Raw genomic sequence first — 115,343 nt, forward strand, 5'->3', positions numbered from 1 at the left:
TTAGAGTAAAAAAAATGGAGGATGCAGGTATTATAAAAGGGTCATCCTTAACCTTAGATTACCATAAGTTGGGTTATTCGTTTATTGCGTATGTTGGTGTGTTTCTTCAAAATACCTCGCAAACAAAATTTGTATTGGAACGCATAAACGAAATCCCTCATGTTACAGTAGCTCATATAACAACTGGGAAATTTAATATTTTTTGTAAAATTAGAGCTAAGGATACTTCACATGCTAAAGAAGTTATTTTTAAGTTAGACGATATTGATGGTGTTTATAGAACCGAAACAATGATATCACTTGAAGAAAGTATAAATGATAAGAAACGCTTAATGCACTCAATATTTAACGAGATATAGTAACCTATGATTGCAGAATATTTAAAACCTGAAGAGTTCAATAACTACTATACTCCTTACATTAATTTGGTAGAAAGTAAAGATATAATTGTTTCACTTGAAAAGAGTTTTGAAGAAACATTGTCTTTTTATAGTTCAATTCCAAAGGACAAATGGCTATTTTCTTATGCTAAAGGAAAGTGGACAGTTAATGAGGTTGTTCAGCATTTATTAGATACCGAACGTGTTTTCTCCTATAGAGCATTATGCTTTTCGAGAAAAGATACCATTGAACTTCCTGGATTTGACCAAGATGAGTATTTAATTAATTCTAACGCAAATTCTAGAAGTAAAGAAAGTATTATAGAAGAATACCTATCAGTTAGAAAAGCAACAATTACATTGTTCAAAAGTTTTTCAGAAGAAATGCTTCTTCAAATAGGAGTAGCAAGCAATAGCACATTATCGGTAAGAGCAGCTGGCTATATAATAATTGGTCATGAAAAGCATCACTGTAATGTCATAAAGGATAACTACCTATAGTTTTTTACGCTTTGTAGTAATCGAAAGCTTCCATAATAAGCGCATTTTCTACTTTACAATCTATTTTTGATTTTCCAATATCTTCAAGCAATACGAAATTAATGTTTCCATGCGTATTTTTCTTGTCAAACTTCAAGAGTTCGATAACTGCTAAATAGTCATCATTGGTTAACTCTACTAGTCCGTAAATGTTTCTAATGGTTGCTTTTATGTTTTCTAATTTTTCATGCGGAAAACCACATTTTTTATGTGATATATATGTGGCTAATACCATGCCAATAGCAATGGCTTCACCATGTAATAATGTCTCTTTTTTATCATTGCTTAAGCAGTAGGACTCTATGGCATGACCAAGCGTATGACCGTAATTTAAGGTTTTTCGCAGTCCATTTTCGTTAGGATCTTCAGTTACAACATTCTTTTTAATGATAATGGATTCATAGATTAGTTGGTCTAAATCTTCAAGAGTGAATTTGGACAAATCACTCATTTTATGCCAATAGGTCTCATCTTGAATTAATCCATGTTTCAACATTTCTGCTAAGCCAGAGCGCATTTCATTTTGAGGTAAAGTTTCAAGGAACTCTGTGTCTACAAGAACCATATCACCACAATTAATTACACCAATTTGGTTCTTTAGTGTGCCAAGGTCAACACCAGTTTTTCCGCCAATTGATGCATCAACCATTGCCAATAATGATGTAGGTACATTAATAAAATTTATACCGCGTTTAAAGCATGAGGCTACAAAGCCTCCAAGATCGGTAACCACACCACCTCCAAGATTAATTAAAAGTGATTTTCTGTCACCATCCAAATCAGATAAAGCATTCCAAACACCAACACATGTGTCTATAGTTTTATTAATTTCACCAGCTTCTATTTCAATAATCTCAATGTTTTGAGAAGTATTTAACTTAGCTAAAAAAGGGCTTAAACAATGCTTATGCGTATTTGTATCTACTAAAACAAATATTTTCGAAAAATTTGATTCGTTAATGTAGGTGTTCAGCTTGTTGTAACAAGTTGAATTAAAATATATTGCGTAGTCTTTTGTTATGATTGATTCCATGTATTTCCGCCATAAAATTTGAGTGGTAAAATAAGTAGAAAATTATTAAAAAAGTATCTTAGTAATAAATATATTTGCTTTATATGAAATTGTAATTATGTCAAGAACAAGAATTTTTGATAATACCGAAATTGCTTTTCAATTGAAAAGTGACTCCGAGCTTGAAAGAGCGTATTTTTTGTTTAAAATGATCTCTGTTCAGCCATTAGTACGTATTGGTACTGCAGCGACGAATTTTGCTTTAAAGGCAAATTTACCAGTAGAAAAATTAATAAGGTCAACGGTTTTTGACCATTTTTGTGGCGGTGTTAATGAGCATGATTGCCAAGAAGTAATCGATAAGATGTTTGACAAAGGTGTATCATGTGTTTTGGACTATTCGGTAGAAGGGAAAGAAACAGAGGAGCAGTTTGATGCAGTTATGAACAAAACCTGTGAACTTATAGAATTTGCTCATACAAAAGAAGCGATGCCAATTGCAGTATTTAAACCAACTGGATTGGGACGATTTCTTCTATACCAAAAAAAGACAGAAGGTATTGATCTAACACCATCTGAAACTGAAGAATGGAATAGAGTAGTAGCACGCTATCATAAGATTTGTAAGCTTGGAAAAGAAAGAGATGTTGAAATTTTGATAGATGCAGAAGAAAGCTGGATGCAAGATGCTGCCGATGATTTACTCGAAGAGTTAATGAAAACTTATAATACCGATATACCGATAGTATACAACACTCTGCAGTTATATAGATGGGATAGGTTAGATTATTTAAAATCTCTTCATGAACGAGCTAAAAATGAAGGTTTTAAACTAGGTTTTAAAATTGTGAGAGGAGCTTACATGGAAAAAGAAAGAGAACGCGCCGAAGATAAAGGTTATGAGTCTCCTATATGTACAGATAAGGCTTCTACAGATGAAAATTTCGATAAAACATTGAGTTATATTTTAGAAAATTTAGAAGATATTTCAGTGTTTATAGGAACGCATAATGAAGAAAGTTCGTACTTAGCCATGGACTTATTGGAAAAATATAACATATCAAAAAACGATAACCGTGTTTGGTTTGGTCAGTTATATGGAATGAGTGATCACATCAGTTATAATTTAGCCAATCATGGTTATAATGTTGCAAAATATGTGCCTTTTGGACCTGTAAAAGATGTGATGCCTTATTTAATTAGAAGGGCAGAAGAAAACACATCAGTCGCTGGACAAACCAATAGAGAACTAAATTTGCTTAAACAAGAAAGAAAGCGCAGAAAGCTTTAACAAAACCTATCTAAATGACAAATAACCCATTTACTTCACATACTTATGAATCTATATGGACAAAACATTTTTCATGCGACAGTAAAATACGCTCATTTGATGCTGTTAAAGGTCTAAAGTTTGTTAGGGATAACCGTTTCCCGTTTTATGTTAATGCTGGAAAAAATCAAACCAATGGTATGACCTATCAATTAGATGGCTCAGCTAATGATTTTAAGAACAAGACAGTATTGATTCATGATGTTTTAAGTTATTTGCAGAAAGAACAGGACTTAAAGAATAGTAGAATAAAAGTTAAGACAATTCCTCAATACAAAGGCTTGTATGCTAATTTATCTGAAGTAAAGAGTATTGATGAAGTCTTGGTGTCTTGCTTTAGCTCAAAAAGTAGAAGTAGATTTAGAGGAAGAATTAGACAAATTGAAGCCAACTTTGATATTTCGCAAGAAGTATATTTTGGAGAAATAGATAAAGATGACTATTTAAAGAAAATGGACGTTCTTAAAAGCTTTATTGTAAGTAGGTTTGAGCAAAGGAATGAGCATAATAGTGTTGTGCCTTTATGGGAATTTTATGTAGATTTAATTTACCCTTTAATACTCGAGAAAAAGGTGGTTTTTAATGTTATAAACGACGGAGATACCCCAATTGCAATGTCCATAAACTTTGTTTATGATGATATGGTAGCAATTGCCATCAGATCTTTTGATATAAGTCACTACAAATACAATATTGGAAATCTTGAAATTTATAAACTTATTGAATGGTGTATAGATAATGGAATTAACATTTTAGACTTCTCTAAAGGTAAAGCCGATTACAAAGATAGATGGTCTGATACGTTATATGCTTTTGAGTGCCATGTAATTTACGACTCAAAGTCCTTGATATCCACTTTAACAGCCAATAGTATTAGTTCTTTTTATAGAACAAAACAATACCTTAGAGATAAGAATATTAATTTATGGTATACAAAAGTAAAGTTTAAGTTTAAAAAATTACTTAGCAAATAGTCCTCGTTTCTTTTTTGGCGAATCACCATAACCGTAACCATAGCCTCTTTTATGAATAACGCCATTTAATAGTGTTACCATATTTGGTAATCTTTTTTCATCATACATAGATTTAGCAACATGCAACTGTCTCTTATCTAAATAATTGGCTCTAACGACATAAATTACCATATCCGCAAATTTACTAATTAGTAACGTGTCTGTTACTAGTCCAACTGCAGCAGTATCAACTATTATATAATCGTACTTATTCTTAACGGCATTAAATAAAACTTCTAGCTTTTCATCCATTAATAATTCGGCAGGATTAGGAGGTATGGTACCAGAACTAATCATGTCTAGATTTTCATCTACATTATTGATGATATCTGTAAAATTGATTTTATCGTCAACAATATAGTTTGTAAGTCCAAGGCCAGTTTTATTTTCAACTCCCATGTACTTGTTTAGTTTCGGTACTCTAATATCTGTTTCAATTATTAGGACCTTTTTATTCGAAAACGAAAGTGACCTTGCTAAGTTTAAGGATGTATGAGACTTACCTTCTTTGCTGGTTGTAGAAGTAACAAAAATAGTTTTGCCTTTACTTTTAGTAACGCTAGAAAGCATGAAATCTATATTTGTCCTAATTAGTCTAAAGGATTCTGCTTTTGGTGAATAATCGTGCTTATTGATAAATACTTGCTTAGCACTTGATTTTGGCACATCTCCAATAAAAGGTATCGCTAACTCTTTAATTAAGCCTGCTTTATTTCTTATTTTATTGTCTAGTAAGTCCATTAAATATATTGCTATTAATGGAATTAATACCCCTAAAACAAATGCACCTAAAAATACAATGCCTTTCTTTGGCCAAATAGGCAATGCACTTGCATAAGCGTGATCTATAATAATGGCGTTAGGCGATGACACACCATGGGAAACAGCCGATTCTTCACGTTTTTGTAGCAAATACACATAAACAGATTCTTTGATGCTTTGCTGACGCTGTAAATCACCTAATATTCTTTGCTTTTTTGGTGCAGAAAAAATTTGAGAAGAAATTCTGTTTTCTTCTCTATTTAAATTATCTCTTTTGATTTGATAAGTAGACTCTAAGCTATTTAGACTAGCCGAAAAATTTTGTTTCAAATTGGCTATTTGTGCATCTAATCTTTTAACAACTGGATTTTGCTCACTAGAATTTTCCAAACGTTTGTTACGCTGCATTACCAATTCATTATGCCTTTGCATTAAACTATTAATGGAATTATCTTGAAAGGACATCCCTTCTGGTATTAAATCTCCATTTCCATTGTTATCATTTATGTGTTTCTTTACATAATCAATTACTTGCAATTCAGTACTTGTAGCAATTAGTTGGTTTTCAATATCTCTTTCGGTTTGTAAAAAAATACTGGATTGAGATGACAAATCTGTTAATCTATTATTTTGTTGCGTGGTTTCTGATGATTGATTAACCTCAGATAGTTCTCGAGACACAATAGCTAATCGATTGTCTATAAAATCAGACGTTGCTTTAACTACTGCATTCTTATTTTCAATTACTACTTTGTTATATTGATTTACCAGAGAATTAAGAATGTCAATACCTTTTTCTGTTACTGGTTCATCAAGAGTGATATTTATGATACTTGAGTTTAAAGCAGTAGTAGATATTTTTATTTTATCACTATAGTGTGATGCAACTCTTTCTTCAGGTGTGATTTTTACAGTAACACTTTTACCTACTTTTAATTCTGGTTGCTCAAAATTTGGCGTAAAAATGATGTTCCCAAATGGCATAGAAATATTATCACCAAAGTTTAGTTTTTTATCACTATTCTTAAATGTAAACTGTGATTTCGATATTATATCAAGTGTTACAGAGGTGTCAACAGTTTTTAAAATGCTGTCATTTTCAAGAAAATTAACTGCTAACGGTGGGTTTTTATATATTTCAAGTTCTTTAATGGATCCTTGGATGTAACATTGTATATTCAAGCCCAATTCTTCAATAACACTATTGATAATAGAGCGTGAGCCTATGACTTGCACTTCATCTAAAACACTATTTTGGTCACGTTTAAACAAGCCATAATCATTTTGATTTGATTGTCTAGAAGTGTTTTGTTCTTTACTATCTGCTATTTTTATTGTCGCCGAGATCTTATATGTATCTGTAGCATACCTTAAATAGAGAAATGCTAATGAAAAGCAAATAAATAAGCTTAGAATAAACCATTTCCAATTTGAGAAATATTTATCTACTTGTTCTCTTAAACTCGAACTGTTTTTGGATTGAAGTGTCATTTTTAATAGTAGGTTATTATTTTATTAAAATGGCTGCAATTGTTGCCAAAGTTGCTATTGCCGAAATAATTACACCATTATTTTGATTAAAACTTGATGCTCTCACTCTGGCATTATTTTGCTCAACATAAATAACATCGTTTTGAGTTAAATAATAGTTAGGAGAATTAAGCACGTTCACAGACGTTAAGTCTATTTTTGCAAACTTTTTTTGTCCATCAACTTCGCGAATTAATTTTATATTATTTCGTTTGCCATAAATAGTTAAATCTCCAGCTAAGCCTAAAGCTTCAGGAATTGATATTTTTTCATCCTGAATTGTATAGGTTCCAGGGTTTTTTACCTCACCCAAAATAGTGACTGTGAAATTAGCTAGTCTAATGTTAACAATTGGAGGTGCATCTTTTTTAAAATAAATACTAAGTTTATCTTTAAGTAAAGCATTTGCTTCATTTCTAGTTAAACCAGCAAGTTTTAAAGTACCTAGTGTTGGAAACTCAATATTGCCATAGCTATCTATTAAATAGGTTTGCATTTTCAAAGTTCCTTGTGCATCAATAACCGAGGTATTTGTAGAAACCACATTTAAATTGAAGGGCGCCACGGTTTCTGGATCATCAGCAGAAACGTTAATAACTAAAAGGTCGTCTGTTTTAAATCGAAGTTCAAAATCTGAATTTTGATTTTCAATTGCTTCAGATAGTGGTTCGTCTTGAAAATAGATAATATCCTGACGAGAGCCACAAGAAGTTATTGCAAATAGTGCTAGCAGCAATAATTTATTTACTACGGATGATAATGTAATTTTTGAGTTCATATTTATTAATTTTTAGCCTTATCCAAAACCTCAAACTTAGAATTGTTAGATATGTATTCTGGCACAATATCTTTTAATTTTGAAACAATTTCAATGCTTTGGCAGTTAAGATTAGTATTATTAAGTTCTAATATTTTTTCTTGAATTTCTTGAATATCAATTTTTTTACTTTTTGCTATCATAATTTTTTCATGATAGGTCTGTTTAGTGTTTTCTCCATCGGCTAAAAGCTCTTCATATATTTTCTCTCCAGGCCTTAGTCCTACAATTTTTATATCAATATCTTCTGGGTATTTTAGACCAGACAATTTAATCATGTTTACAGCTAAATCAAATATTTTAACCGATTCTCCCATATCAAACACAAAAATTTCACCTCCATTACCCATTGCTGCTGCTTCTAATACCAACGAACACGCTTCGGGAATAGTCATGAAAAATCGAGTTATATCTCTGTGAGTTACAGTTAATGGACCTCCATTTTCAATTTGTTTTTTAAACAAAGGTATTACCGAGCCATTAGACCCAAGTACATTACCAAATCGAGTTGTGATAAATTTTGTTTTCCCTTTTCCTTTTAAGCAACTAATATATAATTCTGCTACACGTTTAGTTGCACCCATTACATTTGTTGGATTAACAGCTTTATCGGTAGATATCATTACAAATTTTTCAACGCCATGTTTTACTGCTAGGTTTGAAATATTGATAGTTCCTCCAATATTAATGCTAACCGCTTCTTGAGGATTGTTCTCCATTAAAGGCACATGCTTATAAGCAGCTGCATGGAAAATAATTTCTGGTCTATGTTCTGCCAAAATCCTTTCCATTCTAATTGGGCATCTTACATCTGTTACTATGGTAACATAGTCTGTAATACCTTTTTGAACAAACTCTTGCTGTATATCGTATAGAGCAGATTCTGCAATATCAACTAAAATCATTTTTTTAAAGTTGAAACTGCATAAATTTCTTGCTATTTCGCTTCCAATTGATCCAGCAGCACCAGAAACAAGAATGACTTTATTATCGTATTCTTCAACCAGAAGAGGGTTTTCTAGGCTAATTGGTTCTCGTCCTAATAAGTCTTCAATTTTAACAGGCTTAATTTGAGAAGCTTGCAAATCTCCATCTATCCATTGTTGGACAGGAGGTACTATTTTTACTTTAATAGATTTCTCTAGAAACACACTAGAAATTTCCAACAACCTGTGGTAGCTTATACTTTGAATGGATATTATAACCTCATTTATAGCATGTTTTTCAATGAAATCATCATCTATATCTTCTGCGCTATAAACTTTAAGAAGATTAATTTTTTTACCAATCTTTCTTTCGTCATTATCTATAAACCCAATTACTTCGTAATTACTTTTAGTATCATTAACTATGGCATCATAAGTTAAATTACCTGAATTTCCAGCTCCATAAATTAAGACATTAGTTTTAGGCTTAAACCCAGATATAATGGCTTTATAACTTGCTTTAATAAAAAACTTAGTAGAGATTAAGAGTAGTATATTTAAAAGAAGATGTATGTATATAATTGAACCTGGGATATCACAAGCAATAAAAAAGTTGAATTGTCTTGTTAAAAATGTTTCAATAAGTAGAATAGTGGCAAGAATATTAACGCCAATAATAATATTTATAACATCTTTAATACCAATAAATCTAACAACACCCTTATGCGTTCCAACAATTAGAAAACTGATAATTGCATTAATTGCAACAAAAGGAATTTCAGCAAGAAATTTACCAAAGTCAAAATCCAGCTTGAAATTATAACGAATTAAATAGGCAAGAAAAAATGTGAATAATACAATGCAAACATCAAAAATAAGCACTAGCCATTTTGACGCATATTTTTGCGAAATATTATATAATCCATCTTTAAACATAACTCAAAATAGGCATTTTTACATTAACTCGGTATTTTCGACTAAAATTTAAAATTTACTACCGATATGGTACTAATGCTATGTAATCAAATTCATTTTTAATAAAGTGCTAGCTTTATTATTCAGGGGTTAAATAAGATTAGGCAGTTAAATTTTCTGTATTTTTATATTTTAACAGATAAACGTTCTAAAAATAAAAGACCGCATAATTTTATTAAAGTAAATATCTATGTTTCATTGGGATTCATCAAATAAAAACGACAAATAACAAATTTTGCCGATATGAAAATTTAATAACCCCTTTAGATAATTACTTAATCAAAAAAAGTAAGACAGGAGTAACTAAAAAAAACTAGCTTATTATCTTAACCTAAGGAGAAAAATGATTTTAGAACACTATAAATTCTATTAAGTTCACTTTCATTTAAGTTAGAGCCACTTGGTAAGCACAAACCTCTTTCAAACAAATCATCTGATACACCGTTTATATACTTTTTACAGTTGCTGAAAATGGGTTGCTGATGCATTGGTTTCCATAAAGGTCTTGTTTCGATATTTTCTTTATCAAATTCTAACCTTAATGACTCCCTTGATTTGTAGGTATCCATTAAAATACATGACAACCATCTATTTGAAAAATGACCTTGAGGTTCATTTAATAACTTTACAGAATCTAAATTACCTAAAGCATCTTCGTAAAATTTATAGTTTTTTCGTCTAAGCTTTACATATTCGTCTAAAACCGTCATTTGACCACGTCCTATACCAGCAACTACGTTAGACATTCTATAATTATAACCGATATGAGAATGCAAATATGCTACAGATTTATCTCTGGCTTGTGTTGCAAGAAATACCGCTTTGTCTTTTATAGCCTTTTTATTGGTTGCTAATGCACCACCACCAGATGTAGTAATTATTTTGTTTCCATTAAATGATAGAATGGATATATCTCCAAAAGTCCCACATTTTCTATTTTTGTAACTACTACCAAATGCTTCGGCACTATCTTCTATAATTGGTATGTCGTAATTTTTTGCAATTGTGTGAATTTCATCCACTTTATATGGCATACCATATAAGTGAACAGCTATAATTGCTTTGGGTTTTTTTCCTTTTGAAATACAATCTTTAATTGCTATTTCTAATTGAATTGGACATAGATTCCAAGTATCTTCCTCACTATCTACAAAAACAGGCTGAGCTCCTTGATATACTATTGGGTTAGCTGAAGCCGAAAACGTTTTACTTTGGCACAATACAATATCATCTCTTGAAACATCAAGTAGAATGAGCCCTAAATGTATTGCTGCAGTACCCGAACTTAATGCTGCTACATACGTGTCTTCATTCAAATATTGAGAGATATCTTCTTCAAATCCAGTGACATTTGGACCAAGTGGCGCTATCCAATTAGTATCGAAAGCTTCATTTATAAATTTTTGCTCTTTGCCACTCATGTGTGGAGAAGAGAGCCATACTTTTGATTTCATAAGTAGTAGTATCTAACTGTAAATATCAATTTAAATTAATTATCAGTCAAAATAAACAGATAAAAGTTCAATTTATCTTGATAAACTAATATGTTAGTGATTAGATAAGGGAGGCAATAACTTTATTTGCCATGGATGTCATGGTTTCACTTTTAAATTGGTGCTTTTCATTTAGCCTTTTATATTCTTTGAATATATCTTCCAAATTTTCAAAGTTTTTATTCATATGCATACCAAAGTTATGTGGATGCCACCAAAGATGAAACAACTCGTTATGTTTTGCAGCATGCTGCATTGCTTTTTTAATTCTTCTTATTTTAAATGGTTCTAACAGCTTTAAATTTTTGTTGTAAGGCCTTAAAAAGCGGCTTTGAGGTAAGTTAATTATTTTGTCTTTGTTATTTATTTTTTTTAAGTCGTAAGTGTGCTTCCCTGTTAGGTTTAAATAACTGTCTAGCATTCTTAACACTCTAAATATTTGCCAAGAATAGTAAGGGGATTCTGGACTGTTTTCTAATTGATAAAGAAATGAGTCTTCTGTGCCACGGTAACTTTTTATGCCTAGTTTATAACAAACATCTAAATACTCAGGATTGAACATATTTCTTGGAAAAACAATACTTTCTATATTAGTATTTAAGTTTTCTGCAATATCCAATGCTGCAGTTATATCCTCCTTAAAATGATTTTTGTTTTGACCAGATTCTGTACAGTAGTAATGTGAAAAAGTATGAGTTCCGACTTCGTGATTATTGTTTTCAATAATTCTTTTTAGTATTGAATGTCCAAAATGATAAGGATCGTCCTTTTCGTTATAGCCTACATCTTCTAATATGGCATAAGGGTCTAGTTCGGTTTTAGCATAATCTGGTGTTTGCTCAGGCATATACTCGATAAGTTCATCCTTATTTTTTGCAAACAAAAAACCAACAGTAGCAAATGTGAGTTTTACATTGTACTTATCGCTTAAGTCAAGGAGTCTTTCAATGACTTTACGCGTGTTTTCGAGGTTTTCTTGATATTCTTCTACAGATTTAAGATCGAAAAAACCCCAGTGTAATTCGTAATCTAATGAAATAACAAAATGTCCATTATCGTTTATCATACCTTAATTAGCTCTATATAATGGAAAATAATCGCTAGTAGCACTATTAGTGGTACTTAATTTATCATATACTTCCTGATTTACAATATGTTTCCAAATCTCAAAGGTTCTAAAATCTTTTGAAAACGATGATTTAAATTCAAAAAGTGAGTCTTCTTTACTTCCTAAACCGCCGCCCAAATTAAAATACTTAAAATTTTGCTCGGTCGCTTCGACCCTCATTTCATCCAAAAATAATTTTGATGGTCTTAATCGTAAATACTCTGTTCGAGTTCCAGATAAATGAAACTGCACAATACCGTTCGTTTTAACAAACATTGAACCAGCTATAATCTTTTGCGATTCTTGTTCTTCAACTAATAAAATATCCGTTTTAAAATCGGTTTGGTCAAGGAAATTTAAAAAATATTCAGGCTTAAAGAAGTAGTCACTATTAGCATCGAGACGATTCATATTTTCATGATATATGTCCACAAATTCCAATACATCTTCTTTTGTACTGGCTTTGCGAACATTACAAGTACGACGTAATTTATTTACTTGGTTTTTTAGAGACTTCTGGTAAGCACGACGTGATTCTTCTAGTGGTAAGGATATATCAATATTCACAACTTTGCCAAGAGACGTTATGTTTCCATAATCCTTTAAGATTGGTTTTTGAGAGTCGATATATGGATGCAATCGTGAAAAAATAGATACAATATTTTTTGATTTAAAATATGCTTGGATTTCATTTATGAATTCTGAATTATCAAAATTTGATGTCACATTTTTACTCAATGGACCACCATAACCATAAATTGATGTAAAATCAAAATAATCTGTGTTCTCAATTGGACGTAATAAAAGAGGTAATGCAATTAAAACATCATTATTACTGGTGTAAACAATAAGTATTGGAGTTTCTGTTTCAGAGTTTTTTGAAATATGATGATAGTCAAATGTATGGTAGAAATCATACGTGTCTACTACACTTAAAACTGCATTCCAATCTTTTTTTGAAGTAATTTCTTTAATCATTGTCTTAATTAACAGGCAACAATTATACGTTGTTTTTTACCCAAACGTTAATTTTTTCGACCAAGTAACTCATACTATCTATATCATATCTAAAATCGACGTGAATGTTTAAAAGATATTTCCACTTTAATAACACCTTATTATTTGGCCACAAGTGAGCTGGGAAAATTTGATTGGATATAAGCCAAATTCGAAAAGAGTCAAATACTTGATAATTACGAAAGAGTAATAATAAACCAAAAGGAGTATAACCTTCCTTTTTAACAATTTTGAAATGTTTCGATGGTTCTATATGCTGGAGAATACATTCTAAATTTTGCTTTTTAATAGGGTTTGGGTCTAAAATAAAAAAGGATTTTATTAAATCTATAGTTTCTGCTTTTGGCTTAATATAATTTTCTGAAAAACTTAAAAGACTCTCTCCTTGTATAAAAGACAAAAGATATTCGGGTTTTACCAAACTTTGATTCTTAATAAATTGACGTTTCAATAGCGTGGAATCTTCAATCATTTTATAAGCATTTTCAATTTTCTCATCAGCTGTGTCTTGGTAGTAATCCAGTTTTTCCTTAGTATTAGGACTCCAAACTACACTTCCTAATGGGATAGGGTAAACTTTACGTAATGAAGCGAAACAATAATCTGCTTTACTATTTAAGCTTTGGTTGCTTAACCAACCATGTGTATGGTCTTCAATAATAAAGGCTCTATCTGTTTCAGGATAATCGAAAGTTGATAAGCCCCAAAAATTATTCAAAATTACAATGTCATTTTTGTTCGAAAATGAAGTAATGTCAATTGTTTTTGTAAATTCAAAGGGACTGACTTTGTAATACTTAATGTTACTAAAATAATGATTTATGAGATCTGAAATTGTGTAGCAGTAATAGTAAGGCAACCAAATAGCCTCAATGGTATTTGTAGCCTTTATTTTTTCTATGATAGCTAAAAGAGCATTTCTACCAGAATAATAAAATGAATAATCATTTACATCTAGAGGTATTTTGTTTTGCTCTAGTAAATTATACTCTGGATCCTTACTTTCTAATAAGTAAAAATTTGATCCAATTTCTTTATTCAACCTGTGCATTCTTAAAAGGAGCTATAGTTTTATTGACTGCGCCATCCATATCTTTTTTTTGAAGGACCTTATATATTGTAAGAAATAATATTTTAAGATCGAGCAAAAATGATTGATTATCAACGTACCAGACATCATGTTTAAATTTTTGTTCCCAGCTTATTGAGGTTCTACCATTTACTTGTGCCCAACCAGTAATTCCAGGCATTACATCATGTCGTCTTGCTTGTTCCTTATCATATAATGGCAAGTATTCTGGATGTAAAGGCCTTGGCCCAACAAGGCTCATATCACCTTTAATAACATTAATTAATTGTGGAATTTCATCAAGCGATGTTTTTCTAATAAAACTTCCAATTTTTGTAACACGTAAATGGTATGGTAATAAATCACCATTTTTATCGCGCTTATCGTTCATGCTTTTAAGCTTGATGATATTAAAAACTCTTCCCTTCTTTCCTGCACGTCTTTGATAAAAAAATGGCTTACCATTATTAGTAAACAACAAAATCACAATTAGAACCAAGAAAATAGGAGAGGAGATGATAAATCCTATAATTGCTGATGAAATATCTAATATTGGTTTTAGAACTTTTGCGTACATAAATTAGTTGTTTTCTAGGTCTCTGTATTCTTGTAAAAGTGCTTCCCAAATTACTTGGCGTTGGTAATTATCACAAATCATTTTCCTTGAAGCATTAGCTAGTTCTTTCTGCTTACTTGGGTTTTCTATGATATTTAGCATTGCTAAATATAGTTCATTTTCATCTTTTGGTGGAATGATTAAACCATTTACACCCTCTTTAATTATTTCATTACAACCATTAATATTGGTTACTATACTTGGTAATTCCATAGCTCCAGCTTGCATCACAACATTTGGAAATCCTTCTCTATAACTAGGAAATGCTAAAACATTAGATATGGCAAAATACGGACGAACATCTGTTTGCCAACCAACATTGATAATGTTATTGTTGCTTTCGATTTCATTTAAAGTGCTATCCTGTAATGGGTCTAATTCACTTTCAAAAGTTCCTACTAATAGTAATTTGATATTTTGATGGTCTGCAGATAGTTTTTTGAAAGCACTAATCAATTCATTAATACCTTTATCTGTAACTAAACGACCAACAAAAACAAAAACAGTGTCATCTTCAATAATATTTAGTTCTTCTCTTAATGTTGTCTTTGTTTCTTCTGATATATTTTCAACAGAAAAATGATTGACATCAATACCATTGGAGCTCCCATTAGCAATTACTTTTAGTTTACTTGGCTTTGTATAACCATTTTGGATGATAATGTCTTTTAATCCTAATGAATTTGGATAAATTTTTGTTGCACAAGCATAGGTGATTTTTTCTACAAAATCGAGTAGTTTTCTTTTTGCTCCAGTTGCTACCAATAATGGTAGTCCTGCTATGGTGTGCAACCTATTAGGTACACCTGCAAGTTTTGCCGCCATCATGCCCAATGTTCCAGCTTTTGGGGTATGTGAGTGTACAATAAATGGTTTTTCCTTTTTTATAACCTTGTATAATTTCCATAAGGAAACTAAATCCTTTATTGGAGAAATGGTGCGAGTCATTTCTACTTCAATCACTCTTATGCCTTCATCATTAACTACGTCTTTAATCTCCTCTCCTGAACTAGTGATACCAACAACTTCATAATATTGACTCATGAATTTCGGCTGTCCTTTAAGCAAATTTCTTAAAGAAATAGGTACAGTAGTTATGCGTAATATTTTTTTCATTTGTAAATTAAATTACGCTGTAAGTATTTAAATACCATTTTTGGAAACAGTAATATGTCCAAACTCGCATGGTATTATCTTCTTTACCAGAAAGATGATTTTTCACTAAAGGAATAATAGTGTTTGACTGAAAAATATTTTGAGAGGTTACAAATTTTGGTTCAATATAACTTTCTAATTCTTTTCTAAGAGAAGCACGTAGCCAATCGCCAACAGGAACTCCAAATCCTTGTTTTGATTTTTCAAGAAAATCTGTTGGAAATTCGTCTTTAAATGCTTCTTTTAGTATGTGTTTTTTACTCCATCCTTTCATTAAATAATCTTCAGGTAAGCTATTCGTGTATTCCCAAATAGATTTATTTAAAAAAGGTGCTCGACACTCTAAAGAATTGAGCATACTTGTTCTGTCAACTTTAACGAGCATGTCACCTTCAAGACTTGTATGTCTATCTATTTCACGAAAATCTGTTATTGTCTTTGGAGCTGCAATTCCAGTGTCTTTTTTGTAAGATTCAAAAATAGAAGACTGATGCATATGAGGGAGAAATAAACTTTCTTTTTCTTTATCTGTAAAAGCTAATGAAATAATATTCCAATAAAACTCACCACTATAATCAATGGCTTTTAATAAGCGATTTATTTTAAATCGTTTACCACGCTTGTCATCACTAGTTTTTAGAAGTTTTGAAGCGATACCTTGAATACCATTGTGTGCAAATTTCGGGACAACTGAAGTGTACCTTCTGTTTAACTTACCCATGTAGTGTTTATTATAACCTGCGAAAACTTCGTCGCCACCATCACCAGTTAAAGCTACTTTTACAAACTCTCTAGTTTTATTGGATACTAAATATGTTGGTAAGGCAGATGAATCTGCAAAAGGCTCATCAAAATTTAAAAGAATTTCATCAACATTATGCTCTAAATCTTTTTCATTGATAATGAACTCATGATGATTACTATTAATAAGTTTAGCAACTACTTGAGATTTATCTGTTTCATCAAATTCAGCTTTTTCAAAACCAATAGAAAAGGTGTCAATTTTTTTATCACTCATTTGTGACAAACATAATGAGACAACAGATGAATCCACACCACCAGATAAAAACGTACCAATTGGTACATCGGAAATGGATCTACTTTCAACACTTTCTCTTACAAGTGCATTAACATTTTTTTTAGCTTCATCAAATGAAATGTGCTTATTATCAAGTTTATTTACTTGGCTAATTTCTTCTATTTTCAAGCTTTTTAATTCTAAATCATATTCAATGTAATGATTAGCCTTTAGCTTGAATACATCTTCATAAATAGTGTAAGGTGCAGGAATATAAGTAAGTCTAAAATATAAATTTAAGCCAGTTGTTGAAATTTCAGGTTTTTTAGAAAGTTGTTTTACTAACGATTTCAGTTCTGAAGCGTATATAAAACTATCATTTGTTTTTGTATAGTATAGAGGTTTTTCACCAAAAAAATCACGTGTTATAAAAACCTTGTTTTTTATTTTATCATGAATGCTAAACGCAAACATACCATCTAGTTTTTTAAACCCACTAGGTCCTTCTTGTTCATACAATTTTAAAATCACCTCAGTATCACTAGTTGTATTAAAAGTGACACCTTTTGCTTCTAATTGAGCTTTTAATTTTTGGTAGTTATAAATTTCGCCGTTAAAGACAATAGAAATACTATTGTTGGCTGTATGCATTGGTTGTTTTCCAGTAGTTAAATCGATAATTGACAAACGACGCATAGCCATACCGACAGATGCATTATCACTACTATCTGTATATATACCATCTTCATCAGGACCTCTATGAAAAATTAAATCATTCATAGAGCCTAACTGTTCTTTTAAGCTTTGATTATCAACGAGAGAAGAATGAATAACGCCATTTATTCCGCACATAGGTTTAATATAATTTTAATAAATTTAACTAATTCGCTACTAATCAGTACTTAAAAAATTATTTGTTCGGATTTTTTCTTCATGTAAATAAAGAACAAATAATAGAGCTATCCAAAATAATGGCAAACGTAATGTCATATGTACAGCTGCAAATAAAAGCACTGGAAAGATGACTGCCATTGTTTCTCTAGAAAGTTTTGTTGCAAATGATTTAAATGCACCTAAGTATAAAAACAATCCAATAATTCCATAACAGAATAGAATATTTGCAAATATAGAATGTAATTCTATGGTTTCGTTAAAACGCTCATAAGCACCTTCACCAGCACCAAAAAGTAAATGCTGGGGGTTTTTACCAATACGCTGAAAACCTCTCGTACCAATACCTTGATTACCCGAAATAGTATTATTAGAAAACCTGTCCATATTATATTCTAGGGCAGCAAAATTTTCTAAATTCAAATCATAATTGAAATCAATTACGATAAAAGCAATAACTGAGGCTGCAGCAAAAATCATTAGATTCTTTCTGGATTTTATTATAAAAAAAATCCAGAAAATTATGGCACCACCAAGCGCTGCTCGTGATGCTGAAATTAATATAAACAAAGTGCAAAGTGCCAATAAAACAACCGTAGATGGCGTTTTTTTGTTAAGCAAACGAGTTAAAACATAGATAATGGCTAATAAACATAAGCCCCAAAGAGCTAGTTGGTTAGGATTGTTAAAAAACATTTGAGTCCTGACGCCTTGATCTTTAATAAATGGAAATAAAAGCGTTTGCACTATTAGTGAAACTGAAAGTGCTTTGAATGTTATTTCTAAAAAAGAGATGTCTTTAAGTCTATTAAAAATAAATAACATCATAAAAAAACTATACAGATAAAACACACTGTTTTTAAGTATTTTTATATCACCAATCATTAACATTAAAATTGTGTTTACAATAAAGGTGTAAACAACAAAAAGAAATAAATATTTGGTATATCTATTGGCGCTAATACTAGTAAGAATGGATTTAATATTTACAATAATTAATAGTGCACCAAACAAATCTGCTAATTGCGGATTACCCTCTGCAAACATATAAAAAGGGAATACTATTAAATATATGGCCCAAATGTAATGGCTAAATTTCATGAGATATATGTTTGTTTTCTTTAATCACTTTTGTGCAAAATATAAACGAAAATACTGCTTTTACACTTAAAGCAGTAATAATTGTAATTGCACCACCAATATAATTATAAGTCGGTATGAGTATTAGTCCAGTTACTAATCCGCAAACTGAACCAAATACTATAATTTTAGAATAGAGTTTATCTTTCTTATAAATCATTAACCCATTAACACCAAAAGCAGAAATTACTGAAGCTAAAAAAGGTGCAGGACTTAAATATTTTACTGCTTGCTCAATTTCTAAAGTATTTTCACTTAGACCTAACCATAATTCTAACAAAAAACCTGATAGGAAAAACATGATTAACGATAATATAATGCCCATAAAAACGAAAATATATCGTGTTATATACATTGCGTTTTTGTTTCTATTCAAAAAAGGATATAAAACATTAGTCATAATTGTATTAATAACACCAAAGGCTCCAGATACTTTAGTTCCAATTTCCATTACACCAGCAAACCTCTTTGGCCAATGTGACCCAACCAAAAAGATAGACGTATTATAATAAATGGTAGGAGAGGCCATAGTTAAAAAGGAACTCCAAGAATCCTTAAGTGTTTGCTTTACATCATGAAATTTTGAAAGCTTAAATACTATACCAAATTTCTTGTAAAGAAATATTTGAGCAATCAATCCAGCAATTAAAAACCCCATTGAGTGATAAAGGGCAATATATATAAACTGTGATTCAGTTTTAATAAGTGTAAAGCAAAATAAGGCAAACATCGATTTTGATATAACATTTACTATCGTAATAAAACGCATTTTTTCCATCCCTAAAAAGAACCACATAGGGAATAATAACTCACCAAAAAGTAGAATAACAAAAAAGCAGTAAATAATATAATGTTCACGAAGATCAGGAACAGCTAATAGCAAAACAGCCAGAACAACAATAGAGCCAAGAAATAAATAGAATTGAGCAGTTAATGTGTCATTATACACTTTGGCTAATTTACTTTTATCATCCCTTATCAAAGCAATATCCCTTACAGCTGATAAATCGAACCCAAATTGAATAATATTTTGAAAATAAAAAATTAAAGAAAATGCAAAGGCATAAATCCCATAATTCTTTTCAGACACAACATTTAGTAAATATGGAATAATAATTAAGGGTATTACCGCATCTATTGCCTTAAAAAGGAAATACGATATAAAATTCTCAATTAGTGAAAAATGTTTTTTTAAGTCCAAACTCAATTTTTAGGGAGGATAAATTAACGCATTTTTGCTCTAAAAACGATTAGTAAATATTTTTTTCTTAGCTAAAAAATCCAAAACCTATTTTTTATCGTACATATCTCTAAACAATGTTGAAAGTAAAAACATCGACAAAAAGGTAAGTAACATCTACCAACTAACAATATTAGTAAGTAAAAACCTACTTTAAAGATGTAATTTATCGATTAAATTAGTGAAGGTTATTTAACCTTTAATTATTTGTCTATGTTTACCGAAACAGCCCCAAATTATTAGAAGATGAAAAACATTAAACCTGCTATTTCGGCATTAATTTTTACCTGTATCTTTTATTTTGCTGGTCTAACTGCTTTAGCCCAGAATTATGATTTAGATACAAGTTTAAATAATTATGGAGTCCCACCAGCGTTAAATAAACCAAATTATTTACAATCAGTTACTGATCCATTATTTGATACCAAAATAACCAGAATTACTGGTGATGTAGGAACTAGTATTCCAAATGTTGGTGGCTCATGGCAGAACATAGCCAGACACGGTTACTCTGCAAGACAGCCCTGGAATGCAGATGAATCTATTCTATATCTTGATAGACATATAGGTGGCCCTAGTTTATTTTTAGATGGAGAAACATATGAAGTGATTAAGCAAGCTAATGTACCTGGTGGTAATGAACATAGATGGCATTCAACAAATCCTGACTTATTTTTAATACTTAGAGATGATGGCATTTATTCTTGGAGTTATTCAACTGAAGCACTAACAAAATTAATAGATATAAATGGGTATTCTAATACGTCATTAGGATATACAGGTAATTACTCGATGGATGGAAATGTACTTGGTATGTTTGCAACAAGAAATTCTGATGGACAACAAGTTGCATTTGGAGTTAATATAGCTACTCAAACTAAATTTCCAGACGTAGATTTAACAGGATGGAGCGATATTGATTATTCTACAACATCTCCTTTAGGTACTTACATAGTAGTTAATGGGACATATAGTGGTAGTAATGATGTTACTAAAATATATGTGATGTCTACAGGTAATCAAACGGGACCATTATGGAGTAGTTATGGTAGACCGAGTCATTATGATGTAACCTTATTTGAAGGCGTAGAATATGTTATAGGTAATTCTAAATCTAATCCTGATGATGGTAGAATTATTAGACGCAGAATGTCTGATGGGGAAGTTACAGTATTAACTCAAGGAGGCTATGGTAGTCATGGTTCAGCAAGGTCAATTCAAAGAGAGGGGTGGGTTTTTACACAAATGTCTGACTCACCAAGTTGGGGGCCTTACTATGATGAAATTGTAGGCGTTAGTTCAAGTGGAGATAGAGTAGAAAGAATTGTAAGTATAAGAGGTAGTTGGGGTGATTATGAAAACCAACCTCATGCAGTTCCATCACCATCAGGAAGTAGAGTATTATATGCTAGCGATTGGAATAATAATGCACCACCTGTTCAAACTTATATTGCAGATTTCAGGCATAAATCAATGGGTGGAGGAGGCTCTAATAATGTAAATGCTGGTGCAGATCAAGATATTTGTGATGGAGACACCACTACTTTAACTGCAACAGGAGCTCAAAGTTACTTGTGGAGCACTGGCGAAACTACAGCAAGTATCACAGTAACACTCTATGAGACTACTACCTTTACAGTAACAGGAACAGCTTCAAATGGTGACACAAGTACCGATAGTGTTATTGTAAATGTAAGTTCTATTCCTGTAGCAAACGCTGGAGTAGATATAGAAATATGTGAAGGCGAAGACGCTACGTTAACTGCTTCTGGAGGAGATTCCTATTTATGGAGTAACGGAGCGACCACACCAACTATAACAATAAGTCCAAATAGCACCACAAATTATTCCGTCATTGTCACACAGAATAGCTGTTCCAGTACCGACGAGGTCACTGTAACAGTCAAACCCAGGCAAACGATAAACGCTGGTAATGACGTGGACATCTATCTTGGCGAAAGCACTACTCTAACAGTTGTTGGAGTGGGTGACGTGCTTTGGAGTACAGGAGAAACTACGTCTAGCATTACAGTAACCCCAACAGTTACAACCACCTATAGTGTAGAAGTAACCGAAACTAATGGTTGTACTGCTTATGATGAAGTTAAGGTTACTGTTATTGGAACTGTTGATGCTAATGCAGGTGCAGATAAAACCATTTGTGATGGTGAAACAGCAACTTTAACAGCTTCTGGTGGCGATACTTATTTATGGAGTACAGGCGAAACCACTGCAACAATAAGGGTGAACCCAAATATTACTACTACATATACTGTGGAGGTTTCCAATCCAATCTCAACTGGAACAGACGACGTGACCGTTTATGTAAATGAAATACCAGATGTTGATGCGGGTAATGATGAAACCATAAATCTTGGTGAATATGTAACGCTTTCAGCAACTGGAGCCGATACCTATTTATGGAGCAACGGAGCTACACAACCCAATATTGCTGTTAGTCCGCAGCAAACAACAGATTATTATGTAACAGGATATACCAACAATTGTTCAGATGTTGCTCAAGTGAGGGTAACAGTAGAAAATGTTGTGAATGCTAATGCAGGTAAAGACCAAATAATTTGTAATGGTGATACAGCTACGTTAACAGCTTCAGGAGGTGATGAGTATTTGTGGAGCACAGGAGAAACTACTAGAATAATAGAAGTGTCTCCAACTACAGATACGGTTTATACTGTCGTTGTTTCAACACAATTTGCATCAGCTAGTGACGACGTACAAGTAACTGTAATTGAATGTGAAGATGATGAGGAGGAAACTGACCCAAGTTATCATTTTGAAGTATTTCCAAATCCAACAAGTGATGGATTATTAAAAATATTTTTAGGAGGCTTAAGTAATAATTCCAACATTTACATACATGATGCTATTGGAAAGCTAATTCATTTTGAAACTATTAATGATAATAATGGATCGATGTTTCAGAAGCAAATAAATATTTCTCGATTCAATACAGGATTATATTTTGTAACGCTTGAAGAGTTAGAGCAAAGCACTACAAAAAAGATTATCTTTAATTAAATAGGGATTTTTTAGTTCGTAAAGCACTCAACATATTAGTAGTATTGTTGAGTGTTTTATTTTATACGAATGTTTTTTAACGTAGCTAAACTATCACAGTTTTCTACTGTAAGCAGAATTTCTACATCTTCTACATCTTCCTCAATTACATAGACTTTGCATGAATCTAATGACGTATTACTTAAAGAAAAATTCACATTTCCCTTTCTTAAAACTGTATTGATTGTTGAAGTGTCTAGAGTCTTTTCGTTCATATAGGATAAAGCTTCATCAGAATACTTCAAGGGCTTTATGCCAATGTTTTTTAAAACCCTTGCGTTAGGGCTATAACTACAGGATGCTCTTTTTCCGCTTAAAAAAAAAGCCAAAAAAATTAACCCAATTGCGAAACCACCAAGATAGTAGCCAACACGCTGAATAAGTTTCATAAAAGTTTTTAAAAAATTAGAAGATTGGCATCGCTATAATCTAGGTCAAACCAATCTGCAACAGATTTATTTGTCAAAATTCCGTGGTAAAAATACAAACCATTTTTCAATCCACGGTCAAAACGAAGGGCATTTTCTATACCACCATCATCTGCAATTTTTAAAAGGTAAGGTGTGAAAATATTACTTATTGACACTGAGGCAGTTCGCGAGTATCTTGCAGGAATATTTGGTACACAATAATGAATAACACCATGTTTAATAAATGTAGGTTTATCATGTCTTGTAATTTCACTGGTTTCAAAACACCCTCCCATATCTATACTAACATCAATGATTACTGCACCAATTTTCATACTTTCCACCATAGTTTCACTTACTAAAATAGGCGACCTGTTTTTTCCACGTACAGCACCTATAGCAACATCACAGCGTTTTAAAGCTTTTAATAAGTTTTTTGGTTGCATAGTAGATGTATAAATGGCTGTTCCAAAACGGCTTTGCAAAGTTCTTAATTTTGAAATAGAGTTGTCAAAAACTTTGACATTGGCTCCAAGCCCTAATGCAGATCTTACAGCAAATTCTCCAACAGTGCCTGCACCAATAATAACAATTTCGGTAGGAGGGACACCACTTATATTACCAAATAGCAATCCATTACCATTGTTTACGTTGGATAATAATTCAGAGGCTATTAATACGGAAGCAGTTCCTGCAATTTCACTTAATTGACTTACAGCTGGATAAGCACCATCTTCATCTCTAATAAATTCAAATCCTATGGCAGTAATTCTTTTTTTAGCTAAAGCTTCAAAATACGTTTTGTTTTGTGTCTTTAGTTGTAATGCTGAAATGAGTATGGTTTGTGGATTAATAAGCTTAATCTCGTCAAGGGTAGGAGGCTCTACTTTTAATAAAATTGGACAAGAAAATACTTTGGACGTGTCTTTGGTGATTTCTGCACCTGCTTCGCTATAGTCTTTATCTTTAAATTTAGCGCCTTCACCAGCTCCAGATTCCAATAATACACGATGCCCATTATTTACTAATGCAGATACTGCATCTGGTGTTAAACATACACGTTTTTCTTGAAATGAAGTTTCTTTTGGAATACCAATAAACAGTTTGCCTTTACGTTTTAAAACTTCTAGTGTTTCTTCTTGTGGTAGAAGTTGTTCCTTAGTAAAAGGAGAGAGAGATTTACTCATAGTTTGGTTATTGAATAACCAAATTACAAATAAATTTTATAATTCTAATTTGTAAGCTGCTATTATGTTAAAAATAATCCGAAAACTTACCCCAAAAGCCTTTACCGCTTATTTTAAACTCTTCCTCTAGTTCTTCAAGGGTTTTATTGGCTTCGTTTATTTTATTAAACATTCGAGCTCTTAACAAGTATATTGAAGGAATAATTATAGCCATTACAGGCAATAAATATAAAATTTGATTTTCTTCAGCAAATTGTAAATCGTCATTTAATAAAGTTATAATTTGATAAATATACATAGCAATTGGAACAATAATAGCATGATACCACCAATGACGACACGTAAACATCCAAATTAATAATAATAAAAGTGGAATTAGTTTCCCTAATAATGTCCAAACCATAACTTGAGCAGATTCATAGTAAACACTATCATATGTAAATAGAAAAGTGTCCCAAACTTGATCAGTTGGAACACTTTCCCATAACGTAAATAAATAAGGAGTAATTGCAATAAAGGTTGCTATTAAACTTCCTATTATTAATTCCTTCTTATTACCTTGGTCCTTGCCCAGGGATTTTGATTTTTGTCTTGTCAATTTTTGTTGTGAATTGCTCATTTAAATCTAATAAATTAGTTGCTTCCGCAGTAAACAATACACCTCCAAAAATAGCGATAGCTAATAAATACTTTTTAGTTTTCATAATTTCAAGGGATTTAATTAATTAATTAATACTACAAAGATAAAATACATTACCTTCTAAAAGTGTTAATAAAATGTTAAAACCCTTTATTCATGCGGGTTACGAGCTACGGAAAAACCGTAATATCGTGATTCTTATTTGGGGTGTAAGTGCTATTTTTTTACAATATTTTTTTAATTTATTTTTAAATTTTCTCCAAAAACACCTAATTCAAGCGTTCGGGATCCATCTTTATTCATTTTTATGTAAGAAATATCTGCTTCTAACGGCAGAATTTCTTCTATTTTTTCTGGCCATTCTATAAAAATCCAATGTCCTGAATAAAAATAATCTTCAATACCAATGTCTAATACTTCTGTAACATTGTCAATTCTATAAAAATCGAAATGATATACTTTGTCATTTGTCACTTCATATTCATTTACTATTGAAAATGTTGGACTAGAAACATCGTCTAATCCGCCAAGAGCTTTTACTAGCGCACTTATAAGTGTTGTTTTACCTGCTCCCATGTCGCCATAAAACAATATGGTTTTATGTTTAACATTGGCAAGTAGCTCCTTGGCTACCTCATCAATAGATTGTATGTCAAATACCTTTTTCAATTGCAAATTTTTATGCAATTATAGGGCTAATATAGCAAAAAAACAACAGAAATGAGTATTTCATCGATGTTTTTTGCGTTTTGTCCTATGTTGATATATGGTTTTAGGTAAAATTAGTGATTCATTTTAACGAGGATTCAATACTGCAAATGGAATGATAACTTCTTCTAATGATACCCCACCATGTTGATATGTATTACGATAATAGCTTACGTAATGGTTGTAGTTATTAGGGTATGCGAAAAAGAAATCTCCTTTTGCAAAAATAAAGGAGCTACTCATGGATAGGCTTGGTAAATGTATGTCCTTTGGATTAGTGGCTGCATATACCTCTTTGTCTTCATACGTTAAACTACGACCAGTTTTGTAGCGCAGGTTTAAACTTGTGTCTCGATCTCCAATAACTTTAGAAGGGTTTTTTACATTTATGGTACCATGATCTGTGGTGATTATTAATTTAAAGCCCATTTGTTGCGCTTGTTGAATCATTTCTAATAGGGGAGAGTTTTTAAACCAGCTTACCGTTAAGGATCTGTAAGCTTTATCGTTTGATGCTAATTCTTTTACAACTTCCATTTCGGTTTTTGAGTGCGAAAGCATATCTACAAAGTTATATACGACAACCGTTAAGTCGTTATCCTTTTTAGACTTAAAATTATCAACCAATTTTTTTCCAGATTTTAAATTTGTGATTTTTGTGTATTCACATTTTAAATGCCCTAGTCCTAAACGCTTCAATTGTGCTTGAAGAAATTCGTTTTCAAACATATTTTTGCCGCCTTCATCAGTATCGTTTTTCCAATAATTTGGGTGTAATCGTTCCATATCGCTAGGCATCAATCCAGAAAAAATAGCATTTCTTGCGTATTGGGTTGCTGTTGGCAATATGCTATAATATGGTTTCTCATATTCCTTTTTGTAATACGTTTGAATTATAGGTTCAAAAGCCTTCCATTGATCGTATCTTAAATTATCAATAACAATAAATAGAGTAGGTTGCTCTTTGCTCAATTCTGGAACTACTTTTTCTCTAAAAAGATTATGCGACATTGTTGGAGCGTCGGAACTACCAAACCAATTTGCATAATTTTTATCGATAAATTTTCCAAACTGCGCATTGGCTTCACTTTTTTGCGATTCTAAAATCTCGAACATAGCTGGATCATCAATATTTTCCAACTCCATTTCCCAATAAATAAGTTTTTGGTATAGTGAGGCCCATTCTTCATAGGTATTGACCATAGATAGGTCCATAGCAATTTTCCTAAACTCTTGCTGGTAGTTAGAAGTCGTTTTTTCGGAGACTAAACGTGTGTGGTCTAAATTCTTTTTTAAACTCAAAAGAATTTGGTTTGGATTAACTGGTTTAATTAAATAATCTGCAATCTTACTTCCAATAGCTTCCTCCATAATATACTCCTCCTCACTTTTGGTAATCATTACCACAGGAATGTTAGCACGCTTTTCTTTGATTTCGGCTAAGGTTTCCAAACCTGTGAGTCCAGGCATGTTTTCATCAAGAAAAACGATATCAAAATTCTTATCTTCAATAACCTCAATGGCTTCAGTACCACTTTGGCAAGTAGTAACATTATAATTTTTCTTTTCTAAAAATAGGATGTGTGGCTTAAGTAAATCTATTTCATCATCAACCCAAAGGATGTTTATGTTGCTCATATAATTATATTTGTATAACTTTTAATTAAAACAAGTTTGAACACGAAGAACAAACTCAAGATATTTAACGACCCAATTTACGGATTTATTACTATTCCTAATTCTTTAATTTTCGAATTAATTGAGCATAAATATTTTCAGCGCTTACGTCGAATTACACAAATGGGGTTGTCGTATTTAGTTTATCCAGGTGCGCATCATACGCGATTTCATCATGCACTTGGAAGTATGCATTTAATGCAGAAAGCAATTAGAATACTTCGTTTTAAAGGAGTTACAATTTCAAATGATGAAGAAAACGCCTTATTAATTGCCATACTTTTGCACGATATTGGTCATGGTCCATTTAGTCATGCCATGGAGCATAGTATTGTTAATGGTATTTCTCATGAGGAAATTTCGATACTTTTTATGGAAAAGTTGAATGAAGAATTTAACGGAAGTTTAACGCTTGCTATACAAATATTTAATGGCGATCATCCAAGAAGGTTCTTATATCAGCTAGTTTCTAGTCAATTAGACATGGATAGAGCCGATTATTTAAAACGTGATAGTTTTTATACAGGAGTAGCCGAAGGTAATGTGAATAGTGAGCGGTTAATTACTATGCTAAATGTTATAGACGATACTTTAGTAGTTGAAGAAAAAGGTATTTATAGCATTGAAAAATTCTTAACAGCAAGGCGATTAATGTATTGGCAAGTGTACTTACACAAAACAGGATTGGTCGCCGAACAATTATTGATTAGGGTTCTAAAACGAGCAAACGAGTTAACTAAAACTGGTATAAATTTATCTGCGAGTAAGGCATTGTTGTACTTTTTGAATAATGATATTAATAAAGACTCTTTTACTGCTGAAAGCTTAGAGATATTCTCAAAATTAGACGACTATGATATCATTTCAGCTTTAAAAGAATGGCAAAACCACGAAGATTTTGTGCTTAGTAACTTATGCGAAATGATTATTAATAGAGAATTATTGAAAATAAAAATAAAGAATAAAAGGATTAAAGAAGAAAACTTGAATAAGCATATAGGTAATCTTAAAAAGACTTATAATATTAGTTCTGCTGAAGCTGAATATTTTGTGTTTAAAGGCGAAATATCAAACCAAGCGTATCAACGGGATTCCCAGCAAATAAGCATCCTCTATAAATCGGGTAAAGTGGTTGAAGTTGCTAAGGCATCGGATTATTTAAACTTGAAAGCATTGGCAAAACCTGTTACCAAGTATTATATATGCTTTCCAAAGACTAAACTTTAGTACATTTTTTATACTTTTGCGACAATGAAATTTACCGCATCACAAATAGCCGGAATTTTAGAAGGCGATATCGTTGGCAACCCTGACGTTAAAGTTTCTAAACTTGCCAAAATAGAAGAAGGAACCGAAGGGACTCTAACTTTTTTAGCGAATCCAAAATACACTCATTTTATTTACGACACAAAGGCTTCAGTTACCATTGTAAATAAAGATTTTGTGCCAGAAACAGCAATTACAACTACTCTAATTAAGGTAGATGATGCTTACAAGGCATTTTCAAAGCTATTAGAATATTATAATCAAGTAAAGTTGAACAAGTTTGGAGTAGAACAGCCTAGTTTTATCTCTGACTCTGCAAAGTATGGTGATGCTATTTATATAGGTGCTTTTTCGTATGTAGGTGATAATGTTGTAATTGGCGATAATGTTAAAGTTTTCCCTGGGTGTTATATTGGTGATAATGTAGTTATTGGCGATAATGTTGTTTTGTTTGCTGGAGCTAAAGTATACTCCGAAACCGTTATCGGCAATCATTGTGTAATTAATTCAGGAGCAATTATTGGTGCTGATGGCTTTGGCTTTGCACCTAACGAAAAAGGCGAATATAACAAAGTACCTCAAACTGGTAATGTCATATTAGAAGATTATGTAGACGTAGGTGCAGCGACAACTATAGACAGAGCTACTCTTGGATCTACTGTTATTAGAAGAGGTGTAAAATTAGATAATCAAATACAAATAGCTCACAATGTTGAGATTGGAAAAAATACTGTAATAGCAGCGCAAACTGGTATTGCAGGATCAACAAAAATTGGCGAAAATTGCCAAATAGGAGGGCAAGTAGGTATAGTTGGTCATATTACTATTGGTAATAATGTAAAAGTACAAGCACAATCTGGAATAGGTAGAAATGTAAAAGATAACGAAGTATTACAAGGTTCACCAGCATTAACTTATGGGGATTATAATAAATCTTACGTGTATTTTAAAAATTTGCCAAAAATTGTAAAAGGTATTAACGATCTAGAAAAGAAAATAAATGACAGTAATTAGTACAGAAATTAAGCAAAAGACTATAGCAAAAGAAGTTTCGCTTGCTGGAGTTGGTCTACATACTGGAAAAAATGTAACATTAACTTTTAAGCCAGCTGAAGCCAATAATGGGTATACATTTAAGCGAATTGATTTAGAAGGAAGCCCAGTAATAAAAGCTGACGCTAATTATGTAACTAATACGCAGCGTGGAACCTGTTTAGAAAAAAACGGAGTAACAATTCAAACTTGTGAACACGTATTAGCTGCATTGGTAGGATTGCAGATAGATAATGTGATTATTGAACTCGATGCTTCAGAACCTCCAATAATGGATGGTTCTTCTAAGTTTTTTGTCGAAGCTCTTGAATCCGCTGAGACTTTAGAGCAAGATGCCTACATTGAAGAATATGTTGTAAAAGAAGTCATCTCTTATATTGATGAAGAATCTGGTAGTGAAATCACAGTCATTCCAGCACCATCTTATCAAGTAACTACAATGGTAGATTTTGGCACTAAGGTCCTTGGAACTCAAAATGCGACATTGCAGAATATTTCTAACTTTAAAAAAGATATTTCCGATTCTAGAACATTTAGTTTTTTACATGAGATTGAAATGTTGCTAGAAAATGGATTGATAAAAGGAGGAGACCTAAATAACGCAATTGTTTATGTAGATAAAGAATTATCGCCAGATACTATGGAGCGTTTAAAGGAGGCCTTTGGAAAAGATAATATTTCAGTTAAGCCTAATGGTATATTAGATAATTTAACATTGCATCACCCTAATGAAGCAGCAAGACATAAGTTACTGGATGTCATAGGCGATTTAGCTTTAATCGGGACTAGAATTAAAGGAAAAGTAATTGCAAATAAGCCAGGACATTATGTAAACACTCAGTTTGCAAAAAAAATGTCAAAAATTATTAAGATTGAAAAGAGAAATAATGTTCCTGATATCGATTTAAACCAAGAACCATTAATGGATGTGAACCAAATAATGAATATGCTACCCCATAGGCAACCATTTTTATTATTAGATAAGGTTTTCGAATTATCAAAATCTCATGTTATAGGCACAAAAAATGTGACTATGAATGAAGGTTTTTTCGCAGGTCATTTTCCTGGAGCCCCTGTAATGCCTGGAGTCTTAATAGTTGAAGCCATGGCTCAAACAGGAGGTATTCTTGTATTGAGTACAGTACCAGACCCTGAGAATTACTTGACATTTTTTATGAAAATGGATAATGTTAAGTTTAAGCAAAAAGTTGTTCCTGGAGATACGCTTATTTTTAAATGCTCGTTAATAACACCAATTAGAAGAGGTATTTGTCATATGCAAGGCTATGCTTATGCAAATGGAAAACTCTGCGCAGAAGCTGAATTAATGGCTCAAATAACTAAAGTTAAATAATTATGAACCAACCACTTGCCTACGTACATCCTGGCGCAAAGATAGCTAAGAATGTTGTCATTGAACCCTTTACAACCATTCACAACAATGTTATAATTGGTGAAGGAACTTGGATAGGATCTAATGTAACGATTATGGAAGGTGCTCGCATTGGAAAAAACTGCAGTATTTTTCCAGGAGCAGTTATTTCAGCAGTTCCGCAAGACTTAAAATATAATGATGAGGATACTACAGTAGAGATTGGAGATAACGTAACTATTAGAGAGTGTGTTACAATAAATCGAGGAACTACAGATAAAATGAAAACTGTTATTGGTAATAACTGCCTCATAATGGCATATTGCCACATCGCTCATGATTGTATTGTTGGTAACAATTGTATTTTTTCAAATAACAGCACTTTAGCAGGCCATATCACTGTAGGTGATTATGTAGTTTTAGCAGGAATGACAGCTGTTCATCAGTTTTGCTCTATTGGTAATCATGCTTTTGTAACTGGAGGTTCTTTGGTTAGAAAAGATGTTCCACCATTTGTTAAGGCTGCTAGAGAGCCTTTATCTTATGTAGGAATTAATTCGGTTGGGTTACGTCGTCGAGGATTTTCTGCTGATAAGATTAGAGAAATACAAAATATTTATCGTATTCTATATCAGCAAAGTTATAATAACACACAAGCTTCAGAAATAATAGAAGCTGAAATGGAGGCAACACCTGAACGTGATGAAATTCTTCAGTTTATTAAGAATTCACATCGTGGAATAATGAAGGGGTATTTTAAATCAAATTGATTCTAAAAAAATAATAAATATATATATATTCTATTGTTGAGATAAACGTAAAAGTTTAGTAAAACAACTCAACAATTAAACGATTCAACAACTAAACAATATTATGGCAAGTACTTCAGATATTAGAAATGGATTATGCATTAGATATAATCACGATATATATAAAATCATTGAATTCTTACATGTAAAACCTGGTAAAGGCCCCGCTTTTGTTCGTACAAAACTTAAAAGTGTAACAACAGGAAAGGTATTGGATAACACGTTTTCTGCTGGTCATAAAATTGACGATGTAAGGGTTGAGACGCATAAATTTCAATTTCTATACCATGATGGTGAGTTTTATCACTTCATGAATGAGGCTGATTATACTCAAATTAGATTACTGGAAGCTGCCTTAGACCGTCCAGAACTTATGAAAGAAGGTGAAGTAGTAACAATACTTATTAATACAGAAGACAACATGCCTCTGTCTGTAGAAATGCCAGCAAGTGTCATTTTAGAAGTTACAGCTACAGAACCTGGAGTTAAAGGAAACACAGCAACAAATGCCACAAAACCTGCTACTGTAGAAACTGGCGCTACTGTAAATGTGCCGTTATTTATTAATGAGGGAGATAAAATTAAAGTAGAGACAGATAAAGGTACATACAAAGAGCGAATTAAAGAATAAGTTTTCCCCCACACATGAAATTTCCAAAGGAGTATTCGTTAAAAGAAATTGCATCAATTATTGATTGTAATTATGTAGGTGCTGATGATTTTCCAGTTTTAGGAATGAATGAAATTCATGTTGTAACACCTGGAGATATTGTTTTTGTAGACCATCCAAAATATTATGATAAAGCACTACAATCTAATGCAACGATTGTTTTAATTAACAAAGATGTAGACTGCCCTAAAGGAAAAGCACTTTTAATTTCAGACGATCCATTTAGAGATTTCAATAAGTTAACAAAACATTTCAAACCTTTTAAACCTTCAAATAGCTCTGTCTCAGAAAGTGCAAAAATTGGGATTGATACTATTATTCAACCTAATTGCTTCATCGGAAACAACGTGATTATTGGTGATAATTGCACCATACACTCTAATGTTAGTATTTATGATGATACAGTTATAGGAAATAATGTGACAATACATTCCGGAACAGTTTTAGGAGCAAATGCCTTTTATTACAAAAATAGGCCTGAGGGTTACGATAGGCTAATATCTGGAGGTCGTGTTGTAATCGAAGATTTTGTTGATATAGGTGCAGCCTGCACTATAGACAGAGGAGTTACAGCCGACACAAAAATAGGAAAAGGCTCTAAACTAGATAATCAAATACAAATTGGGCATGATACTATCATTGGAGAAAAATGCTTGATAGCTTCACAAACTGGTATTGCTGGCTGTGTTATTGTAGAAGATAATGTAACTATTTGGGGTCAAGTAGGAGTGAAAAGTGGAATTGTTATAGCAAAAGGAACTGTATTATATGCGCAATCTGGATTAGGGCATTCTACAGATGAGAATAAGATTTACTTTGGCTCTCCTGCATCAGAAGCTAGGGACAAATTTAAAGAAATGGCTTATGTTAAGAAAATTCCAGAGATTATCGAAAAGCTTAAAAATATAAAAGCTTAACCAGATTCAGATTTTGCAAAAATTAAAGCCCAAAACACTTTAAAATATAGTTACAAAAAATTACTTTTGCCACGTCTTAAATTAAATAAATAAACAAAACACAAATGAGCGTTTTAGTAAATAAAGATTCAAAAATTATTGTTCAAGGATTTACAGGAAGTGAAGGAACTTTTCATGCTTCACAAATGATTGAATATGGAACTAATGTAGTTGGAGGTGTTACTCCTGGCAAAGGTGGTCAAACACATTTAGGCAGACCAGTTTTTAATACTGTTGAAGAAGCTGTTAAGCAAGTTCAAGCAGATACAACAATTATTTTTGTACCGCCAGCTTTTGCAGCCGATGCGATTATGGAAGCTGCTGATGCTGGAATTAAAGTAATTATTACTATTACAGAAGGGATTCCAGTTGCAGATATGATTAAAGCTTCAGATTACATAAAGGACAGAAACTGTCGTTTAGTTGGACCTAATTGCCCTGGTGTTATTACTCCTGGTGAAGCTAAAGTAGGTATTATGCCTGGTTTTGTGTTTAAAAAAGGAACTGTTGGTATTGTTTCAAAATCTGGAACATTGACATATGAGGCTGCTGACCAAGTTGTAAAGCAAGGCCTTGGAATTACAACAGCTATTGGTATTGGTGGTGACCCAATTATTGGAACAACTACCAAGGAAGCTGTTGAAATGCTTATCAACGACCCAGAAACTGAATGTGTGGTAATGATAGGGGAAATTGGAGGACAATTAGAAGGTGATGCAGCGCAGTGGTATAAAGAAAGCGGAAGCAAAAAGCCAGTTATTGGTTTTATTGCTGGTGAAACTGCACCTGCTGGACGTACTATGGGACACGCTGGTGCAATTGTTGGAGGAAGTGATGATACTGCACAAGCTAAAAAGAAAATCATGAGAAACTGTGGAATTCATGTAGTCGATTCTCCAGCAGAAATTGGTAAAAAAGTAGCCGAAGTAATGGCTTAAAAAATAGAAATGAACGTTGATGTTCTGTTAAAAACCTCACAAGATTTTGTGAGGTTTTTTTATTAGGTGCAACTTGTAATTACTATATTTGAATAACTATAAACCATTAATTAAACCATGAAATTATTAGAAGGCAAGACAGCAATTATTACTGGCGCAAGTAGAGGAATAGGGAAAGGAATTGCACAAGTATTTGCAGAACAAGGTGCAAATGTAGCATTTACATATAGTTCATCAGCTGAAGCTGCGCAAGAACTGGAAAAAGAATTAAACGCTTTAGGCGTAAAGGCAAGAGGTTATAAAAGTAATGCCGCTAGTTTCAATGAATCTCAAGAATTAGCAGATGAAGTTCTTAAAGAATTTGGAAGCATTGATATTCTAGTTAATAATGCAGGAATCACAAAGGATAATTTACTAATGAGAATGGGTGAGGAAGATTTTGACAAAGTGATTGAAGTTAATCTAAAATCTGTTTTTAACATGACCAAAGCTGTTCAGCGCACTATGTTGAAACAACGTAAAGGTTCAATAATAAACATGAGTTCTGTAGTTGGTGTAAAAGGAAATGCTGGACAAACTAATTATGCAGCATCTAAAGCTGGTATTATTGGATTTTCAAAATCTGTAGCATTAGAATTAGGTTCTAGAAATATTAGAAGTAATGTGATTGCTCCTGGTTTTATAGAAACTGAAATGACTGCAAAATTAGATGAAGAAACGGTAAAAGGTTGGCGAGCAGCAATTCCTTTAAAACGAGGAGGAACACCTGAAGATATTGCAAATGCATGTGTGTTTTTAGCGAGCGATTTATCAGCTTATGTAACAGGACAAACATTACATGTTGACGGAGGAATGTTGACTTAATTTATAAATGTCAGGAAATACACTTTTATATATAATCTTAGCTGGAATAACAGCGCTTTTATTAGCGCTGTTTCAGTATATATATAAATCTAAAAAACGAAAGTTAAATCCAATATTTTCATTTTTAAGGTTTATTACAATCTTTAGTGTCTTATTATTAATAATTAACCCAAAGTTCGAAAAAGTTGCGTTATATAATGAAAAGCCTAATCTTGTAGTTGTTGTTGATGATTCAGAGTCGGTCAAACATCTAGAACAGGATAAAAATGTAAATGAATTACTAGCTTCTATCAAGAATAGTAAAGAGTTAAACGATAAATTTAATCTTGATATTTATAGTTTTGGGTCGGATTTCCAAAAATTAGATTCGCTAAATTTCAATCAATCACAAACAAATTACACATCTGTATTTAGTAATTTACAACAAATTTATAAAGAGTCTAACTCACCAACAGTACTAATTAGTGATGGTAATCAGACTTTTGGGAGAGATTTTGAGTTTTCTTCAAAGCAATACAAACAGCCTATCTTTTCTGTTATTCTAGGTGATACGATAACGTATTCCGATTTAAAAATCCAACAACTCAACGTTAATAAGTATGCTTACTTAAAAAATAAATTTCCAGTTGAAGTTATTGCCGTGTATAATGGTAATACTCCGGTAAACTCGACATTTACTATTAAAAATGGGAATACAACGCTGTATTCAACCAGTTTGCAGTTTTCAAAAACTAATAATTCCCAAACTCTAAATATAACTTTACCTTCAGATAAGGTTGGTGTTAACAGTTATGTAGCGTCTTTATCTCCTTTATCAACCGAAAAGAATATTGTAAACAATTCCAAGCCATTTGCTTTAGAGGTTATCGACCAAAAAACTAATGTTGCTATTGTCACTTCTATATCGCATCCAGATATTGGAACATTAAAAAAAGCAATAGAAAGTAATGAGCAACGTACTGCTTTTATTGTTTCCCCCATGGATTACATTAGTAATAAGGAAGACTATCAAATGGTGATTCTATATCAACCAAATAGTAGCTTTAAAACTGTTTTTGAGTCTTTAGATGTAGAAGGAAAGAATAGATTTATCATTACAGGAATAAATACCGATTGGGCGTTCTTGAATAGTATTCAGAATGTTTTTCAGCAAAAAATCACTAATCAAGAGGAAAGTTTTCAAGCTATTTTCAATGATAATTTCAATACTTTTCTGCCTGGTGAGTTAGCCTTTGATAATTTACCACCATTAGAATCTGAATTTGGTGATGTAGAATTTAATATTCCTATAGAAGCATTATTGTTCAAGAGTATTAATAATAATATAATAGAAGAAACACTAATGGCTACTTACGAAAATGTTGGCCAAAGAGGTGTGATGCTATTTGGAGAAGGCATTTGGCGTTGGCGTTCTCAAAGTTATCTAGACACAAATTCTTTTAATCAATTTGATGATTTTATTGGAAAAATCATGCAATATACAGCTTCTAATAAGCGTCGAAACAGACTAAACATAAATTATGAACCTTTCTATAATGGAAGTGATAACATAAAAATAACAGCTCAGTTTTTTAATAAAAATTACGAATTTGATGCTGCTGCCTCCTTAGAGATGGTGATTAAGAATATAGAAACAAATAAAACAACAGTTATCCCATTTGTTTTGCAACAAAACACTTATGAGGTTAATTTAAACGATTTCCCTTCAGGTGATTATGATTTTACTGTTAGAGCAAATCGAGGAGAAGTAACTTCTTCGGGTCGTACTAAAATACTCGATTACAATGTAGAAAAACAATTTTTAAATGCCAATGTATCAAAACTTGAACGGTTAGCCAACAGCAGTAATGGCAGTAGCTACTTGATTGATGACACCACTTCTATAATTGATGACTTGATAAATGACTCAAGATTTGTAACTGTTCAAAAAAGCAATAAAAATGTTGTACCTTTGATTGACTTTAAATATCTCTTGGGGCTTATTATTTTAAGTCTATCTATCGAGTGGTTTTTAAGAAAATACAACGGACTTATTTAACAATATTAATAAAAAATAACATGGAAAAATTACCAAAGATTGGGTTACCAATCATTATTGGACTTATTGTCCTTATTATCCTCTTTGCTAAATCAGCTGTAACAATTGAATCTGGAGAGGCAGGAGTGCTTTTTAAAACCTTTGGAGATGGTGTTGTAGTTGATGAACCACCAATGGGAGAGGGATTTCATATTGTTGCACCTTGGAACAAAGTTTTTGTTTACGAAGTACGTCAACAAGAGCTTTTTGAAAAAATGAAAGTATTATCTTCAAACGGATTAGAAATTCAAATTGATGCATCAGCATGGTATGAGCCTGTTTATGGGGAATTAGGTAATTTGCACCAATCTCTTGGTCAAAATTATTTGCAACGTGTTATTCAACCTGCCATTCGTAGTGCGGCTAGAAGTGTAATTGGACGTTATACGCCAGACGATTTATATTCTACTAAGCGTGATGCTATCCAAGTTGAGATTTATGAAGAAACCAAGAAAATACTTGACAAACAATATGTTCAATTAAATGAGGTGTTAGTAAGAGATGTAACTTTGCCTCCAACAATTAAAGATGCTATTGAGCGTAAATTAAAGCAAGAACAAGAATCTCTTGAGTATGAATTTAGATTAGTAACTGCTGCAAAAGAAGCTGAAAAAGTAATTATTGAAGCGCAAGGTAAGGCAGATGCAAACCGTATTTTAAGTGCCTCATTAACTGATAAAATTCTTCAAGACAAGGGTATTGAAGCAACTATAAAATTAGCTGAATCTCCAAATAGTAAAGTTGTAGTAATTGGTTCTTCAGATGATGGTTTGCCGCTTATTTTAGGAAATAATTAAAAATATTTGGAATTCATAATTTTAATTCACAATATTTGCATAGACAAAAACAAAATGAATTTTATTCAATTACATCATCATCATTTTCATATCTTCGCTCAAGCGAGTTGAAAATGTATTGAATAAAACCAAAATATTTTAAAACCGTTTGAGTAAATCAAACGGTTTTTTATTTCAATATATCGAAATACTACCTTAAAAGATTTACTCAAACACAAGAAAAACAAAATGAGTAAATTAAAAATTGCAGTTCAAAAATCAGGAAGATTAAACGAAGACTCAATGAGGCTTCTTAAAGACATTGGCATTTCTATTGATAATGGTAAAGACCAGCTTAAGGCTTCAGCAAATGGGTTTCCTCTTGAAGTATTTTATCTGCGTAATGGAGATATTCCACAATACCTTAGAGATGGCGTAGTAGATGCAGCCATTATTGGAGAGAATGTATTGATCGAAAAAGGTAACGACATACAGTTTGTTGAAAAACTTGGTTTTTCAAAGTGTAGAGTTAGTATTGCTGTTCCAAAATCTACTAAATATAATAGTATTGAAGATTTGAAAAATAAGCGTATTGCTACATCCTACCCAAACACGGTTGACCAATTTCTTAAAAAAAATAATGTAAAAGCAGAATTGCATATTATTAATGGTTCTGTTGAAATTGCCCCCAACATTGGACTAGCTGATGCCATCGTAGATATTGTTTCAAGTGGGAGCACTTTATTCAAAAACAACTTAAAAGAAGAAGAGATTATTTTAAAATCTGAAGCTGTTTTGGCAGTGTCTCCAAAGATTTCTAAAGAGAATAAAGATATCTTAAATAAAATCCAGTTTAGAATTCAATCCGTTTTAAAAGGAAGAGCATCTAAATATGTTTTATTAAATGCACCTAGTGATAAACTAGATGATATCATTAAAATCCTACCAGGAATGAAAAGCCCAACAGTGTTGCCATTAGCCGAAGAAGGATGGAGTTCAGTGCATACAGTTATTAATAAAAACCAGTTCTGGGAGATTATTGATGAATTGAAACTTAAAGGAGCCCAAGGGATATTAGTTTGTCCAATCGAAAAAATGGTAATATAGTTATGAAAACAATAATAAACCCAAATAGAGAAGATTGGTCAACATTACTACGAAGGCCAACCCAATCTGTTGAAGACATTGAAAATACGGTCAATCAAATATTTCAAGATGTGCAACAAAATGGAGATTTTGCAATAGCCAAGTACACGTCAATATTTGATGGCGTTGAACTTAATGATTTTGTTGTTTCAGAAGAAGAATTAAATGAAGCTAAAAAAAATATTTTAGAAGATTTAAAAAATGCCATTAAAATGGCAAAACAAAATATAGAAACATTTCACAAAGCTCAAAGGACATCTAAAGTAGAAGTCGAAACTACTACAGGTGTTTTGTGTTGGCAAGAAAAGCGACCAATAGAAAAAATCGGATTGTATATCCCTGGAGGAACTGCTCCTTTATTTTCTTCGGTATTGATGCTAGCAATTCCTGCCCAAATTGTTGGTTGCAAAGATATAGTATTATGTTCGCCACCAAATAAAGAAGGAAAAATCGCTGATGAAATTTTATATGCAGCACAATTATGTGGATGTACTAAGATTGTTAAAGTTGGTGGTATTCAAGCGATTGCTGGTTTAACTTTTGGTACAAAGTCAATTCCTAAAGTCTATAAAATTTTTGGTCCAGGAAACCAGTTTGTTACAGTTGCCAAACAATTATCAACTAAATATGGAATTGCCATTGATATGCCAGCAGGACCAAGTGAATTGTTAGTTGTTGCAGATGATTCAGCTAATACATCTTATGTGGCATCAGATCTGTTAAGTCAAGCTGAACATGGTACAGATAGTCAAGTTATTTTGGTGTCTGATTCAAAAAATCTCATTAAAATAGTTGAAGATGAAATTGAAAATCAACTTCTAAGTCTTCCAAGAAAAGGTATCGCTCAAAAGGCATTACAAAATTCAAAAGCATTTTTAATTGAAGATGTAGAAGAAGCACTTCAATTAATCAATGATTATGGTCCAGAACACTTAATTATTTCAACAATAAACAATGCATTTTTTGTAGATAATATCGTAAATGCTGGTTCTGTATTTATAGGGAATTACACACCAGAAAGTGCTGGAGATTATGCATCAGGAACCAATCACACCTTACCAACAAATGGGTTTTCAAAAGCCTACTCAGGTGTGAATTTGGATAGTTTTACTAAGAGTATAACGTTTCAAAAAATTAATAAAGAAGGCTTATTAAGCATTGGAAGAACTATTGAGTTAATGGCAGAAGCCGAAGGTTTACAAGCACATAAAAATGCAGTTTCAATCAGATTAAAAGACTTAAAGAAATGAATATTCAAGATTTCATAAGAGATAATGTTAAAGCATTAAAGCCTTATTCATCAGCAAGGGATGAGTATAAAGATGCTTCTACAAATATGGTGTTCCTTGATGCTAATGAAAATCCATATAACAATGGCGTAAATCGTTATCCTGATCCTCAGCAAACGAGTGTCAAAGCTGTTTTAGCGCAACAAAAAGGGATGTCAAAAGACAATATTTTGCTTGGGAATGGAAGTGACGAAGTTTTAGACTTAATTTTCAGAGCATTTTGTGAACCAAATAGAGACAGGGTAATCACATTACCACCAACCTATGGTATGTATGAGGTTTTAGCCAATGTCAATGCAGTTGAAGTAATAAAAATCAATTTAACGGACTCATTTCAACCTAAAGTTGATGAAATTCTAAATTCAGTAGATCAGTTTTCAAAGATTCTATTTTTATGTTCACCAAATAATCCTAGCGGGAATAGTTTCAATGCAAAAGAGGTAGAAAAACTTTTAATAAATTTTAATGGAATTGTAGTTATTGATGAAGCTTATATTGATTTTTCAGAGCAAAAAAGCTGGTTGAATAGATTAGGTGAATTTCAAAATCTTATTATCACACAAACGCTTTCTAAAGCTCATGGTATGGCAGGAATTCGATTAGGTATTTGTTACGCATCTAAAGAGATCATTTCGGTTTTAAACAAAATAAAGCCTCCTTATAATGTGAATGAGTTAACGCAACAAAAGGCTTTAGAACGCTTATCTAAGCCTGATGATGTTGCTAAAGAAATTCAAAACATATTGCAGCAACGTAATTGGCTGAACACAACACTAGAAAAAATCTCATTTGTAGAGACTGTTTATCCTTCTGATGCTAACTTTGTATTAGTAAAGGTTGATAACGCTTCAAAAAGATATAACGAATTAATAAAAAAAGGAATCGTTGTTAGAAATAGAACCAACCAAGTAGGTTGTAAAAATTGCTTGCGATTTACAATTGGCACAAAAACTGAAAATGAAAAATTAATTGAGACACTTAAAACAGTATCATGAAGAGAGTATTATTTATAGACAGAGACGGAACCTTGATAAAAGAACCTGCTGACGAACAAATTGATTCATTTGATAAATTAATTTTTTACCCGAAAGTGTTCCAATACATGAGTAAAATCTGTAAGGAATTGGATTTTGAAATCGTAATGATTACCAATCAAGATGGATTAGGAACTGAGGTTTACCCAGAAAACACCTTTTGGCCAGTTCACAACTTCGTTATCGATACTTTTAAAAATGAAGGTATTATCTTTGAAGAACAATTTATAGACAGAACCTTTGCAAAAGATAATGCACCAACCCGAAAACCTAATACAGGATTGCTGACTAAATATTTTTCTGAGGACTATGATTTAGAAAATTCTTTTGTGATAGGAGATCGTTTAACAGATGTTGAATTGGCAAAGAATCTTAATGCCAAAGGGATTTATATTAATGATAATACAAATCTTGGCACCAATGAAATAACAGTCAAACGTGAAGAATTGGATAGTTTTATAGCTCTTGAAACCAATGATTGGAAAGAAATTTACGGTTTTTTAAAAGCTAAAGAGCGAACAGGAACTATTACACGAAATACTAATGAAACCAAAATAGAGATATCGCTAAATCTTGATGGCACTGGAAAGAGCAACATTGATACAGGAATTGCCTTTTTTGATCATATGTTAGATCAAATTGCACGTCATGGACAAATGGATTTAGATATAATGGTTGATGGCGATTTAGAAGTTGACGAACACCACACCATTGAAGATACAGCTATTGCTTTAGGAGAATTGTTTAATCAGGTTTTAGGTAATAAATTAGGTATTGAGCGCTACGGATTTTGCCTACCAATGGACGATTGTTTAGCGCAAGTAGCTATTGATTTTGGTGGACGCAATTGGCTAGTTTGGGAAGCCGATTTTAAACGTGAAATGATTGGCGAAATGCCAACAGAGATGTTTATGCATTTCTTTAAATCGTTTACAGATGGTGCTAAATGTAATTTAAACATTAAAGCTGAGGGCACCAACGAACATCATAAAATAGAAGCGATTTTTAAAGCTTTTGCAAAAGCAATTAAAATGGCTGTAAAACGAGATTTAGATAAAATGTTTTTACCATCAACCAAAGGTATGTTATAATGAAAATTGCAATAATAGATTATGGAGCTGGAAACATTAAAAGCATACAATTTGCTTTTAAGCGCTTAGGCTATGATGCAGTTTTAACAAATGATGTTGAAACCATAGAGCAATCAGATAAGGTTATTTTTCCAGGAGTAGGCGAAGCAAGTCATGTAATGCAAATGTTGAAAGCTTCAGGCTTAGATAAAATAATACCAACTTTAAAACAACCTGTATTGGGCATTTGTTTGGGTATGCAACTCATGTGTAAACACACTGAAGAGAGCGACACTAAAGGTTTAGGCATTTTTGATATCGAAGTGAGAAAGTTTACCAATGCTGTTAAAGTCCCTCAAATGGGCTGGAATACTATTTCAAATTTAAAATCTAGTTTGTTTAAAGATATTTTAGATGGTGAGTATATGTATTTGGTGCATAGTTATTATGCAGAACAATGCAAAGAAGCCATTGCAACAACGCATTATGAAATTGATTATGCTACGGCATTGCAAAAAGACAACTTTTATGGTGTGCAATTTCACCCAGAAAAAAGTAGTGTAGCAGGTGAACAATTATTAAAGAATTTTTTAGAGTTATGAAGTTAGAAAATAATTGGAAATACAAAAGCTTAGAAAGCCTTGAAAAGCGTAATTGGGATTTTTTAAGTAATGAAGAAAGTTATCTTTTGACGACTTGCTATAAATTGACAAAGAAACCTGTAGGAGATTTTGATGTTGAAGATTTGAGAATTATGATAGGTCAAAGTATAGGTCTTGATTTTCTAATCCCATTAGCAATTGAAGTTTTAGACAATGACATATTAGCTGAAGGACATTTTTACGAAGGAGATTTATTAAAAAGTGTTTTGACATCCGATATTAAATATTGGAAAAGAGAAAAATCAAATTGGGAAATATTTTGCAAACTTATGGAGAATAATTTAAGAAAACTAAATGATTTTGATACAACTAGAAGTATAAAGAAGGGCTGGTTTGACAGCTATTCAAACTTTAAAAAGATAAATAATAATTAATGAGATTACGGCCTTCGCAGGAAATAAATATGAGAATAATCCCAGCAATAGACATCATAGAAGGAAAATGTGTAAGACTCACTAAAGGTGATTATAACACAAAAAAAATATATAATGAAAATCCTTTAGAAGTTGCAAAACTATTTGAAGATTCAGGAATTGAGTTTTTGCATGTGGTTGACTTAGATGGTGCTAAAGCAAGCCATATAGTTAATTATAAAGTACTCGAACAAATTGCCACTAAAACCAATCTTAAGATTGATTTTGGAGGTGGACTTAAGTCTAATGAAGACTTGAAAATCGCTTTTGAATCTGGTGCTAATCAAATTACAGGAGGCAGTATTGCTGTTAAGAACCCTGCTATTTTTGAATCTTGGATTAGTACTTATGGTTCAAATAAAATAATTCTTGGTGCAGACTGCAATAACGAAAAAATTGCAGTTGCTGGATGGCAAGAAGAAAGCGAACTTGATGTCATTCCATTCATAAAGGAATATCAATCTAAAGATATTCAATATGTGATTTGTACTGACATTTCAAAAGATGGTATGCTTGAGGGACCATCATTTGATTTGTACAAACGTATTTTGTCAGAAACTAATCAAAGCCTCAAACTCATAGCGTCAGGTGGAATTTCAACTTTCGAAGAACTCCCAAAACTCAAAGAGCTAGGGTGTGGAGGCGTTATTATTGGTAAAGCTATTTATGAAAATAGAATCAGTTTAAAACAGTTAGAACAATTTATACTAAACAATTAAAATGCTAGCAAAACGAATCATACCATGTTTAGATATAAAAAACGGAAGAACCGTTAAAGGTGTCAATTTTGTAAATCTTATTGATGCAGGTGACCCTGTTGAATTAGCTAAACAATATGCTATAGAAGGTGCAGACGAACTTGTGTTTCTAGACATCTCAGCGACACTTGAAGGAAGAGCAACAACTTTAGAAATGGTTTTGCGAGTTGCTGAGCAGGTAAATATTCCTTTTACAGTTGGTGGTGGTATTTCATCTGTTGAAGATGTTGATGCATTATTAAAACATGGAGCAGACAAAATATCGATTAACTCGTCAGCAGTTAAAAATCCTGATTTAATTAATGAGCTATCCAATAAATTTGGATCTCAGTGTATTGTTGTAGCTATTGATGCAAAGCAAATTGATAATGATTGGATTGTGCATTTAGCAGGAGGGACTATTCCTACTGAAATTCGATTATTTGATTGGGCGAAAGAGGTTGAAAAACGTGGTGCAGGAGAGATTCTATTTACATCCATGAATCATGATGGCACCAAAAATGGATTTGCTAATGAAGCCTTGGCTAAGTTATCAAACATAGTTAACATCCCAATTATTGCCTCTGGAGGCGCAGGAACGAAACAACATTTTGTAGATACTTTTATTGAGGGAAAAGCAGATGCAGCTTTAGCAGCTAGCGTGTTTCACTTTGGCGAAATCCCAATTAAAGTACTAAAAGAAGAATTAAGAAATAATAATATAGAAGTAAGAATATAATGGAAGTAAAATACAATTCAGAAGGACTCATTCCAGCAATCATCCAAGATGCACAAACTAAAAATGTGCTGATGCTTGGTTATATGAATGTTGAAGCATTAGAGCAAACAATAGATTCAAAAAGAGTCACTTTTTTCAGTAGAAGCAAGCAACGATTATGGATGAAAGGTGAAGAAAGTGGTAATGTTTTAGATCTTATATCCATAAAAAACGACTGTGACAATGATACACTTTTAATTGAAGTTAATCCTCAAGGGCCTACGTGCCATAAGGGAACAGATACATGTTGGAATCAAACAAACAAGCAAAACTTTGAGTTCATCTCTAAACTAGAAAACACGATTGAAGACCGAATAAAGAATGTAGATTCTAAAAAATCATATGTGGCTTCGTTATTTGAGAAAGGAATTAATAAAGTGGCCCAAAAAGTAGGAGAGGAGGCCGTTGAAGTGGTTATTGAAGCCAAAGATAATAATGATAATTTATTTTTAAATGAAAGCGCCGATTTACTGTTTCATTATTTATTGCTCTTACAAGCCAAAGGATTTAAGCTAAAAGATATAGTGAAAGTTCTTGAAGAAAGGCACAAAAGTTAATCATATTTAAACACGCTATGCGTGCCACCAAACAAAAAATAGTTTTTCTATCTCACCAGAAGGGTGTTTTACCCAAACCATAGGTGAAAATTCACGCAAAAAATAGGTATTTAATTCATGCTTAAAAACATTAAAGTTAGCCCAGTTTACATTTGTGTGCGGTACTATTAGCCAATCTTTTTTTGTTGGTATGTAAAATTTGCAACTTGAAAACTGTTCTATTTCGTATTTATAGATGTAAAAACCGCTAATACAATTTTGATTTAAAGTTTCCAGTTGCATTTCTTTTTTTGCATATGGAACAAATAATTGAGCTTTAAAATACACTTGCTGTTCAATTTCTAATGCATTTAAATCAAGGGTTTTTAAATACGATTCGCATTCTTTAGAGTAGAGCAGTGGCAATTGTTTAAGCTTTAATTTATTAAGTTTTTCTACTAACGAGTCTTTACGATTCGGCCCAATAAGGTACTCTATTTCAGTATTTCCGATTGAAGCGTCATACAAATAGAATTTATAAATAACCTCTAGATGTATTGGCTTTTCATCTTTAATTAGTAAGCAATCTATTTCCCCTATTGTAATTTTATCTTTTTTAATTTGGATGTTTTCTGCAAGCAATTGCATAGACTTTTCGTGTTGCAATTGAAACGACACAAAACGCTCAATATATTTCCCAAGGCGTAATTTTGTGTCAATATGTACATTAATTGGTAGAGATTTTTGCTCAATGGTAAACTGATTCAACTCAAAAACATCATTATTCTCCCACAAACTCGGTGTTTGCAAGAATCCATCAAAATGTCGTTGAATTTGGTTTGTTGTTAGTGTCATTCTTAAACCGAAAATACGAATCTATTTCCTAATTCTTTTGTACATTGAAATTTTAAAAACACAGTTTTTTCGAATGTTTATTAAGAAGTATTTCTATCTCATAAAATTCCAGTATTTGGGCTATCGATTTCATGGTTGGCAAAAGCAACCTAAAGTGAAAACTATTCATTTAATGATTGATAGAACTTTTAAGTACATTCTTGAAAATAAATACTTTAAGACACTTGCAGCAGGACGTACAGATGCTATGGTGTCGGCAAATGAAGCTGCTTTTGAGTTGTTTCTGCATCATAAAATTAGTGATGAATTCGCTTTTCTAGAATTATTCAACCACAATTTACCCCAAGACATTAGAGCTTTATCGATACAACAAGTCAATGAAGATTTTAATATTATTCAAAGTTCAAAAACAAAGGAGTATATATACTTATTCACTTATGGTGAAAAATGCCATCCATTTTGTGCTTCCATAATGACAACCATTTTAGATGATTTAAATATAGAACTCATGAAAAGAGGTGCAACATTATTTCAAGGCAAGCATAATTTTAAAACCTACTGTTATAAGCCAACAAATGATGGTGTTTACAGTAGAACCATTGATACTTGCGAGCTCACAGAAAATACATTATATACTGCAAATTTTTTTCCCAAGAAAACATATACTTTAAGAGTTGCAGGTAAAGGTTTTGGAAGAAATCAAATACGGTTAATGATGGGTGCGCTCATAAAATTGGGTAGAGGTGAAATAACTTTAGACTATATTAAAAACAGCTTATTGGCTGAAAGTTCTGAAGTTATGGATTATATCGCTCCAGCTTCAGGGTTAATACTTAATAAAATCAAATTTGAAGAGTAGTTTACTTTTTGTATTTTGAACAAAATATTTTAAAATGAACGAAACAATTCCAAGAGAAGTCTTTTCTTTTTTTAAACGATTAGATAAAAATAATAATCGCGATTGGTTTAATGATAATAAACCTGAATTTAAAGAACTAGAAAAGGAAGTAAAGCAATTTTACAATCAATTAAATGAAAGGTTAAACGTTCATGACGAAATTGATAAACTAAAAATTTTCAGAATTTATAGAGACGTTCGTTTTTCAAAAGATAAAACACCTTATAAAACGCATTTTGGTGGTAGTTTTCACAGGAAAAAACCAGAGCTAAGAGGTGGTTATTATTTACATATTCAACCAAATGATGAAAGTTTTATAGCTACAGGTTTCTGGGAACCACATAAGGATGATTTATTCAGAATAAGAAAAGAATTTGAGATGGATGCCTCAGAAATGAGGGCTATCATGAGTGATAAGAAGTTTAAATCAGTCTGGGGAGATTTAGTTGGCGACGAGTTAAAAACGGCGCCTAAGGGTTTTGATAAAGAACATGAGAATATTGACCTAATAAGAAAGAAAATGTACATTTTTACTAGAAAATTCACCGATAAAGAGGTTGCTTCTCAAGAGTTTTTAGATATAGTTGACGAATCGTTTAAGTCCATAAGGCCTTTCTTTAATTATATGAGTGATGTACTTACAACCAACCTTAATGGGGAATCATTGATTTAAACGGCAGTTAGTGTTGTTGTATCAGATATTGCTTGTACATTATCAATTAAGCGCTCTTTAACTATATTCATCATACGCTTATTTAAAGCCGATGAGTTTTGAATATATAGTTTGTATTCCTCGATAGTAAACATTCCAATTATTATCCCTTTAAGACTATTACGGAATTTCATATCCTTATGTATAGTATTCCCAATATAATCAATGCGTTTGTCAACAGATAAGTCGTAAAAAACATTCTTATGTTTAGCAACATAGTTCTTAAAAACTTCAATAAACAAATCGTTTTGAAGTTTTATAATTGGACGCAATACTAAGTTTTGAAAACGCTCATCGGTAGACATGCCATCGTTTATTGTGGTAGTCATAAATTCGGGACGAATGCGTTTTAGGTCAAGGTCTCTATTAATCATAAGGCAAAGATTTTGATTAAAAATAGTAAACTACTAGTTTCAATTTAATGATACTACTTTTCATTGTTAACCATGTTATTAACATTTAAAAATTAAGACATTGATTTCTTATATTTGAAAAAACTAAGAATATGAAATTTGGAAGTGTAGATAATCCTGGAAATATAGATTTTACTTTACCTCCAGACCATCCAGATACAAAAAGAGTCTTGAACTCATTAAAAAGTAAATCTGAATTTAACTTGTTTGTTGGTTGTGCTAAATGGAACAGAGCAGATTTAAAAGGGTTTTATCCTAGAGGTACAAAAGATGAATTAGAGTATTACTCAACCCAATTTAATTCCATTGAGTTAAATGCTACTTTTTATAGAATTTTTCCACCCGAGACCTTTGCCAAATGGTATAGCAAAACAACTGATGGATTTAAGTTTTTTCCAAAACTCAATCAAGAAATAAGTCATTGGAAACGATTAACCGATGAAGCAAAACCAGTAGTAGAAAACTATTTATACAATGCATCCAACCTTAAAGAAAAGCTTGGAACCATTTTCTTGCAAATGCATAATAATTTTGTTCCAAAAGACTTTGAAAGAGTCGTAAATTTTGTGGAGAACTGGCCAAAAGAAATTCCTTTAGCTATTGAGTTTAGGCACACCAATTGGTATAACGACAAAGCAGTAGCCGAAGATTTATATCAACTTTTAGAAGAAAATAATATTTCCAATGTAATAGTAGATACAGCTGGACGACGTGATTTAATGCACATGCGCCTAACAAATGACAACGCCTTTATTCGCTATGTTGGCGCAAATCACCAAAGTGATTATGACAGATTAGATGATTGGGTTGAACGCATTGCAACTTGGAAGGAGCAAGGAGTTGGTGAAGTTGACTTTTTTGTGCATCAAAATATTGAAAAGGCATCACCATTACTGTCTGCGCACTTCATTAAGAATGCAAATAAAACTTTAGGAACAAATCTTACTGTCCCTAGAATGGGAAAAGATACAGATACATTGTTTTAGATTAGTAATTAGGTATGTTTAAACCTAAAACAATGTCTCGCTTTGCAACTTGAAGATTACCGTCTTTTACAAGTAAAATAACTCCTGAGCCACCTCGTGGGAGTTTTCTGTTTAGAATATTTTTAGTGATATGCGGATCATCTTGAAAGTAAAAATCTTCAATATAATACTCATTCTTATCAGGTTCTTTTACAGTAATATGAATATGTTGCGGAGCTGTTGAATTTGGGTAAGACGCTGGTCTAGACGTATAGAACTCGTAGGCTCCAGAAGCATCAGTTTTCATCCAGCCACGTAAATAACCATGTCGCTTTTCCCAGCCTTTGGAATTTGCTTTCGATGGGTATATACCTTTATCATCAGTTTGATACACATATAGTATTACATCACTTGCAGGTGTTTTTCCATCAACTTTATAAACTGTACCACTAATCTTAATAGGGTTTGGTAATACGTTAAATTTCGGTAACGTATCTACAACCTTTAATACTTTATCGCCATATTCGTAAATAGCTTCGCAACCCTGACAAGGACCACCAACGATTTTATTTCGGTTTTGCGATTCACCATTGCAAGTATAGAACAATGAAAGAATCGTTATAAAAAATAGTTGTCTCATAATAATTGGAATTTAATTAAAGATACATTTATATTGCTGTGAATCAGAGTGTTTAAGAAAAGTTTAAACTAACATTAACAACTTTTTAAATTTTCAGTAGGATTTTAAAATTCTAACCCATCAAAAACTAATCGAATCCTTATCTTTGAAATTAAACAAATACGAATCTATTTATCATGCAAAAACAACTCATAGAATGCGTACCAAATATTAGTGAAGGTCGCGATTTAGATAAAATACATACCATTGCCAATTGTGTTGAAACTGTTGAAGGCGTTAAGCTTTTAGATGTTGATCCTGGAGCTGCAACCAATCGAACTGTAATTACTTTTGTTGGTGAACCAGAACAAGTTATTCAGGCAGCATTTATACTCATTAAAAAAGCTTCTGAGCTTATTGATATGAGTAAACATAGTGGCGAGCATCCCCGTTTTGGTGCAACCGATGTGTGTCCATTAGTACCTATTTCTGGGATTACGTTAGAAGAAACTGCTAAGTATGCTCATAAACTAGGAAAGCGCGTAGGAGAGGAGCTAGACATTCCTGTATATTTATATGAAAATGCCGCTCAAGAAGAAAAAAGAGTGAATCTGGCTAACTGTAGAGCAGGTGAATATGAAGGATTGCCAAAAAAATTATTAGACCCAAATTGGAAACCAGATTTTGGGCCAGCAGAGTTTAATAATAAAGTTGCCACGACTGGCGCAACAGCTATTTCTGCAAGGGATTTCTTAGTGGCTTATAATGTGAATTTAAATACCACATCTACACGTCGTGCCAATGCTATTGCGTTTGATATCCGTGAAGCTGGACGTGTAAAACGTGAAGGCAATCCAATTACAGGCAAGAAGGTATTGGACAATAATGGAGAACCCGTTCGTATTCCTGGTAAGCTAAAAGCTGTAAAAGGTATTGGTTGGTTTATTGAAGAATATGGTATTGCGCAAATATCTTATAACCTTACCAATATAAGCATCACTTCAATGCATGAAGCGTTTGATGAAACTGATAAGGCAGCACAAGAAAGAGGTTTACGAGTAACAGGCTCAGAGCTTATTGGGTTAATTCCGCTGAAAGCGATGTTAGATGCTGGCGATTACTTTTTAAAGAAACAGGAACGTTCTTTAGGAGTTTCTGAGGCTGAAAAAATTAAAATCGCTGTGAAATCTTTAGGGTTAGATGATTTAAAACCCTTTAATCCCAATGAAAAAATTATAGAATACGTACTAAGAGATAAAGGTGTTAAGCAACTTATAGATTTGACCTTAACTGATTTTGCGGATGAAACTGCTGGTGAATCTATGGCACCTGGAGGTGGTTCCATTTCAGCGTATGTTGGTACACTAGGTGTGTCGTTAGGTACTATGGTGGCTAACTTATCTGCTCATAAACCAGGTTGGGACGACCGTTGGGAAGAGTTTTCGGTTTGGGCTGAAAAAGGACAAGCTTATAAAAACAAATTATTGGCTTTGGTAGATGAAGACACTAATGCGTTTAATAAAATTATTGAAGGCTTCAGGATGCCTAAAAGTACAGACCAAGAAAAGAAAGCGAGAGCAGAAGCGATTGAGTCTGCTACTATATATGCAACCGAAGTGCCTTTATTAGTTATGGAAACTGCTTGTGACTCAATGGAAGTGATGATGGCAATGGCAAAAGGTGGTTTACAAAACTCATTATCTGACGCTGGCGTAGGAACTTTATGCGCTAGAACAGCCGTTTATGGAGCGTACTTTAATGTTCGTATTAATGCAAAAGACATTAAAAACAGAGAGACTGCGAAAAAATTATTGAACAAAGCAAAATCGATATTCGATAAAACTTTAACTAACGAAAATGAAATGATTGCTCTAATAGATGAAAAGATATGATGAGATTTCATACACGTAAATGGGTTAAACCAGAAGATTTAAATCCCAACGGTACATTGTTTGGTGGACGTTTGTTGGAGTGGATAGACGAAGAAGCTGCGTTATATACCATTATTCAATTAGAAAACAAGCGTATTGTTACAAAATATGTGTCTGAAATTAATTTTATGAGTTCTGCTAAACAAGGGGATATTATCGAGTTAGGTATGCAAGTGACTAAGTTTGGAAAATCGTCTATAACTCTTAAATGTGAAGCCAGAAATAAGATGACTCGTGAAACTATTTTAACCGTTGATAATATTATCATGGTTAATCTAGGGGAAGATGGAAAACCAAAACCTCATGGTAAGACAGAAGTAGAGTTTGTAAAGGATAGATTAAAATAAGAAAGTACTATTGAGATGCATTAATTACCGCATCCAACTCATAAATTTCCAAATCAAAATAAGGTACAGCAGCTATTACATGGTCAAAAACATCAGCCATGATATATTCATAATTTTGCCAACGTTTATCACTACTAAAAGCGTAAATTTCGATAGGAATACCTTGTGAAGTTGGAGCTAATTGACGTACCATGATGGTCATATCTTTGTTTATTGCAGAATGCGTCTCGATGTACGTTTCAAGATACTTTCTAAAAACACCAAGATTTGTCAAATTTCTACCATTAAGTAATAACGATTTATCAGCATTAATACTAGTGTTATACTTTTCAATATCCTTTTGCCGCGATGATAAATAATTAGAAATAATTTGAATCTCTTTCAGCTTATTAACATCATTTACAGATAAATACTTTACACTACTTAATTTAATGCTTAACGATCTTTTAATACGTCGTCCACCAGAACTAGTCATACCTCTCCAGTTCTTAAAAGAGTCAGATATTAAAGCGTAGGTTGGAATAGTAGTAATGGTTTTATCAAAGTTTTGCACCTTAACTGTCGCTAAAGTGATTTCAATAACATCACCATCTGCACCATATTTTTCAAACGTAATCCAGTCGCCAATGCGCACCATATCGTTTATGGATACTTGTATACTTGCTACAAACCCAAGAATAGTATCTTTAAATACAAGAAGTATAATTGCAGAAGCAGCGCCAAGTCCTGTTATAAATTTTAAGAATGGAATACCAGTTATAATGGCAAATGCTGAGAATATGCCAACTACCCAAGCAAATATCATAAATACTTGAATATAGCTATCAATGGGTTTATCTCTTAGTCTTGGTAAGGTTTTAAAATAATCTTTTAGTGTATGCAAAAAACTACGTACAACCCATAGAGTTAATATAATTCCGAATACCAATAAGGTTTTTTCTATAATATTTTCCCAATATGGAAAGTCTGAGAATACCATTGGAACATATTCTACAGCAACAAGCAACGGAATAATATGTGCAACGTTTCTAAAAACTTTATTTTCTACCATAATATCATCAAAGTTTGACTTTGACTTTTCGGCAAGTTTAGAGAACATGGTAAGTAATATGCGACGTACAATAAAGTCGATGATAAAAATAACAATAAATAGTCCAATGAGTAAAGCCAGCATGTTTAAGTAACTAGCAGTAGAACTTGACATTCCATGGGTTATAAAATAGTCGTACAGCAAGTGCTTAAAATACTCCATTAGTTTGTAGCTTTTTTGTATTTACGCTCTAAGATAAAGGTGCCAAACGGAATAATAGAAGCGAGCAACACCATTTTAAAATTGCTTTTAAACCATTCATTTTCCTGTTTTAGCATAAAAGCAAGTATCACATAAAGCATAAATAAAATACCATGAGGCATTCCTAGCATTTTTACATACTGTGGGTCATTACCAAAGTACTTAATTGGTGTGGCTATAAAAAGTAGTAGAATGTAAGATACGCCTTCTAAAAAAGCTGTAACTCTAAATATATTAATAAGTGAAAACATGGGTATGATTTAATTCGTGCAAAGATATTACAACCTATGTGTCTACCCAAGTATTTAACAAACAAAAAGCGCAACTTTAAAAGATGCGCTTTTTGATGTAATTTGAGGCAATAGAATTATTCTCCGACTGTCGAATTTGACATTAGTGCGAAAAATTTATTAATGTTTGGTAATATCACTATACGAGTTCTTCTGTTTTTTGCTCTGTTCTCTTTAGTATCGTTGTCAACTAATGGTTGGTAACTGCTACGTCCAGATGCAATTAGCTTTTCAGGAGCAACATTATATTGGTCTTGAAGTTTTCTAACTACCGATGTTGCACGTAATACGCTTAAATCCCAGTTGTCGCTAACTTTCGCATTATTAATACTTCTAGCATCTGTATGCCCTTCAACCATAACATCGATGCTTGGTTCAGAGTTTATAACGTCTGCTAATTTTTGTAAAATGGCATCAGCTTTATTACTCACTCTATAACTTGCTGTATTAAATAATAATTTATCAGAAATTGAAATCATTACTACAGTTTCGTCAATGCTAATGGCAATATCCTCATCTTCATTAAGATTAGAAGTGTCTAATGTTTTAGTCAAATTGTGAGAAACAGCAAGATTCATAGAATCTTTTAATGTATTTGCCTGACTTAAAAGAGCAGGGTCAACATTTTTTAAAGTTTCACGCATTTTTATTTTAGTATCGTTAGAAATTACTGCAACATTTTCAATAGTTTCTAATTTTGCATCATTCTCAATACTTAATTCTGTATTTAATTCCGATAAAGAATTGATCTTTTTATTGTATTGATCTACACGAACTTGAATGGCATTAAACTTAGTTTCTAAATCTTCTTTAGCAACTCTAGTTTTAGTAAGCTCACTTTTAATTTGTCCGTTTTCAGTCTCTAATGCAACATACTTTTTCTTAGATACACAAGAGGTAAGAATCAATCCGCTTAATAATAGAATTGAGATTTTTTTCATAATGTTAGTTTTATGGATTAAATTGTTTACGAGTATTTACGGTTATAATCCATAATTGGATTTTTTAAAAGCGCTTTTTTATTAAAAAAATAAAAATGAGTTGAAAACAAGGCAAGTTTTTTGTATCTTAAATGTCCAATTTGTCTCAAAACCCACCATGTGCAATTTGTAGTTATTAACTAACAAAAATCATATTTTTCAATAATAAATGTGATTAATTTTATTGGATAATTAAATTAAAGCATATGAAAGTATTTGATGATAAGCACATCAAAAACGTAGTTTTTGTTGGCGCGCACAATAGTGGTAAAACAACCCTTTCTGAGACCATGCTTTTTGAGGCTGGTCTTATTAAAAGAAGAGGTACTGTTGAAGACAAAAACACCATATCGGATTACCATGAGATAGAGCACCAACGCGGTGCTTCAGTTTTTGCAACACCTTTGCATACAGAATGGCGGAATTACAAAATAAACATTATAGACACTCCAGGATTGGATGATTTTATTGGAGAAATCATTTCGTCTATTCGTGTTGCAGATACTGTTGTTACTGTTATTAATGGCAGGCAAGGGGTTGAAGTTGGTACAGAAATTATTTGGAATTATATAGACAAATATCATAGACCAACGTTATTTGTGGTGAATCAAATTGATCACCCTGACACAAATTTTGAAGACAGCTTTAAAAGCATTAAAAGTTTAGTTGGTAATAATGCTGTCATGATGCAATATCCTATTAAAATTGATGGTGCACAATGCATTATTGACGTGTTAAAAATGCGTTGCTATAAGTTTAAACCAGATGGAGGGAAGCCAGAAAAATTGGATATTCCAGAAGATCAATTAGACAAAGCCAATAAGCTACATAATGAGTTAGTTGAAAAAGCGGCTGAAAATGATGAAAACTTACTAGAACTTTATTTTGACAAAGGTACGCTTAATGAAGATGAAATGAGACAAGGGATTAAAGCTGGAATGCTTAACCATGAAGTATTTCCTGTATTCTGTGTTTCTGCACTTAACGATATGGGAACAGGAAGACTAATGGGATTTATTGATAATGTGGCGCCAGCTGCTGCCGATTTAAAACCAGTGCAAAGTAGAGAAGGTATAACTGTAGAAGCTAAAACAGATGCTGACACAGTTTTATTTGTTTTTAAGACATTATATCAGCCAAATTTAGGACAGATAAGCTTCTTTAAAGTAAAATCTGGTGAGGTAAATATCAATGATAAATTTACAAATTCACATACTGACGAGACTGAAACCATTAACCAGCTTTTTATTATGGATGGTAAGAATAGGGAATCGGTTTCCAAGCTTTCAGTTGGTGATATCGGCGCAACACTAAAGCTAAAGCATACTGGAACTAATGATACGTTATACAGTGGTAATACACCAATAAGTATGAAATTTATACAGTATCCAGAGCCTCGTATTACTAAAGTAGTGGAAGCGGTTAACAAAAAAGATGATGAAAAATTAAATGAGGCTTTAAAACGCATACATAGCCAAGATCCAACAGTGGTTATTTCATATTCAAAAGAATCTAAAGAACAATTATTAGGTTGTCAAGGGGAACTTCATTTAGCAACCATTAAATGGGCATTAGAAAATATCTATGGTGTTGAAGCAACATTTAAAAAACCAAAAATTCAATATAGAGAAACCATACAGCGTTCTTCAACAGCAAATTACAGACACAAAAAACAATCTGGAGGATCAGGGCAATTTGCACAAGTACACATGAAAATTGAACCTTGGCACGACAATATGCCAGAGCCAGAAGGATTTAATATAAGAGGTAAGGAAGAAGTTAATTTGCCTTGGGGAGGGAAATTGATATTCTACAACTGCATTGTTGGAGGTGTTATTGACCAACGTTATTTACCATCGGTTATGAAAGGTGTATTAGAAGTTATGGAGTCTGGACCGCTAACAGGATCATTTATACGTGATGTACGCGTTATGGTATATGATGGAAAAATGCACTCGGTAGATTCTAATGATATCTCTTTTAAAATAGCAGGAGCACATGCCTTTAAGGAAGCATTTTTAAATGCCAATCCAAAGCTCTTAGAGCCAACAAACGAACTTACTGTAAAAGTTCCAGAAGAAATGACTGGAAGCGTTATGACAGATTTGCAATCAAGACGATCTGTGATTCAAGGGTTTGAAAATTTAGATAATTATCAAATACTAAAATGCCAAATTCCAGCAGCCGAATTGTTTGGGTATTCAACCGATTTACGCTCACTAACCCAAGGTAGAGCAACCTTTAGCTCTAAATTCGTATCATACCAGCCAGTACCAACAAATGTTCAAAAAGAATTAGTAAAAGAAGAAGTTTAACACATAATAAAACAAAACATATGCAAGCGAAAGTATCTTACTTAAGTGACCTCAAGTTCAATTTAGAAACTTGGAAAAGAGAATTACGTTTTCATTTTAATGAAATGGATACGTTTGAAGAAAAGTTAGAAGAAATTGCCAGTAGAGAGTTTGGAAAGCAAGCAACTATTCCTCTGGAGAATTTTCAAAACAAAATAATGATTGAAAAAAATGCCATTTCAAAATTAATGCACAGAATTAGAAATAAAATGGCTAATATTAACAATGCAGATTTTAATGAAAATATAGATGGTCGTTTACAAAACGAACAACATACATTAAAAGAAGACATGCGTACATATATTAGAATGCATTACGATTTAAAAGAAGACATGATGGATTATTTCCGTGAATGGCTCTAAAAATTTAATTAACCAACCAACCGAAAAGGTCATGTTTTTTTTATAGAACGTGGCCTTTTTCTTTGCTATTTAATAACTTAGTTTGTTTTAAGACAATTTTAAGGTAACTATGCGATGTTTTTTATAACTTGTTGCTATGAAGTTATTTAACAAGTTTTTAGTTTTATGTTTTTTACCAATAATTGGTCATGCTCAATACACCCAAAATGATTGGAAAGAAAGAGATACTTGGATGCCTATTGAAACACTATTTGAATTAGCCAATATTAAGGAAGGCAGTCAAGTTGCTGACATTGGTTGTCATGAAGGCTATTTAAGCATTCATTTGGCAAATAATGTTGGAGCTAACGGGAGAGTCTATGCTGTTGATGTTAGGGAAGACCGCTTGGATCGTCTTAAAGAACACCTAGAATCTCGAAATTTGAATAATGTAGCAGTTATTGTTGGAGATTATGATAATCCTAAATTGCCCAATGAAACTTTGGATGTAGTATTTATTGTTGATACATACCATGAAATGACCGATTATAAAGTCATCTTAAATCATGTGTATAAAGCGTTAAAACCTAATGGAAAACTTGTAATACTCGAAAAATTAAAAAGCAGAGTAAAAAATGCTACAAGACGAGAACAAACCAATGCACATACCTTAGGGCCAAAATATGTAAAGCAAGAAATGAAAGATGCAAATTTTTCAATTGTAAAACAAATTAACGATTTAGGACATTGGCAAAATGATGAAGATAAAATAATGTGGTTATTGGTAGCTAAAAAATCCAATTGAGTTTTGTCATTTAACGACTAGATTCCAATTTTTTTTTGAAAACAAATGTTTCTGGGATATTTTAGATAAACCCAATAAATAAAATCAATTCATCTATTAAATATTACAGTTCGGTTATCTACAATTTACCTGTATTGCAATCTTAAATATATTTGTGTCATAAAATATAATATTTAGTTTTGATCAATGAAAAATAGTAGGCATAAGACCAGTAAAGGAAAGCAAATATTCAGAATCATATTATTTGTTAGTACATTCATTTCCTTATGGTTTGTGCCTTGGATATTAGTAAAGGCATGGATAGTGCCATTGCCAAATACTGTTCAGGAGCAAGTAGATCAAACTTTAAGTTATGGTTTTGACGGAGTTATTGTATATGTAGATGAAGCTGGAAAACCACCAGCGTTTTATGCAGCAGGTTATCATAACCGAGAACTTAAAATACCAGCCAATCCTAATGCATTGTTCAAAATTGCAAGTATTAGTAAGCTATATGTTGCAGTTGCTATCACTAAATTGGCTAATGACAATCGTTTGTCTTTAAATAAAACAGTAGCTGATTACTTTCCAGAACTAGTAGGAAGAATAGAAAATGTAGATAAAATCACTTTGCGAATGATGGTGCAACACAGAAGTGGCATTCCTAATTTCACAGACAATCCTGATTTTTGGAAAAACCAAGCAAACACGAATATAGATGTGCTTCAATATGCACTTGATTTACCAGCAGACTTTGAGCCAAACAAAGATTATGGCTATTCAAATACAAATTATTTATTGCTTTCAAGAATCATTGAGCAAGTAACAGGAGGAGGTCGTCAAGACTATTTTAAGAAGGAAATTTTAATACCACTTGGGCTGAAGAATACTTTTGGTTCTCTTGATGAAGTAAAAAATCCAGACGACATTATGAGTGGTTATTATGTAGGAATAGAAGACGATTTCAAGACTGAGGATCAAGGTATGTTAGCTACCGCAGAAGATGTTGGTAAATTCTTAAGAGCATTAAATGATGGTTCATTGCTTAATGAAAATGAAATGAAACTCTATAGTTCACTTTATGAGTTTAATCATGGAGGATTGGTACCAGGTTATCAATGTATGGCAGAATATCATAAAGATATTGATGCAGTCGTCATTCAATTTATGAATACAACCGATTTTGAAGGCTACCAATGGAATTTGTTAGAAATAACACATACTCGAGTTGTTAAAATCTTGCGTAAAGCCAAGAATCTTTAAACCAATGATAGCATTTGTACTATAATGGTCAGCGTTATGTTACTTTGCTTTGGTAAAAGCAATAGTTTCATTTGCAAATTTTTCTTCTAAAAAGTTTTCTTCTCTAAGGCTTCTTATATAAAGTTAATGGAACACTTTTTATGCGACAAGCCTGTACTGAGCGAAGTCGAAGTATAGGAGGGAAGAATAATGTGTGTGGAATGGAATTGCTACAATTTATTCTCTTCCAAATATTTTTTTAAACTGTTTCGGTAGCTGTTACCAACAGGGATTTGGTGTGTGTTAACCAAAACGGATTTACTATTATACTGTATAACTTTGTTAATAGGTATTACAAACGATTTATGAATTCTAATAAAGCCAAAAGAGCTTAATTTTTCTTCAATAGATTTTAAGGTTTTTAAAGCTAGATAATAATTTTTACCGCAAACAATTTTGGCGTAATCTTTCATGCCTTCTATATAATCAATATCTTCAACTACTACCTTAATAAATTCATCACCTTCTTTAATAAAAAAAGTGGCGTTTTCGTCTTGTTTTGTACTTAATGAGGATGTAGTGACACTGGACTTAAATCGCTCGATTGTTTTAGAAAAACGTTCAAAAGAAACTGGTTTAAGCAGATAATCAATAACATTTAGTTCAAAACTCTCAATAGCATATTCCGAAAATGATGTGACCATGACAAACTGCGTTTTATCTTGAGCCAACTTAACCAGTTCAGTTCCAGAAATCTGTGGCATTGCAATATCTGTAAATACAAGGTCTATTTTTTCAGTATGTAGAAATTTGAAAGCTTCAACTGAATTGGTGAAGGTTTTAACGATTTCAAATTCAGGAAAACTTTTTAAATAATGTATAAGCACATCAATTGCCAAGGGCTCATCATCAACTAATATCGTCTTATACTTTTGCATTAACTTAGATTTATATTTAATTCTGCCAAATACACATTGTCTTTATTCTGAGTCACTAAGTCATGTTTCTTTGGATAGGACAATTGTAAGCGTTTTTTTAAGTTGTTTAATCCTTTTCCTTCTCTATCTATAGTATTAAAATGTTGCTGTTTTTGTATACTGTTTTCTACTTTAAATATCAATAAATTATTGCTAACGTTAACATTAATATTAATAAAAGCATCAGCATCATTAGTGTAAAATCCATGCTTAAAAGCATTTTCTACGAGTGGAATGAGTAGTAATGGTTCTATGTTATAATCTTCTGGATGTCCATCTATTTCTAAATTAATGTTGGCGTCATTCCCAAATCTTATTTTTTCAACTGAAATATAAGTTTCAATAAAATTTAATTCTTGAGTTAACTTCACTTTGCTTTGAATTGAGTCATCCGTTAAATAACGCATCATATTTGACAATTTCAAAATTGTGTCAGGTGTCTTAGGATGATTTTGTAACGATAAACTGTATAGAGAGTTAAACGCATTAAATAAAAAATGCGGATTGAATTGTTGTCGTAAGAGCTTACTTTCAGCCTCCTTAAGAGCTTTTTTTGTGCTAAAAAAACGTTCGTTCTTTAAAAATTTAGCATTGTCTAAAGTCCATAGAAAAAAGAACAGAACAGCACCAAATCCTATATATTGAAATAAAGTGATTAATACATTCACTCCATTCGGTACTACAGATGTATACTTCTTGTTAATTGCAACAACTGTAAGTAAGAAAACACATAATAACAACCAAATGATTTTGCTGCCAACTAATGTTTTCTTTACATAGCACTTATAGTAAAAAAAGTAAGTTAAGGTAGTTACCAACAAGATTTCGAAAATATCACGCGAATAAAAATCTTTACTTAAGAAAGTGTCTAAATCATATTCATATCCTCCAAACATAAAAACACCAATGAGTGTAGCAAAATAGAGAATGTGAAATACGATCTTAAATGTTTTTGTTGTCATATTTCAAAAGTAATACAAATACATTTTTAGTTGTCCGATAGAACTAATTGTTTGTCGATTTTGAACCTAGGTTTGTCTATTTCATTTTTGCAAGATACTGTAAAAGATAACTTTTGTATCATCAAATATCAAAAACGATGATTCATACCAACATAATTGACGTACAAAATTTAAGCTTTGCTTACTCTAAATCATCTAAAATTATACTTGATGATATTTCCATGAAAGTACCCAAAGGTGCTATTTATGGCTTTTTAGGTGCCAATGGTGCTGGTAAATCAACTACCATGCAGTTGCTAACTGGCAGTATTTTTGGAAATAGTGGTACTATTCATCTTTTTGAAAAACCTTTAGAACCACAATTACCATCGGTTTTTAATAAGATAGGTTGTTTAATTGATTCTCCTTCATTGTATTATCATTTAAGTGGATATGATAATTTGCATTATATAGCTACGCTTAAAAAAACGACAACAGACAATATAACGGAAGTTTTAGACTTGGTAGGTTTATCTGAAAGTGCACATCAAAAAGTAAAGGAGTACTCTTTAGGGATGAAACAACGTTTGGCAGTTAGTATGGCATTACTGGGAAATCCTGAACTATTACTTTTAGATGAACCTATTAATGGCCTTGATCCGCAAGGAGTTATAGATATAAGAAATCTGCTAATTAAGCTTAATAAAGAACGAGGAATAACCATTTTTATATCGAGTCATTTATTAGATGAAATTGAAAAAATCTGTACTCATATTGGTATACTCAATAAAGGCAAATTAGTGTTTGATGATACGATTGATGTATTGAAACAAAAATCGGGAAGATCGCAAAAAGTAATGATTACACTAAAAGATGCCAAACAATATGTTAATCCATTAAAAGATAGCTGTAACAATATCTACTTAAAAGGAAGCACACTTTCTATAGAAGTTGATACAAAAGAGGCTATCGATAGCATTTTGCTTAAACTCATTGAACTTGGCGCTCACATTGTAGAGGTAAAAACAAATGAAGATTTGGAAGACCTATTCTTAAACCTATCAAAATAAGATAACCATGTTTACAAATTTTAAAATAGCTTTTATTGCAGAACATTTAAAGAAAAAGAACACCTTAATTTATACTCTGGGATTGTTCTTTGGTATACTATCACCAATTATTCTTTTTATATCCAGGTTAAACGGAAGCACACGGTTTATTCCTAAGGAACCTCATAATATGTACATCAACTATATTCAAAATGCTTTAGAACTGTTTGCATATTATATATTGCCGTTCCTTATTATATTAGCAGCTAGCAGAATAACACAATTAGACCACAAAAACCAAGGCTGGAACCTTATGGAAAGCCTTCCTGTAAGAAAGTTTAACCTTTATTTTTCTAAATTCTTAATCCTGTTAATTACCAATACAATTGCCATTGTAAGCTTTGTGTTGCTTAGTGTATGCTTGGTGTTTATACTTATTTGGTTAGGTAAAATACCAGAAATGGGCTTAACAGGCATTCCGATTTTATTTTGTGTTAATTTAATTATCAGGTTGCTAGTTGCCAGTTTGTTTCTTTCTGCTTTGCAGTATGTGATATCTGTTTTAATGTCCAATTTTTTAGGACCGATTTTTATCGGAATTTTAGGATTTGCCCTAAATACATACTTTAATGAGAGCAATATTTTTTTAAGCTGGTTTCCATATACACCAATAGCCATGGCACATAACTTTCCGAGTGGGAGTGAAGTTGGGAATATATTGACTTATATAGATTATATGAGCTTAGTTGCAAGCATCATAATCTTATATATTGGCTTTTATTGGTTCAAAACAAAACGCTTTGCAGCACTATTTTCTATAAAAAACAATATGTTGTTTAAGACCTTGAGTGCACTAATAATATTTGGAGCTTTGTTTATGTTTGTTCAAAAAACAAACCAGTTTTCATCACATAACAGAACAGTAATTCAAGGGAAAATAATAGGAAATGTTACAGTTGAAAACGTAGGATTTATCAATCGAACCTCAAGAGATACACTTTTTATTCCTGTTGAAAACAATGGTTTTAAAATCGTTATTAGCGATAGTTTACCGTCAACAAATTATAGATTAGTCTTTGATAAAAAATATAAAACCGACGTGTTTATTGGAGCTAATGACAGCATTGAAGTTGATATAGCTATCAAAAACAATACACATTCAGCAACTATTAAAGGGACACGAATTCCAGAAAATCAGTTTTTAGGAAAAAATCATATCACCAATTCTGACTACTATTTGCAAAAGATGATTGAGGATTCGGCATACTACAAGCTTCCTGAAACTTTTGTAAGTAAGCTAGAAACCAATTATAGTAATAGCATCAAGGCCATAGATGATTTTAGAACCATAGATAACTATAAAGCAAAAGAGGATTTTATACTACAGCACAAAAAGCAATTGGTTAAAAAACACAGAGCGTATTTAAACGATTACAGAGCTGCTGCGTTGGAGAAATATCATGACTTAAAAATAGAATTACCAGAGCGTTTACAGGAATTAAAAGAACCAAAAATTACTATAGCCGAAGCTTTAGAAGATCTTAATGAGTTCGAGAGCATTTTAGATAGCAAATCATCCTATAGCAGACTTACGGACTATGATTATAAGAATGCTATAAAAAAGCTCAAAGAGAAGTTGTCTAATTCAGATAAACAAACCATAACTACCATTGTGTTTGCTAACGAAATGGCAAAAATTATGGCGGAAATAGGAGATAGGCATTCTTCTGTACAAGACCGAGAATTTAATAGTAAGGAATATAAAAACTATAATTTGCGCTTACCGTTTGGCATTGCTCCTTACGATGGAAAGTTTTTGGCTCTACATAACACGCCTAATACTTATAATTACAAGCATTTATTTAAAGATTATCCTTATATAAAAAGCATCAATGGTAGGTCTATAGACATGTATGTTAACCAGTATAAAGCTAAGAAAGCACCAATAGCTTCAAAGCTCGCTTGGGGAACAGCAGCTATTCAGAATTTTGCATCTTTTCAGTTTCATAATAATGAAAAACCAACAGATAGTGTTAGGGTAACCTTTACAAACGGAAAAAGTGATGTTGAGAAAAATATTCAACCGATAAAGGAAAAAGTTGGCTTTACATCAAAGTCGCAAATTGATAATTACTATGCTGGTCGATTTATGAAAAACAAGGAATTTGGTCAACTTATCAAGGTTATAGACCATAATATTGGATACATTAATATTCCTAGTATGCTTCATTATGAGCCTACACAAGAATTAGAAACCTTTATAAAGACTACGCTTAATGATTTTTCTCATAACACCAAAGCTTTAATTATCGATGTTCGTAATAATCCTGGAGGTGGGCGAGAAATTTTACAAACGTTTGCCGACTATATTGTACCAGCTAAAGTCTCGCCTTGGGTAGCCAATGTCGCTTATTTACGAACTGATGAAAGGATTAATGCAGATGAGCCTTCGATGAGTGGACGTTTTTTATATTCATATGACTCAGAAGAATGGTCTAATGAAGACAGAAAAGCTATAGATGCATTTAATTCAATGTTTAAAACTGAAAAAGAGTTTGAAGCATCAAAGTTTAGTCATCCATTTTATATGGTCTTACGTAATGGTAAAACCTCATATACAAAGCCAGTTTATATATTGGCCAATGAAAAAAGTTTTAGTGCGGCAACCGTATTTACAAGTGCCTTTAAAGGATTACCAAATGTTAAAACTGTGGGTGTCACAACCGATGGCTCTAGCGGAAACTCTAAAAGATTCAATCTAAAAAATTCTAATATCAGAGTAAAAGTTTCTACTATGTTATCGTTTCAACGCAATGGAAAAACCTTGGATGGAAATGGAACTGAACCAGATATTTACATTCCTATAGATTTAGAACAGATCTTTACAGGAAAAGATACACAATTAGAAAAATTGGTTAAGATTATTAATAATAGTAGGATTTGACTAATAATATAAGCATTAGGTTAAAACCATAATTTTAATTTATCATGTTTGTACTATAATGTACCGCGTTATGTAACTTGAGCTTTGGTTAAAAGCGAAAGTTTATTACATCATTTTATTTATTTTTTTCTTCTATAGATTTCCTCTGCGATGTTAATGGAACACTCTTTTTACGAAGCGACGATAGGAGAGTAGTGGAATGTGTGTGGAATGGATTTATTACTTCTCATTTTTTTTTAATTACGGTATTCACTAAATAAATAATTACTGAAAATACTTACCTTGTAAGTATTTAAAAGATTATCTATTTAGTCGCTTAATTTACTTAATAAACATGCAAGAATTACCTATTTCGGATAGAATTATGTCCATTTTACTGAATGATTATTCTAACCCATTTTCAGAAAGCTTTAATTTAAAAAAAATAGCAGAAGAATTTGGTGAAGAAGTAACAGATAAAGAGGAGGAAATTTTAAAATTTATAGCAATATGTAATCAATATAATGTTCAAGTTAAAAAGAATATTATTGATGCTTTTACTCGATTAAATCTAACAAAAATTGAAACAATAGACTTCTTGCATAGAGCTATTAATAAGCATTTTATAGAAATTAAACCTAAAGTTTTATCTCAATATATTGACGAAAATGACGATTCTAGTATTGGGAATATTGAATTTTCAAAATTCAAACAAGAAAATGGAAGTGAAATAAATGTTCAACAAATTATAGAGATAGGAGGAGATATTCTCAGTTTCTTAATTTCTTTAGTAAATGAATGGAAGTTTTCTAAAACTTTATTTTCTCCATCTATTAATCTAGATGATGAAGAACTTTGGAAATATTTTACATACATATGGTATAATACAAATATCTTATTAAACATTAAATCGTCATATGAGGTTTTAATTTTTGAAAATGGTGATATTGAATCAAATCCAAATTTTGATGAATTTAAAATTACTACTAACCTTAAATGGATTAAACTACTAACGCAAACAGCAGATATTAGAACACACAGTAATCTAAGTGAAACTTCATATTATTTAAGTGGTTTTTACAAAGAAGTATATAAAGAAAAGCTTGGAGCTGAATCTTTAATTGTTGAAAATGGTTTTTTGAATATTACTAAAGGTGTCGTAAAAGAGACTGGAATAAAATTATTTGCTGATGCAAATATATTTGTACGATTTTATCATTTTGAAAGAGAAAAAATAAAGCACTTTAACAATCTAACTTTAATGGATATAAATGAAGTCCTAATTTTAATAGTAGGCTTTATAAATTTAATATCTGAAAAATTAAGCAAAACAGGAAATGGTTTATTATCTATTTATGATACTCCTTCTAGAATTAATAAAAAAGAATTAATTAAATTTTTGATTGAATGCACGGATTATGAAAGAAAAACTTTAGAAAGAATAGTTTCTGCAATTTCTTCTTCTGCAAAAAAACCTTATTTATGGAGAAAACCCTTTTATGAAATTGATAATAACTTATATTTTTGTTTAGCTACATTAAATGCTCCAAATTATTCGTTATTAGTAGAAGAATTGATTTATGATGCTGGTTATTCAACTAATGATAGCGAAAATTTACTTAAAACACTTATAGAAAAAGAGTTATCTACAGAAAGAATTAAATATTCTTTTAGCCAAATTGATTTAAACAAAATTATAAGTGATTCAATTGACCTATCTAATAATTTGCTTTATGAATTAAATGATTATTATATTCTAATAGAACCGATATGCTACAACCATCCAATAGAACCAAAGGAAATCGATGATGTAGTAAAAATAATTGGTAATAGGACTTATGATGTAGCTGATAAAGTAACATTTCTTGATTCTAAGTTAAATGACAAAGGAATAATTCCACTAATTGTATCAAATCATAATGCTCTTAGTTCTCTCCATATTAATAATATATCAGTTTTTGATTTTCAATTATTCAAAAATTATTTTTTTACAGGGGAATTTAGAAACGTTCAAGTAGCATTCAAAAAAGATAAAAAGATAGAAAAAGAAATATCTAAAATTGAATATTATAAAGACGAAAAAGAATTTAATAATAATTTCATTAATTTCTTATCGTCTCCAATACCAATTGTATCTATTTTTCAAAAAATGGTATGGAAAGAGATACAAGTCACACCTGATGACATTAATATAAAAATAACTGTAGATACCATTGACCAAATTGAGAATAGTGATGATATATATAACAGATTAAAAGTCCTAGATAATGCTCTAAATAACAAATTTTATTACGATCATGATAAAAGAAAAAATGAGCTTTATGATAACTCTATCTCATATTCATTAAGTAATATTCTTTTGTCCATAGCTTATGGAGATTACGAATTATCAAAATCAAAAATCGAATTATATAGAATTATTAAAAAAGCAAAACTCGAAGGTTTTAGTCATATGATTTATGCTTTAACCAATGCGTTTTCAAACGTCTCCTATACAAAAGTTAAGAAGGATAAATCATTCAAATTTGTCGATTTTGAGTTTGATGAAATTTTCCCATTATTAGACAAAATATTTAAAGGAAGGCATAATGAAATTCGATTATTTGATTTTAAAATAGACGAAAATCTTTTTACCAAAACTGAAGAAAAAAAACTTATATCATCAGCATTGAGTGTTTTATCTGTTCTTGGTCCAAAAAGTTTAGAGGATGGAGATTTTGAAAGTATGTTTATGCAATTAGCTATTATCAAGGCTTTTAAGGAAAAATATGGATTAGATAATGAATTCTTTGCAGTATGCAATAATATGGTAGATTCATTAAACTTCAATGGTAAATTTCAACGAGCAAGAAACTTTAGTGAAGAAGTTTTAGTAATCTCTAAAGAAGAGAAAAAACATCATTATGGGTGGGGAATTTTATTTAAATGCTTTACTTATCAAAAGAATAATTTTGAGGCAGTAATATATGGAGCATTATATTTTACTTCTCTTATAAGGTTTACTGATTTCAAATATTCAGTTATTACGGAATCATTATATAATGCATTAAAATTCTTTAGGGAGTTTCATTTGCCTAATATGATGGACTCAGTGAACGAGATATTAAATCAAATTAAACTAAATAAATATGACGAACAAAAGTTTAAGCTTAGTTACTATTTGGGAAGATTTCCAGCTTTAAATGATAAACCTGATACTATTGATGAGTCATTAAATTATTTAAAAAATAATTTAACTCAAATTATTTCTTTTGAAGAAACAGGTATTTTGCCTTGGTTAAATTATTTATATAATTTAAAAAGATATAAAGACGTTGGAGTTAAAGAGTTTGATAAGCCAATTGAAGTTTTTATACAAAACCTTGAAAATGAATTAAAGACCGAAAGTTATAAATCAATTAAGCAAAGACACTTTGGAAATTTATTAGACAATAAGAAAAATATAATAAACTTACTTAATGGTGTTTTTGAAACAAATTCATCAAATGATTTTGAATATGAAATAAAACATTTAGAACTACCTGTTAAATTATTGCTCACAGAAGCAATAAAACAAAATGATATTGAAAGTATTCTACTTTCAGGTATAGTTCTTAATGACAACACCTTGACTTATGATGAAAAATATTTTGAATCAAATACTATCGCAAGAGCAACTATAGAAGTTAACGATGATACTAAACAAAGATTAAAAAACTATTATGAGTATATTTCTAAGAATTTAAAACTTCTTGATAATCAGGTTTTCGTATGGGTTTTCTATCATAGTGAAGTATTTTACTCAATTATCATAACGAGTGAAAATGAAGTAACTTTTAAAGAGATTCCCAATTGGGATTTTAGTAAAATGAGAGCTTGGATTAAGCAAAAAGAAGATTTCTTTTTTGATTCAAAAAAATATTTTGATCTTGGTGAACAAGAAGATGCTTATCAAAAAAGTTTAGAAACCCTTTCTTTTTGTGATTTAGATATTGAAGTCGATTATGATGAAATATTGTTTTCAAGTAGTATTGATTTAACCCAATTTCCATCTAACTTAATAATTAATAAAAAAGACTTCATAAGTTCTAAAGTCCCATTGACTAATGTTATATCAGCTGAATGGCTTATTAAAAATGGAAATGAATTTTATTTACAGAAAGATTTCTCCTCAACTGCTTGGATACCAATTGAAGATGGCGATATTCCAATAAATTCTAGTTTTAATAAACTAAAACCCATTTTAGATAGTAATGGTACTAAAATAATTGAGTCAAGAAACCTTAGCAAATATATTGATACAGATATAAATATTTTTCTTGCACATGGAGAAATTGGATTTAATAATTTCAAGGCAATATATACTAATCATAGTTCTGAAAGTGCAATTTTAAATGTAGGTGCTTTATTTGGAAAAGGAGAAATTGCTATTCTATTCATTTGTAATTCAGGCTTAACAAACGAAGATATTTTTGCCAATAGTGTAACTTCTTTATGTTATGATATTTTAAAACTTGGTTACAAAGCAGTTATAGCACCATTCTGGAGATTAGAAATATCTATTCCATCATATTGGCTAGAAGTGTTTTTTAATGAATTTAAAAAAGGCTGTAAACTTTCTACTGCTGTTCATTTAGCAAATGCGGAATTAGCTATATATAAGGATGATATATCGAATGCATTTTTTGTTCCTGAAGGAAGATTAGCAATGCATTTATATGGTAATCCAAACTTAAAAATAAAAACATAATCATGATGCCAATCGACCTCATAAAATTTTGGCAAAACAATAGGCAAGTGGAGCGTATATATTTTAGGGATTTAGTAATATAGTTTCTTAATTGTTTCAATTAAACAAAGGATTTCAAAGCAATCTTAATTAGTTACAATGTTTCCTAAAATATAGCGTAACGAGCCGTAATTGTTTCCAAAAGTTTATGCAGTCTTGATTTTTTTGTTTCTTTTTTTATCAAGAAAAAAAGATTTAATAAAACCTTGAACAATTCAGAATGCCCAAATTCTATTTTACATAATATTAATAGTTATAAATAAAAAGGCTCAAAAAATAGCGAGAATAGAATAAGTGCTTAGAATTTTATTTTTTTAAAATTTAAGCTCTTATGGCAAGTTGACGAGAATCGCGTAGAAAAAAATATTGTGCACAATTATTCAAATACGCTAAAATTTCAATAACAGCAAAAAGGTTAGCTTTTATTTTGGCGCTGGCAAGCGGCTGGAAATTGAGATATAAATAAATTGCAATAAGCAATTTGATTTTATAAAAACAATCGAGCGTTTGGCAGCGGCTATTTTACATAACGTCAAATTATAGTACAGAATGTTTTATAAACTCTGCGAAGCAAACCGCTTATAAGTTTAATTGCCCCAAGTTCTGTAGTTTCTTTAATAGACAAATGTTTCTGGGGTATTTTACATAGTATAGAATTATAGCTATCAAATGGATAAACCACTCTTATTAACAAAACAATACATTTGTACTATAATTTATATTATGTCAAATAGATAATTAAGAGACTCTACTCTGATATTTAAGATATGTATAATAAAACATTAAAACTGATTCAACCATCTATTAGTATTGGTGTTTATTAATAACATTAGTATCAGTAACCTTTAGCTAAACTTCTTTAGATTTTGATAATTAAAATGGGTAGCATTTATTGCTACCCATTAGTTTTCAATTGAATTAGAATGCTCTTACTGGTTTTGTAAAGTATATGTTACCATCTTTCCCGCTACCACCGATAACACCTGTCGTTAGGTTTACAAGTCTGGCAGCAGTAGAATTAATTTCGGTAGAACTCCAATGAAATTGGTAGGTTACCTGCCCTCCATTTGCAGTAATAGCAGCATTAACAACATTTATATTTGCGAACATTTCACTTAATTCACCTTCACTAGGTACAAACCAATCGTCATATCCATTTAAACTTAAATTAGAAACTACTTCGAATATGCTACCTGTTGTTGCGCACCCAGAGTTAACAATAGCAGATGTGTTTGATATTCCAGTACCTATTGCAGAACCTGTAGCACCTGTATTAGTTCCTGAACAGCCCCATGTTCCAGAATAAAACTGACTGCTTACCGCAACTACCAAACCATGGTTATTGTTTGTAGGGTCTACCCAAAATACAACTCCTCCATCTCTAAAATCTCCAATACTAGCAGGTTCTGCTATATCATTAAGATTAATTGTTACAGTTGCAGGATTTATTGCATCATCAACAGTTACAGTTGCTATTATTGTTGGGTTTGTTTCAAAATCGAATAAAGCTGCGTCAGCAACGGTTAACTCCCCAGTGGTTTCATCTACATTTATAGCTCCTGGTATTGGTTCTGATATTAAAACAAAATCTATTGCTGGACCTCCAGTAGTTTGAACTGTACCTAATGATTGCCCATTTGTTGGATTTTCATCTATAGTTACTGTAAAATCTTGCATTGTAATTTCATCTACATTATCAAGTTCTATTTCAACAAGGCCTAAATTTATTGCATCATCAACAGTAATGTTAGCAATAAAAAGATCACTTGTTTCATAATCAAACAAAGTTGCATTAGCTACCGTTAATTCTCCTGTAGTTGCATTTATACTTAAAGCTCCTGCTGGTGTTTGTGATACTATACTAAAATTAGATGCTACACCTCCAGTGGCTTGTATTGTACCTATCGATTGCCCATTTGTCGGGTTTTCATCGATTATAGTTTCAAAATCCAGTATAGTAACCTCACTTGAATTATTAATAGTAATTGTTACAGTAGCTGTATTTACAGCCTCAGTAGCAGATACCGTTGCTGTAATTATAGGATTTGTTTCAAAATCGAATAATGACCCATCTGCTACGGTCAATTCGCCAGTGGCAGCATCTATACTCATAGCGCCAGATGGTGTTTGTGTTGTTATACTATAAGTTAATGAGTTGTTGCTATCGCTTTGAACTGTACCAATGACTTCCCCATCAGTTGGGTTTTCATTAATAGTAACTTCTAAATCCTGAAGATTTATCTTGACATCTTCATCGTCCTTATTGCAGCTAAAAATTGTTAGCATGAAAATTAGTGTTAATAAACTGGTTAATTTGAGTGCTTTTTTCATCTTGTTTTAATTTAATTTGTTTATAAATATTTTTTAATAATCCATTTTTATAAGTTCACCACTTATCTTATAGTAAAAAGTAAATGAAGTCCCTCCATATTCTGGCTCCAACTTCACAGAATACTCAGCTTTAGAGGCATCTCCATTTTTAGGGAACTTTATAAAAGCCATATCTAATGCTGGGTTTTTAATATCTTTTTCGTTTGTTAATTGTTCAATTGATTTTTCAACCAACTCGCCTAATTTTGTTAAGTTAATTTGGTCATCTAATTGGAACATATAGTCTGCTGCTTTAGTGCCTTGTGGGACTTCTAATACTATTTCAGAGCTTTGTTTCCATGTACCTTGGGCTGAGTTCCATTGCTCCATTTTTAATGATTCTGGTGCATCTGTAACTGTCACGTTTATCATGTTTCCTATGGATTTATCATATATAATTGTTAAGTCTGTGTAATAAGCGTTGTCTCCAAACTTAGAGTCAAGTTCGTTTTCAATTGCTTTAAAGCCTTCTGCATTGGCTTTTTGATTGCTTATTTTGTTTGCACAAGCGCATATTAGTATTGTAACTATTATGGTCAATACAAGCTTTGCATTTTGAAGTTTTAAGTAGGTGTTTTTCATGATACTTAATCGATTTGCAGATAAAAGTATATTCTAGATGTGAAGCATGAAATAGGGAATCTATTTGTGGTGCCTCAAAATAAATAAGTGTGAGAATTAAAAAAATATACGTTTAAAGTATTCAGTATTAAAAAGAAGTAAAAACCCATATATATCAAGGTCTTCAGTTATAAAAAACAGCATTTAAGATTGCTTTGCTTTTAGAAATGCGGATAAGAAAGTTTCTTTTTTTCTTGAAGATACTGGTATTTTTTTTCCATTTTTTAAATGTATAGCCCCAGATTTCTCGTACTTATCAATAAACTTTAAGTTAACCATATACGATTGATGAGGACGAACAAAATTGGTGGAAGTTAATTGATCTTCGAACTCTTTTAAGGTTTTAGATACTACATATTTTTTACCATCGTTGCAGTAAAACGTGGTATATCCTTTGTCAGACTCACAAAACAATAGTTCGTTTAAATCTATAACTTGAAAGCTATCGTGAAGTGATAATATTAAATTTGAGTCTTCATTGTTCCAAGCTTGCTTTGCAGTTTTAATTTGTTGTTTCTGTTCTGTTATCGGTAAATGTTTCACTTTTTCTAGAGCCGCTTCTAGTTCATCAACATCTACAGGTTTTAAAATATAATCTACTGCACCACTTTTTAAAGCTTTTAGGGCATATTCTTCATAAGCTGTGATAAAAATTACCTTAAAGTCTAGGTGTTCTACTTGTTCTAAAAACTCAAAAGCGTTGCCATCTGTAAGGTTAATATCTAAAAAAATCAATTCTGGCTTACATGCATTAGCAACAACTACAGCATCTTTTACAGAGCCACACTCACCTATCACTTCAACTTTAGTATTTATGGTTTTTAATAAGTTAAGCAGCCCTTTTCTAATATATGCTTTGTCTTCAACTAATAATGTTTTCATGCTGGAATAATTTTATGAGGAATTACCAAAGTTACAATAGTGCCTTGTTCATTATATTGTTTTCTGTCTTTAATCACAACCGAACCTTCCATTTTAAAATCTTTTGACAATATTTTTAGGCGCTCGGAAGTAATTGTTGTTGATAATGATTTCTTATTACCATTATTAACTCCGTTTTGAGACTCATACCCTATCCCATTATCAGTAATAGTGCAAATTAACCTTTTGCTTATATATGTTAAACGAATGTCAATTTTCATATGGTCTTTTTTATTTACGAAAGCATGCTCAATAGCATTTTCTACAAATGGTTGAATAAGCATTGGAGGGATTTCAAACAAAGGCACGTCAATTGAATCTTCTACTAAGATAGTATGTTCATAAGCTTCGTTTTCTAGATTTTGTAGTGCAAGATAGTTATGTATAGCTTTTAATTCTTGAGATAAGGAGACTGTCTTATCTCTTGAGTTTTCTAAAATAATGCGTAATAATTTTGAAAATTTTGATAAGTAGGACACTGACTTCTTTTCTTCTTTATTCAATATCATACCTTGTAAAACTGATAATGAATTAAAAATGAAATGTGGTGTCATTTGCGAGCGTAATAGTTTTTGTTCTATAACAACATTATGAGTTTTTGCTTTGGCATGACGTAATTTTTGATAAAAAATAACAGACCCTAATAGCATAGACACTATAAGAACACCTATAACAGCCCATAAGTAGTTGCGTTGTGTTTTTTCTAAATCTTTATTAGTTGCTGTAACTGTTTTTTTTAATTGCAACTCTCTTATACTAGCAGAATCTAATGCTCTTTGGTATTTGTACTCAGATTCTAACTGTGCTATTTTTTCAATGTTTTTCTTATTAAATAAGCTATCATTTAAAATTTTATATTGTTCATGACTTTCAAGTGCTTCCTTATAATTACCTGTGTTTTTATAGATAATTGAGAGTAATTCTTGTGTATCTCTCTCAGAATTTATAATGTCTAGATTTTGAGAGAGCTGTTTACTCTCTAGGGCATAATGCAATGCTTCCTTGTATTTTTTTTGGTATACAAGTGTCTTGGCAATGCCATAATAAGACCTTTCCAAAACTCGTTTACCATCAATGCTTAAATCGTTTTTTATTGCTTTTTCATAGTAAGCAATAGACATATCATAATCTCCCAACTCCTGATATATGTACCCAATATTGTTTAAAGCAAAGCCCATAAGATGCTTATTCTGTATTTCTTCGGTTATAGTGAGAGCCTCCTTTAAAACACTTTCAGCTTGTATATAATCTTTCACTAGAGAATAAGTTAAACCCAAATTGAGTAATATTTCTGCGACACGCTTTTTATTTCCAATCTTTTTTTGAATATCTAAAGCCTTTTTGGAGTAAACTAGTGCTTTATCATAGTTCTTTAGATTATTGTAGATATGCCCTATGTTACTTAAAGATAATGAAATCAAAAAGGTGTCTTTTCGTTTTTCATTAATCTCTAATGATTTGTTATGATACTCTAAAGCCAATGGGTAATTTCCTTGGATTAGATGTACATTACCTATGTTCATAAGAGATCGCGATGCTGTCTCTTCATTATTTATTTCTTTACTTATTTGTAGCGCTTTTTCATAGTAGCTAAGGGCTTCGGTATAATTACCTATTTCAAAATATGTTACACCTATTGATCTAAATGTATTTGAAACGCCTATTCTATCCCCTATTTCTTCACTAATTTGCACTGATTTTAGATAGTATGCAATAGCTTCTTTTCGTTCGCCTTTATCCTTGAGGATCGACCCTATGCCTTCATAACATAGAGAGACAGCAGGTTTATCATTTAATGCTTCATACAATTGAAGTGCTTCGTTAATCAACCTTAGCCCTTCATCAAAATTTGATTGAGCCACTTGAATTTCCCCTTTTATGTATAAAACTCTGGCTTTTCCTTTTTTAAAATCAATTAACTTGGCTAGTTCTTCTGATTCGTCTAGATATTCTTCTGCTTTATTTATGTCTTTCTCATAGTGGACAAAAGCTAACTTATTTAATAAGTTTACTCTTGTTGTATCTTGTTCTTTACGATTTTCCAATTCAATTTTAAGGCTATCTATTTCTTCATTTTGTGATATTAGAATTATTGGTGAAAATAAGAAGGTTAATAAAATAGAAATTTTGATGCTTTTCATAACTTAAATATACTTTTATCATCAAAGGGCAATAAAAGCTTACAATGACAAATCTATTGAAACTAATAATAATATTAAATAGCAATCTATAAATAAATAGGAAATCTATTTATTAATAAGTAGAATAAATATTTGTGGTGTTTGAGTCAATATTTGTATTGTGTACCTATATAAAATTGTTATGATAAGGTCTAACATATTTATATGATAACATACCATATCGTTTTTTCCAGTCTCATAAAAGAGTTTGCTAGCTCCACTCCTACTTTTAAAATTAGTTACTCTTGCACCTCCTTTATGATAATTTAGTTTTACTTCACTTATTCTAATCTCAAATTGCTAGAGTTTAATGAAGCCAAATTTGAATGATTAAATATTACCTTCAATTACAAGATAATTAGTAATTTAAAGTTTTGTAATTGTACATTTACAATGCAGATGGATAACCAACCAAAAAACATTAAGAAATTTAACACCTTTGGAGGCGTTTTTACACCTACTTTATTAACAATTCTGGGTGTAATCATGTACCTGCGCTTAGGTTGGGTTGTAGGTAATGCTGGTTTATTAGGTGCATGGCTTATTATTCTAATATCCTTTCTCATAACATTATGTACAGCCTTATCAATGTCTGCCATTACTACTAATATTCGTATTGGTGCTGGAGGTGCATATGCCATAGTATCTCAAGCTTTAGGTTTAGAGGTTGGTGGTAGTTTAGGTATTCCACGATATATTTCTCAGGGTTTGGCAGTTACCATGTATATTTTTGGTTTTAGAGAAGGTTGGCTAGGAATTTTCCCTGAGCATAATGCTTTTCTTGTGGACATCATTGTATTTGCATCACTTTTTACAATTGCCTATATAAGTGCTAATCTGGCTATAAAGACACAGTTTATTATCATGGGAATTATTGTACTATCACTAATTTCTATTGTTATCGCTGCATATAATGGTTCTATGGAACAACCTTTAAGCGACTCGTTAAGTTGGGGTTCTTTTAAAGGTTCTTTAGAAAATGGGTTTAACGGAAGTAATTTTTGGATTGTATTTGCAGTTTTTTTTCCTGCTGCAACTGGTATTATGGCTGGAGCTAATATGTCTGGAGAATTAAAAAATCCTAAGCAAAGTATTCCTACAGGAACACTTTGGGCTATTGGTGTGAGTTTTGTTATTTATATGCTGTTAGCTTTTTGGATTTCTAGAAGTGCATCAGAGGAAGAGCTACTTACAAATTACTATATCATGGTTGATAAAGCCTATATAGGGCCACTAATTATAGCTGGTATTTTGGGCGCTACGTTTTCATCGGCTTTAGCATCTATTGTAGGTTCATCACGAATTTTATTTGCTATGGGTGAACATAAGGTCCTTCCCTATTCTACTATGCTAGCAGGAACCAGTAAAAATGGTCAACCACGAAATGCAATGATTGTTACTGGAGTATTGATTTTCTTTACTCTACTCTTGAGAAACCTTAATGCTGTCGCTCCTTTAGTAACCCTATTTTTCTTAATTACTTATGCTATGATAAATATTGTAGTAATTATAGAACAGCGTTTAGGACTTATTAGCTATCGTCCAATTTTTAAAATCCATAGGTGGGTACCATGGTTTGGGCTTATTTCATCCATATTTGCTATGTTTATTATTAACCCATCTGTGAGTTTAATTTCTATAGCTATTGTGTTAATGGTCTACTGGTATTTATCTCGTCAAAACCTTGAAACGCCATTTGAAGACGTACGTTCTGGACTTTTTGTATCCTTTGCCGAGTGGGCAGCAAAACACACATGGGGGATGAAAAAAATGCAACAGCGTGCTTGGAAAGCTAATCTTATGGTGCCAGTAAGAGATGTAAACGGCTTAAAAGGAACTTTTGAATTTTTAAGAAATATTACCAACCCTAAAGGTTCAATAAAACTTTTGGGAATTGAACCTTTCACTGAGAATAGCATATTGGCAGAACAATTAGAAAGCATTTCGGCCTCGTTTAGAAATAAAGGTGTTTTTTCATCTTCTACAGTCATTCATACTAGTGAATTCTCAAAAGGTATTAATTATGGAAGTCAAGCATTACAAGGCGCTTTCTTTAGACCAAATATCATGTTTTTAAATTTACAAGATCATGACGATTATGATAATGAACTAAAACCAGTAATGAAAGAGTCAATACGTTTAGAGATTGGTATTCTACTCTTTAATTTGCATACCACAGCTTTATTAGGACAGCGAAACACAATAAATGTTTGGATTAGCGACCGTAAAGGAAACTGGCAGCTAGATGGCTGGGATATTGGTAATTTAGACCTTTCAATTTTAGTGGCTTATAAACTGAAGATGAACTGGAAAGCAAAAATTCGTTTAATTACTGTTGTTGATACCTCTGATGAAGAAGAAAATGCTTCAAATTTCTTGAATTCCTTAATTAATTTGGCTCGTTTGCCTGAAACATTAACCGAAGTTTATGTTGGCCAATTTAATGAGTTTGTGATGCAAGCGCCTACAGCTGATCTTAATATTTTTGGTATGCAAGATACCTTGCCTTATGATTTTATAAAGAATATGTCATCAAAAACCAATAGCAGCTGTTTATTTGTCCGCGATTCTGGACATGAAAGTATCTTGGCTTAACTAATAATGATTGTCAATGTCTAAAATTCACTTTTAAGAAATTTATTCAAACATTTCATCCGAGAAATTTAAGTTATAAATCTTTTTGTCGTGCTAAGAATGTTTTTAAACAAATAAAGTTTGATTAGAAACTAGTTAGACATAATTTAATAAAAGATTTACAACCCAAAACCTATTTGATTATGGACGCAAACTTATCATTATTCAACCAAATTAATAGTTTATCGTATTGGTTTTTAGTAGAGAGCAATTACAAAAGTTCATTGGCTCTAGATGCAGAGAAAGACACGTTTTTTATTAAAATAAAAAAGGGTAAGCACAATTTATACACTTACCATATTGCCCATTTTAGCAAGAAAAATAAACGGTTTTTACATTTTGAACTCGCAGCAGTGGTAAATAGTTTACTACATATAAAGGAAACTGCAATGCGTAAGCGGTTTGAAAGTGCTTAATAAAGTATTTACTTTATAAGTGTTACTTTAACTGCATTCATCCCTTTCATACCTTTTTCAAGTTCAAAGGAGACTTTGTCGTTTTCAGCAATTTCATCAACTAAACCACTTACATGGCAAAAATATTTTTCTTGGTTTTCAGAATCGATAATAAATCCAAACCCTTTTGAAGTATCGAAAAAAGAAACCTTTCCATTTCTAACTGGGTCTATTTCTTCTCTATCGCTTTCTAAGGTTTTTGGAATACTTATTTCAATATTCTTAGCCTTTATCTTAATTTTTTTGGAAGGATCTGGTGGTGTATCGGTTAAATTACCATTGTGATCCACATAAGCAAACTCTATACCTTTTTTCCCGCTCTCTTCTTTTTCAAGCTTACGAGCTTCCATCTTCTTTCTTTTTTCTTCACGTTTCTTTAAACGTTTTTTTTCTTTTTCACTTTTGTTAAATGTTTGCTGCGATTTTGCCATTTATATATTTAAAATGTGTTAACTAATAGTAGTCCTAATTCTTCAAAGATACCGTATGCATTGATATTATGCAAAGATTAATGCAAACATCTCTATAATTAAAGCCTACTTTATAAATTATAATTGTTAAAAAGATAATTAAAAATAAAAAGCCCATCTAAAATTTAGATGGGCTTTGTAACATAGTTAAGCGTATATGTTATAAAACTTTTACGTTTACTGCATTCAATCCTTTTTTTCCTTCTGTTAGATCAAATTCAACTTCATCGCCTTCACGAATTTCATCAATTAATCCAGAAATGTGTACAAAATGTTCTTTGTTTGAACCTTCTTCAGTTATGAATCCAAAACCTTTGGTGTCATTGAAGAATTTTACTGTTCCTTTACTCATTATAAAATATTTAATATTACTATTTAGTTGTCAAAGATAGTGCCAGAAAGCTTATAAAACTATTTTTTATGGAAAAAGATTAAAAATAGTTAGTTTTTTAGCCGTTTTACAATACAAAATTTGTTTCCAGATTTTTAAAAAAAGTGCATCTATTTTTTTTCTTTTTTAAACTTTCTAAAGAAAGAATCCTCATTCCATGCTGGCTTTTCTTCTGTATCGTTAATTAAATAACTATTCATAAATTGTAGCCTTACATAAGTTTTTGCAGCATCAAAATTAAACATATCATCATTTAACTCATCAGATGGTTTATGATAATGATTTTTTGTAAAATCATTAATAATAGAGTCCAAGCCAGTTTCTGACGTTTCGGTTTTTAGACCATATTTCATACGTAAGGCAGGAATACCTTCAAGCACAAAATTTAAATTATCACTTCGCACAAACCTTACTTGCTCTGGCATATGGTCAGGATCAATACGTAAGTTTAATTGTTTTGCTGATCTTTCAACTAAATTCATAATACTACTCTGCTCTGCTCCTAATGGCTCGATCGATAGCATTGGAGCTATTAAAGTTGGCATATCCGTATTTACATTTGCTATAATCTTTTCTTGAGCAACAGGAGGATTAACAGCTAGATATTTAGAACCTAATAACCCCATTTCTTCGGCTGTAACCGCAGCAAAAATCACTGATCGCTTTGGCTTAGTTGGTAATTTACTATATAATCTTGCTATTTCTATCATTGCGCTTATTCCAGAGGCATTGTCATGCGCACCATTATAAATAGAATCGCCATCTATTGGTCTACCAATACCAACATGATCTAAATGTGCTGTATGGACTATATATTCATCTTTTAGCTCCTCGCCTTCTAACAATCCAAGTACATTGGCACTTTCAAATTGCTTAAGTGTTGTTACTACCTTTCCGTTTAATTGAATAGTTTCTAATGGCTGTTTTAGAGCATTACCATTTTCACTATAGTTTTTCCAATCTTCTTCAGTAAACCCTGTAAGTTTAGATAATGATGACCAATTAAAATAGCCACCAAATTTCATATTGCCAAAATTAGATCTACCAAGGGCTGTTCCATTTGGCAATAATACACTATTAATACCTCGTTGCGACATTCTATCAAAACTTCCTTTAAAATTACCTCGCCCCCCTGGAGCTGTTACAAATAATATGCCTTGTGCTCCTAAATTGTCTAATGTTGCAATTTTTGTATTGGTATTACTAAAGTAGGCTCTTTCACTTGCTGGTAAAGAACTAGGAGCTCCACTAAATATGGCAACAATTTTTCCTTCAACATCTAAGTTTTCAAAATCGTTAAAACCATATTCTGGTGCTTGAACACCAAAACCAGCAATCACTAAATCTGCTGAAAACTCTGTTAAAATTTCGTTGGCATTTCCTGTAAAAAAATAATCTTCACCCACTTGGAGAGTATCCTTATCATTAAGAATCATATGAGATTGTTCGTTCTTAACCACAGAGTTTCTCAACTCCAGTGTTTGATAATATGTACTTCGCTCCTTATCTCCTATTGGTGTAATGCCAAATTCTTTATATCTATCAGCTACATATGCCATAGCCTGCTTATATTCTGATGTTCCAGGAAGTCTACCTTTTAAGCTATCATCAGCAAGCACAGCAATATGATGCCTAATATCTTCTGTATTTACAGATTCCGAAAATTCAGCTAATGCTTTATCACTTAATAAAGATTCTTCCTTGCAACTGGTAGTAAAAATGATGCTCGCACCTAAAAAAAGATAAACGGTTTTTCTAATTAAATTCATGGTTGGATGTTTAAATATTAATATTATTAATTCTGTATGGCTTTATCTATTAACAAATCCATTATTTGTTGAGTTTCTTTATTATTCTCTTTTTTGACTTCATAAATCATGGCATTTGGATTTGGTATTTCCAAATTTGGAGAGCCTTTATCTAACGTTTTAAACTTTTCCTGAATTACCTTTTTAATTAGAGGTATCGCGGTAGTGTATCCTAAAAATAAGATATTTTCAAGTTTTACAGAATTAAGTAATAAATTCACCTCGTATTCACAGCCTTTATTTTTCTCAGAAAAACCACGAAGATCCATTAGCACCACATTTGCTGTTGTTACTAATTTTTCTACAGTTATTTTCCATGTGTTATCATGACAAGACATTGGTTTTTCCTTAAATGTATTGTCTAGTTTAACGGGTTGTTTTATAAGTTTTTCAAGTTCTTTGTTTAGTTCTTCCTTATTACTTACAAAATCCAATTTCATACGACGTCTGCTATATATAATAAATATAATTGCAGCAATGATCATTAAAAAAACAAATGGTGCAAATGGAGAGCCTGTACCAGAGTCCGCTGATGAATTTTCAAGTTGAGTGTATATTAAAAATATAAAAACAATGATAACCGGAAACTTATGATTAAATTTTCTTTTCCAATATACTCGATAAAATGAAGGGTCTGCAACTGTAAAATACGAACCAAAGTGTTTCCAAAATTTTGCTAAACTAGAAAAAGTAAACATTGAAGTTTTACTTATTAAGAATACACGAAGAATTAAAAGCTTTAAATTAGGTCTTTTCCTAGCCTTGCTTCTTATTCTATTAATTAGGAATAAGTGAAAAATAACTGGGATAAGAAAAATTATGCCATCATCATAGTCCCCAAAAAGAAATCCTGAGAGAGCTTTTAGCAATGTACTTAATATCACTACTAAAGCCAATAACATATACCATCTTGTTTGAAAAATTGCAAATACCAATTTCCATATAGGTGAAACAAATCTAAATAACCCTTCTTGATAGGCTTTAAATTGATGCCTAAATCCAATAAATCGCATTATTGTCCAAATCAAGAATAAAGTCAGATATAAAAAATAAGGCAAAGCATCTAGTGGATACTCGGCGTAAATAATTAAGGCTACAATAAAATACACTAGAACAATTAAAAGGTCTAGTTTAAATTGCTGATTCATGACTTTTTTTGCATTATCAACCATTTGGTGCCGATTAAGTGAGGTGTCACTAAAATCTGATTCAGAATCTAGAACAATAAACTTAATTGTATTACTATTTTGAATTTCTGCCATTTGTAATTCTATATCTGAATCTTTTATTTTTTTGGATTTAGACATCATACCACGATTCATAACTTTCATTAAAATAAATCGTGAAAAAAGTGCAATTAATATGGCTATAAGTATAATTACAAAGCGATTGGCTAAACCTATTTCAGGGTTTTGAGTAAAAAATATCAATGACAAATTTGGAGCCAACAAAAAAATAAATGAATTAATCATGGTTGGTTTTTATTGTTAGAGGCTTTGAATATAATCAATTTATAGGCATATTTGATTAATAAATTTGTTGTATTCATTTTTTTATTAAATTCGCATTCCTTAACAATCCAAATTCTACACATCGTTCTACTTACTGATTATTTTTGCTATTAAATGAAATTAATAATCTGTATAGTTTTTGTTTTTTGTTCTTCCATTGAAGGATTTACCCAATCTATTACTAAGTTTCCCGATTCTAAACCATTTCCGTATTCCTTAATTGAAAATGACTCTTTAAAAGAGTCTACAGGAGGAAAATCAAATGATTTAATTGACATAAAAAGTAGCCATTGGGATACAACTAAGTTTAATCCATATAAAGACGAGCTTGTTAAGTTTCCAATTCAAATAAAATTTAAAGACAGCCTATATCGTACACCAATTCTTGATAGCATGGTAATTACTTCAAGATTTGGATGGAGAAACCGAAGAGCACATAAAGGGATTGATATAGACTTAATTACTGGAGACGATGTCGTGTCTATTTTGGATGGTGTTGTTCGTTTTGTACGATATCATTCTGGACATGGTAAAGTTGTTATAGTACGTCATTATAATGGTTTAGAAACTGTCTATGCACACTTGTCTTCGTTTGCAGTAAAAGTAAATGATTCTGTAAAGCGAGGTCAAGTATTAGGAAAAGGTGGTGCAACTGGTAATGCACGTGGTAGCCATTTGCATCTCGTTGTTAATTATAAAGGTGTAGCCATAAATCCAGAATATTTATTTGATTTTAGTGGTACCAATAAAATTAGGTCCAATGAATTATGGGTTACCCAACGTTGGACAGCTCCATATTATCATAGTTCAAAACAAAAAACTAAGCTGGAATTACTTCAGACTGAAGAAGAAGCTATTGCAAGTCTAACAAAAGAAAAGCAAATCTATATTGTTAAACGTGGCGATACATTATCACGTATTTCCAGACGTAACAATGTATCCATTAGGGCTATTTGTGTAGCTAATAATATAAAAAGTACGAGTGTTTTAAAAGTAGGACAGAAACTTGTACTTGAGATGTAGTTGTAAACTATCGTCCAGTTATTCGTGGCCTAATAATTCTTTTAGTATTTATAAAATAGACTCCTGTTAATAACACTATAGCTGCAATTATTGATTGACCTGTTATTTGTTCATCTAGAATATACCATCCAAGTAGCAATGCAATTATTGGATTAACATAAGCCGAAGTAGCTACTTTTTCGGCTGATACTTTTTTAAGCAAATAATTAAATGCAGTAAATGCTACGATACCTCCAAATATTATTAATAAAAACATTGATATTTGTGTAGAACTATTCCATTTTAAAGGAGACAACCATTCTTCTCCCAATAACGCACTAAAAATCAATAATAATAGTCCACCTGAAACCATTTGATAACCTGTAGATATTAAATATTTACTTGGCAATTGTGCTTTAGCTACAAAAATACTTCCATAACTCCAGCTCACCACACAAGTAAAAATCATGATAATACTAAAAATACTTTCCTTATCTGCTGTAATACCCTTTTGACTAACTAAAAGATATATTCCCACAACTCCTAGTAAAACCCCAATAACAGACATTATCTTAATTTTTTTACCATCAATCAATCGCATTAGTACAAGTATAATAAGTGGCTGTGTAGAAGCCTCTAATGCAGCAAAACCACTATCTACATATTTTAATGCCCAAACAAATACGCCATTGCCGTAAGTAAGAAATAAGAAGCCAGCAATAATTGAATTTATAAGCTGACGTTTATTGATTGCTAAACTATGACCTAATAGTTTGGCTGTTAAAAAAATGAGTAGTCCAGCTACTGTAAATCTTATGGAAGCCAAATAAAGTGGCGAAATTTCCGATACAGCAATTTTATTAAGTAAATAAGTTGAGCCCCAAATTACATAAATAGCAAAAAAAGCTAATACAATTAGTACCGTATCACGTGATTTTTGCATTTATTCGGTGGCTTCTTGCATAAGCTTGCTAAATTGAGCAACCAGTTCTTCGTATCTACTTTTTGCTTCTTCACCTGGTAATTGGTCTGCTCTACTTATCATGTTCAATAAATAAGATATCTGCGATAACATCATTTGTTGAGGGTAAGCACCTTTCTTTTCATTTTGCAATTGTTTTAAGGCTACATTAATTTGTTCTAGGCGTGCAACTTTAGCTTTAGCTTTTTTCTTTTTTAAAGATTTGGCTTCCTTTTCAAGGCTTGCTTCAAGTTTTCTAGCATCAGAAAGAAGGTTTATCACCTTTTTTTGCATAGCAATTTGCTCTTCGATTTTTGAAGTTGTAAACCCTTCGGCCTTGACTCTTGGATCCATAATAATTTCAAAACTTTGTTCAAACGACTGCTCTCCCACAGTTAATCTAGCCGTATATACACCTGGAGCAACCATAGGTCCTCCTTTGTAACGTCGATTTTTATCTTTGTTCCAAGCGCCTTTTTGACTTAGATCCCAATCAAAACGATTTAGTCCTGGTTTATCAACTAGTTTTTTATCAACGTATCGTAATATTTGACTTAAATTCATGTCTTCAACTTCTTTTACTGTTGACTTTAATTTTGTACTATCACTTAGTATTGTACTAACAACTTCTTTATTAGCGTTTAAAATCTCTAATTGAATTCCACCCTTTGTGTCTTTTGGGATATAATAATCGATTATAACACTTGTTCTTGGATAGCTAGGAAACGAACTACGAGCATTCGGGTACCTATAACGTATCGTATTATCTGGCTTAAACAAATGAGGTGTTTCAGTTAATGTATTTATTTGAGCCTGTCTTAATGATGTAATGTTGTCTAAAATCCAAAACCCTCTTCCCATGGTACTGAGCACAAGGTCGCCTCTAAATATTTTAAGATCGGTTATAGGAGTTACAGGTAAATTTTGCTGAAATTTTTCCCATGATTTTCCATCGTTAAATGATACAAACATACCAAACTCAGTTCCTGCGTACAATAACCCTTCACGCACTGGGTCTTCTCGCATCACTCGAGTAGTAAAATCAGCAGGAATACCACTTTTTTCAGTAGTTAGTAATTCCCATTTTTCTCCATAGTTGTTAGTTACATAAATATACGGCTTCTCATCACCTAACAAGTGTCTATCAACTGCTATATATACTTTCGCTGGATTAAATTGTGATGGTTCAACAGATTCTACTCTGCCTCCTTTTGGTAATTTTTTAGGTGTTACGTTTTTCCAAGTTTTTCCACCATCTCTAGTTACGGACACCACACCATCATTAGAACCTGTCCAGATAAGTCCTTCTACTAATTTTGATTCTCTAATGGAATATAAAGTACTGTAATACTCTTCACCTGTAATATCTCTAGTAATTGGACTTCCAGAGATTACTTGCTTATCGTCTTCAAATGCAGTCAAGTCTGGTGAAATAGTTTCCCAAATAAGTCCATCGGTCACCGTTTTATGCAAATATTGTGATCCATGATATACAACATTTGGATTATGTGGTGATACATGAATTGGTGCTACACGCTGAAATCTATATTTTAAATCTTTAGGATTATGCCCATAAATATTTGAAGCACCCACATAATAACCTCTTTCAACACCTGTGAGTTTATTGAACACACCAAAACGTCCTTTACAATTGGCATAAACAGTATTATGATTTCCAGGTTTTGGAACAGCTGGACCAGTTTCACAGCCTCCTGAATTAATAACCCATCCTATTCCCGCTTTTTGAATCGCACTTGGAGGGAAACTAGGCACAGCAATGGTCGATGAGTTATCTTGCATTCCTGCATATAACCAATAAGGATATTGATCATCAACTTCTACTTGATAGAGTTCAGCTGTTGGTTGATTAAATTGTGTGGACCATGTTTTTCCACCATTATGAGAGACATTTGCGCCTCCATCATTTGCTTGAATAAGTAAATCTGGATTATTTGGGTTAAGCCAAATATCGTGATTATCACCGTGAGGAACACTCATGCGTTTCCATGTTTTTCCTCCATCTACTGATTTTAGTAAAGGGTTGGCATTAGAATATATAATGTCTGGATTTGTTGGGTCTAATTCTATGTTGGTATAATAGAATGGTCTATTCACTAAGCCTTTATTACTTGAGACTTGTTTAAATGACTTTCCTTGATTTACCGATTTATATAAACCACCCTCCTTCCCAGGAGCTTCAATTACTGCATATAAAATACTTGAGTTTACTGGTGATACAGCCAAATCTATTTTACCTACTAATCCTTTAGGGAGTCCCTTCTCCAACTTCACCCAATCTTTTCCTCCATTTATTGACTTATAAATTCCTCCTTCATCATTATTCCCACCAGAAATAATCGTCCATGGTTTACGTTCAGCTTTCCAAGCAGCAGCATACACAATATTCGGATTTCCTGGTAGTAACTCTAAATCGGTAAAACCAACGGTATCTGATATATATAATACCTTTTCCCAATTTTGTCCACCATCTGTCGTTTTATAAATACCACGTTCTTCATTGGCTTTAAAAGCATTACCAATAGCTGCAACCCAAACTACTTGGTTATTGGTTGGGTCAATTTCAACAGCACCAATTTGCCCTGTTTCTCTTAGCCCAATATGATCCCAGGTCTTACCTGCATCAATCGATTTATAAACTCCTTTTCCGCTAATGACATTACTTCTCAATCCATCAGAGCCTGTTCCGACATATACAATATTAGGGTCATTTACAGCTACTTCAATAGCACCAATTGAAGGTGTAGCAAAAAAACCATCAGATACGTTTTTCCATGATGTACCGTAGTCATCAGATTTCCATACACCACCACCAGAAGCACCTAAATAAAAAGTCCCCGGAAGCATTGGTGTTCCAGTAACAGTAGTAACTCTTCCGCCTCTTTCTGGACCAACGGTTCTATATTTTAAGGCTTTAAAATCTTGAGCAATTAAAGTACTTGTAATAAATAATGATAATAAGAATTGTAGAGAAAATAATTGAGTTTTCATAAAAGAAAAAATTGGTTGGTTAGAACTCAAAGTTAAGTAAAAATTACGCTATATTTAGTGTTATTTTTTAACAAATATTATCTGCATTTACAAATGAAATCTAGAAGCGAAGTTGATTTATTAGGCGAATTAGAAATAAATCAAGACAGTTATTACGGGATTCACACCCAACGAGCCATTAATAATTTTAATATATCTAATTCAAAAATTGGTGATTATCCATTGTTCATAAAAGGTTTAGTAATAACAAAAAAGGCATGTGCATTGGCTAATAAAGAGATTGGAGCTATTCCTGATGATAAGGCAGATATGGTTATTGATGCTTGTGATGAGATCTTAAAAAATCTTGATAAATACTCTGCTTATTTTCCAACAGATGTCTTTCAAGGAGGAGCTGGAACTTCAGTAAATATGAATACTAATGAAGTGATTGCTAATGTAGCACTAGAGCTGCATGGTCATGCAAAAGGGGATTATGATATTTTGAACCCCAATGACCATGTAAATAAATCTCAATCTACAAATGATGCCTATCCAACAGGTTTTAGAGTTGCCATTTACTTATATATTAACAGTTTACTTAAACACCTAGAACAGCTTATTAATCAATTAGATAAAAAATCTGATGAGTTTTCTAAAGTCTTAAAAATGGGTCGTACGCAATTACAAGATGCTGTGCCAATGTCTCTTGGTGATGAATTTTCGGCATGGGGAACTAATTTGCGTGAAGAAATTAAGAGCCTCAAGATGTGTCGCGATTTAGTGTTAGAAGTAAATCTTGGTGCCACTGCTATTGGAACTGGGCTAAATGCACCTAAAGGATATTCAGAGAAATCGATAGACTATCTAAAGGAACTAACCAAAGTAAATTTTGTTAAAGCCGAAAATTTAATTGAAGCAACATCCGATTGTGGTGCTTATGTGATGATTTCTGGAGCCTTAAAACGAACAGCAGTAAAATTATCGAAAATTTGCAATGATTTAAGGTTATTATCTTCTGGTCCAAGATGTGGACTAAACGAGATAAACCTACCTGAAATGCAAGCTGGTTCTTCTATTATGCCTGCAAAAGTAAATCCTGTAATACCAGAAGTTGTAAATCAGGTATGTTTTAAAGTTATTGGTAACGACGTGACTATTTCATTTGCTGCAGAAGCTGGACAATTGCAACTTAATGTAATGGAACCAGTAATTGCGCAGTCGTTATTTGAGTCTATTGACTTATTGTCTAATGCTTGTAGTACTTTAACTAATAAATGTATCATAGGAATTACAGCCAACGCTGAGCATACCAAAAGCATGGTATTAAACTCTATTGGGCTTATTACCTTCTTGAACCCATATATTGGCCATCACATGGGAGACGTGTTAGGTAAAGAAGCTGTGACTACTGGGAAATCTATCAAAGAATTAGTACTCGAAAAAGAGCTACTATCTGAAGAGGAATTAGATGAAATACTAAGTTTTGAAAATTTAATGCGTCCAAAATATAGAGCACAATTATTCAAGAAGCAGTAATTAATTTTAACAAATCATTAACCAAATTCACTGTAAAATGAATTTATCAATGTTATTAATTCATTTACCTTTACTAAAATTTAATAAATCCAACCAAAATGTTTAAAAATCGTTTTAAAGCCATAACACTTATGGCATTTGTAGCAGCACTAATTATTCCTTTTAACTCAAGTTTTTCTCAAGACAAGTTAAAAAAGATGCCAGGTTATGAGCAATATCAAAAAATGGCTCCACAAATTCGTAGTTCAGTTAAATTTGGGACTTTGTCAGTTACTTGGAGTGAAGATGGCAACTCTTTCACTTATAATGAAAATGGAAAGCATTACAAATATGATGTAAAAAGAAAAAAAGCTTCCGAAGTTGGTGATGCCAAACCAAGACCAAGAAGAAGTTTTGGTAACAGACCAGCAAGAGGTAGGCAATATGCATCGGCTGAATCACCAGACAAAAAGCTAAAAGCTTTTACAAAAGATAGAAACATGTACCTAAGCAATTCTGATGGTAGTAATGTTATTCCAATTACCACAAAAGGCAACGATGAGAACCAAATTAAGTTTGGTATTGCTACTTGGGTTTATGGAGAAGAATTAGGCCAAAATACTGCCATGTGGTGGTCTCCAGATAGTAAAAAAATCGCTTTTTACAGGTTTGATGAAAAGGAGGCTAAAAAATATTATGTCATCTATAACCAAACAAAAATTCAAGATTCTGTTGAAATTGAAGCATACCCAAAAGTAGGTGCTAAAAATTTACCTGTAGATTTAATGGTGTATGATTTGGACACTAAAAAAATAACATCGCTTGACCTAAGAGATGGTAAACCTTATGAAGACGGTCCTATTGGAACTTATATTTACAATATTGGATGGTCTCCAGATGGCACCGAATTACTTTACCATAGCACCAATAGAAAGCAAGATATTATGGAGTATAAAGCTGCCAATCCAACTACTGGGAAATCTAGAGTAGTAGTACGTGAGGAATGGCCAGCAAGTTTTACACGAAACTCTCCTGAAATGCGATTTTTGAAAGATGGCAAACGTTTTATTTGGGCTTCAGAGAGAAGCGGTTTCAATAACTACTATTTATATAACATTGATGGTACTTTAATAAACCCTATTACGACTCATGACTATGAAGTATCTAGAATTATAGATGTTGATGAAAAAAATGGATATGTATATTATTATGCTAGAAGTGGTGATAATCACATGAAAATGCAATTGCATCGTGTAAAGTTAGATGGTAGTCAAAACACTCGTTTAACAGATCCTGCATTTAATCATAGTGTTTCTATATCTCCTAACGGAAAATATTTTGTAGATATTTCTCAAACACATGACATCCCTCCTTTTACCAACTTGGTAAATTCAAAAGGAAAAGTAATTGATGAGTTGGCAAAAAGCGACATGACCAAATTTAATGAGCTTGGTCTAAAAAAGGTTGAAGCATTTACGTTTACTTCTGCTGATGGTGTGACTGAGTTACACGGTATGCTCCATTATCCATCAAATTTTGACCCTAATAAAAAATATCCGTCAATTTTAGCAATTTACGGGGGACCTTCAACTAATGGGTTTAGGGAAAATTTTACCCTCCCAAATGCCATGACTGAATATGGGTTTTTAGTTGTGAATCTTGATGGCAGAAATGTTGGAGGAAGAGGTAAAAAAATGTTAGATAAATTATATGGTAATTTAGGAATTGTTGAAATGGACGATTTTGCCGAAGGGATAAAATCATTACATAACAGACCATATTTCAACAAAGATAAAGTAGGTGTTGTGGGTACGTCTTATGGTGGAACAACTGCAGCTACTAGCCTATTGCGTTTCCCTGATGTTTATCATGCGGCAGTTGCTAACTCAGCAGTAACTGACTGGAGAAACTATGATAATGTTTATACTGAACGTTATATGAACCTAATTGAAAACAATAAAGAAGGTTATGATGCTTCTAGCATTATGAGTTATGCAGATAACCTTAAAGGGGAGTTAATGATTTTCTACGGAACAAATGATAATAACGTGCATCCTTCAAATTCACTACAGTTAATCCAAGCACTACAAAAAGCTGGAAAAAGCTTTGAGGTTCAAGTGGGTCCAGATAAAGGACATACACGAATGAATACTGAACGTATGATGGAATTTTTTATTGAGCATTTAGTTCTTAGAAATCCATGGGAAAGTGACATTAATCAAAGTGAGACAGATAAATTTAAGAACTAATACTTAATATTATTAATAAAAAAAGGGAAGCAATATTGCTTCCCTTTTTTGTTAGTCTTTATATTTGTTTTTCAATCTACGTTGTTGTTCAGCATAAGGTATTCCTTCTGTCATCCAATCTTCCGCAGGTTCGCCTTTTAAATAATGTCCAAACCACTTTAATATACGTTGCTGGTAATCTTTTCTATTTTTGTCTTGACGCAAACCATGCCCCTCTTTTGCATACACAAGTAAGACAAAAGGCTTAGCAGCTCTTCTGGCTGCATTATAATATGCAATGCCTTGGAACCAATTTACGTTTTCATCATTATCGCCAACCTCAAACATAATTGGTGTATTTAGTTTTTCAATATTCATTACTGAAGAATTTCTTAAATAACTATCGGGTGCCTTCCATGGTGCTACCTCCATTCTTTCTTGACTTACTTCAAAATGTGCGTTTTCTGGCATACCTCCAAAAGCTGGAGTTACAGCAAGGTTCATGCTAATTAGCTCTGTTAAGCCTGCACCAGCAACACTAGCTGCAAAAATATCTGTTTGTGTAGGTACAAAACCAGCTTGATAACCTCCCCAAGAATGTCCAATTAAACCTACTTTCTTCGCATCCACATCTCCTTTATCTATAATTGATTTCACTACGTTCTCTAAATTCGTAGCAGAAGAAACTCCAGGATCTCCAGCTATAAATTCAATATCTGGATTTAGTACGAAATAGCCATTTTGAGACCAAACTGTAGTATTATAATAATTAGTTCTAGATGGATTAATATATCTATGAAATCCATCAGATAGTTTCTCGTATATATAAGTTATCATTGGATACTTTTTACCCTTCACATAATTCGCTGGATAATATAAAATTCCTTGAGCTTCTTTTCCTAATGCATTTGTGTAAGTAATTAGCTCTGCTTTTCCCCAAGCATAATCTTTTTGAAAAATATTTGTATTAGAAATTTGTTTAGGCTTTTTAAACGATGTATTGGCTAGAAATAAATTAGGAGATTGACTATAAGTTTGCTCCATAAATGCAATGTCATCAGATTTCTTTGCCTTAATAGTTCCAGAAATCATAGCATCCTTATAGATTAAGGTCTTCATCTTCCCTTTAGATAGCACAGCCATTCCAGAGTTTTTGTTATACTTCCCAAATAATCTAAAATAAACTGGGTTTTTAAAATCTATGCTTTTTTGTGTTCTGTCAAAATTTTGATATCTGTAGATTATCATATCAGCTTTCCCATTGGTAAGCCTCTTAGCAGCTGTACCATCAGTAAAAAATTGCCAAACATCAAACTCAGAATTAACAAGGTAAGAATTACTATCATTACTCCACCCAGCAAAACCAAATGCAGGTTTTTGAGCCATTGGATGGTCATTTTCAATATCAATAAAACTTGCATTTATATTTTCTGTAATATTTATTGATTTTTTAGAATCTATATTATACAGATGCAAATGGTTATCACTTAAATATATAAAGTACTTATTATTTGGGCTAACATTCCAGTATCTACTGGCTTTTGTGACTACTTTTTCTGAAACACCATTTAAAGTGTTTACTGTATATAAATCGTAGTCAGGCCTTCCAAACATAACCTCAAAATCGTAAGGAGTTTGGTCTTGACCAATACTAATTGAAGTTTCTGTTTGTATTCTTATGCGATCGATTACATCGTTTTCTAATAGATAAAACTTGTCGCTATGTGTATTCCAAACCGATGCCTTAGACCCATAGTTTACATTTTTCTTTTGGGCAGGAATTATGTCGACATCTCCACTATTCCATATCTCAACTTCGGCAGCCTCATCATCTGTCTTATTTTCATCGTTCTTCTCTTTTGGAATTTTACTAGCTCTAAAATCTGTGCTAAAAAATATGCTTTCACCATTATCTGAAAACGAAACACCTCTACTCTTAATTTTTGTGTTTTTTGGAAAATTTGTGTGTTTACCATGATTAAAAACTTTAGCAGAATTATTAACATTAGGGTTATTTAATCCTTTCCAGAACAAAATATCAAACGAATCATCTTTATAGAGCGTGTCTTTAGCTGTTCTCAAAACCAATAGGTCAGCGCTTTTTTTTCGCCATAGTAAACCATTATAAACCTCTTCTTTTTGGTCTAAAACTTTTAGGTTCCCAGTAATAGGGTTGTATAATTGCACCGAGTTTCCAACCTTATCGTCAGTATTTATTATCATTGACAAAAGTGTTCCTTTGTCCTGCCACTCATATTGCTTAACATTTCCAAAGGTGACTTCTAGACCGCTCTTTAAGTCTTTAACAATTAATGTGTTTACTTTATTTTTTTCGCGTTTCATGGCTAGGTATGAATTAACACCACTAAACTTATAATTAACAACATCCATAAACTCTAAAGAATCTCCGGTTGATAAATTAATAACACCCATTTTTTGAGGAGCTTTCTTTTTAGTTTTCTTTTGTCTATTCGAAATATCTAGCTTTTTTTGAGCCTTTCCAGACAGCACCTTTTTATAAGCCATCCAGTTATTATCTGCAGAAAAAACAGCAGCTTCTGCATTTGTTAATAGCCTTGATTCTTTTGTCTTTGAGTTAACCACATTTAAGGTTTTATCTCCATCATTAGTAATTATACCAAATTGAATCCATGAACCATCTTCAGTAAACGTCGTTCCCCAATTAATACGCTCCCATTTCCCATAATCTTCTTCTGGAACTGGTTTTAGTTGAGTGTCTTGAGAATTTACCATTAGCGAAAAACATATAGTAACAATACTGAAAATTAATTTAGAATACTTCGAGGAAAAAGAAATCATATTAAGATAATTTACATGGTTAGTTGAATAAAAAACTAAAAGTAATAAATTTCATCTAACCAAAACGAGGAGGCCTGCATAAGTATTCTATAATTTGATTTATTATTCATAAATTTAGTCCTCATTAAATCATACTTTAAATGACTTTATTTAGAAGGTTTGCAATATTAATTATACTTACCACTTTTGGGTGTAAAGAAGCTAATCAATTAGATATACTTAAAACAGATATAGAGCAACAAATACAAACCATAGAAGGCGATATTGCTGTAGGCTTTCTGGATTTATCTAACGAAGAAAATACGATTCTCATAAATGTAGATGAAAAATTTCATGCTGCAAGCACCATGAAAGTACCTGTCATGATTGAGCTTTATAAACAACAAAACCAAGGATTAATCAGCTTAAGCGATTCTATTGTATTAGTTAATGAATTTAAAAGTATTGTGGATGGAAGTTCCTATAAAATGGATATTGGTGATGATAGTGATGATGTTATCTATAGTAAAATAGGCACAAAGCAAACCTTATACGATCTTATGGTGCCAATGGTTACAGTGAGCAGCAACTTAGCAACCAATGTGTTGATAGAAATTGTGGATGCCAAAAAAACCACACAAACCATGCGTGATTTAGGTGCTAATAAAATTGAAGTATTGCGTGGTGTAGAAGATATAAAAGCTTACGAACAAGGACTTAGCAATTCAACCACAGCAAGAGATTTGATGGTTATCATGAAAGCCATTGCCAATGGCACTGCTGGCACAAAAGAAGATTGCGAAGTAATGCTTTCCATACTTAAAGACCAACAATGGAATGATATGATTCCTAAATATTTACCAGATAATGTTGAAGTAGCTCATAAAACTGGATCTATAACTGGAGTGCATCATGATGCAGCTATTGTATATCCACCAAATGGAAAAGATTATGTTTTGGTGTTATTATCAAAAAACCTCAAAGATTTTGATGAAGGCACTAATAAACTAGCAAAAATATCAGAACGAATATTTAGTTATATGGTTTCTAAATAATCATAAAGCCAAGATTTCTCTCTTGGCTTTATGTATTAGTATTATTGATTAATCTCTTTAATCATCTTTTTTGCATTTTTGCCAGTATCTCCTTCTGGATCTAATTTTATAGCTTTATTATAATATGCTAATGCTTTAGTTTTATCACCTGCTTTTAAATAAGCCTCAGCTAAACTATCCCAAGCATTGGCTGAATTTGGAAATAAATCTGTAACCATTTGAAATATAAAAATGGCTTCTTGTATTTGACCACTTCCTAAAACATTATAACCTGCTTTATTAAATTCGCCTTCAAAATCAAAAAACTGATATGTAGAGTCTTTTACCATTCTTGCTGCCTCACTTTTAAGTTTCTCAACATCACCTTTCATAAACAAGTCAGTCAAATATTGCATTGGGTTGACTACAAAATTATTATCAGCAAAATCTAAAGCAGTTTGAAGCACAGGATCTTTATTGGTTTTATACTCTTCAAAACTCATATCCACTGCAATATGAGGAGCTAACCAATCTGCATTTTCCCATTGTGGTTTATCTTGCCACCAAGCAAACGATAAGAAAACAGGGATTTTACTATTTGGTAATTCAACTGTACGATTGTCACCGTAAAAATTTATGTTCTCTCCTGTAGGTTCTCCTACAAAAATAGCATTGGTATAATTACTCATTTCATTTACTAAATTTTGACATGCAGAGAATGTTCTACGTCCTGTAATTACAAAAAGATTGCCTACTTTATTAATTTTTTCTGATTTAATAATCTCAGTAATTATTGGTTTGTTTTTATAATTATTTCCGCCTCCATTTAGTCTAACATCAATGATTAATTTCTCAACATCATTAGTGTCTATAAAATTAAAAACACGCTCATAAAATTCTGGTATAGTTTCAGATGGGTCGTCTTGTATTTGACTTTGTCTAACATACACTGCTTTTTGCTCTGGCAGATATTCATAATAATAAATCTTGTCTAAGTGCTTTAAATAATTTGGTGTTTCGTTTTGATTTCGAGCATCTAACCAATCACCATCTTGTTTTGTAATACTATAGCTTACAGGAATTCTTTGATTATCTGGTAAAACAGAGAATACATGCTTAAATATTTTTCCGTTTTTTTCTAAAGTAAATTCTATCGAAGTTTTTAAACTCGAAGTAATACCTTGTGCATGCAAGACCTCAGGAATTCTTAAATAGTTTGTACCATAAGCTTTAAAGAATTGGCTATTTTCGGAAGGAACAGTTGGGTAAATAAGTTCTAAAGCCTTTTTAACGGAAATGTTTTCAATGGTCACAACTTTAGCTCCTAATGCATTTTGATGTGTTTTATGTGTGCCTTGAATATAAATACCATCATTAAAATGGTATAGATTTATAGGTAACTGTGAAAAAGCGAATGGCTTTTGACTAAAGCTAATATCTGTATGACCATATTTGAACAAAGACACCACACGAGCTAACCCAACAATTATTTCGTGTTCTTGCAAGTTTGGAATATCATTATGGAGCTTGGCAACTTCTGAATTAAATATATCTGCAGTTGTTTTCTTGAATAAGAACGAATAATCCTGATGAACGGTTTCCTGAAGAAACTTAAGGTCTTCCTGCCATTGTGCAGCTGTAAGATTTGTTTGGGTATGCGAAATCATCACCATAAAAAAGGTGATGAAAAATAATATTTTTTTCATTTTGATTGATTTTGATTGATTAGTTATACTTATAAGAATACTTTTTTTTGAAAAGGTTACAGTTTTGTCGAAAATTACCTAATATGACTTCCAGCATTCACATCAATAGTTGCTCCTGTAGCATGGTCCATTTGTCCACTGCACATTAAAGCCACCAAAGGCGCAATATCACTTGGTTTTGTCAATTCATTTAATGCAATTTCATTAAGGACACGTTCCTCGCCATGCGTTTCAATAAACGATTCAGCCATTTGCGTTCTCGTGAATCCTGGAGCAATGACAAACGATTTTATGTTTTCTTTACCAAACGATCTTGCAACACTTCTTGCTAATGAGGTTAATCCTCCTTTAGAGGCCGCATACGCAAGGTATTCTTCGGTTTCGCCTCTAAATACTGCACGACTTCCTATATAAACAAAGCGTCCTCCATGGTGTTCTCTAAAATGGTCAATACCTAGTTTAGTCATCGTACCAACTGAGTTAAGGTTTATGTCAATAGTCGATTTCCATACTTCTAGCCAATTTTCAAAACTATCTTTAGTTGAATGTTGCAAAAACACGCCAGCGTTTAAGATAATACTGTCTATGCGTTCAAATGCTGTAACAACATTTTTAAATAAACTGATAACATCTTGAGTTTTACTTAAATCTGCATGAAAGGTTTTAGAGTTAGTTTCTGGATATTTTGTAACCAAGCTTTCAGCTGCTATTTTATCCGAATTATAATGCACAGCCGCCCTAGCTCCCATTTTCATAGCATAATCAGCTATGCCTTGCCCAATGCCTTTAGAAGCTCCAGTAATTAAAATATTTTTATTTGCTAAATCTATATGTGTCATTATAAAATATGCTTAATCCAACCTCCATCAACTGCTAACGAGGTTCCAGTAATGTAACTAGCACGCTCACTAGCCAAAAACGTCACAGCTGCAGCAAACTCTTCAGGATTACCAAAACGCTTTAACGGAATTTCATCTATTGCCGATTTAAAAGAAGGGTTACTTTCAATTAACGATAATAACCTGTTTGTTTTAGTATATCCAGGCATCACATTATTTACCGTGATATTATGCTCACCCAATTCACTTGCTAAGGTTTTCATCAATCCAGCTACAGAAGCACGAACTGAATTTGATAAAATTAAATTATCAACTGGTTGCTTCACAGCTTGTGATGTAATGGCTATAATTCTTCCCCAGTGCTGATCTTTCATTCCAGGAAGAATCGCTTTTATTAATGATACTGTACTTGCAAGAAGTAATTTGTAAGTGTTATTCCAATCGTCCATCGATAAGTCTTCAAACTTTCCAGAAGGTGGTCCTCCAGTATTTGTGACTAAAATATCGATGGTAGAGTAATGACTGAAAATGGTTTTTATAACACCTTCTCTTTCTTCGCTATTAGCTAAATCACCAGAAATAGCAAGAACTTTCGTATTATACGCTTGTTCAATGTCATTTCTGGTGTTTTCTAGTTTTGTTTTATTTCTACCATTAATGATAATAGTAGCACCTTCATTAGCTAACTCCATAGCTACAGCTTTACCTAAGCCATCACTTGATGCTGCAATAAAAGCAACTTTATTTTTTAAGCCTAAATCCATGAATTACTTACGTAAATAATCATCCGTGCCATCTAACCAATCTTCACGAATTGGCGACCAGGTATCAATTTCTTCAACATCGCCAATCATTAATGCCTCATGTGGTACATGAGCTGGAATTACTACAGAATCACCTGGACCTAAATCCATAGTTTGCTCTTTATTAGCTCCAAACCAAAATCGAATAGTTCCAGATATTACTTGCGTAACTTGTTCGTTATGGTGTTCGTGTAGAGGCACTAAAAATCCATCTTTAAATTTCATTTTGGCAATCATGACTTTGTCACCATAAATCATTCTGCGCTGCATTTTATCTGTGACTTGTTCTACTGGAACATCGTCCCAATTTATTTTTTTTACCATATTATCTTTTTATTTATTAGCAACAAACATCAAACTCTCTTAAAATAAGTCCTATTCCAATAATTATCAAACCAATTCCAGTAGTTCTAAGTTTATAATCAAAGCCTCCTTTATTTTTAATTTTCACTTCATAAACATATATCAAAACAATTCCCAAAATGATACATATAAAAGCTAAGGTAATATTCCATAAAGAATTTAATGACATTAATTTTTTATTAGTTCCAATCCTTGATTAATTCCTTTTTCAATAGCAGGAACACCTCTTTCCATCCAAACAGGTTTAGGAGCACCTTGCAAGTAATAATCGAAAAACTGTGACATTCTCTTAGTATAATCTTTTCTGTTTTGAAATTTTCTTACACCATGTGGTTCACCATTATAATTTAATAACCAAGCAGTTTTGCCTAAACGTCTTAAACCTGTAAAAAACTCAATACCTTGATACCAAGGTACAGCGCCGTCACCATCATTGTGCAATATTAACACAGGTGTATTAATTTTATCTAAAGTGAAAATTGGAGAATTTTCTACATAACGCTGTGGATATTCCCATGGCGAACCTCCTAACCTACTTTGTGTACGCTCGTATTGAAACTGTCTACTCAATCCACTAGCCCATCGTATTCCACCATAAGCACTTATCATATTTACTACTGGAGCTCCAGATACTACTGCCTTAAAAATATTTGTTCTAGTGATTAAATAGGCGTTTTGATAACCTCCCCAACTATGTCCTTGTACACCAATATTATCCTTATCAATAAAGCCTTTTTCTATTAAAGACGTTATGCCTGGAATTACACAATTATAGGCACTTTCTCCTGGATAACCATCTCTGTAATAAATGTCTGGGTTAAAAATAACATAGCCTCTACTTGTATAAAAACTGTAATTAAGTCCACCTGATCTTAGACCTCTATGAGAATATACGCCATTGGAACTTTTTTCATAAAAATGAACAATCATTGGGTATTTTTTATTTGGATCAAAATTTTCTGGTTTAAATAACATTCCTGTTAATTCTCTACCATCTAAAGAAGTCCAATTCACCAATTCTGAAGTTCCCCAATTATAATTTTTTTGTTGTGGATTTGCATCGCTTATTTGTATATGTTTTTTAAAACTTAGATCTGTAATATGAATATTCGGGAATTCTTCAAAAGATTGACGTCTAAACAACAAATTGTCACTTTGCAGTGCTTTTTGAGGTGATGTAAATCTATATGGTCCTTCTATTAATTGCTTTCCTTTTTTGTTTTTTGCATTGTATTCATAATAACCAGATTCCTTTGTAGTTTCGTTAAATGTTGTAAGCAACCATTTTCCATTTGGATTTATAAATCTATTTTCACGATCTAAATTAACATACCTATAAGTAGTTTTACTTTCTCTACCTTTAGTTAAACGTGTGTTTTCTCCTGTACTAGGGTTGAATTCCCAAATATCATAACGATCATAAATAAGCATAGACTTATCTTCATCAGTCCATCCCGCAATCCCATAAGATCTTGGGTATTCAGGTCTGTCCAATATTTCATCATAAAAGACTCTGCCCTTTGTTAAATCTAAACGCTTCTTGGTTGCTATATTATAAGTAAGCCATGTACTATCTGCTAAACTATAACCATATACATACTCGCCATTAGGGCTTAATCTCATGGACGAAGACACTCTAGTAAGAATATTACTTACATTTCCAGTATTTACATCTATAAGTGCATAATCGCTATCTCTAACTCCTGTCCATTGGCTTTCTAAAAAGTATGGTTCAGGGTTACTGATTAGAGCATAATTAGAATCTCCCTCGTTTCCAATTTGCGCGTTAGGATAATTAATTGAAGCCAGTTGAGTTAATTTATTTCCTTTTGTTAAGTGAATAACAGATTGATAAGACTTCTTTTTGTCGCGAGATAATTGTGCTTCTTGCTGAGTATATAGCCTTGGTTCATTATAAGACCAAACTTCAACATCTACGATTTCTTCTTTTAAAAGTGTTGTGTCTTGTACTATTGGAGGTGTTGCTAATCCAAAATATAATTTAGAATCATCTTTAGAAAAACTGATACTTCCATCTGAAGAAACGCGATAACCTTTTGGAGCAGACTTATCGTCAACAATCAAAGATGCTTTAGATTGTCCATCTGACCAATAATATAATTTATTTGGGCGCACTAATGCTTTTGTAGTATCAGCATCTACAATAAATCCTAAATTATTTCCAGAGTCACTAAAATTTAATTGGTAGTATTTGGACTTATTATTTGATTCAAACACATTTGTAACTCCTCCATTATCAAAGTTTTTAATAAATACACTAGAGTTTGTTTTAGTATCCTCACCAGTAGAAACATATACTAAACGTTTACCCTCTTTTGCAAAGCTAAAATCTGTTACATACTTTAGAGTATCCTCTTTTCCACTAGCTAAATCTCTAATTACTAAATGAAAACCGTTTTTGCTACTTACCTTTTTAGCTTTCTTTTTACTAGTTTTTTTCTTAGAATCACTAGTGTCCTTTGATTTTTCTTCTTTAATTTCTGTCAAATAATAAGCAACAACTCCTGACCATTTACTTGGTATTTTATACGATTTTACATTAGCAATCTTTGTCAATGTTTTCGTTTTTAAATTAAAAACACCCAAGGTATCATTTGGCATTTCATCTTTTTTTGCTTTTCGACGTTTCATTTCAGCTATACTGTCTTGCCATGCTTTTATAGTAAATAGGGCATGATTAGAATCGTAAGTGAATTGTCCGTTTTCTGAGCGTTCATGGTCAAAAATTAATGACGCATTTTCATCTTTAATCTTTAAATGATTATCCTTCTCTCCTTTTTCTAAAGAATACATTACAAATTTTCCATCATTTGAAATTGTAGATCTTTGTATGGTATTCCAAATATCAAAATCTGGATGGTCTAATACTTTTTTCTGAGCAAATGTCCCTAAAGAAACAAATATTAACATTATTAAAATTGAACGCTTCATATATTGATTTATTTGGTTGTTAATTTTTATTTGGTAATAGCTCTAGTCCTTGATTTATTCCTTTTTCTAAAGCAGGAACACCACGTTCCATCCAAACAGGTTTAGGAGCACCTTGTAAGTAATAATCGAAAAACTGCTGCATTCTAATATTGAAATCTTTTCTATTTTGCATTTTTAAAGGCCAATGTCTAGCTCCATTATAATTTAGAAGCCATGATGGTTTCCCTAGTCTTCGTAGTGCTGTAAAATATTCAATTCCTTGATACCATGGCACATGACCATCTTTATCATTATGCATAATCAATAAAGGTGTATTAACTTTATCCATATTATATATTGGAGAGTTTTCTACATAACGTTGCGGATATTCCCAAGGCGTTCCTCCTATTCTACTTTGTGTATGCTCATATTGAAATTGACGGCTTAAGCCTGAATCCCATCTAATTCCTCCAAAAGCACTTATCATATTTACTACAGGAGCACCAGATTCTGCAGCTTTAAAAATATCTGTTTTAGTTACCAAATAGGCTATTTGATAACCTCCCCAACTATGACCTTGAGTACCTATATTGTCTTTATCTACAAACCCTTTTTCAACTAAAGAAGTGATACCTGGAATCACGCAATTATAAGCACTTTCACCTGGATAACCATCACGATAATACACATCAGGATTAAAAATTAAATAGCCTCTGCTAGCGTAAAAACTATAGTTAATTGTGGATCTTCCTGCGGAAGGTGCTTTATGTCTAAATACGCCATTTGAACTCTTTTCATAGAAATTCACAATCATTGGATACTTCTTGTTTGGATTGAAATCTTCAGGTTTAATGAGCATTCCTTCTAACTCCATACCATCTAAGGATGTCCATTTTACTATTTCGGCTGTTCCCCAGTTGTATTCACTTTGTTGTGGATTAGCGTTGCTAATTACTTTATCTTTTTTGAAGTTTAAATCGGATATTCTAATGTTTGGAAATTCTTCAAAAGATTGTCTTGAAAAAATAACAGCATCACTCAATCTAGCTTTACTAGGTCTTGAATATGAGTATGGTCCAGATAGCAATTGCTTTCCTTTACCATTTTTAGCATTAAACTCATAATAGCCAGAGTGTTTATTATTTTCATTAAATGTGGTTAATAACCATTTTCTGGAAGTATCAATAAAATCTTCATCTGGATCTAATCTCACATAACGATAGGTTACTTTTTGTTCTCTACCTTTTGTTAATCGTGTGCTAGTACCATTATTAGGGTTGAACTTCCAAATATCGTATCTATCATAAATTAGCACAGACTCATCATCTTCAGTCCAACCAGCTGTACCATATGATCCAGGATAATTTGGTGAGTCATTTAACTCATTATAAAACACCTTGCCTTTGGTTAAATCTACGCGATTGTTTGTCGCTATATTATATGCCACCCAAGTACTATCTGGTGCATGATAACCAAAAACATAATTCCCCTTTGGGCTCAAACTCATTGAGGATGAAATATTAGTCAGCACTTTATTACTAGTTCCAGTGGTTACATCTACAATTGCATAATCACTGTTCCTTCTTCCTGTCCATTGGCTTTCTAATAAATAAGGTTCTTGATTACTTACCAATGCTACTGAAGCATTTCCTTTGTCTGTTAATCTAGCATTTGGATATTCAGTAGTTGCTAGTTGCACTAATTTTTTATTGTTTAAATGAACAACCGTTTGATACGATTTCTTTTGGTCATTTTTCACCTGAAGCTCTTGCACAGTATATAAACGAGGCTCGTCATACGTCCAAACTTCTACATTCACTATTTCATCTTTTAGTAAAGTGGTATCTTGTACAATTGGAGGTGTTGCTAATCCAAAATACATTTTAGAATCATCTTGTGAGAAACTTACAGTTCCATCAGAAGACACACGATATCCTTTAGGTGCAGATGCAGCATCAACTATCATGGATGCTTTAGATTGTCCTTCACTCCAATGGTATAATTTGTTTGGTCTAACAAGTGCTTTAGTAGTGTCAGAATCAACTACAAAACCTAAGTTTTTACCAGAATCACTTAATTGTAACCTATAATATTTCGATTTATTATTGGCCTCAAAAACAGTAGCAGAGTTTCCGTTTTCAATATTCATAACATTAACACTAGAATTTGACTTAGTGTCTTTACCAGTAGTTGTATAAACCAAACGTTTACCTTCTTTAGCAAAACTAAAATCTGTAACATACTTTAAAGTATCTTCTTTCCCAGACGCCAAGTCTCTAACAACTAAATGAAAACCATTTTTACTACTTACCTTTTTAGGTTTCTTTTTAGTTGATTTTGTCTTTGTTTCGCTAGTATCTTTTGATTTTTCTTTTTTAATTTCTGTCAAGTAATATGCAACAACACCTGACCATTTAGTTGGAATTTTATACGACTTTACATTTGGTATTTTGGTAAGAGATTTTGTCTTGAAATCAAAAATACCTAAGGTGTCGTGTGGCATATCCTCCTTTTTTACTTTACGACGTGTCATTTCTGTAATACTATCTTTCCAAGCTTTTATGGTGAATAATGTATGATTAGAATCGTAAGTGAATCGTCCATTTTCTGATCGTTCATGCTCGAAAACCAATGATGCATTCGCTTCTTTAATTTTTAAGTAATTATCCTTTTCACCCTTCTCTAAAGAGTACATAATATATTTTCCGTCTACAGAAATAGCTTGATTTTTAATGGTATTCCAAATATCAAAATCTTTATGATCTAAAATCTTTTTTTGAGCAAATGAGTTTACTCCAATACATAATAAAATAATGCAAAGTACTTGTTTCATGAGTTTCGTTTTACTTTTATAAAATTTTAAAAGAGCTACTAAAAAGTGTTAGTAGCTCTTTAAATATGCTATTAATCGTTTTTCATTCCTTGCCCTTCAACCCATGGTGCTCCAGTAGATTTTAAATCCCTTTCAATTCCTGGTAAAGTATTTTTAAGAACTGTTGAGAGTTTTGACTTCACTTTTATTAGTTGGCTTTTTACTCTTTTTAGCATTGCTTGATGCTCTTCAGTTGGTCCATAAGTATTTCCTGATGCTCTCCAACCTAGAGAATTTCCTTCACTAGCTCTTGGGTCTGAACGTTCGCCTATTTCACCTTTTGTATCATCGCCGTTTAGTTCTTTATCGATATCTAATAATACAATTCTGGCATCATTAATTCTTTTGAATAAATCGTCGCTTGGCTTCTCTGCTTTATTTAAGGCTCTTTCCATAGCATCAACTGTTTGAATACTTCTAGACAATGCCACATTCGTTGCTGTTAAATCCTGCTGGAATGCAAAAGCTTCATTTCTAAAGGCATCCATTTCGGTATAAGATTTTCTCTTTAAAGCGCCATTGTACATCGGTACTACTTTAAATGGTTTAGGTCCTTCAAGCTCCGTGTTAACGCCATCTACTCGTTTTACAATGGTAACTGTATAATCTCCAGGAGTTGCCATAACTCCTCCGCCACCAAAACCACTTCCGCGAGATTGTAATCTTTCGCCACCTTTGTTTGGATATCTTAAAGACCAATTTACACGATTGAATCCTTTTTTATTTGTGCCTTTAACAGTATTAACTACATTACCATTTTTATCTTTAATAATTAGAAGAATATGTGGTCCTTGCTGTCTGTTTTCCGCTTCTATAGCGTCCCATCCAGGAAAATTTGTATTGGTTTTTTCTTTAGCTTTTCGTTCATCTTTTAAGGACTTTACTTTGTTAGCCATATAATAGGTGAAAATTGCACCAAAAGGTGGGTTTTTAGCTGAATATTCATTATCTCCTTGGCTTCCAGCTCTACTATTAGGACTATACCATAGCGCATCTTTTATTGGAAATAAAGTAGCGTCTTTTGCTAGCATAGAACTTTCAATTTCACGCAATGGAGTGATATCATCTAAAATGAAAATTCCTCGACCAAATGATGCTGCAACTAAGTCATTTTCTCTTCTTTGAATCGTAATATCTCTAATCGAAATTGTTGGAATACCACTTTTAAGTTGCATCCAATTTTTTCCACCGTTTCTAGTGAAATAGACTCCAAATTCTGTAGCTGCAAATAATAAATCTTTCTTAACATGATCTTGAACCAATCGCCATGTTAATAATGTTTTTGGCAAATCTCCATTAATAAGTGACCAAGATTTTCCTTTATCTGTACTTTTAATCAAATATGGCTTATAATCGCCATATTTATGATTATCTAAAGCTGCATACACTACATTAGCATCAAACAAATCAGCTCTTACATCGTTTACAAAAGGTATAGAAGGAACGCCTTTTATATTTTTTAATGAGAATTTTCGCCATGTTGCTCCACCATCCTCAGTTACTTGTATTATACCATCATCTGTTCCTGCATAAATCAATCCTTCTTGTTTTGGAGATTCAGCTAGCGATGTTATTGTATTGTAGTTAGACATTGCTCCAATGTCCCACGCATTATCCCAACTTTGTTGTTTGCCATCATAAAAAGGTAATGTGATTCTTTCTTGGTTTAAAGTAAGATCCGATGAAATTGGAGTCCAAGCATCTCCTCTATTTTCAGACTTCCAAACCCTTTGAGAGGCAAAATAAAGCCTTTTAGGGTTATGAGGGCTTACCAATATTGGAGCATCCCAATTATAACGCTCAAAAGGGTCTCCTTCTCTGGCTTGTGGTTGAATAAATACTGTTTCCCTTGTGGTTTGATCAATTCTCCATAAAGCACCTTGCTGAAACTCACCATAAGTAATATTTGGATTTCCTGGCTCTGTTGCAGACTGATGACCGTCTGCTCCCAAAGTTTTCCACCAATCAATATTTTTTATACCATCTGCAAATACAGTTCTAGATGCTCCACCTTGCGACCCATTATCTTGTGTTCCACCATATACTTTATAAAATGGTTTACTATCGTCCACAGCTACTTTAAAAAACTGAGTGATAGGTAAGTTACTTACGTACTTCCAGCTTTTGGTTAAATCAAAACTTTCATATAAGCCTCCATCTGTGCCAAATAACACATAGTTAGGATCTGACGCTTTAAATGCCATGGCATGACTATCAACATGCTTATTTCGTTCATTCATTCCATAAAAAGTTTTTCCATGGTCATCTGAAATTTGAACGTAATTATTCATTAAAAATAATTTACCTTCATGATGTGGTGAGGCATAAAGCTCTTGATAATAGTGAGGCCCTGTTCCACCTGAAACGGTATTGGATTGCTTAACCCAAGTTTCACCTCGATTAGTTGACATATAAAAACCACCTTTTTTCCTATCCGTTTCAATAACCGCATACACAACATCAGAATTAAAAGGAGACATTGCCAAACCTATTTTACCTAAGTTAGAACTTGGTAATCCTTTTTTTAGTTTTGTCCAAGTCTCTCCACCATCAGTACTTTTATGGATTCCTGAACCTGGTCCACCACCCATATAAGCTGCTACAGTACGATGTCTTTGCCAACTGGCAGCATACAGTACATCTGGATTGTTGTGATCGATTAACAAATCGGTTGCTCCAACCCATTCACTATCCCCAAGCGTACGATTCCATGTTTTACCTCCATCTGTAGTTTTGTAAACACCTCGTTCTCCACCTTTACTCCAAAGAGGTCCTTGTGATGCCACCCAAACAATATTAGAGTTTTCTGGATGCACTATTATTGTTGATAAATGTTCGGATTTTTTAAGCCCCATATTTTTCCATGACATTCCATCATCATGACTTACATAAATACCATCACCAAAGGCAACATGACGACCACCAACATTTTCTCCTGTTCCTACCCAAATAGTATGAGGATTTGATGGGTCTATTGCAATACTACCTATTGAATATGAAGTTTGATTGTCAAAAATTGGTTTCCATGTAGTTCCTGAATTTGTTGTTTTCCATACACCACCTGAGCCTACAGCTACATACCAAATATTTTCATTTTCTGGATGAATGGCTATATCAGCAATACGTCCAGATGTTAATGCTGGACCTATATTTCTAAAACTTAGACCGTTAAATGTAGATTCGTTAATTGTTTGGGATTGCGAAGTTAATATCATTCCTAATAGGCAAGCCCATAGAAACAACATTTTGTGAAATGTCTTCATATAAAAATTATTTAGTTTTCTGAATATTAATTTTTAACTATTGGAATGCGTATTTGAGATGGATGCTTACTAGAATGGTGCACTTTATTATGAGCAACCACACCTACTTTCTCATCATAATTATTTCCTCCTGTATTTAAATTTCTTGCAAAACGTGGAAAATTACTACTTGAAATCTCTACACGAATACGGTGTCCTTTCTTGAATAAATTACTAGTTGACATTGGCGTTAAATCAACTTCATATACTTTACCTTTTTCCATAAACACTTCTTTATCGTAACCTTCTCTGTAGCGTACTCTTTGAATAGTTTCATCTAAATTATAAGCTGTACCATCTGGATACACATCAATTAATTTGATAGTAAAATCAGTATCCTTAACATCGGATGACACAAATAGTTTTGACTCAATAAAGCCTGTAACTTCAGTATCTTCTTTTAATATATCGGTTGTATAAACTAAAATATCATGTCTTGCTTCCATGTCTTGCTGATCCATTGCACCTCCTCTTACTGCATTTCCTGTACAACAAACATTTCCACCGTAAGATGGCACAGGAGCCATTGGGTCATAAATAAACCCATCAGGATTGTCTTTTCCAGCTTTTTTTGTGGATAAGCGTCCATCTCCAAATCTACTATTAGCTTTTCCACCACTATTTAAATAATAGGTTACCATTTCAGTATTTGCTGGAGGCCATTGTTCAGCAGATTGCCACTCATTGCTTCCCATAGTATAATACTGTACTCTAGGTGTGGTTTCTTTAAAATCGTTATCAACTCCTTTTAACCAAAGGTCAAACCACTTAGTAATTTGTTCATCGTAGTTTAATCGTGCATCGCCAACACTACGTTCTCCAACAATAGTGTTTTCTGTCGCTCTAGTATAACCACAGTGTAACGTTGGTGCTATTACCAAGTATTGATTATCTCTAATAAATTGGTCTTTTGAATTATTTCTTGCATGATTAAAAAGTTTGATGTTTGGTGTAATAGATACATCATACCAAGAAGCAAACCAAAAGCTTGGAGCTCCTATATCTTTATCGTCATGATAAATTCCACCTTTAAACCAATCTGGATGATTGGGCTTACGACGAATCATTTTATCGAAAACCTCATGCTTTCCATTAATATTCTTTAAGATGTCTTGTATTGGTAAATGACTTAACGCTTCAGACATATCTACTGGCGGGTTCTCAGGAGCTAAATCATAAAATCTTGAGATTCTAATCAAGTCTTCTTGAGTTGCTCCTTCTGGAATTCTTGGCTTAAATTTGTCATGTTCAACACCATAAAGCCATGCAAAAAATAACATTTGTTCAGCTCCACCACGATACCAGTTTCCTTGTTCGTTAATGTCTCCTACTCTACCAACTCCAGCACCAAACCCTTGAGGCACCATTGCTGCATGAGATGGATGGTCTAGTGCAGACACAGCCATTTGCCATTCAGCAGTTGAAGAGCATCCAACAGTCCCTATCTTTCCATTGGACCATGATTGGTTTTTCATCCATTCAAAAGCATCGTAACCATCGGTTAATGGTACTCCTAAAATATCCCATTCGCCTTCAGAGTAATAGCGCCCACGCTCATTTTGCACTACGTAAGCATATCCTTTTTTAATATACTCGTATGCACGTTGATAATTACGTGTACGTTCTTCTCCATCTCCCCAAGAGTTAAAATTATAAGGTGTTCTTGAAAAAATTACTGGATATTTACCATCTCCCTTTGGTCTGTATATATCCGTTGCCAATCTAACACCATCGCGCATTGGCATCATGACCTTTTGGTCAACAATAGCTATTTCATTAAGTTTTTCTAAAATATCTTGCTGTGCTTGTAATGCAGAAAAGCTTACAAGGAAACAAGCAAGAGCACTGAAAAGAGTAATCGCTCGCTTTTTCATTATATAAATATTGGTTGGTTAAATAATGACTTAAAGGTAGGTAAATGAACTTAGAGTTTAAAGTTAGAATTATGTTTTAACAAAATTTAATGATTATTATCATTTGATTCAAAAATTTAATTATTACTAATTAAATATGTTAATAACTTGCTTTATTTTTAAATAATTATGTTAATTTATTATATATATTTGTAATATACTTCTTCCCTAGAAACCTTAGTAGCAAAACCTGTTTTAGTTATTAAACATTTTACTGTAATGAACTTGGGTAATTTTTTAAATAAAAATTATTTGTTGATTATAGCAATTTTTACAGTATGTTACTAACCAACTTTTCTGAAATTTATAGAAGAATTTCAAATTCTATTGAAAACCCAATGTTGACCATTGAGGAGGTTAATAGAATGATTTCAACTGACTATTCTATAACATACAACCCAACATTTTTATGCATTATAAATTGGGAAAATTTTGGAATAGATTTTGTTAGTAATAACATGCATTCTTGTTTGGGCTATAATGAAAGTGATTTAACGTCTAATGGATTAGAGTTTTTATGGAATCATATTCATGAAGATGATTTATCATGTTTAGTAAATTCATTAAGTGACATTGTTAATTTTATAAAATGTGACTTAAGTCAAAAAGAGTCAGAACAATATTCATACTCTTGGAACTATAGAATAAAACAAAAGGATAATAGTTATGCAAATATTTTTCAAAATACTACTCCTTTTTTTATTAATTCGAGTAAAAAGCATAAAGCATTAACCTACTTTACAGTAATAAATTCAAATAAAAAAATCCCTATCCAAGCTTCTATACAAGCTCTTAACTCAAACAATGATTTAGAAACTAAGTATATTACAAATTGCTCTCAGTTAACATTTTTTAAAAATATTAGTAATAGAGAAAAAGATATTATAAGGTTATTAGCAAAAAAGAAGACTAGCAAATCTATTGCCAGACAACTTTTTATTAGTTCTAATACAGTAGACACACATCGAAGAAATATTTTAAGAAAACTAAAGCTAACCTCAACAGGAGAGTTAGTTAATATTCTTAAATCTCAACAAAATCTCTTATAAATTATTTTTAATGCCTCTTTTTTATTAAAAATACTCAAATTGAGTATTGACTTGATAATATCATAGCTATACATTTACTTTAAACTATTAAATCAACATATTATGAAAAAATTAATTAAAATTACAAGTGGCGTGGCATTAATGTTTATGCTAGTATTTACATTAAGTTCTTTTTCTTCAAATACTGAAGTTGAAGTAGATAACAATGGAACTATTGTAGAAGTTGTTAAGGGACAAGTTTGGACATTAACTGCATGTGGTGGATTTCAGGTAATGTCAGACAAGAGTACTCGACAGTATAAAAATGGATCAACCCATCTATTAACAATAGTATTCGAATTACCAGAAGGGCATTGCTTGATTCAAAAGAAAGCTTATAAAACTGTTATTAGTGGCATAACTGTTAACATTACTCCAAGTGGGATGGCGATTGCTAAATATATTAATAATAATTAGATTATAATCTATTACTGTTATTAGTTAATAGCCAAAACTAATTTGTATCACTATAATAGCGATACTGTTAGCTTTGGCTTTTTTAATTTTTACAGTATTTAAATCATTATAAATAACTTCAAAAATCCTTCTTCTTTTTTTAAAATTTATTACTTTGCTCCTCCTTAAAAAAAACACCTTTTTTAGTGAAAGTATGCATAGCCGAAAAACCAAGTGTTGCCCGTGAAATTGCTTCTGTTCTAGGAGCGAATACAAAGCGTGATGGCTATTATGAAGGCAATGGTTATGCAGTCACTTATACCTTTGGGCACTTGTGCACCCTATTTGAACCAAATGATTACAAACCCTACTGGAAACGTTGGGATTTAAATAATTTGCCAATGCTTCCTGAAAAATTTGAAGTAAAGGTAGTCGATAATTCAGGCATTAAAAAGCAATTTAATATAGTTAAAACTCTATTTGAAAAAGCTGATGAAATTATAAACTGTGGTGATGCTGGACAAGAAGGAGAATTAATTCAGCGATGGGTAATGTCCTTATCCCATTACAAAGGCAAAGTAAAGCGCTTATGGATCTCATCCTTAACTACCGAGGCAATTAAAGAAGGGTTTAAAAACTTAAAGCCAGCTGAAAATTATGACAATCTCTACTACGCAGGGTTTTCAAGAGCTATTGGAGATTGGTTGTTAGGAATGAATGCCACACGCTTGTATACACTTAAGCATGGAGGCTATAAACAAGTACTTTCTGTGGGTCGTGTGCAAACACCAACGCTTGCAATGATTGTAGAGCGGTTTAAAAGTATTGACAATTTTAAACCACAACCCTATTGGGAATTACAAACATTATATAAAAACACGCTTTTTAGCTACGAAGATGGTAGGTTTTTAAACAAAGAAGATGGAGAACTGTTAGCCAATAAAGTAAAGGAAAGTGATTTTGAAGTAACTTCAATTAAAAAGAAGAAAGGCAAAGAGTATGCTCCTAAGCTGTTTGATTTAACAGGTTTACAGGTATATTGTAATACAAAATTTGGTTTTTCGGCAGAAGACACGTTAAAAATTGTTCAAAAACTATATGAATCAAAGGTGGTTACTTATCCTAGAGTCGATACTACTTTTCTGCCAAACGATATATATCCAAAAGTAGCAGGGATTTTAAAAAACTTAACCAATTACAGTGCTTTAACGCAACCAATTTTAGGAAAAAAAATAAAAAAATCAACAAAAGTTTTTAATGATAAAAAGGTAACCGACCACCATGCAATAATTCCTACAGGAGTTCAAATAAATTTGCAGCATAACCAACAGCAAGTATATGATATTATTGTGAAACGTTTTATTGCAGTGTTTTATGATGATTGTCAAGTATCAAACACTACTGTGCTTGGTACTGTAGAAAATGTGATATTTAAAACTACTGGGAAAGAAATTTTATCTAAGGGTTGGCGCATCGTTTTCGAAGAAAAGAACTCACCTAAGGAAAAGAATTTAGGAATTCTACCAATTTTTATTAAAGGCGAAAAAGGCCCACATGAACCTTCATTCTTAGAAAAACAAACAAAGCCACCAAATCAATTTACAGAGGCATCATTATTACGTGCTATGGAAACCGCAGGTAAACAAGTTGATGATGATGAAATGCGCGATTTAATGAAAGAGAATGGTATTGGTCGTCCTTCTACAAGAGCCAATATTATTGAAACATTATTTAAACGTAATTACATTAAACGTAATAAGAAACAAATCCTTCCAACCTTGACAGGAGTTCAGCTTATTGATATTATACAAAATGATCTTTTAAAATCTGCCGAATTAACTGGCCAGTGGGAAAAACAGTTAAAGCAAATTGAGCAAGGACATTATAGTGCAAGTAGGTTTATTAAGAATATGAAACAGATGGTTGATGATTTGGTTTATGAGGTACGAAGTGAATCCATAAAAGCTAATATTTCGCATGCTCAAACCATTAAAAGTAAAGCAACTACTAAAAAGCAAACTTCAAAAGGTATTGTGGGCAGAACATGCCCAAAATGCAAGACAGGTAAACTTATTAAAGGCTCTACTGCTTATGGGTGCTCTAACTATAATAAAGGCTGTGAATTTATTTTACCATTTAAATTTAAGGGAAAGAAAATATCGGATAATCAATATATAAGATTGCTAGATAAAGGAGCAACAGTAAAGTTAAAAGGCTTCCAAGAAAATAATATTAAAGCAGAAGGATTAGTGAAATTTAATGAGTTGCATGAATTGGTATTAGAACAGAAAGAACCGTCCAGAAAAGCTCCAGATATTATCATGTGCCCAAAATGTAAATCTGGTACAATAGTTAAAGGTAAAACAGCTTATGGTTGTAGT

At 32.1% G+C, this 115,343-nt stretch carries 92 protein-coding genes (2 of these 92 cut by a window edge); 45 read left to right on the forward strand and 47 right to left on the reverse strand.

Annotated features, from left to right (window positions below):
* Both HB672_RS10330 and HB672_RS10335 read left to right on the forward strand, forming a co-directional pair.
* Positions 1-359, forward strand: partial view of a winged helix-turn-helix transcriptional regulator gene (locus HB672_RS10330; RefSeq protein ID WP_167611992.1) — the 3' portion only. Its footprint begins 121 nt before the window's first position; 359 of the gene's 480 nt are visible here — the last part of the coding sequence; the start codon falls outside the window, past its left edge; the stop codon is at positions 357-359.
* 6 nt (positions 360-365) lie between these two features.
* Entirely contained in the window at positions 366-881 is a 516-nt protein-coding gene (locus tag HB672_RS10335) for a DinB family protein (RefSeq protein ID WP_167611995.1), read from the forward strand.
* Between the two features lie 4 nt (positions 882-885).
* On the opposite strand, the gene aroB is transcribed toward HB672_RS10335, so the two are convergent.
* Positions 886-1,953 carry a 3-dehydroquinate synthase gene (aroB, locus tag HB672_RS10340; protein WP_167611998.1) on the reverse strand — a complete coding sequence of 356 codons (1,068 nt, stop codon included), beginning with the start codon at positions 1,951-1,953 and terminating at the stop codon, positions 886-888.
* 97 nt (positions 1,954-2,050) lie between these two features.
* Between aroB and HB672_RS10345 the strand changes: the two genes are divergently transcribed.
* Together HB672_RS10345 and HB672_RS10350 are read left to right on the forward strand one after the other, a co-directional pair.
* Positions 2,051-3,223, forward strand: a complete 1,173-nt coding sequence (locus HB672_RS10345) for a proline dehydrogenase family protein (RefSeq protein WP_167612001.1) — start codon at positions 2,051-2,053, stop codon at positions 3,221-3,223.
* Between the two features lie 14 nt (positions 3,224-3,237).
* Positions 3,238-4,236 (forward strand): GNAT family N-acetyltransferase, encoded by a 999-nt coding sequence (locus HB672_RS10350; RefSeq protein WP_167612004.1) that lies wholly within the window; start codon positions 3,238-3,240, stop codon positions 4,234-4,236.
* Here HB672_RS10350 and HB672_RS10355 read toward each other — a convergent pair.
* The 12 genes from HB672_RS10355 to HB672_RS10410 form a co-directional block, all read right to left on the reverse strand.
* Positions 4,222-6,528 carry a tyrosine-protein kinase gene (locus HB672_RS10355; protein WP_167612008.1) on the reverse strand — a complete coding sequence of 769 codons (2,307 nt, stop codon included), beginning with the start codon at positions 6,526-6,528 and terminating at the stop codon, positions 4,222-4,224. The two genes, HB672_RS10350 and HB672_RS10355, sit on opposite strands and share 15 nt — an antisense overlap.
* Before the next feature lie 16 nt (positions 6,529-6,544).
* Positions 6,545-7,345, reverse strand: coding sequence for a polysaccharide biosynthesis/export family protein (locus HB672_RS10360; protein WP_167612011.1), 801 nt, complete (start codon positions 7,343-7,345; stop codon positions 6,545-6,547).
* 5 nt (positions 7,346-7,350) lie between these two features.
* Positions 7,351-9,246 carry a nucleoside-diphosphate sugar epimerase/dehydratase gene (locus HB672_RS10365; protein WP_167612015.1) on the reverse strand — a complete coding sequence of 632 codons (1,896 nt, stop codon included), beginning with the start codon at positions 9,244-9,246 and terminating at the stop codon, positions 7,351-7,353.
* 365 nt (positions 9,247-9,611) lie between these two features.
* The gene (locus HB672_RS10370) at positions 9,612-10,739 is read right to left on the reverse strand and encodes a DegT/DnrJ/EryC1/StrS family aminotransferase (RefSeq protein ID WP_167612018.1); all 1,128 of its coding nucleotides are present in this window, start codon (positions 10,737-10,739) and stop codon (positions 9,612-9,614) included.
* Positions 10,740-10,839: 100 nt separating this feature from the next.
* Positions 10,840-11,844 (reverse strand): polysaccharide deacetylase family protein, encoded by a 1,005-nt coding sequence (locus tag HB672_RS10375; protein ID WP_167612024.1) that lies wholly within the window; start codon positions 11,842-11,844, stop codon positions 10,840-10,842.
* A gap of 3 nt (positions 11,845-11,847) precedes the next feature.
* Positions 11,848-12,864, reverse strand: a complete 1,017-nt coding sequence (locus HB672_RS10380; protein WP_167612027.1) for a peptidoglycan bridge formation glycyltransferase FemA/FemB family protein — start codon at positions 12,862-12,864, stop codon at positions 11,848-11,850.
* Between the two features lie 22 nt (positions 12,865-12,886).
* Complete coding sequence (locus HB672_RS10385; RefSeq protein WP_167612030.1) at positions 12,887-13,945, reverse strand: hypothetical protein; 1,059 nt, start codon at positions 13,943-13,945, stop codon at positions 12,887-12,889.
* Positions 13,938-14,549, reverse strand: a complete 612-nt coding sequence (locus HB672_RS10390; RefSeq protein ID WP_167612033.1) for a sugar transferase — start codon at positions 14,547-14,549, stop codon at positions 13,938-13,940. Before HB672_RS10390 ends, HB672_RS10385 begins: the two co-directional genes overlap by 8 nt.
* Before the next feature lie 3 nt (positions 14,550-14,552).
* Positions 14,553-15,704, reverse strand: a complete 1,152-nt coding sequence (locus HB672_RS10395) for a glycosyltransferase family 4 protein (RefSeq protein ID WP_167612036.1) — start codon at positions 15,702-15,704, stop codon at positions 14,553-14,555.
* Between the two features lie 7 nt (positions 15,705-15,711).
* Positions 15,712-17,613 carry an asparagine synthase (glutamine-hydrolyzing) gene (gene asnB, locus HB672_RS10400; protein WP_167612039.1) on the reverse strand — a complete coding sequence of 634 codons (1,902 nt, stop codon included), beginning with the start codon at positions 17,611-17,613 and terminating at the stop codon, positions 15,712-15,714.
* Positions 17,614-17,652: 39 nt separating this feature from the next.
* The gene (locus HB672_RS10405) at positions 17,653-18,753 is read right to left on the reverse strand and encodes a hypothetical protein (RefSeq protein WP_167612042.1); all 1,101 of its coding nucleotides are present in this window, start codon (positions 18,751-18,753) and stop codon (positions 17,653-17,655) included.
* A complete protein-coding gene (locus tag HB672_RS10410) occupies positions 18,743-19,993 on the reverse strand; it encodes an oligosaccharide flippase family protein (RefSeq protein WP_167612046.1) in 1,251 nt (416 codons plus the stop codon). Before HB672_RS10410 ends, HB672_RS10405 begins: the two co-directional genes overlap by 11 nt.
* A 285-nt stretch (positions 19,994-20,278) precedes the next feature.
* Here HB672_RS10410 and HB672_RS10415 point away from each other — a divergent pair, with 285 nt between their 5' ends.
* A complete protein-coding gene (locus HB672_RS10415; RefSeq protein ID WP_167612049.1) occupies positions 20,279-23,071 on the forward strand; it encodes a T9SS type A sorting domain-containing protein in 2,793 nt (930 codons plus the stop codon).
* Between the two features lie 56 nt (positions 23,072-23,127).
* Here the strand turns inward: HB672_RS10415 and HB672_RS10420 are convergent, their stop codons facing one another.
* From HB672_RS10420 to HB672_RS10445, 6 genes are all read right to left on the reverse strand, one after another.
* Positions 23,128-23,499, reverse strand: a complete 372-nt coding sequence (locus HB672_RS10420) for a hypothetical protein (protein WP_167612052.1) — start codon at positions 23,497-23,499, stop codon at positions 23,128-23,130.
* 8 nt (positions 23,500-23,507) lie between these two features.
* A complete protein-coding gene (locus HB672_RS10425) occupies positions 23,508-24,707 on the reverse strand; it encodes an alanine dehydrogenase (protein WP_167612055.1) in 1,200 nt (399 codons plus the stop codon).
* Between the two features lie 67 nt (positions 24,708-24,774).
* Positions 24,775-25,305 carry a hypothetical protein gene (locus HB672_RS10430; RefSeq protein WP_244306603.1) on the reverse strand — a complete coding sequence of 177 codons (531 nt, stop codon included), beginning with the start codon at positions 25,303-25,305 and terminating at the stop codon, positions 24,775-24,777.
* On the reverse strand, positions 25,262-25,411 hold the full coding sequence (locus HB672_RS10435; protein ID WP_167612058.1) for a hypothetical protein: 150 nt from the start codon (positions 25,409-25,411) through the stop codon (positions 25,262-25,264). The genes HB672_RS10430 and HB672_RS10435 overlap by 44 nt, the downstream gene beginning before the upstream one ends.
* A gap of 173 nt (positions 25,412-25,584) precedes the next feature.
* The gene (gene tsaE / locus HB672_RS10440; protein WP_167612062.1) at positions 25,585-26,016 is read right to left on the reverse strand and encodes a tRNA (adenosine(37)-N6)-threonylcarbamoyltransferase complex ATPase subunit type 1 TsaE; all 432 of its coding nucleotides are present in this window, start codon (positions 26,014-26,016) and stop codon (positions 25,585-25,587) included.
* A 126-nt stretch (positions 26,017-26,142) separates the two neighbouring features.
* Positions 26,143-27,693, reverse strand: coding sequence for a bifunctional response regulator/alkaline phosphatase family protein (locus tag HB672_RS10445; protein ID WP_167612066.1), 1,551 nt, complete (start codon positions 27,691-27,693; stop codon positions 26,143-26,145).
* A gap of 36 nt (positions 27,694-27,729) precedes the next feature.
* On the opposite strand from HB672_RS10445, the gene HB672_RS10450 reads away from it, so the two are divergent.
* From HB672_RS10450 to hisIE, 19 genes are all read left to right on the forward strand, one after another.
* Complete coding sequence (locus HB672_RS10450) at positions 27,730-28,959, forward strand: HD domain-containing protein (protein WP_167612068.1); 1,230 nt, start codon at positions 27,730-27,732, stop codon at positions 28,957-28,959.
* Positions 28,960-28,983: 24 nt separating this feature from the next.
* Positions 28,984-30,012 carry a UDP-3-O-(3-hydroxymyristoyl)glucosamine N-acyltransferase gene (gene lpxD / locus HB672_RS10455; RefSeq protein WP_167612070.1) on the forward strand — a complete coding sequence of 343 codons (1,029 nt, stop codon included), beginning with the start codon at positions 28,984-28,986 and terminating at the stop codon, positions 30,010-30,012.
* Positions 29,999-31,405 (forward strand): bifunctional UDP-3-O-[3-hydroxymyristoyl] N-acetylglucosamine deacetylase/3-hydroxyacyl-ACP dehydratase, encoded by a 1,407-nt coding sequence (locus HB672_RS10460; protein ID WP_167612073.1) that lies wholly within the window; start codon positions 29,999-30,001, stop codon positions 31,403-31,405. Before lpxD ends, HB672_RS10460 begins: the two co-directional genes overlap by 14 nt.
* A 2-nt stretch (positions 31,406-31,407) precedes the next feature.
* Complete coding sequence (lpxA, locus tag HB672_RS10465) at positions 31,408-32,193, forward strand: acyl-ACP--UDP-N-acetylglucosamine O-acyltransferase (protein ID WP_167612074.1); 786 nt, start codon at positions 31,408-31,410, stop codon at positions 32,191-32,193.
* Positions 32,194-32,296: 103 nt separating this feature from the next.
* Positions 32,297-32,863, forward strand: a complete 567-nt coding sequence (efp, locus tag HB672_RS10470; RefSeq protein WP_167612077.1) for an elongation factor P — start codon at positions 32,297-32,299, stop codon at positions 32,861-32,863.
* A gap of 14 nt (positions 32,864-32,877) precedes the next feature.
* Entirely contained in the window at positions 32,878-33,819 is a 942-nt protein-coding gene (locus HB672_RS10475; RefSeq protein ID WP_167612080.1) for a UDP-3-O-(3-hydroxymyristoyl)glucosamine N-acyltransferase, read from the forward strand.
* Between the two features lie 104 nt (positions 33,820-33,923).
* Positions 33,924-34,796, forward strand: a complete 873-nt coding sequence (gene sucD, locus HB672_RS10480) for a succinate--CoA ligase subunit alpha (RefSeq protein ID WP_167612084.1) — start codon at positions 33,924-33,926, stop codon at positions 34,794-34,796.
* Positions 34,797-34,913: 117 nt separating this feature from the next.
* Positions 34,914-35,660 carry a 3-oxoacyl-[acyl-carrier-protein] reductase gene (gene fabG / locus HB672_RS10485; RefSeq protein WP_167612087.1) on the forward strand — a complete coding sequence of 249 codons (747 nt, stop codon included), beginning with the start codon at positions 34,914-34,916 and terminating at the stop codon, positions 35,658-35,660.
* Positions 35,661-35,667: 7 nt separating this feature from the next.
* Complete coding sequence (locus tag HB672_RS10490; protein ID WP_167612090.1) at positions 35,668-37,698, forward strand: VWA domain-containing protein; 2,031 nt, start codon at positions 35,668-35,670, stop codon at positions 37,696-37,698.
* Positions 37,699-37,718: 20 nt separating this feature from the next.
* Positions 37,719-38,534: a prohibitin family protein gene (locus HB672_RS10495; protein WP_167612092.1), complete on the forward strand. Its 816-nt coding sequence runs from the start codon at positions 37,719-37,721 to the stop codon at positions 38,532-38,534.
* A gap of 228 nt (positions 38,535-38,762) precedes the next feature.
* Complete coding sequence (gene hisG, locus HB672_RS10500) at positions 38,763-39,620, forward strand: ATP phosphoribosyltransferase (protein ID WP_167612095.1); 858 nt, start codon at positions 38,763-38,765, stop codon at positions 39,618-39,620.
* A 2-nt stretch (positions 39,621-39,622) separates the two neighbouring features.
* Positions 39,623-40,909, forward strand: coding sequence for a histidinol dehydrogenase (gene hisD, locus HB672_RS10505; RefSeq protein ID WP_167612098.1), 1,287 nt, complete (start codon positions 39,623-39,625; stop codon positions 40,907-40,909).
* Positions 40,906-41,943, forward strand: a complete 1,038-nt coding sequence (hisC, locus tag HB672_RS10510; RefSeq protein WP_167612101.1) for a histidinol-phosphate transaminase — start codon at positions 40,906-40,908, stop codon at positions 41,941-41,943. The genes hisD and hisC overlap by 4 nt, the downstream gene beginning before the upstream one ends.
* Positions 41,940-43,073, forward strand: coding sequence for a bifunctional histidinol-phosphatase/imidazoleglycerol-phosphate dehydratase HisB (hisB, locus tag HB672_RS10515; protein ID WP_167612104.1), 1,134 nt, complete (start codon positions 41,940-41,942; stop codon positions 43,071-43,073). The genes hisC and hisB overlap by 4 nt, the downstream gene beginning before the upstream one ends.
* Positions 43,073-43,654 carry an imidazole glycerol phosphate synthase subunit HisH gene (gene hisH, locus HB672_RS10520; RefSeq protein WP_167612107.1) on the forward strand — a complete coding sequence of 194 codons (582 nt, stop codon included), beginning with the start codon at positions 43,073-43,075 and terminating at the stop codon, positions 43,652-43,654. The genes hisB and hisH overlap by 1 nt, the downstream gene beginning before the upstream one ends.
* The gene (locus HB672_RS10525; protein WP_167612110.1) at positions 43,651-44,088 is read left to right on the forward strand and encodes a contact-dependent growth inhibition system immunity protein; all 438 of its coding nucleotides are present in this window, start codon (positions 43,651-43,653) and stop codon (positions 44,086-44,088) included. Before hisH ends, HB672_RS10525 begins: the two co-directional genes overlap by 4 nt.
* A gap of 29 nt (positions 44,089-44,117) precedes the next feature.
* The gene (gene hisA, locus HB672_RS10530; protein WP_167612113.1) at positions 44,118-44,846 is read left to right on the forward strand and encodes a 1-(5-phosphoribosyl)-5-[(5-phosphoribosylamino)methylideneamino]imidazole-4-carboxamide isomerase; all 729 of its coding nucleotides are present in this window, start codon (positions 44,118-44,120) and stop codon (positions 44,844-44,846) included.
* Position 44,847: 1 nt separating this feature from the next.
* Positions 44,848-45,603, forward strand: a complete 756-nt coding sequence (hisF, locus tag HB672_RS10535) for an imidazole glycerol phosphate synthase subunit HisF (RefSeq protein WP_167612116.1) — start codon at positions 44,848-44,850, stop codon at positions 45,601-45,603.
* Entirely contained in the window at positions 45,603-46,199 is a 597-nt protein-coding gene (gene hisIE, locus HB672_RS10540) for a bifunctional phosphoribosyl-AMP cyclohydrolase/phosphoribosyl-ATP diphosphatase HisIE (RefSeq protein WP_167612119.1), read from the forward strand. Before hisF ends, hisIE begins: the two co-directional genes overlap by 1 nt.
* 15 nt (positions 46,200-46,214) lie before the next feature.
* On the opposite strand, the gene HB672_RS10545 is transcribed toward hisIE, so the two are convergent.
* Positions 46,215-47,033: a DUF1853 family protein gene (locus HB672_RS10545; protein WP_167612122.1), complete on the reverse strand. Its 819-nt coding sequence runs from the start codon at positions 47,031-47,033 to the stop codon at positions 46,215-46,217.
* Positions 47,034-47,106: 73 nt separating this feature from the next.
* Between HB672_RS10545 and HB672_RS10550 the strand changes: the two genes are divergently transcribed.
* Entirely contained in the window at positions 47,107-47,892 is a 786-nt protein-coding gene (locus HB672_RS10550; protein ID WP_167612125.1) for a tRNA pseudouridine(38-40) synthase TruA, read from the forward strand.
* 34 nt (positions 47,893-47,926) lie between these two features.
* Complete coding sequence (locus tag HB672_RS10555) at positions 47,927-48,604, forward strand: DUF2461 domain-containing protein (RefSeq protein ID WP_167612128.1); 678 nt, start codon at positions 47,927-47,929, stop codon at positions 48,602-48,604.
* Here the strand turns inward: HB672_RS10555 and HB672_RS10560 are convergent.
* Positions 48,601-49,017 (reverse strand): glyoxalase, encoded by a 417-nt coding sequence (locus HB672_RS10560; RefSeq protein ID WP_167612131.1) that lies wholly within the window; start codon positions 49,015-49,017, stop codon positions 48,601-48,603. The genes HB672_RS10555 and HB672_RS10560 overlap by 4 nt on opposite strands.
* Before the next feature lie 131 nt (positions 49,018-49,148).
* On the opposite strand from HB672_RS10560, the gene HB672_RS10565 reads away from it, so the two are divergent.
* Entirely contained in the window at positions 49,149-50,042 is an 894-nt protein-coding gene (locus HB672_RS10565) for a DUF72 domain-containing protein (RefSeq protein WP_167612134.1), read from the forward strand.
* Position 50,043: 1 nt separating this feature from the next.
* Here HB672_RS10565 and HB672_RS10570 read toward each other — a convergent pair whose 3' ends face one another.
* Entirely contained in the window at positions 50,044-50,661 is a 618-nt protein-coding gene (locus HB672_RS10570) for an intradiol ring-cleavage dioxygenase (RefSeq protein WP_167612137.1), read from the reverse strand.
* Positions 50,662-50,837: 176 nt separating this feature from the next.
* On the opposite strand from HB672_RS10570, the gene ftcD reads away from it, so the two are divergent.
* Together ftcD and HB672_RS10580 are read left to right on the forward strand one after the other, a co-directional pair.
* On the forward strand, positions 50,838-52,532 hold the full coding sequence (gene ftcD / locus HB672_RS10575) for a glutamate formimidoyltransferase (protein WP_167612142.1): 1,695 nt from the start codon (positions 50,838-50,840) through the stop codon (positions 52,530-52,532).
* On the forward strand, positions 52,532-52,918 hold the full coding sequence (locus HB672_RS10580; RefSeq protein WP_167769589.1) for a hotdog domain-containing protein: 387 nt from the start codon (positions 52,532-52,534) through the stop codon (positions 52,916-52,918). The genes ftcD and HB672_RS10580 overlap by 1 nt, the downstream gene beginning before the upstream one ends.
* A gap of 7 nt (positions 52,919-52,925) precedes the next feature.
* Here the strand turns inward: HB672_RS10580 and HB672_RS10585 are convergent, their stop codons facing one another.
* The 3 genes from HB672_RS10585 to HB672_RS10595 all read right to left on the reverse strand — a co-directional run bounded on the left by HB672_RS10585 (position 52,926) and on the right by HB672_RS10595 (position 55,440).
* Complete coding sequence (locus HB672_RS10585; RefSeq protein WP_167612147.1) at positions 52,926-54,170, reverse strand: mechanosensitive ion channel domain-containing protein; 1,245 nt, start codon at positions 54,168-54,170, stop codon at positions 52,926-52,928.
* Positions 54,170-54,460 carry a DUF3817 domain-containing protein gene (locus tag HB672_RS10590; RefSeq protein ID WP_167612150.1) on the reverse strand — a complete coding sequence of 97 codons (291 nt, stop codon included), beginning with the start codon at positions 54,458-54,460 and terminating at the stop codon, positions 54,170-54,172. The genes HB672_RS10585 and HB672_RS10590 overlap by 1 nt, the downstream gene beginning before the upstream one ends.
* Positions 54,461-54,576: 116 nt before the next feature.
* The gene (locus HB672_RS10595) at positions 54,577-55,440 is read right to left on the reverse strand and encodes an OmpA family protein (RefSeq protein ID WP_167612153.1); all 864 of its coding nucleotides are present in this window, start codon (positions 55,438-55,440) and stop codon (positions 54,577-54,579) included.
* 245 nt (positions 55,441-55,685) lie between these two features.
* On the opposite strand from HB672_RS10595, the gene HB672_RS10600 reads away from it, so the two are divergent.
* The 4 genes from HB672_RS10600 (at position 55,686) to HB672_RS10615 (ending at position 60,221) form a co-directional block, all read left to right on the forward strand.
* A complete protein-coding gene (locus HB672_RS10600) occupies positions 55,686-57,794 on the forward strand; it encodes an elongation factor G (protein ID WP_167612156.1) in 2,109 nt (702 codons plus the stop codon).
* A gap of 20 nt (positions 57,795-57,814) precedes the next feature.
* Complete coding sequence (locus HB672_RS10605) at positions 57,815-58,195, forward strand: hypothetical protein (RefSeq protein ID WP_167612159.1); 381 nt, start codon at positions 57,815-57,817, stop codon at positions 58,193-58,195.
* A 136-nt stretch (positions 58,196-58,331) separates the two neighbouring features.
* On the forward strand, positions 58,332-58,979 hold the full coding sequence (locus HB672_RS10610; RefSeq protein ID WP_167612162.1) for a methyltransferase domain-containing protein: 648 nt from the start codon (positions 58,332-58,334) through the stop codon (positions 58,977-58,979).
* 186 nt (positions 58,980-59,165) lie between these two features.
* Positions 59,166-60,221 carry a serine hydrolase domain-containing protein gene (locus tag HB672_RS10615; RefSeq protein ID WP_167612165.1) on the forward strand — a complete coding sequence of 352 codons (1,056 nt, stop codon included), beginning with the start codon at positions 59,166-59,168 and terminating at the stop codon, positions 60,219-60,221.
* Positions 60,222-60,430: 209 nt separating this feature from the next.
* Here HB672_RS10615 and HB672_RS10620 read toward each other — a convergent pair whose 3' ends face one another.
* Positions 60,431-61,138, reverse strand: a complete 708-nt coding sequence (locus HB672_RS10620; protein WP_167612168.1) for a LytTR family DNA-binding domain-containing protein — start codon at positions 61,136-61,138, stop codon at positions 60,431-60,433.
* Positions 61,138-62,139, reverse strand: a complete 1,002-nt coding sequence (locus HB672_RS10625) for a histidine kinase (RefSeq protein WP_167612171.1) — start codon at positions 62,137-62,139, stop codon at positions 61,138-61,140. Before HB672_RS10625 ends, HB672_RS10620 begins: the two co-directional genes overlap by 1 nt.
* Before the next feature lie 137 nt (positions 62,140-62,276).
* Here HB672_RS10625 and HB672_RS10630 point away from each other — a divergent pair, with 137 nt between their 5' ends.
* The 3 genes from HB672_RS10630 to HB672_RS10640 all read left to right on the forward strand — a co-directional run bounded on the left by HB672_RS10630 (position 62,277) and on the right by HB672_RS10640 (position 70,819).
* A complete protein-coding gene (locus tag HB672_RS10630; protein WP_167612174.1) occupies positions 62,277-63,188 on the forward strand; it encodes an ABC transporter ATP-binding protein in 912 nt (303 codons plus the stop codon).
* Between the two features lie 7 nt (positions 63,189-63,195).
* The gene (locus tag HB672_RS10635; RefSeq protein ID WP_167612176.1) at positions 63,196-66,111 is read left to right on the forward strand and encodes a S41 family peptidase; all 2,916 of its coding nucleotides are present in this window, start codon (positions 63,196-63,198) and stop codon (positions 66,109-66,111) included.
* A gap of 334 nt (positions 66,112-66,445) precedes the next feature.
* On the forward strand, positions 66,446-70,819 hold the full coding sequence (locus HB672_RS10640; protein ID WP_167612179.1) for a hypothetical protein: 4,374 nt from the start codon (positions 66,446-66,448) through the stop codon (positions 70,817-70,819).
* 957 nt (positions 70,820-71,776) lie between these two features.
* Here the strand turns inward: HB672_RS10640 and HB672_RS10645 are convergent.
* The 4 genes from HB672_RS10645 to HB672_RS10660 form a co-directional block, all read right to left on the reverse strand.
* Entirely contained in the window at positions 71,777-73,189 is a 1,413-nt protein-coding gene (locus HB672_RS10645) for a cadherin repeat domain-containing protein (RefSeq protein WP_167612182.1), read from the reverse strand.
* A gap of 33 nt (positions 73,190-73,222) precedes the next feature.
* The gene (locus tag HB672_RS10650) at positions 73,223-73,810 is read right to left on the reverse strand and encodes a hypothetical protein (RefSeq protein WP_167612185.1); all 588 of its coding nucleotides are present in this window, start codon (positions 73,808-73,810) and stop codon (positions 73,223-73,225) included.
* Positions 73,811-73,993: 183 nt separating this feature from the next.
* Positions 73,994-74,731 (reverse strand): LytTR family DNA-binding domain-containing protein, encoded by a 738-nt coding sequence (locus tag HB672_RS10655; protein WP_167612188.1) that lies wholly within the window; start codon positions 74,729-74,731, stop codon positions 73,994-73,996.
* Positions 74,728-76,911, reverse strand: coding sequence for a tetratricopeptide repeat protein (locus tag HB672_RS10660; RefSeq protein WP_244306604.1), 2,184 nt, complete (start codon positions 76,909-76,911; stop codon positions 74,728-74,730). Before HB672_RS10660 ends, HB672_RS10655 begins: the two co-directional genes overlap by 4 nt.
* Positions 76,912-77,349: 438 nt before the next feature.
* Here HB672_RS10660 and HB672_RS10665 point away from each other — a divergent pair, with 438 nt between their 5' ends.
* Complete coding sequence (locus HB672_RS10665) at positions 77,350-79,545, forward strand: amino acid permease (RefSeq protein WP_167612191.1); 2,196 nt, start codon at positions 77,350-77,352, stop codon at positions 79,543-79,545.
* A gap of 182 nt (positions 79,546-79,727) precedes the next feature.
* The gene (locus HB672_RS10670; protein ID WP_167612196.1) at positions 79,728-80,000 is read left to right on the forward strand and encodes a hypothetical protein; all 273 of its coding nucleotides are present in this window, start codon (positions 79,728-79,730) and stop codon (positions 79,998-80,000) included.
* Between the two features lie 8 nt (positions 80,001-80,008).
* On the opposite strand, the gene HB672_RS10675 is transcribed toward HB672_RS10670, so the two are convergent.
* The 4 genes from HB672_RS10675 to HB672_RS10690 all read right to left on the reverse strand — a co-directional run bounded on the left by HB672_RS10675 (position 80,009) and on the right by HB672_RS10690 (position 84,180).
* The gene (locus HB672_RS10675; protein ID WP_167612199.1) at positions 80,009-80,470 is read right to left on the reverse strand and encodes a cold shock domain-containing protein; all 462 of its coding nucleotides are present in this window, start codon (positions 80,468-80,470) and stop codon (positions 80,009-80,011) included.
* A 199-nt stretch (positions 80,471-80,669) separates the two neighbouring features.
* Entirely contained in the window at positions 80,670-80,861 is a 192-nt protein-coding gene (locus tag HB672_RS10680) for a cold-shock protein (RefSeq protein WP_121907488.1), read from the reverse strand.
* Between the two features lie 149 nt (positions 80,862-81,010).
* A complete protein-coding gene (locus tag HB672_RS10685; protein ID WP_167612202.1) occupies positions 81,011-82,669 on the reverse strand; it encodes a M28 family peptidase in 1,659 nt (552 codons plus the stop codon).
* 26 nt (positions 82,670-82,695) lie between these two features.
* Entirely contained in the window at positions 82,696-84,180 is a 1,485-nt protein-coding gene (locus HB672_RS10690) for a hypothetical protein (RefSeq protein WP_167612205.1), read from the reverse strand.
* Positions 84,181-84,333: 153 nt separating this feature from the next.
* Here HB672_RS10690 and HB672_RS10695 point away from each other — a divergent pair, with 153 nt between their 5' ends.
* A complete protein-coding gene (locus HB672_RS10695) occupies positions 84,334-85,242 on the forward strand; it encodes a peptidoglycan DD-metalloendopeptidase family protein (protein WP_167612210.1) in 909 nt (302 codons plus the stop codon).
* 7 nt (positions 85,243-85,249) lie between these two features.
* Here HB672_RS10695 and HB672_RS10700 read toward each other — a convergent pair whose 3' ends face one another.
* Together HB672_RS10700 and HB672_RS10705 are read right to left on the reverse strand one after the other, a co-directional pair.
* Positions 85,250-86,164 carry an EamA family transporter gene (locus HB672_RS10700; RefSeq protein WP_167612213.1) on the reverse strand — a complete coding sequence of 305 codons (915 nt, stop codon included), beginning with the start codon at positions 86,162-86,164 and terminating at the stop codon, positions 85,250-85,252.
* Complete coding sequence (locus HB672_RS10705; RefSeq protein ID WP_167612216.1) at positions 86,165-89,191, reverse strand: hypothetical protein; 3,027 nt, start codon at positions 89,189-89,191, stop codon at positions 86,165-86,167.
* A gap of 93 nt (positions 89,192-89,284) precedes the next feature.
* On the opposite strand from HB672_RS10705, the gene aspA reads away from it, so the two are divergent.
* Together aspA and HB672_RS10715 are read left to right on the forward strand one after the other, a co-directional pair.
* Positions 89,285-90,709: an aspartate ammonia-lyase gene (gene aspA, locus HB672_RS10710; protein ID WP_167612219.1), complete on the forward strand. Its 1,425-nt coding sequence runs from the start codon at positions 89,285-89,287 to the stop codon at positions 90,707-90,709.
* Positions 90,710-90,807: 98 nt separating this feature from the next.
* Positions 90,808-92,937, forward strand: coding sequence for a DPP IV N-terminal domain-containing protein (locus HB672_RS10715; protein ID WP_167612222.1), 2,130 nt, complete (start codon positions 90,808-90,810; stop codon positions 92,935-92,937).
* Positions 92,938-92,988: 51 nt separating this feature from the next.
* Here HB672_RS10715 and HB672_RS10720 read toward each other — a convergent pair whose 3' ends face one another.
* Positions 92,989-95,736 carry a prolyl oligopeptidase family serine peptidase gene (locus tag HB672_RS10720; RefSeq protein WP_167612225.1) on the reverse strand — a complete coding sequence of 916 codons (2,748 nt, stop codon included), beginning with the start codon at positions 95,734-95,736 and terminating at the stop codon, positions 92,989-92,991.
* Between the two features lie 140 nt (positions 95,737-95,876).
* Here HB672_RS10720 and HB672_RS10725 point away from each other — a divergent pair, with 140 nt between their 5' ends.
* On the forward strand, positions 95,877-96,770 hold the full coding sequence (locus tag HB672_RS10725) for a serine hydrolase (protein WP_167612228.1): 894 nt from the start codon (positions 95,877-95,879) through the stop codon (positions 96,768-96,770).
* 41 nt (positions 96,771-96,811) lie between these two features.
* Here the strand turns inward: HB672_RS10725 and HB672_RS10730 are convergent, their stop codons facing one another.
* The 9 genes from HB672_RS10730 to HB672_RS10770 form a co-directional block, all read right to left on the reverse strand.
* Positions 96,812-98,455 carry a tetratricopeptide repeat protein gene (locus HB672_RS10730; protein ID WP_244306605.1) on the reverse strand — a complete coding sequence of 548 codons (1,644 nt, stop codon included), beginning with the start codon at positions 98,453-98,455 and terminating at the stop codon, positions 96,812-96,814.
* Between the two features lie 74 nt (positions 98,456-98,529).
* Positions 98,530-99,294: an SDR family oxidoreductase gene (locus HB672_RS10735; RefSeq protein WP_208864207.1), complete on the reverse strand. Its 765-nt coding sequence runs from the start codon at positions 99,292-99,294 to the stop codon at positions 98,530-98,532.
* A complete protein-coding gene (locus HB672_RS10740) occupies positions 99,294-100,058 on the reverse strand; it encodes an SDR family oxidoreductase (protein ID WP_167612231.1) in 765 nt (254 codons plus the stop codon). The genes HB672_RS10735 and HB672_RS10740 overlap by 1 nt, the downstream gene beginning before the upstream one ends.
* 3 nt (positions 100,059-100,061) lie before the next feature.
* The gene (locus HB672_RS10745; protein ID WP_136844535.1) at positions 100,062-100,421 is read right to left on the reverse strand and encodes a cupin domain-containing protein; all 360 of its coding nucleotides are present in this window, start codon (positions 100,419-100,421) and stop codon (positions 100,062-100,064) included.
* A gap of 16 nt (positions 100,422-100,437) precedes the next feature.
* Complete coding sequence (locus HB672_RS10750) at positions 100,438-100,629, reverse strand: hypothetical protein (RefSeq protein ID WP_167612234.1); 192 nt, start codon at positions 100,627-100,629, stop codon at positions 100,438-100,440.
* Positions 100,629-103,412, reverse strand: a complete 2,784-nt coding sequence (locus tag HB672_RS10755) for a prolyl oligopeptidase family serine peptidase (protein WP_167612237.1) — start codon at positions 103,410-103,412, stop codon at positions 100,629-100,631. The genes HB672_RS10750 and HB672_RS10755 overlap by 1 nt, the downstream gene beginning before the upstream one ends.
* Before the next feature lie 19 nt (positions 103,413-103,431).
* The gene (locus HB672_RS10760; protein WP_167612240.1) at positions 103,432-106,224 is read right to left on the reverse strand and encodes a prolyl oligopeptidase family serine peptidase; all 2,793 of its coding nucleotides are present in this window, start codon (positions 106,222-106,224) and stop codon (positions 103,432-103,434) included.
* 71 nt (positions 106,225-106,295) lie between these two features.
* Positions 106,296-109,526 carry a glycosyl hydrolase gene (locus tag HB672_RS10765; RefSeq protein ID WP_167612242.1) on the reverse strand — a complete coding sequence of 1,077 codons (3,231 nt, stop codon included), beginning with the start codon at positions 109,524-109,526 and terminating at the stop codon, positions 106,296-106,298.
* 26 nt (positions 109,527-109,552) lie between these two features.
* Positions 109,553-111,439 (reverse strand): CocE/NonD family hydrolase, encoded by a 1,887-nt coding sequence (locus tag HB672_RS10770; RefSeq protein WP_167612245.1) that lies wholly within the window; start codon positions 111,437-111,439, stop codon positions 109,553-109,555.
* Between the two features lie 317 nt (positions 111,440-111,756).
* Here HB672_RS10770 and HB672_RS10775 point away from each other — a divergent pair, with 317 nt between their 5' ends.
* The 3 genes from HB672_RS10775 to HB672_RS10785 all read left to right on the forward strand — a co-directional run.
* Complete coding sequence (locus HB672_RS10775) at positions 111,757-112,527, forward strand: LuxR C-terminal-related transcriptional regulator (RefSeq protein WP_167612248.1); 771 nt, start codon at positions 111,757-111,759, stop codon at positions 112,525-112,527.
* Positions 112,528-112,629: 102 nt separating this feature from the next.
* Complete coding sequence (locus HB672_RS10780; RefSeq protein WP_167612251.1) at positions 112,630-112,983, forward strand: hypothetical protein; 354 nt, start codon at positions 112,630-112,632, stop codon at positions 112,981-112,983.
* A gap of 185 nt (positions 112,984-113,168) precedes the next feature.
* Positions 113,169-115,343: the 5' portion of a DNA topoisomerase 3 gene (locus HB672_RS10785; RefSeq protein ID WP_167612254.1), read on the forward strand. It continues 117 nt past the right edge of the window; only the first 2,175 of its 2,292 coding nucleotides appear in the window; its start codon is at positions 113,169-113,171; its stop codon lies beyond the right edge, outside the window.

Origin of the sequence: Gaetbulibacter sp. S0825, assembly GCF_011777505.1 — a bacterium.
GTDB lineage: Bacteria > Bacteroidota > Bacteroidia > Flavobacteriales > Flavobacteriaceae > Pontimicrobium.

Coding starts and splice junctions, on each gene's coding strand:
- HB672_RS10770 (WP_167612245.1), bottom strand. CDS start 111,439: ATGAAAAAGCGAGCGATTACTCTTTTCAGTGCTCTTGCTTGTTTCCTT.
- HB672_RS10630 (WP_167612174.1), top strand. CDS start 62,277: ATGATTCATACCAACATAATTGACGTACAAAATTTAAGCTTTGCTTAC.
- HB672_RS10705 (WP_167612216.1), bottom strand. CDS start 89,191: ATGAAAACTCAATTATTTTCTCTACAATTCTTATTATCATTATTTATT.
- HB672_RS10605 (WP_167612159.1), top strand. CDS start 57,815: ATGCAAGCGAAAGTATCTTACTTAAGTGACCTCAAGTTCAATTTAGAA.
- HB672_RS10445 (WP_167612066.1), bottom strand. CDS start 27,693: ATGAGCAACATAAACATCCTTTGGGTTGATGATGAAATAGATTTACTT.
- HB672_RS10625 (WP_167612171.1), bottom strand. CDS start 62,139: ATGACAACAAAAACATTTAAGATCGTATTTCACATTCTCTATTTTGCT.
- HB672_RS10620 (WP_167612168.1), bottom strand. CDS start 61,138: ATGCAAAAGTATAAGACGATATTAGTTGATGATGAGCCCTTGGCAATT.
- HB672_RS10650 (WP_167612185.1), bottom strand. CDS start 73,810: ATGAAAAACACCTACTTAAAACTTCAAAATGCAAAGCTTGTATTGACC.
- hisIE (WP_167612119.1), top strand. CDS start 45,603: ATGGAAGTAAAATACAATTCAGAAGGACTCATTCCAGCAATCATCCAA.
- HB672_RS10350 (WP_167612004.1), top strand. CDS start 3,238: ATGACAAATAACCCATTTACTTCACATACTTATGAATCTATATGGACA.
- HB672_RS10775 (WP_167612248.1), top strand. CDS start 111,757: ATGTTACTAACCAACTTTTCTGAAATTTATAGAAGAATTTCAAATTCT.
- HB672_RS10755 (WP_167612237.1), bottom strand. CDS start 103,412: ATGAAGCGTTCAATTTTAATAATGTTAATATTTGTTTCTTTAGGGACA.
- HB672_RS10585 (WP_167612147.1), bottom strand. CDS start 54,170: ATGGAGTATTTTAAGCACTTGCTGTACGACTATTTTATAACCCATGGA.
- HB672_RS10645 (WP_167612182.1), bottom strand. CDS start 73,189: ATGAAAAAAGCACTCAAATTAACCAGTTTATTAACACTAATTTTCATG.
- HB672_RS10695 (WP_167612210.1), top strand. CDS start 84,334: ATGAAATTAATAATCTGTATAGTTTTTGTTTTTTGTTCTTCCATTGAA.
- HB672_RS10395 (WP_167612036.1), bottom strand. CDS start 15,704: ATGAAAAAAATATTACGCATAACTACTGTACCTATTTCTTTAAGAAAT.
- HB672_RS10720 (WP_167612225.1), bottom strand. CDS start 95,736: ATGATTTCTTTTTCCTCGAAGTATTCTAAATTAATTTTCAGTATTGTT.
- HB672_RS10550 (WP_167612125.1), top strand. CDS start 47,107: ATGTTTATTAAGAAGTATTTCTATCTCATAAAATTCCAGTATTTGGGC.
- sucD (WP_167612084.1), top strand. CDS start 33,924: ATGAGCGTTTTAGTAAATAAAGATTCAAAAATTATTGTTCAAGGATTT.
- hisC (WP_167612101.1), top strand. CDS start 40,906: ATGAATATTCAAGATTTCATAAGAGATAATGTTAAAGCATTAAAGCCT.
- hisD (WP_167612098.1), top strand. CDS start 39,623: ATGAAAACAATAATAAACCCAAATAGAGAAGATTGGTCAACATTACTA.
- HB672_RS10615 (WP_167612165.1), top strand. CDS start 59,166: ATGAAAAATAGTAGGCATAAGACCAGTAAAGGAAAGCAAATATTCAGA.
- hisG (WP_167612095.1), top strand. CDS start 38,763: ATGAGTAAATTAAAAATTGCAGTTCAAAAATCAGGAAGATTAAACGAA.
- HB672_RS10360 (WP_167612011.1), bottom strand. CDS start 7,345: ATGAACTCAAAAATTACATTATCATCCGTAGTAAATAAATTATTGCTG.
- HB672_RS10725 (WP_167612228.1), top strand. CDS start 95,877: ATGACTTTATTTAGAAGGTTTGCAATATTAATTATACTTACCACTTTT.
- HB672_RS10370 (WP_167612018.1), bottom strand. CDS start 10,739: ATGAAATCAAAAGTATGGCTCTCTTCTCCACACATGAGTGGCAAAGAG.
- hisF (WP_167612116.1), top strand. CDS start 44,848: ATGCTAGCAAAACGAATCATACCATGTTTAGATATAAAAAACGGAAGA.
- hisA (WP_167612113.1), top strand. CDS start 44,118: ATGAGAATAATCCCAGCAATAGACATCATAGAAGGAAAATGTGTAAGA.
- HB672_RS10425 (WP_167612055.1), bottom strand. CDS start 24,707: ATGAGTAAATCTCTCTCTCCTTTTACTAAGGAACAACTTCTACCACAA.
- hisH (WP_167612107.1), top strand. CDS start 43,073: ATGAAAATTGCAATAATAGATTATGGAGCTGGAAACATTAAAAGCATA.
- HB672_RS10390 (WP_167612033.1), bottom strand. CDS start 14,549: ATGTACGCAAAAGTTCTAAAACCAATATTAGATATTTCATCAGCAATT.
- HB672_RS10685 (WP_167612202.1), bottom strand. CDS start 82,669: ATGAATTTAATTAGAAAAACCGTTTATCTTTTTTTAGGTGCGAGCATC.
- HB672_RS10345 (WP_167612001.1), top strand. CDS start 2,051: ATGTCAAGAACAAGAATTTTTGATAATACCGAAATTGCTTTTCAATTG.
- HB672_RS10555 (WP_167612128.1), top strand. CDS start 47,927: ATGAACGAAACAATTCCAAGAGAAGTCTTTTCTTTTTTTAAACGATTA.
- HB672_RS10435 (WP_167612058.1), bottom strand. CDS start 25,411: ATGAAAACTAAAAAGTATTTATTAGCTATCGCTATTTTTGGAGGTGTA.
- lpxD (WP_167612070.1), top strand. CDS start 28,984: ATGAAATTTACCGCATCACAAATAGCCGGAATTTTAGAAGGCGATATC.
- HB672_RS10525 (WP_167612110.1), top strand. CDS start 43,651: ATGAAGTTAGAAAATAATTGGAAATACAAAAGCTTAGAAAGCCTTGAA.
- HB672_RS10700 (WP_167612213.1), bottom strand. CDS start 86,164: ATGCAAAAATCACGTGATACGGTACTAATTGTATTAGCTTTTTTTGCT.
- HB672_RS10765 (WP_167612242.1), bottom strand. CDS start 109,526: ATGAAGACATTTCACAAAATGTTGTTTCTATGGGCTTGCCTATTAGGA.
- HB672_RS10565 (WP_167612134.1), top strand. CDS start 49,149: ATGAAATTTGGAAGTGTAGATAATCCTGGAAATATAGATTTTACTTTA.
- HB672_RS10680 (WP_121907488.1), bottom strand. CDS start 80,861: ATGAGTAAAGGAACAGTAAAATTCTTCAATGACACCAAAGGTTTTGGA.
- HB672_RS10745 (WP_136844535.1), bottom strand. CDS start 100,421: ATGGTAAAAAAAATAAATTGGGACGATGTTCCAGTAGAACAAGTCACA.
- aroB (WP_167611998.1), bottom strand. CDS start 1,953: ATGGAATCAATCATAACAAAAGACTACGCAATATATTTTAATTCAACT.
- HB672_RS10735 (WP_208864207.1), bottom strand. CDS start 99,294: ATGACACATATAGATTTAGCAAATAAAAATATTTTAATTACTGGAGCT.
- HB672_RS10545 (WP_167612122.1), bottom strand. CDS start 47,033: ATGACACTAACAACAAACCAAATTCAACGACATTTTGATGGATTCTTG.
- aspA (WP_167612219.1), top strand. CDS start 89,285: ATGAAATCTAGAAGCGAAGTTGATTTATTAGGCGAATTAGAAATAAAT.
- HB672_RS10335 (WP_167611995.1), top strand. CDS start 366: ATGATTGCAGAATATTTAAAACCTGAAGAGTTCAATAACTACTATACT.
- HB672_RS10655 (WP_167612188.1), bottom strand. CDS start 74,731: ATGAAAACATTATTAGTTGAAGACAAAGCATATATTAGAAAAGGGCTG.
- HB672_RS10610 (WP_167612162.1), top strand. CDS start 58,332: ATGAAGTTATTTAACAAGTTTTTAGTTTTATGTTTTTTACCAATAATT.
- HB672_RS10580 (WP_167769589.1), top strand. CDS start 52,532: ATGAGATTTCATACACGTAAATGGGTTAAACCAGAAGATTTAAATCCC.
- ftcD (WP_167612142.1), top strand. CDS start 50,838: ATGCAAAAACAACTCATAGAATGCGTACCAAATATTAGTGAAGGTCGC.
- HB672_RS10560 (WP_167612131.1), bottom strand. CDS start 49,017: ATGATTAATAGAGACCTTGACCTAAAACGCATTCGTCCCGAATTTATG.
- HB672_RS10600 (WP_167612156.1), top strand. CDS start 55,686: ATGAAAGTATTTGATGATAAGCACATCAAAAACGTAGTTTTTGTTGGC.
- efp (WP_167612077.1), top strand. CDS start 32,297: ATGGCAAGTACTTCAGATATTAGAAATGGATTATGCATTAGATATAAT.
- HB672_RS10675 (WP_167612199.1), bottom strand. CDS start 80,470: ATGGCAAAATCGCAGCAAACATTTAACAAAAGTGAAAAAGAAAAAAAA.
- HB672_RS10365 (WP_167612015.1), bottom strand. CDS start 9,246: ATGTTTAAAGATGGATTATATAATATTTCGCAAAAATATGCGTCAAAA.
- lpxA (WP_167612074.1), top strand. CDS start 31,408: ATGAACCAACCACTTGCCTACGTACATCCTGGCGCAAAGATAGCTAAG.
- asnB (WP_167612039.1), bottom strand. CDS start 17,613: ATGTGCGGAATAAATGGCGTTATTCATTCTTCTCTCGTTGATAATCAA.
- HB672_RS10740 (WP_167612231.1), bottom strand. CDS start 100,058: ATGGATTTAGGCTTAAAAAATAAAGTTGCTTTTATTGCAGCATCAAGT.
- HB672_RS10590 (WP_167612150.1), bottom strand. CDS start 54,460: ATGTTTTCACTTATTAATATATTTAGAGTTACAGCTTTTTTAGAAGGC.
- HB672_RS10415 (WP_167612049.1), top strand. CDS start 20,279: ATGAAAAACATTAAACCTGCTATTTCGGCATTAATTTTTACCTGTATC.
- HB672_RS10460 (WP_167612073.1), top strand. CDS start 29,999: ATGACAGTAATTAGTACAGAAATTAAGCAAAAGACTATAGCAAAAGAA.
- HB672_RS10780 (WP_167612251.1), top strand. CDS start 112,630: ATGAAAAAATTAATTAAAATTACAAGTGGCGTGGCATTAATGTTTATG.
- HB672_RS10730 (WP_244306605.1), bottom strand. CDS start 98,455: ATGAAAAAAATATTATTTTTCATCACCTTTTTTATGGTGATGATTTCG.
- HB672_RS10375 (WP_167612024.1), bottom strand. CDS start 11,844: ATGATAAACGATAATGGACATTTTGTTATTTCATTAGATTACGAATTA.
- HB672_RS10690 (WP_167612205.1), bottom strand. CDS start 84,180: ATGATTAATTCATTTATTTTTTTGTTGGCTCCAAATTTGTCATTGATA.
- HB672_RS10640 (WP_167612179.1), top strand. CDS start 66,446: ATGCAAGAATTACCTATTTCGGATAGAATTATGTCCATTTTACTGAAT.
- HB672_RS10670 (WP_167612196.1), top strand. CDS start 79,728: ATGGACGCAAACTTATCATTATTCAACCAAATTAATAGTTTATCGTAT.
- HB672_RS10660 (WP_244306604.1), bottom strand. CDS start 76,911: ATGAAAAGCATCAAAATTTCTATTTTATTAACCTTCTTATTTTCACCA.
- HB672_RS10760 (WP_167612240.1), bottom strand. CDS start 106,224: ATGAAACAAGTACTTTGCATTATTTTATTATGTATTGGAGTAAACTCA.
- HB672_RS10635 (WP_167612176.1), top strand. CDS start 63,196: ATGTTTACAAATTTTAAAATAGCTTTTATTGCAGAACATTTAAAGAAA.
- HB672_RS10420 (WP_167612052.1), bottom strand. CDS start 23,499: ATGAAACTTATTCAGCGTGTTGGCTACTATCTTGGTGGTTTCGCAATT.
- HB672_RS10570 (WP_167612137.1), bottom strand. CDS start 50,661: ATGAGACAACTATTTTTTATAACGATTCTTTCATTGTTCTATACTTGC.
- HB672_RS10750 (WP_167612234.1), bottom strand. CDS start 100,629: ATGTCATTAAATTCTTTATGGAATATTACCTTAGCTTTTATATGTATC.
- fabG (WP_167612087.1), top strand. CDS start 34,914: ATGAAATTATTAGAAGGCAAGACAGCAATTATTACTGGCGCAAGTAGA.
- HB672_RS10495 (WP_167612092.1), top strand. CDS start 37,719: ATGGAAAAATTACCAAAGATTGGGTTACCAATCATTATTGGACTTATT.
- hisB (WP_167612104.1), top strand. CDS start 41,940: ATGAAGAGAGTATTATTTATAGACAGAGACGGAACCTTGATAAAAGAA.
- HB672_RS10490 (WP_167612090.1), top strand. CDS start 35,668: ATGTCAGGAAATACACTTTTATATATAATCTTAGCTGGAATAACAGCG.
- HB672_RS10595 (WP_167612153.1), bottom strand. CDS start 55,440: ATGAAAAAAATCTCAATTCTATTATTAAGCGGATTGATTCTTACCTCT.
- HB672_RS10715 (WP_167612222.1), top strand. CDS start 90,808: ATGTTTAAAAATCGTTTTAAAGCCATAACACTTATGGCATTTGTAGCA.
- HB672_RS10665 (WP_167612191.1), top strand. CDS start 77,350: ATGGATAACCAACCAAAAAACATTAAGAAATTTAACACCTTTGGAGGC.
- HB672_RS10380 (WP_167612027.1), bottom strand. CDS start 12,864: ATGATTAAAGAAATTACTTCAAAAAAAGATTGGAATGCAGTTTTAAGT.
- HB672_RS10475 (WP_167612080.1), top strand. CDS start 32,878: ATGAAATTTCCAAAGGAGTATTCGTTAAAAGAAATTGCATCAATTATT.
- HB672_RS10355 (WP_167612008.1), bottom strand. CDS start 6,528: ATGACACTTCAATCCAAAAACAGTTCGAGTTTAAGAGAACAAGTAGAT.
- HB672_RS10405 (WP_167612042.1), bottom strand. CDS start 18,753: ATGAAATTTAGCCATTACATTTGGGCCATATATTTAATAGTATTCCCT.